General features: G+C 71.4%; 86 protein-coding genes, 1 tRNA gene and 2 pseudogenes. 55 read left to right on the forward strand and 34 right to left on the reverse strand.

The features are described 5' to 3' along the window. Nucleotides 1-7: 7 nt before the first annotated feature. The 4 genes from ACWGIF_RS11430 to ACWGIF_RS11445 all read right to left on the reverse strand — a co-directional run bounded on the left by ACWGIF_RS11430 (nt 8) and on the right by ACWGIF_RS11445 (nt 2,928). Nucleotides 8-80, reverse strand: a tRNA-His gene (locus ACWGIF_RS11430). Between the two features lie 96 nt (nt 81-176). After that, nucleotides 177-779, reverse strand: a complete 603-nt coding sequence (orn, locus tag ACWGIF_RS11435) for an oligoribonuclease (protein ID WP_453494549.1) — start codon at nt 777-779, stop codon at nt 177-179. A 132-nt stretch (nt 780-911) separates the two neighbouring features. After that, on the reverse strand, nt 912-2,084 hold the full coding sequence (locus tag ACWGIF_RS11440) for a helix-turn-helix domain-containing protein (protein WP_453494552.1): 1,173 nt from the start codon (nt 2,082-2,084) through the stop codon (nt 912-914). Nucleotides 2,085-2,460: 376 nt separating this feature from the next. Next, entirely contained in the window at nt 2,461-2,928 is a 468-nt protein-coding gene (locus tag ACWGIF_RS11445) for a hypothetical protein (protein ID WP_453494555.1), read from the reverse strand. A gap of 321 nt (nt 2,929-3,249) precedes the next feature. On the opposite strand from ACWGIF_RS11445, the gene ACWGIF_RS11450 reads away from it, so the two are divergent. Both ACWGIF_RS11450 and ACWGIF_RS11455 read left to right on the forward strand, forming a co-directional pair. Continuing rightward, nucleotides 3,250-3,783, forward strand: coding sequence for a universal stress protein (locus ACWGIF_RS11450; protein ID WP_453494558.1), 534 nt, complete (start codon nt 3,250-3,252; stop codon nt 3,781-3,783). A gap of 98 nt (nt 3,784-3,881) precedes the next feature. Continuing rightward, nucleotides 3,882-4,448, forward strand: coding sequence for an acetate uptake transporter (locus tag ACWGIF_RS11455; protein ID WP_453494561.1), 567 nt, complete (start codon nt 3,882-3,884; stop codon nt 4,446-4,448). 151 nt (nt 4,449-4,599) lie between these two features. On the opposite strand, the gene glmS is transcribed toward ACWGIF_RS11455, so the two are convergent. Together glmS and ACWGIF_RS11465 are read right to left on the reverse strand one after the other, a co-directional pair. Next, entirely contained in the window at nt 4,600-6,417 is a 1,818-nt protein-coding gene (glmS, locus tag ACWGIF_RS11460; RefSeq protein WP_453494564.1) for a glutamine--fructose-6-phosphate transaminase (isomerizing), read from the reverse strand. Nucleotides 6,418-6,482: 65 nt separating this feature from the next. Beyond that, nucleotides 6,483-6,758, reverse strand: a complete 276-nt coding sequence (locus ACWGIF_RS11465) for a hypothetical protein (protein ID WP_031150000.1) — start codon at nt 6,756-6,758, stop codon at nt 6,483-6,485. Nucleotides 6,759-6,931: 173 nt separating this feature from the next. On the opposite strand from ACWGIF_RS11465, the gene ACWGIF_RS11470 reads away from it, so the two are divergent. Continuing rightward, nucleotides 6,932-8,524 (forward strand): beta-N-acetylhexosaminidase, encoded by a 1,593-nt coding sequence (locus tag ACWGIF_RS11470; protein ID WP_453494567.1) that lies wholly within the window; start codon nt 6,932-6,934, stop codon nt 8,522-8,524. Nucleotides 8,525-8,546: 22 nt separating this feature from the next. Here ACWGIF_RS11470 and ACWGIF_RS11475 read toward each other — a convergent pair whose 3' ends face one another. From ACWGIF_RS11475 to ACWGIF_RS11525, 11 genes are all read right to left on the reverse strand, one after another. Next, nucleotides 8,547-9,095, reverse strand: coding sequence for a hypothetical protein (locus ACWGIF_RS11475; protein WP_453494570.1), 549 nt, complete (start codon nt 9,093-9,095; stop codon nt 8,547-8,549). 156 nt (nt 9,096-9,251) lie between these two features. Then, nucleotides 9,252-11,033: an IucA/IucC family protein gene (locus ACWGIF_RS11480; RefSeq protein ID WP_453494572.1), complete on the reverse strand. Its 1,782-nt coding sequence runs from the start codon at nt 11,031-11,033 to the stop codon at nt 9,252-9,254. Beyond that, entirely contained in the window at nt 11,030-11,623 is a 594-nt protein-coding gene (locus ACWGIF_RS11485; RefSeq protein ID WP_453494575.1) for a GNAT family N-acetyltransferase, read from the reverse strand. The genes ACWGIF_RS11480 and ACWGIF_RS11485 overlap by 4 nt, the downstream gene beginning before the upstream one ends. Then, the gene (locus tag ACWGIF_RS11490) at nt 11,620-12,912 is read right to left on the reverse strand and encodes a lysine N(6)-hydroxylase/L-ornithine N(5)-oxygenase family protein (RefSeq protein ID WP_453494578.1); all 1,293 of its coding nucleotides are present in this window, start codon (nt 12,910-12,912) and stop codon (nt 11,620-11,622) included. Before ACWGIF_RS11490 ends, ACWGIF_RS11485 begins: the two co-directional genes overlap by 4 nt. Continuing rightward, entirely contained in the window at nt 12,896-14,386 is a 1,491-nt protein-coding gene (locus ACWGIF_RS11495; RefSeq protein ID WP_453494581.1) for a pyridoxal phosphate-dependent decarboxylase family protein, read from the reverse strand. Before ACWGIF_RS11495 ends, ACWGIF_RS11490 begins: the two co-directional genes overlap by 17 nt. 141 nt (nt 14,387-14,527) lie before the next feature. Then, on the reverse strand, nt 14,528-15,457 hold the full coding sequence (locus tag ACWGIF_RS11500; RefSeq protein ID WP_453494583.1) for a siderophore-interacting protein: 930 nt from the start codon (nt 15,455-15,457) through the stop codon (nt 14,528-14,530). Between the two features lie 99 nt (nt 15,458-15,556). Next, nucleotides 15,557-16,594, reverse strand: coding sequence for an ABC transporter substrate-binding protein (locus ACWGIF_RS11505; protein WP_453494586.1), 1,038 nt, complete (start codon nt 16,592-16,594; stop codon nt 15,557-15,559). A 142-nt stretch (nt 16,595-16,736) separates the two neighbouring features. After that, nucleotides 16,737-17,897 (reverse strand): acyl-CoA dehydrogenase family protein, encoded by a 1,161-nt coding sequence (locus ACWGIF_RS11510; RefSeq protein ID WP_453494589.1) that lies wholly within the window; start codon nt 17,895-17,897, stop codon nt 16,737-16,739. A gap of 7 nt (nt 17,898-17,904) precedes the next feature. Then, on the reverse strand, nt 17,905-18,840 hold the full coding sequence (locus tag ACWGIF_RS11515; RefSeq protein WP_453494592.1) for a hydroxymethylglutaryl-CoA lyase: 936 nt from the start codon (nt 18,838-18,840) through the stop codon (nt 17,905-17,907). Continuing rightward, nucleotides 18,837-20,942 carry an acetyl-CoA carboxylase biotin carboxylase subunit gene (locus tag ACWGIF_RS11520; protein WP_453494595.1) on the reverse strand — a complete coding sequence of 702 codons (2,106 nt, stop codon included), beginning with the start codon at nt 20,940-20,942 and terminating at the stop codon, nt 18,837-18,839. The genes ACWGIF_RS11515 and ACWGIF_RS11520 overlap by 4 nt, the downstream gene beginning before the upstream one ends. 16 nt (nt 20,943-20,958) lie before the next feature. After that, nucleotides 20,959-22,575, reverse strand: coding sequence for a carboxyl transferase domain-containing protein (locus ACWGIF_RS11525; protein ID WP_453494598.1), 1,617 nt, complete (start codon nt 22,573-22,575; stop codon nt 20,959-20,961). Between the two features lie 112 nt (nt 22,576-22,687). Here ACWGIF_RS11525 and ACWGIF_RS11530 point away from each other — a divergent pair, with 112 nt between their 5' ends. Beyond that, nucleotides 22,688-23,266, forward strand: a complete 579-nt coding sequence (locus ACWGIF_RS11530; RefSeq protein ID WP_453494601.1) for an SACE_7040 family transcriptional regulator — start codon at nt 22,688-22,690, stop codon at nt 23,264-23,266. Between the two features lie 64 nt (nt 23,267-23,330). Then, nucleotides 23,331-24,149, forward strand: a complete 819-nt coding sequence (locus ACWGIF_RS11535; protein ID WP_453494604.1) for a phosphatase — start codon at nt 23,331-23,333, stop codon at nt 24,147-24,149. A gap of 182 nt (nt 24,150-24,331) precedes the next feature. On the opposite strand, the gene ACWGIF_RS11540 is transcribed toward ACWGIF_RS11535, so the two are convergent. Together ACWGIF_RS11540 and ACWGIF_RS11545 are read right to left on the reverse strand one after the other, a co-directional pair. Next, nucleotides 24,332-25,210 (reverse strand): acyl-CoA thioesterase, encoded by an 879-nt coding sequence (locus ACWGIF_RS11540; RefSeq protein WP_453494607.1) that lies wholly within the window; start codon nt 25,208-25,210, stop codon nt 24,332-24,334. Nucleotides 25,211-25,236: 26 nt separating this feature from the next. Next, nucleotides 25,237-26,394, reverse strand: a complete 1,158-nt coding sequence (locus tag ACWGIF_RS11545) for an acyl-CoA dehydrogenase family protein (protein ID WP_384223232.1) — start codon at nt 26,392-26,394, stop codon at nt 25,237-25,239. Between the two features lie 241 nt (nt 26,395-26,635). Here ACWGIF_RS11545 and ACWGIF_RS11550 point away from each other — a divergent pair, with 241 nt between their 5' ends. Further along, nucleotides 26,636-27,496, forward strand: coding sequence for a hypothetical protein (locus ACWGIF_RS11550; protein WP_453494611.1), 861 nt, complete (start codon nt 26,636-26,638; stop codon nt 27,494-27,496). 137 nt (nt 27,497-27,633) lie between these two features. On the opposite strand, the gene ACWGIF_RS11555 is transcribed toward ACWGIF_RS11550, so the two are convergent. After that, on the reverse strand, nt 27,634-29,358 hold the full coding sequence (locus tag ACWGIF_RS11555) for a PucR family transcriptional regulator (RefSeq protein WP_453494614.1): 1,725 nt from the start codon (nt 29,356-29,358) through the stop codon (nt 27,634-27,636). Between the two features lie 116 nt (nt 29,359-29,474). Here ACWGIF_RS11555 and speB point away from each other — a divergent pair, with 116 nt between their 5' ends. The 5 genes from speB to ACWGIF_RS11580 all read left to right on the forward strand — a co-directional run bounded on the left by speB (nt 29,475) and on the right by ACWGIF_RS11580 (nt 35,458). Further along, on the forward strand, nt 29,475-30,437 hold the full coding sequence (gene speB / locus ACWGIF_RS11560; RefSeq protein ID WP_453494617.1) for an agmatinase: 963 nt from the start codon (nt 29,475-29,477) through the stop codon (nt 30,435-30,437). Nucleotides 30,438-30,464: 27 nt separating this feature from the next. Beyond that, on the forward strand, nt 30,465-32,150 hold the full coding sequence (locus ACWGIF_RS11565; protein ID WP_453494620.1) for a thiamine pyrophosphate-binding protein: 1,686 nt from the start codon (nt 30,465-30,467) through the stop codon (nt 32,148-32,150). A gap of 125 nt (nt 32,151-32,275) precedes the next feature. Beyond that, complete coding sequence (locus tag ACWGIF_RS11570; RefSeq protein ID WP_453494623.1) at nt 32,276-32,650, forward strand: hypothetical protein; 375 nt, start codon at nt 32,276-32,278, stop codon at nt 32,648-32,650. Between the two features lie 5 nt (nt 32,651-32,655). Continuing rightward, the gene (locus tag ACWGIF_RS11575; RefSeq protein WP_453494626.1) at nt 32,656-34,806 is read left to right on the forward strand and encodes a hypothetical protein; all 2,151 of its coding nucleotides are present in this window, start codon (nt 32,656-32,658) and stop codon (nt 34,804-34,806) included. Next, nucleotides 34,787-35,458 (forward strand): hypothetical protein, encoded by a 672-nt coding sequence (locus ACWGIF_RS11580; RefSeq protein WP_453494629.1) that lies wholly within the window; start codon nt 34,787-34,789, stop codon nt 35,456-35,458. The genes ACWGIF_RS11575 and ACWGIF_RS11580 overlap by 20 nt, the downstream gene beginning before the upstream one ends. On the opposite strand, the gene ACWGIF_RS11585 is transcribed toward ACWGIF_RS11580, so the two are convergent. Further along, nucleotides 35,448-35,750, reverse strand: a complete 303-nt coding sequence (locus ACWGIF_RS11585) for an ATP-binding protein (protein ID WP_453494631.1) — start codon at nt 35,748-35,750, stop codon at nt 35,448-35,450. The two genes, ACWGIF_RS11580 and ACWGIF_RS11585, sit on opposite strands and share 11 nt — an antisense overlap. Here ACWGIF_RS11585 and ACWGIF_RS11590 point away from each other — a divergent pair. Together ACWGIF_RS11590 and ACWGIF_RS11595 are read left to right on the forward strand one after the other, a co-directional pair. Beyond that, nucleotides 35,743-36,312: pseudogene (locus ACWGIF_RS11590) on the forward strand (GntR family transcriptional regulator); the annotation flags it as partial. The gene ACWGIF_RS11585 and the pseudogene ACWGIF_RS11590 sit on opposite strands and share 8 nt — an antisense overlap. A 103-nt stretch (nt 36,313-36,415) precedes the next feature. Continuing rightward, entirely contained in the window at nt 36,416-40,243 is a 3,828-nt protein-coding gene (locus tag ACWGIF_RS11595; RefSeq protein ID WP_453494634.1) for an ABC transporter ATP-binding protein, read from the forward strand. A gap of 34 nt (nt 40,244-40,277) precedes the next feature. On the opposite strand, the gene ACWGIF_RS11600 is transcribed toward ACWGIF_RS11595, so the two are convergent. Beyond that, the gene (locus tag ACWGIF_RS11600; protein WP_453494637.1) at nt 40,278-40,892 is read right to left on the reverse strand and encodes an EF-hand domain-containing protein; all 615 of its coding nucleotides are present in this window, start codon (nt 40,890-40,892) and stop codon (nt 40,278-40,280) included. 180 nt (nt 40,893-41,072) lie between these two features. On the opposite strand from ACWGIF_RS11600, the gene ACWGIF_RS11605 reads away from it, so the two are divergent. From ACWGIF_RS11605 to ACWGIF_RS11615, 3 genes are all read left to right on the forward strand, one after another. Further along, the gene (locus ACWGIF_RS11605; RefSeq protein ID WP_453494640.1) at nt 41,073-41,471 is read left to right on the forward strand and encodes a hypothetical protein; all 399 of its coding nucleotides are present in this window, start codon (nt 41,073-41,075) and stop codon (nt 41,469-41,471) included. A gap of 84 nt (nt 41,472-41,555) precedes the next feature. After that, a complete protein-coding gene (locus tag ACWGIF_RS11610; RefSeq protein WP_453494643.1) occupies nt 41,556-42,989 on the forward strand; it encodes a S28 family serine protease in 1,434 nt (477 codons plus the stop codon). 148 nt (nt 42,990-43,137) lie between these two features. Continuing rightward, nucleotides 43,138-43,344: a hypothetical protein gene (locus tag ACWGIF_RS11615; protein WP_453494646.1), complete on the forward strand. Its 207-nt coding sequence runs from the start codon at nt 43,138-43,140 to the stop codon at nt 43,342-43,344. A 6-nt stretch (nt 43,345-43,350) separates the two neighbouring features. Here ACWGIF_RS11615 and ACWGIF_RS11620 read toward each other — a convergent pair whose 3' ends face one another. Continuing rightward, nucleotides 43,351-45,156 (reverse strand): glycoside hydrolase family 3 N-terminal domain-containing protein, encoded by a 1,806-nt coding sequence (locus ACWGIF_RS11620; protein WP_453494649.1) that lies wholly within the window; start codon nt 45,154-45,156, stop codon nt 43,351-43,353. A gap of 325 nt (nt 45,157-45,481) precedes the next feature. Then, nucleotides 45,482-46,381, reverse strand: a complete 900-nt coding sequence (locus tag ACWGIF_RS11625) for a LysR substrate-binding domain-containing protein (protein WP_453494652.1) — start codon at nt 46,379-46,381, stop codon at nt 45,482-45,484. 100 nt (nt 46,382-46,481) lie between these two features. On the opposite strand from ACWGIF_RS11625, the gene ACWGIF_RS11630 reads away from it, so the two are divergent. After that, entirely contained in the window at nt 46,482-47,438 is a 957-nt protein-coding gene (locus ACWGIF_RS11630; protein WP_453494655.1) for an EamA family transporter, read from the forward strand. Here ACWGIF_RS11630 and ACWGIF_RS11635 read toward each other — a convergent pair. Beyond that, nucleotides 47,344-47,856, reverse strand: a pseudogene (locus tag ACWGIF_RS11635) (GNAT family N-acetyltransferase); the annotation flags it as partial. The gene ACWGIF_RS11630 and the pseudogene ACWGIF_RS11635 sit on opposite strands and share 95 nt — an antisense overlap. Before the next feature lie 397 nt (nt 47,857-48,253). Between ACWGIF_RS11635 and recD2 the strand changes: the two are divergent. Both recD2 and ACWGIF_RS11645 read left to right on the forward strand, forming a co-directional pair. Beyond that, complete coding sequence (gene recD2 / locus ACWGIF_RS11640; protein WP_453494658.1) at nt 48,254-50,506, forward strand: SF1B family DNA helicase RecD2; 2,253 nt, start codon at nt 48,254-48,256, stop codon at nt 50,504-50,506. 182 nt (nt 50,507-50,688) lie between these two features. Next, nucleotides 50,689-51,978, forward strand: coding sequence for a citrate synthase (locus ACWGIF_RS11645; protein ID WP_453494661.1), 1,290 nt, complete (start codon nt 50,689-50,691; stop codon nt 51,976-51,978). A 386-nt stretch (nt 51,979-52,364) separates the two neighbouring features. Here ACWGIF_RS11645 and ACWGIF_RS11650 read toward each other — a convergent pair whose 3' ends face one another. From ACWGIF_RS11650 to ACWGIF_RS11670, 5 genes are all read right to left on the reverse strand, one after another. Then, the gene (locus ACWGIF_RS11650; protein ID WP_453494664.1) at nt 52,365-54,632 is read right to left on the reverse strand and encodes a heavy metal translocating P-type ATPase; all 2,268 of its coding nucleotides are present in this window, start codon (nt 54,630-54,632) and stop codon (nt 52,365-52,367) included. 148 nt (nt 54,633-54,780) lie between these two features. Continuing rightward, nucleotides 54,781-55,014, reverse strand: a complete 234-nt coding sequence (locus ACWGIF_RS11655; RefSeq protein WP_453494667.1) for a heavy-metal-associated domain-containing protein — start codon at nt 55,012-55,014, stop codon at nt 54,781-54,783. Nucleotides 55,015-55,212: 198 nt separating this feature from the next. Then, nucleotides 55,213-55,413, reverse strand: a complete 201-nt coding sequence (locus ACWGIF_RS11660; protein ID WP_030655426.1) for a helix-turn-helix transcriptional regulator — start codon at nt 55,411-55,413, stop codon at nt 55,213-55,215. A gap of 211 nt (nt 55,414-55,624) precedes the next feature. Then, nucleotides 55,625-56,638, reverse strand: coding sequence for a Gfo/Idh/MocA family protein (locus tag ACWGIF_RS11665; RefSeq protein WP_453494671.1), 1,014 nt, complete (start codon nt 56,636-56,638; stop codon nt 55,625-55,627). Between the two features lie 19 nt (nt 56,639-56,657). Then, the gene (locus ACWGIF_RS11670) at nt 56,658-57,572 is read right to left on the reverse strand and encodes a sugar phosphate isomerase/epimerase family protein (RefSeq protein ID WP_453494674.1); all 915 of its coding nucleotides are present in this window, start codon (nt 57,570-57,572) and stop codon (nt 56,658-56,660) included. A 26-nt stretch (nt 57,573-57,598) separates the two neighbouring features. On the opposite strand from ACWGIF_RS11670, the gene iolC reads away from it, so the two are divergent. From iolC to ACWGIF_RS11690, 4 genes are read left to right on the forward strand one after another with little or no spacing between them, the layout of a single operon-like run. Next, a complete protein-coding gene (gene iolC / locus ACWGIF_RS11675) occupies nt 57,599-58,579 on the forward strand; it encodes a 5-dehydro-2-deoxygluconokinase (RefSeq protein WP_453494676.1) in 981 nt (326 codons plus the stop codon). 7 nt (nt 58,580-58,586) lie between these two features. Then, entirely contained in the window at nt 58,587-59,516 is a 930-nt protein-coding gene (gene iolB, locus ACWGIF_RS11680) for a 5-deoxy-glucuronate isomerase (protein WP_453494768.1), read from the forward strand. After that, the gene (iolD, locus tag ACWGIF_RS11685) at nt 59,513-61,387 is read left to right on the forward strand and encodes a 3D-(3,5/4)-trihydroxycyclohexane-1,2-dione acylhydrolase (decyclizing) (protein ID WP_453494678.1); all 1,875 of its coding nucleotides are present in this window, start codon (nt 59,513-59,515) and stop codon (nt 61,385-61,387) included. Before iolB ends, iolD begins: the two co-directional genes overlap by 4 nt. A 13-nt stretch (nt 61,388-61,400) precedes the next feature. Next, the gene (locus ACWGIF_RS11690; protein ID WP_453494681.1) at nt 61,401-62,900 is read left to right on the forward strand and encodes a CoA-acylating methylmalonate-semialdehyde dehydrogenase; all 1,500 of its coding nucleotides are present in this window, start codon (nt 61,401-61,403) and stop codon (nt 62,898-62,900) included. Nucleotides 62,901-63,080: 180 nt separating this feature from the next. On the opposite strand, the gene ACWGIF_RS11695 is transcribed toward ACWGIF_RS11690, so the two are convergent. Then, entirely contained in the window at nt 63,081-64,130 is a 1,050-nt protein-coding gene (locus tag ACWGIF_RS11695; protein WP_453494684.1) for a WxL protein peptidoglycan domain-containing protein, read from the reverse strand. Nucleotides 64,131-64,793: 663 nt separating this feature from the next. Between ACWGIF_RS11695 and ffh the strand changes: the two genes are divergently transcribed. Next, a complete protein-coding gene (gene ffh, locus ACWGIF_RS11700; RefSeq protein WP_453494687.1) occupies nt 64,794-66,368 on the forward strand; it encodes a signal recognition particle protein in 1,575 nt (524 codons plus the stop codon). 234 nt (nt 66,369-66,602) lie between these two features. Next, nucleotides 66,603-68,447, forward strand: coding sequence for an ATP-dependent zinc metalloprotease FtsH (gene ftsH, locus ACWGIF_RS11705; RefSeq protein WP_453494771.1), 1,845 nt, complete (start codon nt 66,603-66,605; stop codon nt 68,445-68,447). Between the two features lie 10 nt (nt 68,448-68,457). On the opposite strand, the gene ACWGIF_RS11710 is transcribed toward ftsH, so the two are convergent. Continuing rightward, complete coding sequence (locus ACWGIF_RS11710) at nt 68,458-69,138, reverse strand: methyltransferase type 11 (protein ID WP_453494690.1); 681 nt, start codon at nt 69,136-69,138, stop codon at nt 68,458-68,460. Nucleotides 69,139-69,269: 131 nt separating this feature from the next. On the opposite strand from ACWGIF_RS11710, the gene proS reads away from it, so the two are divergent. The 18 genes from proS (at nt 69,270) to ACWGIF_RS11800 (ending at nt 83,865) form a co-directional block, all read left to right on the forward strand. After that, the gene (proS, locus tag ACWGIF_RS11715; protein WP_453494693.1) at nt 69,270-70,682 is read left to right on the forward strand and encodes a proline--tRNA ligase; all 1,413 of its coding nucleotides are present in this window, start codon (nt 69,270-69,272) and stop codon (nt 70,680-70,682) included. A 210-nt stretch (nt 70,683-70,892) separates the two neighbouring features. After that, the gene (locus ACWGIF_RS11720) at nt 70,893-71,489 is read left to right on the forward strand and encodes a hypothetical protein (RefSeq protein WP_453494696.1); all 597 of its coding nucleotides are present in this window, start codon (nt 70,893-70,895) and stop codon (nt 71,487-71,489) included. Between the two features lie 394 nt (nt 71,490-71,883). Further along, entirely contained in the window at nt 71,884-72,321 is a 438-nt protein-coding gene (gene rpsP, locus ACWGIF_RS11725; RefSeq protein WP_008737511.1) for a 30S ribosomal protein S16, read from the forward strand. Between the two features lie 2 nt (nt 72,322-72,323). After that, nucleotides 72,324-72,563, forward strand: coding sequence for an RNA-binding protein (locus ACWGIF_RS11730; protein WP_007266827.1), 240 nt, complete (start codon nt 72,324-72,326; stop codon nt 72,561-72,563). Nucleotides 72,564-72,730: 167 nt separating this feature from the next. Further along, nucleotides 72,731-73,291, forward strand: a complete 561-nt coding sequence (rimM, locus tag ACWGIF_RS11735) for a ribosome maturation factor RimM (RefSeq protein WP_453494699.1) — start codon at nt 72,731-72,733, stop codon at nt 73,289-73,291. Next, nucleotides 73,291-74,112: a tRNA (guanosine(37)-N1)-methyltransferase TrmD gene (gene trmD / locus ACWGIF_RS11740; protein WP_453494702.1), complete on the forward strand. Its 822-nt coding sequence runs from the start codon at nt 73,291-73,293 to the stop codon at nt 74,110-74,112. Before rimM ends, trmD begins: the two co-directional genes overlap by 1 nt. A 133-nt stretch (nt 74,113-74,245) precedes the next feature. Continuing rightward, entirely contained in the window at nt 74,246-74,596 is a 351-nt protein-coding gene (gene rplS / locus ACWGIF_RS11745) for a 50S ribosomal protein L19 (protein ID WP_030823745.1), read from the forward strand. Between the two features lie 44 nt (nt 74,597-74,640). Then, nucleotides 74,641-75,384, forward strand: a complete 744-nt coding sequence (lepB, locus tag ACWGIF_RS11750) for a signal peptidase I (protein ID WP_453494705.1) — start codon at nt 74,641-74,643, stop codon at nt 75,382-75,384. After that, nucleotides 75,377-76,228 carry a signal peptidase I gene (gene lepB, locus ACWGIF_RS11755; protein ID WP_453494708.1) on the forward strand — a complete coding sequence of 284 codons (852 nt, stop codon included), beginning with the start codon at nt 75,377-75,379 and terminating at the stop codon, nt 76,226-76,228. Before lepB (ACWGIF_RS11750) ends, lepB (ACWGIF_RS11755) begins: the two co-directional genes overlap by 8 nt. Before the next feature lie 103 nt (nt 76,229-76,331). Next, nucleotides 76,332-77,240: a signal peptidase I gene (lepB, locus tag ACWGIF_RS11760; RefSeq protein ID WP_453494711.1), complete on the forward strand. Its 909-nt coding sequence runs from the start codon at nt 76,332-76,334 to the stop codon at nt 77,238-77,240. 43 nt (nt 77,241-77,283) lie between these two features. Then, the gene (lepB, locus tag ACWGIF_RS11765; RefSeq protein WP_453494714.1) at nt 77,284-78,066 is read left to right on the forward strand and encodes a signal peptidase I; all 783 of its coding nucleotides are present in this window, start codon (nt 77,284-77,286) and stop codon (nt 78,064-78,066) included. Beyond that, nucleotides 78,056-78,559 (forward strand): NUDIX hydrolase, encoded by a 504-nt coding sequence (locus ACWGIF_RS11770; protein WP_453494717.1) that lies wholly within the window; start codon nt 78,056-78,058, stop codon nt 78,557-78,559. The genes lepB (ACWGIF_RS11765) and ACWGIF_RS11770 overlap by 11 nt, the downstream gene beginning before the upstream one ends. A gap of 55 nt (nt 78,560-78,614) precedes the next feature. Then, nucleotides 78,615-78,923 carry a DUF2469 domain-containing protein gene (locus ACWGIF_RS11775; RefSeq protein WP_005311352.1) on the forward strand — a complete coding sequence of 103 codons (309 nt, stop codon included), beginning with the start codon at nt 78,615-78,617 and terminating at the stop codon, nt 78,921-78,923. A 105-nt stretch (nt 78,924-79,028) separates the two neighbouring features. After that, the gene (locus ACWGIF_RS11780) at nt 79,029-79,406 is read left to right on the forward strand and encodes a YraN family protein (protein ID WP_453494720.1); all 378 of its coding nucleotides are present in this window, start codon (nt 79,029-79,031) and stop codon (nt 79,404-79,406) included. Further along, nucleotides 79,406-81,037: a YifB family Mg chelatase-like AAA ATPase gene (locus tag ACWGIF_RS11785; RefSeq protein WP_453494723.1), complete on the forward strand. Its 1,632-nt coding sequence runs from the start codon at nt 79,406-79,408 to the stop codon at nt 81,035-81,037. Before ACWGIF_RS11780 ends, ACWGIF_RS11785 begins: the two co-directional genes overlap by 1 nt. Next, nucleotides 81,034-82,179, forward strand: coding sequence for a DNA-processing protein DprA (dprA, locus tag ACWGIF_RS11790; protein WP_453494726.1), 1,146 nt, complete (start codon nt 81,034-81,036; stop codon nt 82,177-82,179). Before ACWGIF_RS11785 ends, dprA begins: the two co-directional genes overlap by 4 nt. Nucleotides 82,180-82,418: 239 nt before the next feature. Next, nucleotides 82,419-83,255: an RNA polymerase sigma factor WhiG gene (gene whiG, locus ACWGIF_RS11795; protein WP_453494729.1), complete on the forward strand. Its 837-nt coding sequence runs from the start codon at nt 82,419-82,421 to the stop codon at nt 83,253-83,255. 52 nt (nt 83,256-83,307) lie between these two features. Then, a complete protein-coding gene (locus tag ACWGIF_RS11800; RefSeq protein WP_453494774.1) occupies nt 83,308-83,865 on the forward strand; it encodes a TetR/AcrR family transcriptional regulator in 558 nt (185 codons plus the stop codon). Between the two features lie 91 nt (nt 83,866-83,956). On the opposite strand, the gene ACWGIF_RS11805 is transcribed toward ACWGIF_RS11800, so the two are convergent. Further along, nucleotides 83,957-84,439, reverse strand: a complete 483-nt coding sequence (locus ACWGIF_RS11805) for a M23 family metallopeptidase (RefSeq protein WP_453494732.1) — start codon at nt 84,437-84,439, stop codon at nt 83,957-83,959. Nucleotides 84,440-84,688: 249 nt separating this feature from the next. Between ACWGIF_RS11805 and rpsB the strand changes: the two genes are divergently transcribed. From rpsB to ACWGIF_RS11845, 8 genes are all read left to right on the forward strand, one after another. Continuing rightward, a complete protein-coding gene (gene rpsB / locus ACWGIF_RS11810) occupies nt 84,689-85,597 on the forward strand; it encodes a 30S ribosomal protein S2 (protein WP_453494735.1) in 909 nt (302 codons plus the stop codon). Nucleotides 85,598-85,732: 135 nt separating this feature from the next. Then, complete coding sequence (tsf, locus tag ACWGIF_RS11815) at nt 85,733-86,569, forward strand: translation elongation factor Ts (RefSeq protein WP_453494738.1); 837 nt, start codon at nt 85,733-85,735, stop codon at nt 86,567-86,569. Nucleotides 86,570-86,731: 162 nt separating this feature from the next. Beyond that, complete coding sequence (gene pyrH / locus ACWGIF_RS11820) at nt 86,732-87,511, forward strand: UMP kinase (RefSeq protein ID WP_453494741.1); 780 nt, start codon at nt 86,732-86,734, stop codon at nt 87,509-87,511. Nucleotides 87,512-87,595: 84 nt separating this feature from the next. Further along, nucleotides 87,596-88,153, forward strand: coding sequence for a ribosome recycling factor (gene frr / locus ACWGIF_RS11825; RefSeq protein WP_031144133.1), 558 nt, complete (start codon nt 87,596-87,598; stop codon nt 88,151-88,153). Further along, nucleotides 88,153-89,229: a phosphatidate cytidylyltransferase gene (locus tag ACWGIF_RS11830; RefSeq protein ID WP_453494744.1), complete on the forward strand. Its 1,077-nt coding sequence runs from the start codon at nt 88,153-88,155 to the stop codon at nt 89,227-89,229. The genes frr and ACWGIF_RS11830 overlap by 1 nt, the downstream gene beginning before the upstream one ends. A gap of 75 nt (nt 89,230-89,304) precedes the next feature. Next, the gene (gene rlmN, locus ACWGIF_RS11835; RefSeq protein WP_453494747.1) at nt 89,305-90,417 is read left to right on the forward strand and encodes a 23S rRNA (adenine(2503)-C(2))-methyltransferase RlmN; all 1,113 of its coding nucleotides are present in this window, start codon (nt 89,305-89,307) and stop codon (nt 90,415-90,417) included. A 253-nt stretch (nt 90,418-90,670) separates the two neighbouring features. Then, nucleotides 90,671-91,771, forward strand: a complete 1,101-nt coding sequence (locus tag ACWGIF_RS11840; protein WP_453494750.1) for a thiamine ABC transporter substrate-binding protein — start codon at nt 90,671-90,673, stop codon at nt 91,769-91,771. A 187-nt stretch (nt 91,772-91,958) separates the two neighbouring features. Further along, nucleotides 91,959-92,387 (forward strand): Rv3654c family TadE-like protein, encoded by a 429-nt coding sequence (locus tag ACWGIF_RS11845; RefSeq protein ID WP_453494753.1) that lies wholly within the window; start codon nt 91,959-91,961, stop codon nt 92,385-92,387. Nucleotides 92,388-92,407: 20 nt separating this feature from the next. On the opposite strand, the gene ACWGIF_RS11850 is transcribed toward ACWGIF_RS11845, so the two are convergent. Beyond that, nucleotides 92,408-94,879: a DEAD/DEAH box helicase gene (locus ACWGIF_RS11850; RefSeq protein ID WP_453494756.1), complete on the reverse strand. Its 2,472-nt coding sequence runs from the start codon at nt 94,877-94,879 to the stop codon at nt 92,408-92,410. Nucleotides 94,880-94,960: 81 nt separating this feature from the next. On the opposite strand from ACWGIF_RS11850, the gene bldG reads away from it, so the two are divergent. The 4 genes from bldG to ACWGIF_RS11870 all read left to right on the forward strand — a co-directional run bounded on the left by bldG (nt 94,961) and on the right by ACWGIF_RS11870 (nt 99,254). Beyond that, the gene (bldG, locus tag ACWGIF_RS11855) at nt 94,961-95,302 is read left to right on the forward strand and encodes an anti-sigma factor antagonist BldG (protein ID WP_008743037.1); all 342 of its coding nucleotides are present in this window, start codon (nt 94,961-94,963) and stop codon (nt 95,300-95,302) included. A 122-nt stretch (nt 95,303-95,424) separates the two neighbouring features. Then, nucleotides 95,425-95,865: an ATP-binding protein gene (locus ACWGIF_RS11860; protein WP_453494759.1), complete on the forward strand. Its 441-nt coding sequence runs from the start codon at nt 95,425-95,427 to the stop codon at nt 95,863-95,865. 257 nt (nt 95,866-96,122) lie between these two features. Continuing rightward, on the forward strand, nt 96,123-98,525 hold the full coding sequence (locus ACWGIF_RS11865; RefSeq protein ID WP_453494762.1) for a sodium-translocating pyrophosphatase: 2,403 nt from the start codon (nt 96,123-96,125) through the stop codon (nt 98,523-98,525). Between the two features lie 162 nt (nt 98,526-98,687). Beyond that, on the forward strand, nt 98,688-99,254 hold the full coding sequence (locus tag ACWGIF_RS11870) for a small secreted protein (RefSeq protein WP_453494765.1): 567 nt from the start codon (nt 98,688-98,690) through the stop codon (nt 99,252-99,254). The last annotated feature ends 161 nt before the right edge of the window (nt 99,255-99,415 follow it).

Raw genomic sequence — 99,415 nt, forward strand, 5'->3', positions numbered from 1 at the left:
CTCGCAGGGTGAGTGACGGGACTTGAACCCGCGGCCACCTGGACCACAACCAGGTGCTCTACCAACTGAGCTACACCCACCATGTCCGGTCGGAAAACCGACCGGCCGAAGAAAAGGGTACAGGGTCCGGGAGGGTGCTCGCTCCCCCCTTTCCCCGCGCCCCGCTCCGGGGCGCGCTAAGCGCGCGGCGCCGCGTGCTTGGCGGCGATGGTCCGGGCCGTGTCCGAGTCGGGCCCCGGCTGCGGAACGAAGACCGCCTCCCGGTAGTAGCGCAGCTCGGTGATGGAGTCCTTGATGTCAGCCAGCGCGCGGTGGTTGCCGTTCTTCGGCGGGCTGTTGAAGTACGCCCGCGGGTACCAGCGGCGCGCCAGCTCCTTGACCGAGGACACGTCCACGATCCGGTAGTGCAGGTAGCGCTCCAGCGCGGCCATGTCGCGCAGCAGGAAGCCGCGGTCGGTGCCGACCGAGTTCCCGCAGAGCGGCGCCTTGCCGGGTTCCTTCACGTGCTTCCGTACATACGCCAGGACCTGCGCCTCGGCATCCGCGAGGGTGGTCCCGCCGGCCAGCTCGTCGAGCAGTCCGGAGGCGGTGTGCATCTCGCGGACCACGTCGGGCATGGTCTCCAGGGCCGCGTCCGGCGGGCGGATCACGATGTCCACGCCTTCGCCGAGCACGTTGAGCTCCGAGTCGGTGACCAGTGCGGCCACCTCGATAAGTGCGTCGTCCGTCAACGAGAGCCCGGTCATCTCGCAGTCGATCCACACCATGCGATCGTTCATGTGTCCCACCTTATGCGGTCCGCCGCGGAGCGGAACGCATATGCGGAAGGTCCCCCATCGGCGGTGACCGATGGAGGACCTTCTCCCCCGGCTATGGCCGGGAGACGTCCCCAGCCGTACCCGTGGCGGGGGTTACGCGTGTTCCCGCAGGACCCGGCCCGGCGCGTACAGCTCCGTCACCGTCGGGCCCGCCGCGGCCAGGGCCGCCGCCGCCCGGTGGGGCTGCGGGGTGCGCTGGTGCGGAACCGGACCCCCGGAGATCTCGGCCACCTGCGCCACGTCGGCCTGCGGCCGGCGTGCCCGGTAGGCGGAGCGGTAGGCGGCCGGGGAGGACCCCAGCTGCCGCCGGAAGTGACCCCGCAGGGCGACCGGCGAGCGGAACCCGCAGCGTCCGGCGACCTCGTCGACCGAGTAGTCGGAGGTCTCCAGCAGCCGCTGTGCCTGGAGCACCCGCTGGGTGATCAGCCACTGGAGCGGCGCGCTGCCGGTGAGCGAGCGGAACCGCCGGTCGAAGGTGCGCCTGCTCATGTAGGCGCGGGCGGCGAGGGTCTCCACGTCGAACTGCTCGTGGAGGTGTTCCAGCGCCCAGGCGACGACCTCGGCCAGCGGGTCGGCGCCGATCTCCTCCGGCAGCGACCGGTCGAGATAGCGCTCCTGGCCGCCCGTGCGGCGCGGTGGCACGACGAGCCTGCGGGCCAGGGCCCCGGCCGCCTCGCTGCCGTGGTCCGTGCGCACGATGTGCAGGCACAGGTCGATTCCGGCCGCGGTGCCCGCGGACGTGAGCACGTCGCCGTCGTCGACGAACAGTTCCCGCGGGTCGACGTGGACGGACGGGTAACGCTTGGCCAGCGTCGGCGCGTACATCCAGTGCGTCGTCGCGGGCCGGCCGTCCAGCAGACCGGCGGCGGCGAGCACGAAGGCCCCCGTGCACAGTCCGACGATCCGGGCACCCTCCTCGTGCGCCAGACGCAGTGCGTCGAGCGCCTCCGGAGGCGGCGGTGAAGTGATGGAACGCCAGGCGGGAACGACGACCGTGCCTGCCCGGGCGATCGCCTCCAACCCGTATGGCGCGGTCAGTTCGAGTCCGCCGGTGGTCCTCAGCGGACCGTCCTCACCGGCGCACACGAGCAATCGGTAGCGTGGAACTCCCGCGTCCTGCCGGTCAATGCCGAACACGGAAAGTGGAATGGAACTCTCGAAGATCGGTCCGCCGCTGAAGAGCAGCACCGCGACGATCTCCCTGCGGCGACGCCCCGCGAGCTTCCGGCCGGCGTCTGCGACGACGGCGGTGGAATCCTGGCTCATGGCGCTAAGCCCCCCTTGGGTGTCGCGACTCCTTGGTCTGGTCGCACCTGCACGTTTCCCCTCGGCCTTGCACGTGGATCCCCCGCCGTAAATACATGATCGAATCTACTGCGTCCCGTGGTGTCGGCGTGACAAGTTCAGCACGCAGCGCTATGTCGACTTCTCAACTTGGCGAAAAGCATTCGATCAGGAAGCCTTCCACTCCGCTACCCGGGTGGGAAGCGATTCGCCCGGCCGTGGCCAGTACCCGTAGGGCCAGGACGCCCCCCGCGGTCTGTCGTCCCTGGTGGTAGGGGGGTTGGGGGGACATTCCGGCAAGCAGGCCACTCTGCCGGGAAGTTGGCTGAAAACATGCGTGTGTGGGTGTGCGAATGAGTCAGTCGTGCGGGGACGCGGGTCCGGAGCCGTGGCAGCCGCGGCGGTTCCCGGCCCCGCCGCGCGAGTGCCGGCCGCGGGGGGCGGACGGAAGCCGTTCTTCCGCCGGGACCCGGGCGGCGGCCCGCCCCGTCTTCTCCGCATGGCGCAGCAGGACCCGGCATGCGGCCGTGACGGCGAGCAGGCCGAGCGTCGCGGCGGCGGCCCCGCCGAAGGAGGTTCCGTAGACGACGAGGACCACGGGGACGAGCAGGCAGCTGAAGGCGGCCCAGCGCACGACGTCACCCGCGGGGTCGTCCTGATGGCGTCCGGCGGGGTGCACGGACGAGTGAACGGACAACTGGACATGTGCGGGGAGGGGTGCGTGAAGAGGTGAGCGGGCGGGCGCGTCGACGTGTGCCGGGTCGGCGTAGGGGCCGGACTGCGTCGGCTGAGCTGGCTGGACGGGGTGGACCGGATGACCGGGCACGGCGTGCTCCCTGCGGGCTCTTCCTGGACGGTCGGACGCATGTCCAACGGTGCACGGAGCGGCTCGGTCACTGCGCGCACGGGTGGCAACACCCCGTCCCGTCACTGGCTGTAGGGGACAGCGGCCATTGCCAAGGCGCGCCCTCTCCGGCATGCTCCCTGGGACGCTCTCCAAGGGCGGCAAGCCCTGTGCAGGACAGGAGTGTCGCCGTACCCTGGTGGGTATGGGCTTGGGAAGATGCTTCCCGGACAGAGCCCCGTCACACTGCGTTGCCGATTTCGCCCCTGTTGCTTCCTCCAAGGACCCTCCGCCGAGACACCCATGGCCGGTCACGAATCCTCCGAACCCGCGGACCGCAAGCGCAAACGCCTCGCCGATCCCGCCTCGGCCGCCGACCTGCGCGCGGTGGAACAGACGCGCCTCCCCTGCGATCCGGCCTTCCGGCACGGGGTCGTCGTGGGATTCGACGGATCCACGTCCAGTGAGCGCGCGCTCGCGTATGCGATCGGCATGGCCCGCCGGTCCGGATCCGGTCTGATCATCGTGCATGTCGCCAACCGGCTCCCCACCACCGTGTGGGCCGGCTGTGAGCCGCCCGTGTTCGTGGACGTGCCGGACCACCGCACCGAAGTTCTGGGGCTGGAACTGGCCTGCGCGGACTACTTGGCCGAAGTGCCGTGGATCCTGGTCGAACGCGGTGGTGACATCTGCCATGAGCTGGAGGAGGTCGGCCGGGAGTATTCGGCCGACGCCATCGTGGTCGGATCCACCCACGGGATCGTGGGCCGGATCTTCGGTTCGGTGGCCGGCCGGCTGGCCAAGCGCGCACAGCGACCGGTCGTTGTCATTCCGTGACCGCCTGTTAAGTCGATTGTGCGGTTGTGCCCCCGTGTAAAGGGTAGATAAATGCTGCTGGGACGCAGCAAACAACTGCAGATCGAAGGGAGCCCGCCGTGGACAATGGTGTCTCTGCGGGAAGCACGGCCTCGACTTCGACCCTGGGGAACATCGCCCTGGGTCTCACCCTTCTCGCATTCGGTATCGGCCACACCGGCGTCATCGACGGCGTGTCCGCTGCCCAGTCCGTGTCGCTCGCGATGTACGTCGGCGGCGCGGCCCTGTTCCTCCTCGGTCTCCTCGAGTACCGCGGCGGCAACGGGTTCAACGGCACCGCGTTCGCGGGCCTCGGCGTCTTCTGGTTCACGTGGGCCAAGGGCGCGGGGGGTTCGGTCTCCGACGAAGCCGCCGGAACGTTTCTTGTCCTGTTCGCGATGCTCGCGCTGACCCTCACGGTCGCCGCCGCCGGCGGTGTGTTCAGCCAGGGCGTCTACGCCCTGCTGACGCTGTCCCTCGTCCTGCTGGCCGTGGGCGCGTTCATGGACAGCGGCCTTCTCGCGAAGGCGGGCGGCTGGGCCGCCGCCGTCTCCGGGCTGTTGGCCTGGTACGGGGCCACCGCGGCCCTGGCGCACTGGCCCATGGCCTTCGGCAGGGCCAGGCGCGGCGCGGTCGCCGCGAGCTGAGCACCGGAGTACCAGCGCGCCGGAGCGCCGGCCGCGGGACACGGGGCACCAAGCGCCGAGGCATGACGGAAGAGGACACGGAGAACCCCCGGGCGCGCACCGCGCCCGGGGGTTCTCCGCCGTCCGTCGAGGATCCGAAGACGGCCGACGGCTACTCGACCGTGACCGACTTCGCCAGGTTGCGCGGCTTGTCGATGTCCCGGCCCATGGCCAGGGCCGTGTGGTACGCCAGCAGCTGGAGCGGGATGCCCATCAGGATCGGGTCCAGCTCGTCCTCGTTCTTCGGGACCACGATGGTGTGGTCCGCCTTCTCCTGCTCGCGGTGGGCGACCGCCAGGATCCGGCCGCTGCGTGCCTTGATCTCCTCCAGCGCCGCGCGGTTCTTCTCCAGCAGGTCGTCGTCCGGGACGATCGCGACCGTCGGCAGCGAGGGCTCGATAAGCGCCAGCGGACCGTGCTTGAGCTCGGAGGCGGGGTAGGCCTCGGCGTGGATGTAGGAGATCTCCTTCAGCTTGAGGGAGGCCTCCAGGGCCACCGGGTAGCCGCGCACCCGGCCGATGAACATCATCGACTTGGCCTCGGCGAACTCGGCCGCCAGCTTCTTGATGTCCTCTTCGCCGTCGAGGATCTCCTGGATCTGCGCGGGCAGCTTGCGCAGACCCTCGATGATCCGCTTGCCGTCGGTGACCGAGAGGTCCCGGATGCGGCCCAGGTGCACGGCCAGCAGGGCGAAGGCCACGACCGTGTTGGTGAAGCACTTCGTGGAGACGACGCAGACCTCGGGACCGGCGTGCACGTACACACCGCCGTCGGCCTCGCGCGCGATCGCGGAGCCGACCACGTTGACCACGCCGAGGACGCGGGCGCCCTTGCGCTTGAGCTCCTGCACGGCCGCGAGCACGTCGTAGGTCTCACCGGACTGGGAGACCGCGATGTAGAGGGTGTCGGGGTCCACGACCGGGTTGCGGTAGCGGAACTCGGAGGCCGGCTCGGCGTCCGCGGGGATCCGGGCCATGCCCTCGATGAGACCGGCGCCGATCAGGCCCGCGTGGTACGAGGTGCCGCAGCCCAGGATCTTGACCCGGCGGATACCGCGCGCCTCGCGCGGGTCCAGGTTCAGGCCGCCCAGGTGCACGGTGTTGAAGCGGTCGTCGATTCGGCCGCGCAGGACGCGGTCGACCGCGTCGGGCTGCTCGGAGATCTCCTTGTGCATGTAGGTGTCGTGACCGCCCATGTCGTACGAGGCGGCCTCCCACTCCACGGTCTCCGGGGTGGCGGTGGTCGTCGTGCCAGAGGTCGTGTAGGTGCGGAAGTCGTCGGCCTTGAGGGTGGCCATCTCGCCGTCGCCGAGGGTGACGACCTGGCGGGTGTGGGCGACCAGCGCGGCGACGTCCGAGGCGACGAACATCTCCTTCTCGCCGATGCCGAGCACCACGGGGGAGCCGTTGCGGGCGACGACGATGCGGTCGGCGAAGTCGGCGTGCATGACGGCGATGCCGTAGGTGCCGTCGATGACCTTGAGCGCCTCACGGACCTTCTCCTCCAGGGAGTCGGCCTGGGAGCGGGCGATCAGGTGGACGATGACCTCGGTGTCGGTCTCCGAGACGAACACCACACCGTCGGCCTCGAGCTTGGCGCGCAGCTCGGAGGCGTTGTCGACGATGCCGTTGTGGACGACGGCGACCTTGTTCTCCGGGTCCAGGTGCGGGTGGGAGTTGATGTCGCTCGGGGCGCCGTGCGTGGCCCAGCGGGTGTGGGCGATGCCGGTGGTGCCGGCGAAGCGCTTGGGGACGCGGGACTCGAGCTCGCGGACCCGGCCCTTGGCCTTGACGACCTTCAGGGCGGTGGCCTTCGGGGTGTTGACCACGATGCCCGCGGAGTCGTATCCGCGGTATTCCAGTCGCTGCAGGCCTTCCAGCAGCAGCGGTGCCACGTCACGCTTGCCGATGTAACCGACGATTCCGCACATACGGTGTTGCCCCTCCTGAAGTTCGGTTCCTGTACTCGCTCGCGGCCGCGGGTGCGGCGGCAGGCTCAGCCGTAGACGATGCGGCGCAGCTGCCGGAGCGACAGCTCCGGAGGCGCCACGGCGCGGTGCGGCAGCTCGGCCGCGATCCGCTCGAAGATGTCCGCGTTGACCGCTCCGCCGGACTGCAGTTCACGGTGGCGGCGGCGGACGAACTCCTCGGTCGTCTCGTCGAAGTAGGCGAGCACGTCGAGTACCACCCGGGCGGCCTCGCCGCGCTGCAGCGCGGTGCTGCGCACCAGGTGGTCGACGAGGTCGTCATGCGACGGGCGGCGATCGAGCACCCGTAGATACTCGCGGCTAACGGCGCCGAACGCAAAGATCCTGCCCGATTCCGGGCAGGATCCATCTGGCCTGGACCAGTTAGGGCGCTCCGTGTGATCTCCTTCGGATGATTTCCGCCCCTCCGGGATGCGCACTCGGGACGGGACGGCACGCTTGGCCTATACCTGTGCGCATGAGAGTCCTGCGACGCACGCTCGGCGCCCTCCTCGTCCTCGGCGCGGCCCCGGCCCTTCTCATCGCCTGCACCACCGCCCACGGAGACGATGCGAGGGCCGGCGACGATCCGCCCCCGGCCCTCGCCCCCTTCGAGCGGCTCCTGCCGGCGCCCGCCTTCGTGCGCGCCGCGGGGCCCGGGTACTCCTTCGGCCCGGACACCGTCGTCCGCACGGGTCCGGCGCCGCGCGAGGAGGTCCGCCGGGTGGGCGAGCTCCTTGCGGAGCAGCTGCGCGGCCCGAGCGGACTGCCGCTGCCGGTGGTCGCCGGGGCGCAGGGGGACGGGATCCGGCTCAGGATCGACGAGGAGGCCGACGGGGTCGGGGACGAGGGGTACCGGCTGGAATCCGGCCCCGGCGGGGTCACCCTCACCGCGCGGACGCCGGCCGGGCTGTTCCACGCGGGGCAGACGCTGCGCCAGCTGGTGCCCGCGACCGGCCCGGGGACGGTACCGGGCGGGAGGATCACCGACACGCCGCGCTTCGCGTACCGGGGGGCCATGGTCGACATCGCACGGCACTTCTTCACGGTGGAGCAGGTGAAGAGGTACGTGGACCAGCTCGCCCAGTACAAGGTCAACACGCTGCACCTGCACCTGACCGACGACCAGGGGTGGCGCCTTGCGATCGACTCCTGGCCGCGGCTGGCGCAGTACGGGGGCGGCAGCGAGGTCGGCGGCGGGCCCGGCGGCCACTGGACGAAGGACGACTACCGCGAGCTGGTGGCGTACGCCGGGGAGCGGTACGTGGACGTGGTCCCGGAGATCGACATGCCGGGCCACATGAACGCGGCGCTCGCCTCCTACGCCGAGCTGAACTGCGACGGCAAGGCCCCGCCCCGCTACACCGGGACCAAGGTGGGCTTCAGCTCGCTGTGCGTCGGCAAGGAGCGGACGTACGAGTTCATCGACGACGTGCTCGGCGAGCTGGCGGAGCTGACGCCGGGCCGCTACCTGCACATCGGAGGCGACGAGGCGCACGCGACGCCCGCGGCGGACTACGCGGCCTTCATGGACCGCGCGCAGGCGGTGGTGGGGCGCCGGGGCAAGACGGTGGTGGCCTGGCACCAGCTGGCGCAGGCGCGTCCGGCGCCGGGGGCGGTGCTCCAGTACTGGGGCCACGACAAGACCACGGCCGCAGACAAGGCAGCCGTGGCGGCGGCGGCGAAGGCGGGGCACCCGGTGATCCTGTCGCCGGCGGACCGGCTGTACCTGGACATGAAGTACGAGGCGGCGACCAAGCCGGGGCTGGCGTGGGCCGGGTACGTCCCGGTGCGGCGGGCGTACGCGTGGGACCCGGGCACCTACCTGGCCGGGGTTTCGGAATCAGCCGTCCTCGGCGTGGAGGCCCCGCTGTGGACGGAGAACGTCGCGACGCGGGCCGAGTGGGAGCTGATGGCGTTCCCGCGGGTCCTGGGCCTGGCGGAGCTGGGCTGGTCGCCGCCGTCCTCACTCGACTGGGCCTCGTACAGCCGTCGCCTGGCGGCCCAGGCTCCCCGATTGGAGGCGCAGGGCATCGGCTTCTTCCGGGCGCCGGAGGTTCCCTGGCAGTGAGGGGAGAACGGCGACGTGCCGCTCAGCGCCAGCAGCGGGTCGCGGCCCCGTCGGCTTGCGACCCGGCCTGGATCCGGAAGCCGGCGCCGGAGCCGAACTCCACGCCGGCGTCGTGCCCCTGGTCGTTCTCGACCTCCCGTGCGGTCACGAACCGGACGGTGAGCTCCTTCACCTGTCCGTCCTCGCCCCTCGTGAAACACGATCCCCACTCCTCCCCGAGGCCGGGTGGCCGGGGCACGAACCGCCAGCCATCGGCCTCCGCGGCCGTGCGGTAGTGGCCGAGCACCTCCGCGCGGGTTCCGGGATGTGCGTAGAGGCGCTCGGCGTAAAGCCACGCGTCACCGCTGTCGTCCGTGCACTCGGAGTAGGCCGCCTCGGCGTGCCGGGGGGTCGTCGCGCCGGGCGGAGGAGAGGCGAGCAGCGGGAGCGACTCCAGCTCCTTCAGCCGGGCTTCGGTCCCGTCGCAGGTGGTGAAGGGGGACAGCACCGAGCAGCCGGTCAGCCCTCCGGCGACGACCGCGGCCGAGAACAGCAGCGCGGCCACTCGGCCACGGCGGATACGGAACGGCACAAGGGCTCCCAGGTGCCGGCTGCTGCCGGCGGACGGGGGGACAACGCGACGGCGTGATCGCGAAGAGGGCCATGATGGCTTCGCGGTCACGCCGTCACGCTGCCGGGGCGGGGGCGGTGTCGAGGGACCGTATCGACACCACCCCCGCCTCGTGTGTCACCGCCGGGCGAAGGCCGCGACGGGGTTCTTGAGGGTGCCGATCAGCTGGAGCGCGGCGGACGGGTCGGCGAGGTCGACCATCTGCTTGTTGTTGCGCAGCTGGAGGCGGTTCAGGCAGGACAGCTGGAACTCCTCCGCGAAGAGGTCGTACCGCTCGAAGCGCTCCGCGAGCTGCGGCATCGACTCCTGGTACGCGTGGCCGCAGTCGGCGACCGCCTGCCAGAAGGTGTCCTCCTCGCAGATGCCCTCCGACGCCAGGATCGGGCCCAGGAAGCGGAAGAAGCAGTCGAACACGTCCGTGAAGACGGACAGCAGCTTCATGTCCTCGGGGATGTCCGCCCGGATCCGCTCGACCGCGGGCGGCAGGACCGCGTCCGGGTCCATGACCACGATCTCCTCGGCGATGTCCTTGAAGATCGCACGCTTCACGACGCCGCCCTCGATGACGAGGATCGTGTTCTCGCCGTGCGGCATGTACGCGAGGTCGTACTGGTAGAAGCAGTGCAGGAGCGGGACCAGGTAGGCCCGGAGGTAGTGGCGCAGCCACTGCGCAGGGGTCAGGCCCGACTCCGTGATCAGGGCGCCGACGAAGGACTTGCCCTCGGCGTCGACGTGCAGGAGCGAGGCCATCGTGGCGAGGCGCTCGTCGCCCTTGAGGGAGCCCACCGGGGACTCGCGCCACAGTGCGGCCAGCATCTTGCGGTAAGGCGAGTAGCGGTCGGTGGCGCGCTCGTACTGGCGGTGGTGGTAGCCGATCGCCGCGCGCTCGCGGATGATCGAGAAGTCCACCGACTGCAGGACGTCGTCGCCCTCGATCAGCTGGTGCAGCCAGTCGTTGATGGCCGGGGTGGCCTCCATGTAGGCCGCGGAGAGACCGCGCATGAAGCCCATGTTGAGGACCGAGATGGCCGTCTTGACGTAGTGCTTCTCCGGCGCGCTCCGGTTGAAGAACGTACGGATCGACTGCTGCGCGAGGTACGCGTCCGAGCCCTCGCCCAGCAGGACGAGGCGGCGGTTCGCGATCTCGGCCGCGAAGGTGACCGTGGTCTTGTTCCACCACTGCCACGGGTGGACCGGCAGCAGGTGGTAGTCCGCGAGGTCCAGGCCCAGCGCGGCCATCTGCGCCTCGAAGCCGGCGATCGTCTCCTCGCCGAGCTCGGCGCGGACGAAGGAGTCGTGGTCCAGGCCCGCGCCCGCCGTGAAGGTGGAGACGTCCTTGCGGGCGGCCACCCACACCAGGTGGACGGGGCTCGCCGTCTCCGGGGCGTACGAGAGGAACTCGTGCACGCCGAAGCCGAGGCGGCCGTTGTTCGCGACGAAGCAGGGATGGCCCTCGGTCATGCCCGTCTCGATGTCCTGGAAGGAGGACTTGGCGAGGACGTCGGCGGAGATCTGGGGCTTCGTGTACTTGTAGCCCGTGCCGGCCAGGGTGGAGGAGATCTCCTCCAGGTAGACCGGCAGGACCTCCGGGCTCAGGCCCAGGGTCTCGCGCAGCTCGATGTGGAAGTCGAGGGCGTCCAGGGCGAGTTCCTCGCCGCCCTGGTGACGGGTGATCGAGGCCTCGTCCACGGCCCAGTGGTCCAGGGCGTACAGGTCGGCCTTGAACCGGTACTCGACCGAGGAGTCGTCGCTCAGGACCGAGTAGAGGCCGGAGCCCAGCGGCTTCGGCGTCAGCAGGCGTTCGTGGGAGAACTCCGCGAGGGCCTTGCGGACCAGTGCGCGGTTCGCCCGGGCCCACAGCTCCGGGGAGAGGTGGGAGACGGCGTCGGCGAGGCTCATATCGAGGACTCCTTCGTGATGCCGGTGGCCGCCTCGAACTGGGCGCGGGTGCAGAAGCTGAGCAGGGCTTCCTTCTCCGGCTTCCGGATCGGGCGTTCGGGCACGAAGCCGACGGCCTCGTTTAGGGCGTGCACCGCCGTGTTGCCGACGTCCGGCTCCACCACGACGCGCTCGGTCGCCGGGTCGGCGAAGACGGCCGCCATGACGGTGGTGATGACTGCGCGGGTGAACCCGTGCAACGGCTGGTCGCTGGGCGCGACGAGGAAGTGCATGCCGACGTCGCCGGGCTGGGCGTCGTACAGGCCGACCAGTTCCAGCTCGCTCGGGTCGTACGTCTCCATCAGGAACGCCGGGCGGCCCTCGTGGAGGCCGATGAAGGCCTGGTGGTGCTCGTGGGCCGTGATCCTCATGTACTCGCGCTCGACGTCGGGCAGCGAGGCGTCCTGCATCATCCAGAACGATGCCTTGGGGTGGGTGACCCAGCCGTGCAGCAGCTCCGCGTCGGCGAAGGGGTCCAGGGGGCGGATGGCGAAGGTCCCGAGGGCCGCGTCGTTGCGGGCGTAGAGGATCTCGTCGGTGGTGGTGCTCATACGTGCGTGCCTTCCGGGGCTGCGAACTGCTGGAACGCGATGGACTTCTCGACCTTGTAGTACTCGCGGCCGAGCAGCTCACCCACGATGTACGCGTTGCGGTAGGCGGCCATGCCCAGGTCGGGCGAGGTGAGGGAGTGGTTGTGGGTCGTGCCGTTCTGCAGGTACACGCCGCGGCCCGTGGTGTCGATGCTGTAGTTGCGGGCGGCGTCGAGGCGGCCGTGCCCGTCGAAGTTCAGCCGGTCGCGCACGGGGGCGAGGAAGTCGGGGAAGCTGTACTTGTAGCCGGTGGCCAGGACCAGGCCCTCCGTGGTGAGGGAGAAGTCCCGCTCCTGCTCCTCCTGGCGCAGCCCCAGGGTGTAGGTGCCCGTGGTGGTGTCGTACGCCGAGCTGTTCAGCGAGGTGTTGGTCAGCAGGGTCGTCGGCACCGCGCCCGGCATGGTGATCTTCTTCTGGTAGAGCAGGTCGAAGATGGCGTTGATCAGCTCGCCGTCGATGCCCTTGAAGAGGTTCTTCTGCTGGGTCTCCAGCCGGTAGCGGGTCTCCTCGGGGAGGGCGTGGAAGTAGTCCACGTACTCGGGGGAGGTCATCTCCAGCGTGAGCTTGGTGTACTCCAGCGGGAAGAACCGCGGTGAGCGCGTCACCCAGTTGAGCTGGTAGCCGTACGTGTCGATCTCGGTGAGGAGGTCGTAGTAGATCTCGGCCGCGCTCTGGCCGGAGCCGACCAGGGTGATCGACTTCTTCTTCTGCAGCTCCGCCTTGTGTCGCATGTACGCGGAGTTGTGCAGGAAGTCGCCGCCGAGCCCGGCGCAGGCCTCCGGGACGAAGGGCGGGGTGCCCGTGCCCAGGACCAGGCGGCGGGCCAGGTGGGTCTCGCCCTTGTCGGTGCGGACCTCGTACAGCCCGGCCTGCTCGTCGTAGGTGACCTCGGTGACGGAGGTGGAGTACAGGACGTTGTCGAGCCGGTCGGCGGCCCAGCGGCAGTAGTCGTTGTACTCGGCCCGCAGCGGGTAGAAGTTCTCCCGGATGTAGAAGGAGTACAGCCGGTCCTTGTCCTTCAGGTAGTTCAGGAAGGAGAAGGGCGAGGTCGGGTCGGCGAGGGTGACCAGGTCCGACATGAACGGGGTCTGCAGGTGCGCGCCGTCCAGGAACATTCCCGCGTGCCACTCGAAGTGCGGCTTCGACTCGATGAAGAGGCCGTCGAGTTCGTCGATCGGGGCGGTCAGGCAGGCGAGTCCCAGGTTGAAGGGACCGAGGCCGATTCCGATGAAGTCACGAGGCGTGGGCAAGGGATTCTCCCAGGTACTGCTCGGCGTGGGACGCGAGGAGGTCGAGTACGGCCGCGATGTCGGCCGTGGTGGTCTGCGGGTTGAGGAGCGTGAACTTCAGGTACTGGTCCCCGTCCACCTTGGTGCCGGCGACGACGGCCTCGCCCGAGGCGAACAGGGCCTTGCGGGCGTGCAGGTTGGCCTCGTCGACCAGGTCCTTGCGGACCTCGCCCTCGGGGACGTAGCGGAAGACGAGGGTGGAGATCTGGGGCTTGACGACGACCTCGAAGCGCGGGTGGGCGTCGATGAGGTCCCAGCCGGCGGCGGCCAGGTCGATGACCTCGTCGAAGAGCGAGCCGACGCCGTCGGCGCCCATCACGCGCAGGGTCATCCAGAGCTTGAGCGCGTCGAACCGGCGCGTGGTCTGGATGGACTTGTCGACCTGGTTGGGGATGCGCTCCTCGGCCATGCGGCGAGGGTTGAGGTAGTCCGCGTGGTACGTGGCGTGCTTGAGGGTGTCGCGGTCGCGGACCAGCATCGCGCTGGAGCTGACCGGCTGGAAGAACGACTTGTGGTAGTCGACCGTGACCGAGTCGGCGTGCTCGATGCCGTCGAGGAGGTGCCGGCGGGTGGGGGAGACCAGCAGGCCGCAGCCGTAGGCGGCGTCCACGTGCATCCAGGCGGAGTGCTCGGAGGCGAGGCGGGCGATCTCGGGGAGCGGGTCGATGGACCCGAAGTCGGTGGTGCCGGCGGTGGCGACGACGGCCATCGGGAAGAGGCCCTCGGCGGCGCACTCCTCCAGCTCCAGGGCGAGCACCGAGGTGTCCATCCTGCGGTTGCGGTCGACCGGGACGGCGATGACGGCCTCGTAGCCGAGTCCGAGCATGGCGGCCGACTTCTTCACGCTGAAGTGGCTGGCCTCGGAGGTGAAGATGCGCAGCTTCGGCAGGAGTTCGGCCTTGGTGAGCTCGCGGCCCCCGGCCAGCTCCTTCTGCATGACGATGCGGCAGGCCTCGTCGCGGGCGAGGAGCAGCGCGTGGAAGTTGGACTGGCTGCCACCGGAGGTGAAGATGCCGTCCGCGCCGGGGCCGAGGCCGATGCGCTCGGCGGTCCAGTCGATGAGGCGGCGCTCGATGAGCGTGCCGCCGATGGACTGGTCCCACGTGTCGAGGGAGGAGTTGACGGCCGAGAGGACGGCCTCGCCCAGTACGGCGGGGATGACGACCGGGCAGTTGAGGTGCCCGAGGTAGCGCGGGTGGTGGAAGTAGACCGCGTCGCGCAGGTAGACGTCTTCCAGCTCGTCCAGGACGGAGGCCGCGTCTCCGAGCGGCTTGTCCAGGTCGATCCCGTTGATGACCGGGGCGAGTTCGTCGACGGATATACCGGTATGAGGCCGCTCCGTGGTCGCGAGTTTGGCGGCGACGCGTGCGACGCCCTCGGTGACGGAACGCCGGTAGAGGTCCGCGGTCGTCTCATTCAGCAGATGCGAGCGCATCAACTTTCCTCCGGGCAGGGGGGAGAGGGTGGGGTGTTCGAGGCTTAGGTTAGCCTAACCTAAGGATCAAGCCAAATGGAGATGGGCCCTGGCTGTAAACCAGGGCCCATCTCCAACGGCTGTGCGCAATACGGGAGTCGGCTACAGCTCGGACGCCGGGTCCTCGCTCGGCGCCTTGCCCGCGTACGCCTCCGCGAGCAGCTGCTCCTCGCTCGCCCCGAGCCGCCAGTAGCCGGTGAAGCGCACCGCGCGGCGGTCGACGGATCGTTCCTGCACGAAGTGGCGGCGCACCGCGCGGATGGTGCCCGCCTCGCCCGCCACCCAGGCGTACGGGGCTTCGGCGGCGCACGGTTCGGCGGCCCGCAGCACGCTCAGCACCTGCTCGGTCCGCTCCCGGCCGTGGCTCTCGCGCACGATCCAGGTGATGTCCGCGTCGGCGGGCGTCGTCAGGGCGAGCCGGTCGTCCTCGTGCGGGACTTCGAACCAGGCCTGGACCCGCGTCCCGGTGGGCAGCCGGTCCAGGATCGCGGCCGCGGCCGGCAGCGCGGTCTCGTCCGCGTACATCCAGATCGCGTCCGTGCCGGCCGGCGGCTGGAAGCGTACGGACTTGTTCTCCGCGACGGCGGGCCCGATCGCAAGGATCCGGCTGCCGGTGACCGCCCGCCCCGCCCAGCGGGAGGCCGGCCCTGTGACGTCACCCTCTGCCGCGGCGGGATCCCCGTGCAGCACGAAGTCGATGTCGACCTCGTCCACGCCCTCGTCCGTACGGCGCTGTTCGCGCACGGTGTAGGAGCGCATGACCGGCCGCTCCCCGTCCGGCATCCCGCGCCAGGCCGTGAACCAGGTGTCCTCGTCGGTGGACGGGAGCACCGTGTGCTCGTGGTCGCCCGTCGGCAGGAAGAGCGACAGGCTCTGGTCGAAGCCGCCCGAGCGGAAGTCCGCGAGGGACTCGCCGCCGAACGTGACCCGCAGGAACGAGTGGCCGAGGCGGCGCGTGCGCAGCACTTCGAGCGCGAAGAACCGGAAGTGGGCGACGGCCGGAGCGGCGTCGTCGGACGCGGTGGCGGTCATGCGGAAGAGTCCCCCTGGGAGTCGGTGCGGCCTGCCGGGCCCTGGGAACCGGCAGGCCTGTCCGGCGCCCAGGTCACCGGGCGCCGGGGCTGGACCGGGTCAGCTGACCTTCTTGGCGCTCTGGATGGACTTCGCGAGGTCCTCCAGGATCTGGGCGCACTTGGCGTACGAGAAGATCGGCTCGGTGACGCGCGGGGTGATCTGGCCGGCCTTGACGGCGGGCAGCTCGGCCCAGGTGGCCTTCGCCTTCAGCTCCTCCGGCTGCAGCGTGCCGGTGCGGTTGTCGAGCAGGACGACGTCGGCCTTGTACTTGCCGGCGTTCTCCCAGCTGAGGCTCTCGAAGAAGCCGCCCTCGTCCAGCTTCTCCGGGGTGACGAACTCGACGCCCAGCTGCTGGAAGTACTTCAGGTCGGCCGAGGTCGCCGGGGTGGAGACGTAGAACAGGTCGGCGGAGCCGGAGCCCACGAGCACCTTGACGCCCGGGTTGGCCTTGGTGGCCTCGCGCACCTTCGCGGCGGCGGCCTCGAAGCGGGCCTTGGCGTCGACGGTGGTCTTGGCGTTCATGTCGGCGCCCAGGGACTTGGCGAGCTCCGCGGTGCGCTCCAGCGCCTTGTCGAGGGTCACGTCGCCGCCCACCTTGACCGCGGCGGCCGGGGCCAGCTTCAGGATCTTGTCCTTGGAGGCCTCCGGCACGTACCAGTAGGTGCCGTCCCAGCTGTTGGTGACGAGCAGGTCGGGCTGGAGGGCCGCGTACTTCTCGACGTTGAACTCGTCGTAGACGTTGCCGATGATCTCGACCTTGGAGATGTCCATCGAGCCGGCCTGCACGTCGGGCTTGCCGTCGGCGGTCTTGGTCGGGCCGAACACGCCCTTGACCGGGATGCCGTAGTCGTACAGCGCGGCGGCGGTGCCGGTGAAGGCGACGATGTTCTTCGGCTTGGACGGGGTGCTGACGTCGTTGCCGAGGTCGTCCTTGAAGGTCCAGGGACCGGCGGCCGCGGCGCCGTTGTCCTTGCCGCCGTCACCCTTCGCCGGTTCGTTGCCGCCGCACGCGGCGAGCGCCGCGACGAGGCCGAGGGCGCCGCCCGCCGCGATGAATCCGCGACGGGTGAGGGAGGAGGTTCGGGACTTGGGCATGTCGATGTCCGTTTTCGTGCGTGCCGGGCGGCCACTGAGCCGTTCGTGGGGAAGGTTAGCCTAACCTTGGCCTGAAACGGTAAGGGGGCCCTAAGTTTTTTTAGGGCCCCTCTCGTCGCCCGCCTTCGGACGCGCCGTGCGACTAGGCGGAGAAGCCCAGTTCACGCGCGATGAGCATGCGCTGGACCTCGCTCGTGCCCTCGCCGATCTCCAGGATCTTGGAGTCCCGCCACATACGAGCCACCGGGTACTCGTTCATGAACCCGTAGCCGCCGTGGATCTGGGTCGCCTCGCGGGCGTTGTCGACGGCGACCGTCGAGGAGTACAGCTTGGCGATCGCCGCCTCCTTCTTGAAGGACTCCCCGCGCACCAGCCGGGAGGCCGCGTCGCGCCAGCCGATGCGGGCCATGTGGGCGCGCATCTCCATGTCGGCCAGCTTGAACTGGATGGCCTGGTTGTCGCCGATCGCCTTGCCGAAGGCGTGCCGCTCCCGGGCGTACTTCACCGACTCGTCCACACAGCCCTGCGCGAGACCGGTCGCGAGCGCGGAGATCGCGATCCGGCCCTCGTCGAGGATCCGCAGGAACTGGGCGTAGCCGCGGCCCTCCTGGCCCACCAGGTTGGCCAGGGGGACCCGGACGCCGTCGAAGGACAGCTCACGGGTGTCCGAGGCGTTCCAGCCCACCTTGGAGTAGGGCGCGGCCACCGTGAAGCCCGGGGTGCCCGACGGGACGATGATCGAGGAGATCTCCGGGCGGCCGTCCGCCTTGCGGCCCGTCACGGCGGTGACCGTGACCAGACCGGTGATGTCCGTACCGGAGTTGGTGATGAAGCACTTCGAGCCGTTGATGACCCACTCGTCGCCTTCGCGGACCGCCGTGGTGCGGGTGCCGCCGGCGTCCGAGCCGGCGCCCGGCTCGGTCAGGCCGAACGCGCCGAGGATCTCGCCGGAGCACATCTTCGGCAGCCACTGCTGCTTCTGCTCCTCGGAGCCGAAGAGGTAGAGGGGCATGGCGCCCAGGGAGACCCCGGCCTCCAGGGTGATGGCCACCGAGGAGTCGACGCGGGCCAGCTCCTCCAGGGCGATGCCGAGGGCGAGGTAGTCGCCGCCCATCCCGCCGTACTCCTCGGGGAAGGGCAGGCCGAACAGGCCCATGCGGCCCATCTCGGCGACGATCTCGTACGGGAACTCGTGCCGCTCGTACAGGTCGCCGATCTTCGGGGCGACGACGTCGTGCGCGAACGCCTCGACGGTACGGCGGAGTTCCTCGTGCTCAGGGGTGAGCCGGTGGTCGAGGGACATGGTGTGACTACTCCTTGTGGGAGAGGGCGCGGACGGTGCGGGAGGGGCTGGGTCGCCCCAGCTGTTCGGCCATCCACACGCTCGTGGCGGTGAGGGCGGCCAGATCGACCCCGGTCTCGATGCCGAGGCCGTCGAGCATCCACACCAGGTCCTCGGTCGCGAGGTTGCCGGTGGCGCTCTTCGCGTACGGGCATCCGCCGAGGCCGCCTGCGGAGGCGTCGACGGTGGTCACGCCGTGCCGGAGCGCGGCGAGGGTGTTGGACAGGGCCTGGCCGTAGGTGTCGTGGAAGTGCACGCCGATGCGGTCCGTCGCCACACCGGCCTCGTTCAGCGCGGCGAGCAGGGCCTGGACGTGGCCCGGGGTGGCGACGCCGATCGTGTCGCCGAGGCTCAGCTCGTCGCACCCCAGGTCGAGCAGGGACGTGGCGACCCGTACGACCTGGTCGACCGGGACGGCTCCCTCCCAGGGGTCGCCGAAGCACATCGACAGATAGCCGCGCACGTGCGCCTCTTCCCGCTTGGCGCGGGCCACGACGGGCTCGAACATGGCGAGGGACTCGGCGACCGTGCGGTTGAGATTGCGGGAGGCGAAGGTCTCGGTGGCCGAGCCGAAGACGGCGATCCGGGTGGCCCCGAGGGCGAGCGCACGGTCCAGACCGCGCTCGTTGGGGACGAGGACGGGCAGGGCGACCCCGCCGAGGTCCGCGAGCCGGGGGAAGAGCGCCTCGGCGTCGGCCAGCTGCGGAACCCACTTCGGGTGCACGAAGCTGGTGGCCTCGACGGTGGTGAGCCCGGCGCCGGCCAGGCGGTGGATGAACTCCGCCTTGACCTCGGTGGGGACGGTGCCCTGCTCGTTCTGCAGCCCGTCGCGGGCACCGACCTCGTGGATCCGGACCCGCGCCGGGAGGCCGGGGGCCGGGACGGTCATGGGCAGGCCGTTCATGCGCTCTCCTCGTCCGGGGTGACGACGGCCAGGACCTGGTCCATCGCGACCGTGGTGCCGGGGGTCACGTCGAGTTCGGTGACCGTGCCGGCGTGCGGGGCGGAGATGACGTGCTCCATCTTCATGGCCTCGACGACGAGCAGGCTCTGCCCGGCAGCCACGCTGTCGCCGACGGCCACCTTGACGACGGTGACGGTGCCGGGCATGGGGGCGGCGAGGGTGTCGGCGCCGGTCCTTCCACCGCCGCTGAGGTTCGCGGCGACAGGGTCGTACGCCTGTACGTGCCAGCTGTCCGCGTCGCGGCCGAGCCAAATCCCCTCCGGGGAGGTGGCGTGGCTGAAGGTGTGGGTGACGCCGTCCAGTTCGACCGTGACGTGGTCGGGGGTGCGGGCCACGATCCGGCCGCGGGCCGGTACGCCGGGGCTCTGCCCCGGACCCCGCGCCTCAAGCGCCGGCGAGGCTGGATCTGCCCCGGCCGAGTCGGAGAAGAGCAGCTCGGAATCCGCGCCCGAGTGGCGGGTGCGGACCTCTACGGGGTCCTGGCCCGGAAGGCGGAAGTGGTGGGCCGTCCAGGCGGGCGTGCCGCCCAGACGCCAGCCGTTGGCGGCGTCGAACGGGTCGACCCATCCGTCCGGCCTGGCCGCCACTCCCAGCCCCGCCGGCGTGTGAGGCGCGGGTCCGGGCAGAGCCCGGGCACCCTGCGCCAGCAGGGCCGCCGTCGCGTACACCTCGTCCGGGACGCCCTCCGGCAGGAGTTCGGCGAGGTCACGCTCCACCAGGCCCGTGTCCAGGTCGCCCGACACCACGTCCGGATGCGCGAGCAGTCGCCGCAGGAAGCCGGCGTTGGTCTGCACCCCCAGGATCACGGTGTCGGCCAGCGCCGCCCGCAGCATCCGCAGCGCCGCCGCCCGGTCCGGGCCGTGCACGATGACCTTGGACAGCATCGGGTCGTACGTCGAGCCCACCGGCACGCCCGCCGTCAGCCCGGAGTCCGTGCGGACGCCACCGCCCGAGGGCTCGGACAGGGCCAGGACGGTGCCGCCGGAGGGCAGGAAGCCCCGCGCCGGGTCCTCCGCGCAGACGCGGGCCTCGATCGCGTGCCCGGTCAGCGTCACCTCGGACTGGTCGAAACCCAGCGGTTCGCCGGCCGCCACCCGGAGCTGCAGCTCCACCAGGTCCAGGCCCGTGATCAGCTCCGTCACGGGGTGCTCGACCTGGAGGCGGGTGTTCATCTCCATGAAGTAGTAGGAGGAGGGGTCCACGCCCGGGACGATGAACTCCACCGTGCCCGCGCCGACGTACCCGCAGGAGCGGGCCGCGTCGACCGCCGCCGCGCCCATCGCCGCCCGCGTCTTGTCGTCGAGGAGGACCGACGGCGCCTCCTCGATCACCTTCTGGTGGCGACGCTGCAGCGAGCACTCGCGCTCGCCGAGGTGCACCACGTTCCCGTGGGCGTCCGCCAGCACCTGGATCTCGATGTGCCGCGGCCGGTCCACCCACCGCTCGACCAGCAGCGTGTCGTCGCCGAAGGACGAGCGCGCCTCACGGCGGGCCGCCGCGATCTCCTCGGCCAGCACCGCCTCGTCGCGCACCAGGCGCATGCCCTTGCCGCCGCCGCCCGCCGAGGGCTTCAGCAGGACCGGCATGCCGATCTCCGCCGCTGCGGCGACCAGTTCGGCGTCCGAGAGGCCGCTGCCCGAGGAGCCCGGCACGACGGGCACGCCCGCCGCCTTCACCGTCTCCTTCGCGCGGATCTTGTCGCCCATCAGGGAGATCGCGCTCGCCGGGGGCCCGATGAAGGCCAGACCGGCGTCCGCGCAGGCCTGGGCGAAGGCCGCGTTCTCGGCGAGGAAGCCGTAGCCGGGGTGGACGGCTTCGGCGCCGGTGCGCCGCGCGGCGTCGAGCAGGCGCTCCACCGACAGGTAGCTCTCGGCGGCCGCCGCCGGGCCGATCCGGACGGCCGTGTCGGCCTCCCGTACGTGGCGCGCGTCCGCGTCCGCGTCGCTGAAGACGGCCACGGAGCGGATGCCGAGCTGTCGCAGGGTGCGGATGACGCGGACCGCGATCTCGCCCCGGTTGGCGACCAGAACAGTGCTGAACATCGAAGAGGTCCTCACGTCACATACGGAAGATGCCGAAGCCCGAGTCGCCCAGGGGGGCGTTCGCGCACGCGGTCAGGGCCAGTCCCAGCACCTGCCGGGTTTCCATCGGGTCGATGACCCCGTCGTCCCACAGCCGCGCGGTGGCGTAGTAGGCGTTGCCCTGCTCCTCGTACTGCGCGCGGACCGGGTCCTTGAAGGCCTCCTCGTCCTCGGCCGGCCACTCCTGGCCCGCGCCCTCGATCTGGTCGCGCTTGACCGTGGCCAGGACGGACGCGGCCTGCTCGCCGCCCATCACGGAGATCTTGGCGTTGGGCCACATCCACAGGAACCGGGGCGAGTACGCGCGCCCGCACATCGAGTAGTTGCCCGCGCCGTACGAGCCGCCGACCACCACCGTCAGCTTCGGCACCCGGGCGCAGGCCACGGCTGTGACCATCTTCGCGCCGTGTTTGGCGATGCCGCCCGCCTCGTAGTCGCGGCCGACCATGAAGCCCGAGATGTTCTGGAGGAAGAGGAGCGGGATGCCGCGCTGGTCGCACAGCTCGATGAAGTGCGCGCCCTTCTGGGCGGATTCGGCGAACAGGATGCCGTTGTTGGCGATGATCCCGACCGGGTGTCCGTGGATCCGGGCGAAGCCGGTGACCAGCGTCTGGCCGAACTCGGACTTGAACTCCTGGAAGCGGGACCCGTCCACGATCCGCGCGATGATCTCGCGGGCGTCGTAGGGGGTGCGCGAGTCGACGGGGACCGCGCCGTACAGCCCGGACGGGTCCACCTTCGGCTCTTCCGGCGCCTCCACCGACCAGGGCAGAGCCCCGCGGTCCGGAAGGGTGGCCACGATGTTCCGTACGATCCGCAGCGCGTGCGCGTCGTCCTCCGCGAGGTGGTCGGTCACGCCGGAGACGCGGGAGTGGACCTCGCCGCCGCCGAGCTCCTCGGCCGTGACCACCTCGCCGGTGGCCGCCTTCACCAGCGGCGGGCCGCCGAGGAAGATCGTGCCCTGGTTGCGGACGATGACGGCCTCGTCGCTCATGGCCGGGACGTACGCCCCGCCCGCCGTGCAGGAGCCGAGGACGGCGGCGATCTGCGGGATGCCGGCGCCGGACATGCGCGCCTGGTTGTAGAAGATGCGGCCGAAGTGCTCCCGGTCGGGGAAGACCTCGTCCTGCATGGGGAGGAAGGCGCCGCCCGAATCGACCAGGTAGAGGCAGGGGAGACGGTTCTCCAAAGCCACCTCCTGGGCGCGGAGGTGCTTCTTGACGGTCATCGGGTAGTACGTGCCGCCCTTGACGGTGGCGTCGTTCGCGACGATGACGCATTCGCGGCCGCTGACCCGGCCGATGCCCGCGATGACCCCGGCCGCGGGGGCCGCGCCCCCGTACATGCCCTCGGCGGCCAGCGGGGCCAGCTCCAGGAAGGGGGATCCGGGGTCGAGGAGGGTGTCCACGCGGTCGCGCGGAAGGAGCTTCCCGCGGGCGGTGTGGCGGGCGCGGGCCTTCTCGCCGCCGCCGAGCCGGGCCGCGTCGAGCCGGGCCCGGAGGCCCTCGGTCAGCTCGCGGTGGGCGGCCTCGTTGGTCCGCCAGGCCTCGGACGCCGGGTCCGCGGCGCTCGTCAGCACTGGTGCCTGCTGCATCGGTCGAGCTCCCTTGCTCGTTCCACTTGCTCGGTGCACGCTGTTAATGAGCGTTAACGTGTGTGGGGCTTAGGTTAACGACCGCTAACGGCCCTGTCTAGAATGGTTTCCCATGAGCACCAGAGCGGCCGCCCCCACCCGTCGCGAGCAGATCCTCAGTGAGGCCGCTCGTCTCTTCGCCGCGCGCGGCTTCCACGGCGTCGGCGTCGACGAGATAGGGGCCGCCGTGGGCATCAGCGGCCCCGGCCTGTACCGGCACTTCGCGGGCAAGGACGCCATGCTGGCCGAACTGCTCGTGGGTATCAGTGAACGACTGCTGACCGGTGGCCGCCACCGGGTGGCGCAGGCGGCGGGCGACCCGGCCCGGGTCCTGTCCTCCCTCATCGACGGGCACATCGACTTCGCGCTCGACGACCGGGCGCTGATCACCCTGCACGACCGGGAGCTCGACCGGCTGCGTGATGCCGACCGCAAGCTCGTGCGGCAGCTGCAGCGCCAGTACGTGGAGCTGTGGGTGGAGGTCGTACGGGAGCTGCACCCGGAGGTGGTCGAGGCGGAGGTACGGGTCTCCGTGCACGCGGTCTTCGGCCTGCTGAACTCCACCCCGCACCTGGCGGCCCTCGGGCGCGAAGCGGTGGAGTCGCTGCTGAGGCGGCTCGCGCACGGGGCGTTCGGGGCGCTGTCGGCCTGACCCCGGGCGTCCGCTGATCGGAATGAACCCGCCGCCGGGGCCCCGGCGGCGGCAGAATGGCCGTATGCCGAAGCCGATAGAGACGCCCGACCAGTCCGTTGGAACGCCGAGCCGCGCAGAACTCATCGACCATCTGGTCCGCACGCGGATCGCGGGGCAGGTCGCCACTCCGCGCGAGAACAACCTCAGCCACTACCGCAAGCTCGCCAACGGCGACCGGCACTACTGGTTCGGCCTGGAGCTGGGGGAGCGCTGGACGGACGAGCAGGACGTGCTCGCGGTGATGGCGGAGCGGTGCGGGGTCGTGGACGACCCGGCCTTCCGGTTCGGCCAGGACACCATCGACCCGGAGCTGACCGTGGCCGGCCTGGACCGGCTCGCGGCGCGGCTGCACAAGGCGGCGCTGGACCGGCAGAGCGTGCTGTTCGCCACCGGGCACCCGGGCGGGCTGCTGGACGTCCACCGGGCGACGGCCGCGGCCCTGCGCGCGGCGGGCTGCGAGATCGTGGTGATCCCGGGCGGGCTGACCGCCGACGAGGGCTCGGTGTGGCAGTTCGCTGACGTCGCGGTGCTGGAGCGGGGCGCGACCCTGTGGCACACCCACTCACCGGAGCCGATGGCCGCGATCCTGGACGGCCTGATGGCCGAGAACCGCCCGCAGCCGGACCTGGTCGTCGCCGACCACGGCTGGGCGGGCTGCGCGGCGCAGCGCGGCCTGGACGCGGTGGGCTACGCCGACTGCAACGACCCGGCCCTCTTCCTCGCCGAGGCCGAGGGCACCCTCCAGGTGACGGTCCCCCTGGACGACCACGTCCGCGACCCGCGGTACTACGACCCGCTGGTGGCGTACTTGCTGGACGCGGCGGGCCTGCTGGGCGCGTAGGGCGGTGGGCAGCGAGAAGCCCCGGCCGGGATTCCCGGCCGGGGCTCCTTTGCGTCATCCCTCGGAAAGCGAGTGATGTCGACGGGCGCTGCCCGCTTCGTCAGTCCTGCGGCCCGGTGGAGAGCACGTGGCGAACGCCGTCCGGGTCCTGTCGCAGAGGTGGCCGGGGTCCGGCGGAGCCGTCAGGGGCGCGGGACGCGGACGACGCCCTCCTGGATGACCGTCACGGCCAGCTTGCCGTCCTGCGTCCAGATGCGGGCCTGGCCGAGGCCCCGGCCGGCGGCCGCCGAGGGCGACTCCTGGTCGTACAGCAGCCACTCGTCCGCGCGGAACGGCCGGTGGAACCACATGGCGTGGTCCAGCGAGGCGCCGACCACGTCGCCCACCGCCCAGCCTCCCCGCCCGTGCGCGAGCAGGACCGAGTCCAGCAGGGTCATGTCGGAGACGTAGGTGGCCAGGCAGGTGTGCAGCAGCGGATCGGCGCTGTCCAGCTTGCCGGCCGTACGGAACCACACCTGCGAGCGCGGCTCGACCGGTTCGCCGATGCTGCCCCAGGGCGGGGTCGTGGCGTACCGCAGGTCCACCGCCTCCCGGGTCTCGATCAGCCGCTCCACCGTGCCGGGGTCCCGGAAGATGTCCCGGTACGCGGGCAGCGACTCGGCCGCGGTCGGCAGGGTCTCCGGGTCGGGGGCCGACGGCATGGCGACCTGGTGGTCGAGGCCGTCCTCGTACACCTGGAACGACGCGGAGAGGTGGAAGATCGGCTGCCCGTGCTGGACGGCGACGACCCGGCGCGTGGTGAAGGAGCGCCCGTCGCGGATCCGGTCCACCGAGTACACGATGGGCGCGCCGGTGTCCCCGGTGCGCAGGAAGTACGAGTGCAGCGAGTGCGCGGTGCGGTCCGCGGGGACGGTCCGCCCGGCCGCGACGAGGGCCTGGGCCGCGACCTGGCCGCCGAAGACACGCGGTACCAGCGAAGGCCGGCTGGTACCGCGGAAGATGTTCTCCTCGATCTGCTCGAGGTCGAGCAGATCGAGGAGAGTGGTCAGTGCCTCGTTCATGGGGGAAGGGTAGGTGCCCGAATTCCCTACAGGCCCATGGACTTCGCGATGATGGACTTCATGACCTCGCTGGTGCCGCCGTAGATGCGGTTCACGCGGTTGTCGGCGTACAGACGGGCGATCGGGTACTCGTTCATGTAGCCGTAGCCGCCGTGCAGCTGGAGGCACTTGTCGATGACGCGGTGCGCGACCTCGGTGCAGAAGAGCTTCGCGGAGGCGGCCTCGGCGGCGGTGAGCTCACCGGCGTCCAGGGCCTCCAGGGCGCGGTCGGCGACGGCCTCGGCGGCGTCCACCTCGGCCTGGCAGGCGGCCAGTTCGAACTTGGTGTTCTGGAAGTGCGCGACCGGCTTGCCGAAGACGGTGCGCTCCGTCACGTACTGCTGGGCGAACCGGATGGCGGCCTTGGCCTGCGCGTACGCGCCGAAGGCGATGCCCCAGCGCTCGGAGGGCAGGTTGGCGCCGAGGTAGTAGAAGCCCTTGTTCTCCTCGCCGAGCAGGTCCTCGACCGGCACCTTCACGTCGACGAACGCCAGCTCGGCGGTGTCGGAGGTGCGCAGGCCGAGCTTGTCCAGCTTGCGGCCGATGGAGTAGCCCTCGGACTTGGTGTCCACGGCGAACAGGGAGATGCCGAAGCGGCGGTCCTCCGCGCTCGGGGCGGAGGTGCGGGCGCAGACGATCACGCGGTCGGCGTGCACGCCACCCGTGATGAAGGTCTTGGCGCCGTTGAGGACGTAGTGGGTGCCGTCCTCGGAGAGCTTGGCGGTGGTCTTCATGCCCGCGACGTCGGAGCCGGTGCCCGGCTCGGTCATCGCCAGGGCCCACATCTCCTCACCGGAGACGAACTTGGGGAGGTAACGCTTCTTCTGCTCGTCGTCGGCGAGCATCTTGATGTAGGGGAGGGCGAGCAGCACGTGCACGCCGGAGCCGCCGAAGTTCACGCCCGCGCGGGAGGTCTCTTCGTAGAGGACGGCCTCGAACTTGTGGGTGTCCAGGCCGGCGCCGCCGAACTCCTCGGGGACGTTGATCCCGAAGACGCCGAGCTCGCCGAGCTTGTAGTAGAAGTCGCGCGGCGCCTGGCCGGCCTGGAACCACTCGTCGTAGACGGGGACGACCTCGGCCTCGATGAAGGCGCGGATGGTCTCGCGGAACGCCTCGTGGTCCTCGTTGAACACCGTACGGCGCACGGCCGGCTCCCTTCGTCGCGGCGGTCCGCCGCCCTGATCTAAGCGCTTGCTCAGATTAAGTTACCGACGGGTTGCCCCGCCTGTCCAGACTCGGTCGTACACGCGTGCGTCACACCGCCGCCGAGGGGGCGGCTGGCCGGATACCCCCTTCTGCCGCCCGGGCCGTGTGGGTTGACTCGACTGGCCGGTCTCACCCGGCTCTTCTCCCGGCGCTTTTCTCCCGATAGGACAGGAATCCCACATGCTCAGGAGGCTGTTCAGCCTTGCCGTGGCGACGGCGGTGGCCCTTGCGATCGGCGCGGGCACGGTCCACGCCGAGGCGCAGGAGTCCCCGCAGGCGAAGCGGGTCCACAACGCGATGCAGATCGTCTTCAGCGCCTCCACCCCGGACAGCTTCTGCACCATCGGGGCCGTCGGCGGCGACGCCTACGGGCGGAAGATCGCCATCTCGGCCGGGCACTGCATCTCGGCCCCCGACCACGCCGACCGCGAGATCCGCGAGGACGTCATCCCCGTCTTCCACCGGCAGGACATCGGTTTCGGGCCGATCGGACACGTCCGGTACTTCAAGGACCCCGAGGGGTCAATGACGGGCCACCTCAGCAAGGACTACATGGTCATCGAGCTGGTCGCGGGCGTCACGCCGTCCTCGCAGGGACCGCACCTGAAGCAGACCGGGGTGCTGGAAGTGCCCGGCGGGACGCCCAGCCCCCACGCCCTCAGCCCCGCGCCGGACCGGGAGCGGCTGCTCGGCGCGGCCTGGTTCCACAACAACGAGCTGGTCGTGTCCGGCCAGCTGGGTGTCTGGTACGGCCGGATCACCAACAACGACCGGGGTGTCTACCAGGCGCACCCCCAGCACAAGGCCGGCGACTCCGGTGGGCCCGCCATCTGGCACGTGCCGGGGACGGCGTACCCCTCCGAGGCCAACGGGTTCACCGCCGAGGGGCCCTGGGCGGGCATCACCAAGGGGATGATCATCTCGTATCCCTGGTACGTGTACACCAGCTCTGCCAACATCGTGGCCGACCTGCGGGCCCGCGACGCCGCCGACCCCGCCGACGTCTTCGGCGCCGGCTTCCAGGTGACCGCCAACCCGTGACGCGGCGGGTGGACCGTGATGCGGCGCGCGGGCCGTGAACCGGGCGGGCCGTGAGACTGCGGGCGGAGCCGTGAGACCGCGGGCGGAGCCGTGAGACCGCGGGACGGCATGATCCGAACGGCACGCCCGCCCGCGCCCTACCGCTCCTCGGCTCCCGGAAGCCGGCGCAGGGCGAACCACAGCTCCATCCGGGTGTCCGGGTCGTCCAGGTCACGCCCGAGCAAGGCCGCCGTCCGGGCGATGCGCTGACGGACGGTGTTGCGGTGCACGGCCAGGGCGGCGGCCGTGCGGTCCCAGCTGCCGTGGTGGGCGAGCCACGCCCGCAGCGTCTCCCGGTGGGCCGCCCCCAGCGGCGCCAGCAGCGCCTCGGCGTGGGCGAGGGCCTCAGCCGGGTCGAGGAGGGAGTCGAGGCCGCCGCCGGTGTGGCGCACCAGCGGGATGCGGGCGGCCTCGGCGCGGTCCAGGGCGCGCTGCGCCTGGGCGGCGGCCGTCTCCAGCCCGCCCGGCGCGGCCGGCGCGCTCACCCCGAGGGTCCAGCCGGGCTGCGGGGCGGGCTCCCGGTCCGTGAGCAGGCGTACGCCGTCCCCGCGCGCGTCCAGCAGTACGGTGCCCAGCGCGGCCGCCAAGGCCTGCGGCTCACCGGAACCGCGGGCGCGGACGACGTGCCAGGGGCCGGGCGCGAGGGCGTCGGCCGGGTTCTTGTCCAGCAGCAGCCGGGTGAGGGCGGCCGCCTCCGTCCCGGCCGGGCGGCTCGCCGTGAGCAGGGTCAGCAGCACGGCGGCGACGGAGGCGATGGTGTGGTCGCCCGGGGCCCGGGACACGGTGGCGAGGGCCAGCACCCGGCCGCCGCCCACGGCGTAGGCGGCCAGGTGCGTCCCGGCCAGGGTGTCGGTCGCGGTCGTCGCGGAGCCGGGGGCCACCCGCTGCGCGAGCGCGACGAGGGCGGTACGGACCTCCGGCCCGGCCTCGGCCCCGGCGGCGGCGGCCCACGCCGGGCGGAATCCGCCACCGGCCGACGTGCCGGCACCCGTGCCCGCGCCTGTGGCTCGGCCCGCGCCTGCGGCTCGGCCCTCGCCCGTGCCCGCGCCCGTGCCCGTGCCCTCGCCCGTGCCCGCGCCCGCGCCCGTGCCCGTGCCCGCGCCCGTGCCCGTGCCCGTGCCCGCGCCCGCGCCCGGGCCTGTGGCCGTGCCTGTGCCCGCGCCCGTGCCCGGGCGCGGGGCTGTGCCCGCGCCGGTGCCCGTGCCCCCGCCCGTGCTCGCGCCTGCGCCTGCGGCCGTGCTTGCCCCCGTCCTCGCATCCGGTGCCAGCAGACCCGCCCAGCCGCCCAGGGCCGCCGCGAGGCGCGACAGCACCGCGGGGACCGGGTCGGGGCGGGCGGCCGCGGCCGCGAGGGACTGCTGGGTCTCGGTCACCCGGCGCAGCTCGCGGGTACGGGCCTGCGCCATCAGCCGCCAGACGGCCCGGCCCACGGCTGTGAACGGCGTCGCAGGCGGCACCTCGACCAGCGGCAGCCCGTGGCGGGTGCAGGCGTCGATCAGGGCCTGCGGCACGCTCGCGTGCACCGGGGTGACCCCGAAGCCGACGGCGGCGGCTCCGGCCCGGACGAGCCGCTCGACGTACAGTCCGGCATCCGTCACGCCGTCCGGGGGCCAGCCGCCCGGGGCTGTCTCCGCCCCGGCGAGGCCCACCCCCGCCGTGAGCAGCAGCTCCCCGCCCAGCAGGTACGGGGAGGGATCCGCCATCTCCGAGGCGTGCACCCCGTGCACCTCGGCCTCGGCGGGCCCGGCCAGGCGGCGCAGACCCAGCTCGCCGTCGGCGAGCAGGCGGCCGAGGGCGACAGGCGGGGTGGGCGGGGCCTCCATGGATACTCCGTACACATCGGGGAGACGTAGTGGATGAAACGTACACTTCGCGCCCCACGGGTGGCGGCTTACGCTCGAAGGACCGCACTTGTAGGACCTTCAGAAGGGCACCCCCCATGAGCATGCAGCCGCGCGGACCCGTCGACTCCTCCCGCATTCCGCGCTACGCGGGCCCGGCGACCTTCGCCCGGCTGCCCCGCCTCGACGAGGTCGGCTCCGCCGACGTCGCCGTGGTCGGCGTGCCCTTCGACTCCGGCGTCTCCTACCGCCCGGGCGCCCGCTTCGGCGGCAACGCGATCCGTGAGGCCTCGCGCCTCCTGCGCCCCTACAACCCGGCGCAGGACGCCTCCCCCTTCGCCCTCGCGCAGGTCGCCGACGCCGGCGACATCGCCGTGAACCCCTTCAACATCAACGAGGCCGTCGAGACGGTCGAGGCCGCCGCCGACGAGCTGCTCGGCGCGGGCTCCCGCCTGATGACCCTGGGCGGCGACCACACGATCGCCCTCCCGCTGCTGCGCTCCGTCGCCAAGAAGCACGGCCCCGTCGCGCTGCTGCACTTCGACGCGCACCTGGACACCTGGGACACCTACTTCGGCGCCGAGTACACGCACGGCACGCCCTTCCGCCGCGCGGTGGAGGAGGGCATCCTCGACACCGAGGCGCTGTCGCACGTCGGCACCCGCGGCCCGCTGTACGGCAAGCAGGACCTGGACGACGACGCCAAGATGGGCTTCGGCATCGTCACCTCGGCGGACGTCTACCGGCGAGGCGCCGACGAGGTCGCCGACCAGCTGCGCCAGCGCATCGGCGACCGCCCGCTCTACATCTCGATCGACATCGACGTGCTGGACCCGGCGCACGCGCCCGGCACCGGCACCCCCGAGGCGGGCGGCATGACCTCCCGCGAGCTCCTGGAGATCATCCGCGGGCTGTCCTCCTGCAACCTGGTTTCCGCCGACGTGGTCGAGGTGGCCCCGGCGTACGATCACGCGGAGATCACCTCGGTCGCCGCCTCGCACACCGCGTACGAGCTGACCACGATCATGAGCCGACAGATCGCTGCGGCGAAGGCGAAGTAAGAAGTGACGAAGGGCGAGTAAGCGCACGTGACGCACGACCACGACCTGGTACTCCGTCCCACCGAGGCCCAGACGGCCGCCGCCCTGGCCGCGCCGCCGGGGCGCACGGGCGGGGACCTGGTCGTGGAGACGCTGCGCTCGCTGGGCGCCACCACCGTCTTCGGGCTGCCGGGGCAGCACGCCCTCGGCCTCTTCGACGCGGTGGGGCGCTCCGACCTGCGGCTGATCACCCTGCGCGTGGAGAACAACGCCGGCTTCGCGGCGGACGCGTACGGCCGCGTCACAGGTGAGGCGGCGCCGCTCCTGCTGTCCACCGGCCCCGGCGCCCTGACGGCCCTGCCGGCCCTCGCGGAGGCGGCGGCGGCCTCCGCCCCGGTCCTCGCCCTCTCCTCCCAGGTCCCCGTCGCGGGCCTGGGCGGCGGCCGGCGCGGCCACCTGCACGAGCTGCGCGACCAGTCCGCGTCCTTCCGGGACGTGGTCAAGTCGGTCCACACGGCCCGTACCGCCTCCCAGATCCCGTCGGTGATCGCCGAGGCCTGGGAGTCGGCGCTGACGGCCCCGCACGGCCCGGTCTGGGTCGAGATCCCCGAGGACGTCCTACGGTCGGAGACGATCCTTCCGCAGGTCACGGGCATGGACGCGACTCCGCACGACCTGGCCCCGCGCCCCGAGCTGACGGCGGTGGCGGCCCACTGGCTCACCCACGCCGCCCGCCCGGTGATCATCGCGGGCGGCGGAGTCGTCCGCTCGGACGCGGCCGGCAAGCTCAAGCAGCTCGCGGAGCGCCTGAACGCCCCAGTGGTCACCACCTTCGGCGGCAAGGGCGCCTTCCCGTGGACCCACCCGCTCTCCCTCCAGTCCTGGCTCGAGGACCGCCACATGACGGACTTCCTGGAGGACGCGGACGTCCTGCTGGTCGTCGGCTCGGGCCTCGGGGAGCTGTCCTCGAACTACCACACCTTTTTCCCGGCCGGCCGGATCGTCCAGATCGAGGCGGACCTCGGCAAGCTGGAGTCCAACCACCCGGCGCTGGGCATCCACGCGGACGCCCGCCTCGCCCTCCAGGCCCTGCTGGAGACGGTGTCCGAGCGCGAGGACCCGTCCGCCCCGGAGCGCGTGCGCAGGGTGCTCGCGGACATCGCCGCCCGCCTCCAGGCCCAGGACCTGGCTCTTGAGCAGGACCTTCTCGCCTCGGTCCGCAAGGCGCTGCCGCCGCGCTCCCCGTCCTTCTGGGACATGACGATCCTGTCCTACTGGGCCTGGTCCGCCTTCGACCCGAAGCACCCCAACACCATGCACTCGGCCCAGGGCGCGGGCGGCCTCGGCTACGCCTTCCCGGCGGCCCTCGGCGCGGCCGTCGCGGAACCGGACACCCCGGTGCTCGCGGTCTCCGGCGACGGCGGCGCGATGTACTCGATCGCGGAGCTGGCCACGGCCCGCCAGCACGACCTCGACGTCACCTGGCTGATCGTGGACGACGGCGGCTACGGCATCCTGCGCGAGTACATGACCGACGCCTTCGAGGGCCGCACCACGGGCACGGAACTCACCCGCCCCGACTTCGCCGCCCTGGCGGAAGCCTTCGGCGTCCCGGCGACCACGACCACCCCGGAATCTCTGACGGCCGACCTCAAGAAGGCCTTGGCCACCCCGGGCCCCTCGGTGGTCGTCCTCCCCGCCCGGCTCCGGATGTTCGCCCCGACGCACGTGTAGCGGACGCCCACGGCCTCGCTAGGGTGCTGTGATCAGGTCCGGGTGGCGTCCGAGGGGGAGAAGTGTCGTTCGAGCAAGAGTGGGCCGGGCACAAACATGCCGCGGCCGGGGCCTCGTCGCCGCAGATGCGACTGAATCAGGTACCCGCCGATCAGGGTGGTTCCACGACGCCGGGTTGGCCGGGGGTTCTGGCAACGGCCCCTCCCGAGAAGAAGAAGGCGGCCAACACCATCGAGAACGTCCTGCAGCCAGGCACGACGAAGGCCGCGGACGCGGCCGACGAACCGACGAAGAACGCCGTCAAGGCCTTCAACGGCTGGGAGACGGCAACGGGCCTGACCAAGGCCCACACGCACTGGGACGACCAGGTGAGGCGCCTGATGGCGCGGCTGGCCTCGGAGAAGACGAACCTGCGTGGGGCGTCGAACCTGCTCTCCGGAACCGATCAGCTGACGGGGCAGAGCTTCGCGCCCCTGCAGTCCAGGGTCGAGGGAGTCTAGGGATCATGCCGACCTATCACGAGATCATGAATACGGACCTCTCCGCGCTCACCACGGCCGCCGAGGGATGGAAATCCATGGCGACGCAGTTCAAGTCGCTCGAGGACGTGTACGAGAAGGAAGTCCAGAGCGTTTCCGTCGGCGACCTCTGGCTGGGCAGCAGTTCACAGGCGGCGAGCGTCAACTCCGGCATCACCCGCAAGGAGTTCGACGCGGCCCAGACGGAGGCGCTGGCCATGGAGTCGCTGCTCCGTGACGCCTTCGCCCGGTTCACGGAGCTGAAGGGCCGGGTTACCTCCGCCGTCGCGGACGCCGTCAAGGCCGGTATGAAGGTCTCGGACGCCGGCATAGCGAGCTACGACTTCAGCAAGGCCGACCCTGCCTCCGTGAACGCCATCCGCCACGATCCCGACCTCCCGGAGATCGAGCGGTCCTGGACGAGCCGGATCGCGGACACGGTCAAGGCCGTCACGGAATTCGACGCGGACGTCAAAACGGCCCTGCTGAACGCCTCGGGGGCGGACGGCACCTCGATGTTCGGCTTCAACTCCAAGCCCGTCAACGACGTCGAGGCCGTGGAGGCGCTCGCGCTCAGCTCCAAGATCCGTTCAGGCGACGCCTCGCCGGAGGAGCTGAAGCACTACAACGACCTCCTCAAGCAGAACTCCGGGGACAAGCACTTCAGCGAGGCGTACCTGCACGCGCTGGGCCCCAAGGAGACCCTGCTGCTGGCGGACCAGATGAACCTGGCGTCCAACGACCGCGGTGTGTCGGCGGGGGACAAGAAGCTCTACGAGTCGATCGGCTCCGGCCTCGCGGGGACGATCGCCTCGGGCACCAAGGACCCGGAGAGCTACGCCTACAAGCCCTTCGTCTCCGGCCTCAAGGAGCTGGGCGACGACAACCTCGCCAAGGGCGCGCGGCCGATGCACGGGTACACGGCCCTCGTGACCCTCATGGAGAACGGCGACGGCTACGGCAAGCAGTTCCTCAACGACATCGGCAACGGCATCATCGAGACCGAGAAGTCGAAGCCGTACGTCTTCAACCACGCCTTCGACGCGGCCCGCCCCAACCTGGTCCCCGACCCGCTGGACAGCCTCCTCGGCATCATGGCCAAGGACCCCGCCTCGGCCGAGTTCTTCCTCGACCCCGCCGCGCCCGGCAACAAGAACGACCACCTGGACTACATGCTCACCGACCGAGAGTGGCCGAAGGAGTGGCTCTCGGGCGGCGTCGGCAACATGGACCTCGTCAACCCGAACAAGGCGGAAGGCCTCGGCGCGGCCATCCAGGCGGCGGCCACGGGCCACGTGGACGGCGAGAAGCTGGGCGCACCCGGCCCCCACACCGAGGGCCAGGCCCGGGTCATGCACCACGCGATCCGTTTCCTTGACGACGAGATGGGCGGCGACGAGTTCCCGAAGGACCTGGAGAACATCCGCCAGCCGATGGCGAAGGCGCTGGTCGACTACGTGGAGGACACCCACGAGATCCTCGGCGGCAAGAACTCCGACCTGGGCTACGTCGATGGCAAGGACTCCATCCACGGGTCGGGCGACGAGGCCAAGATCGCGGTCGGGCAGGGCAGCCTGATCCGCGTGATGCGCGGAATCGCGGACGACGGCCCGGCCTACGCGCTGATGGTCGAGGCGGAGCGGGCGTACGCGGCGGAGCAGCTCGCGACCGCCGCCGAGTTCAAAGCCGACTCCCCGCACGCGGTCAGTGCTGACTGGGACAACACCGCGCACGACATCGGGGTGGCAGCCGGCGCCCTCAACGGCATCGGTGCCGACGTCTACAAGGACAAGGAAGACGACCAGGTCAAGTGGGCGGAGGGCACCGCTGAATACTCGGCTGCCGCCGGAAACGCGCTCATCGGCGAGATCCCGGTCGTGGGCACGCTAGGCGGCTCGATCATCGACGTGGCCAAGTACGACTGGGTCGAGGGAGTCAAGGACGCGGCCGAGGAACAGAGTAAGAAGGAGTCCAGTACCAATTACGCGGCTGGTGTGCAGGGAACCAACGAGCTGTTCGAAGCATGGAGAGAGCAGCGGCAGATCGATGGTGACCCGGCGGCCGTACATGCCCAGAACGAAGCGATCAACTCCTACTCGACCGGACGGGAGGCCGCCCGTGCGCACCTTCGGCCCTGACGTGCTCAAAGCTCTCGTACGGTCGGCGACCGCGTTCGTCTGTGTGCTGACACTGGCATCGTGCACTTCGGGCGGCTCTGAGGCTGAGGCCGCGAACCCGTGCGGGATCAGTCCGTCGTCGGAGGAGGCGGCGCTTGTGCGCGAGCTCCTCGGCACGGAGGACGTCACGACGAAGTCGTATGGCACCACGAGTCGGTTGGTGGACAAGTTCGAGCGTGCGTTGCCGGTGATCCGGCCGGAGAAGCACATGTTCTATACGAACGCGTGCGGGTACAGCATGAAGGACGAGCATGGTGACGCCCGTGTGACCTTCGTGCCCGGGTGGTTTCTTCGGGCCCATGAAGCGCCTTCTTTCCCCGGCGATGCGTCCTACTCGTTGAACGGTGCGCGCGGCGTAACGAGCGGCACCCGCTCGACGCTGCTCGTCCAGTGCGACATGCCTGGGGAACTCAAGGCGCAGTCGCAGGAAGTGTGGCTCACGGCGGACATCAGGTTCGCCTTCAGCCCGTCCCGGCCGGCTGCGGATCCGGCGGTCCAAGGTCGGCGCATGACCTTCACCTACCTCATGGCCCGCCGCGTCGCCGACGCCCTCGGCTGCGAGAACAAGCCGCTGGCGAAGCCCCCCGTGGTGAAGTCGCTGCCTAGCCCCTGACCTCGGCCCAGAGGGCCTTGCCGATGCCGTGCCGGCGGGGGCAGCAGCCCCACCGCTCGGCCAGGGCCGCCACGATCGCGAGGCCCCGGCCCCGCTCGTCCCACTCCGCCACGACCTGTGGCGTGAGCTTGACGGCGGGGCCGGCGTCGGCGACCTCCACCCGCAGCACGCCCTCGTACCGCGCGAGCCGGACCCCGATGTCCCGCCCTTGCGGTGCGCGCGCGTGCCGCACGGCGTTGGTGACCAGCTCGGAGAGCAGCAGCTCGGCCGTCGCGGCAGGGCCCGCCCGCAAGGGCGCGGGGGTCTTCGTACGCGAATTGCGGGTCGGTATCCGGCGGCGCGGGATCCAGAGGCTGTCCGTCGAGGTCTGGGGCAGCGGTGGGTCCATCTGGGGCGCGGACGGGAAAGGGCACGACCCGGAGGTCGAGCTCCTCGGCGTCGCGGAGGAGGTCGCACCCGGCCCCGTCTCCGCGCTGCTCGGGCTGGCGGCAGACGCGCCCGCCTGCGTGCGCCGCCGGAGGTTCCTGCTCGACGGGAAGCCCGTCATGGTGGCCACCTCCTACCTCGACGCCGCGCTCGTGGCGGGGACGCCCATCGCGGAGCCCGACAGCGGCCCCGGTGGGATCTATGCCCGGCTCGCCGAGCTGGGCGTCGGCCCCGTCCGGTTCCGGGAAGAGGTCCGCTCGCGGATGCCGGGCGCCGACGAGACCGCACGGCTCGGGCTGGCCGCCGGGACGCCTGTCGTGCTGGTCGTCCGTACCGCCTTCGCCGCCGAAGACAAGGTGGTCGAGGTCAACGAGATGGTGCTCGACGCCTCCGCCTACGTCCTGGAGTACTCGTTCGACGCCTCCTAGTGGCGGAGCCCCGCGTAAAGCCGTTCGATTGTTGCGGCGGGATGAAATCCGCCGGTCGGAGCGTTGGGGCTTCGGCAGGACAGGACGAACGGGGAGGCCTGACGTGGCGGCGGCGCAGAAAGCGGCTGGGGAGAAACAGGGCTGGGGCAGGCGGCTGGCCGGCTACACATGGCGGTACCGGCTCAATGTGCTGCTCGCGCTCGGGTCCTCACTGGCCGGCATGGCCGTCATGGCGTTCGTGCCGCTGGTCACCAAGGTGATCATCGACGACGTCATCGGGGACCAGAGCAAGCCCATGGGAGTCTGGGCCGGACTGCTCATAGCCGCCGCCCTGGCCGTGTACGTGCTGACCTACATACGCCGGTACTACGGCGGGCGGCTCGCCCTCGACGTGCAGCACGACCTGCGCACCGACATGTTCGACGCCATCGCCCGCCTGGACGGCCGGCGGCAGGACGAGCTGAACACCGGGCAGGTCGTCGGCCGCGGCACCAGCGACCTCCAGCTGATCCAGGGCCTGCTCTTCATGCTGCCTATGACGATCGGCAACTTCCTCCTCTTCGGGATCTCCCTCGGGGTCATGCTGTGGCTCTCGCCGCTGCTGACCCTCGTCGCCCTGCTGATGGCCCCCGCCCTCTGGTTCATCGCCAAGCGCAGCCGCAAGAAGCTCTTCCCCGCCACCTGGTGGGCCCAGAGCCAGGCCGCCGCCGTCGCGACCGTCGTCGACGGGGCCGTGACCGGCGTCCGCGTCGTCAAGGGCTTCGGCCAGGAGGAGCAGGAGACGGGCAAGCTGCGCGCCGCCGGCCGCAGGCTGTTCGCCGGGCGGATGCGGACCATCCGGCTCAACTCCCGCTACACCCCCGCCCTGCAGGCCGTGCCCGCGCTCGCGCAGGTCGCCATGCTGGCCCTCGGCGGCTGGATGGCCACCGAGGGGCAGGTCACCCTCGGCACCTTCGTGGCCTTCTCCACCTACCTCGCCCAGCTCGTCGGACCCGTCCGCATGCTCGCCATGGTCCTCACCGTCGGGCAGCAGGCCCGCGCAGGCGCGGAGCGGGTGTTCGAGCTCATCGACACCGAGCCCGTGATCGAGGAGGGAACGCACGACCTCTCCGAGGACGCGCCCGCCACCATCGACTTCGAGGACGTCCGCTTCGGTTACGACCCCGAGCGGCCCGTCCTCGACGGGTTCTCACTCTCCGTGCCGGAGGGGCAGACCGTCGCCGTCGTCGGGGCCTCGGGAAGCGGGAAGTCCACCGTCGCGCTCCTGCTGCCGCGGTTCTACGACGCCGACGGCGGCACGGTCCGCGTCGGCGGCCACGACGTCCGCGAGCTGACGTACGCGTCCCTGCGCGGCGCGATCGGGCTCGTCCCCGAGGATTCCTTCCTCTTCTCCGACACCATCCGCGCCAACATCGCCTACGGGCATCCCGGCGCCACCGACGAGCAGATCGAGGCCGCCGCCCGCGCCGCCCAGGCCGACGGGTTCGTCCGGGCCCTGCCCGACGGGTACGACACCAAGGTCGGCGAGCAGGGACTGACCCTCTCCGGCGGCCAGCGCCAGCGCATCGCCCTCGCCCGGGCCGTCCTCACCGACCCGCGGCTGCTGCTCCTCGACGACGCCACCTCCGCCGTGGACGCGCGGGTCGAGCACGAGATCCACGAAGCCCTGCGCGCCGTCATGGCCGGCCGCACCACCCTCCTGATCGCCCACCGCCGCTCCACGCTCGCGCTGGCCGACCGGATCGCCGTACTCGACCGCGGGCGGCTCGCCGACCTCGGGACGCACGAGGAGCTGCAGAGCCGGTCGGCGCTCTACCGCAGGCTGCTGACCGACCCCGACGCGCTCGGCGCGGGCTCACCGCGGACACCGGACGCTCCCGTGATGGCCGAGTTCGAGCGCGAGCTCGACCGTGACCTGGAACGGGACATCGAGCTCGAAGCCGAGATCGACTCCGAGCCCGTCAACGCCAAGCGCAGGGTCGCCGGCGGGGTCACCCCCGAGCTCTGGCGGCGCGAGGAGGAGTCCACCGGTGCGGGCGGAACGCCCGGAGCGGGGCCTTCCGCGGCCGGTGCGGTCGCCGGGGCGCCCGCCACCCCCGAACTGCTCGCGCAGGTGGCCGCGCTGCCGCCCGCCGAGGACCGGCCCGACGTGGACGAGACGCGGGCCGCCGCCGCCGAGGAGAGCTACGGCCTGCGCCGCCTGCTCCGTGGCTTCTGGGCGCCGCTCGCCCTCAGCCTCGGCCTCGTCGCCGTCGACGCGGGCGCCGGACTGCTGCTGCCGATCATGATCCGCAACGGCATCGACGAGGGGGTGGAGCAGGCCGTGCTGGGCGCCGTCTGGCTGGCCGCCGGACTCGCCCTCGCCGTCGTCGTCGCACAGTGGGCCGCGCAGGTCGCCGAGACCCGGATGACGGGCCGTACCGGCGAGCGCGTGCTGTACGCCCTGCGCGTCAAGATCTTCGCCCAGCTCCAGCGCCTCGGACTCGACTTCTACGAGCGCGAGCTGACCGGCAAGATCATGACCCGGATGACCACCGACGTGGACTCGCTGAGCTCGTTCCTCCAGACCGGGCTCGTCACCGCCGTCGTCTCCATCTTCACCTTCTTCGGCATCCTGGCCGCCCTGCTCGTCCTCGACGTGGAACTCGCGCTGATCGTCTTCGCGACCCTCCCCGTTCTGGTCGTCGGCACGATCGTCTTCCGGCGCAGGTCCGTCGCCGCGTACGAGCTCGCCCGCGACCGGGTCAGCCTGGTCAACGCCGACCTCCAAGAGTCCGTCTCGGGCCTGCGCATCGTCCAGGCGTTCCGCCGCGAGGGCTCGGGCGCCGTGCGCTTCGCCGAGCGCAGCGACTCGTACCGCGAGGCCCGGGTCCGCGGTCAGTGGCTGATATCCGTCTACTTCCCGTTCGTGCAGCTGCTGTCCTCGGGCGCCGCGGCCGCCGTGCTGATCGTCGGCGCGGGCCGGGTCGAGGCCGGGACGCTCACCACCGGCGCGCTGGTCGCCTACCTGCTCTACATCGACCTGTTCTTCGCCCCCGTCCAGCAGCTCTCCCAGGTCTTCGACGGCTACCAGCAGGCCACCGTCTCCCTCGGCCGCATCCAGGGGCTGCTGCGCGAGCCCACCACCACCCCGCGGCCGGAGCACCCGCGCGAACTTCCGTCGCTGCGTGGGGAGATCGCCTTCGAGAACGTCCACTTCCGCTACGGAACCGCCGAGGAGCGGGGCGAGAAGGGCGAGGCGCTGGCCGGCATCAGCCTGTGCATACCCGCCGGGCAGACCGTGGCCTTCGTCGGTGAGACCGGAGCCGGAAAGTCGACGCTGGTCAAGATGGTGGCCCGGTTCTACGACCCGACCTCCGGCCGGATCACCGCCGACGGCGTGGACCTGAGGGAGCTCGACCTGACGGCGTACCGCCACCGCCTGGGCGTCGTGCCCCAGGAGTCGTACCTCTTCCCGGGGACCGTCCGTGACGCCATCGCCTACGGGCGGCCCGAGGCGAGCGATGCCGAGGTGGAGGCCGCCGCCCGCGCGGTCGGCGCCCACGACATGATCGCCACCCTCGACGGCGGCTACCTGCACACCGTCGCTGAGCGCGGCCGCAACCTCTCCGCCGGTCAGCGCCAGCTGATCGCGCTGGCCCGCGCCGAACTCGTCGACCCGGACGTGCTGCTGCTCGACGAGGCCACCGCCGCCCTCGACCTGGCCACCGAGGCCCAGGTCAACCGGGCGACGGACCGGCTCGCGGGCAAGCGCACCACCCTGGTGGTGGCGCACCGGCTGACCACGGCCGCGCGCGCCGACCGGGTCGTGGTCATGGATCGCGGCCGGGTCGTGGAGGACGGCACCCACGCCGAACTCCTGGCGCACGGCGGCCGGTACGCCGAGCTGTGGCGCACCTTCGCCGGAGAGGACGAGCGCGCCGCGGCGTAGGGCGACGCCGCGGCGCAGGGCGTGGACCGGGCGGTCAGAGCTCGCCGAAGAGCAGGTTGCCCGGGGCGTCCTCGTCGGTGCCCGTGTAGTACTCGCGGATGGCGCCGAGGAGTTCGTCCACGGTCAGGGTGCCGTCCCCGTCCTTGTCGATCCTCGCGAACAGCGCCTCGGCGTCGGCGGGCTTCAGCTCCGGGTTGAAGGCCTCCTGGGCCCTGTGGAACTCCTCGGGGCTGATGCGCTCGTCGCCGTCGGTGTCGACGACCGTGAGGATCGCCTTCACCATGGGCCGGAACGAGCGGTCGTACGCGGGCCCGCCCTGCGCGTACAGCCGCGTCATGCCCACCTTGTACTCCTCGGGCGTGACCTTGCCGTCCCGGTCCAGGTCCAGCTCGGTGAACAGGTCCTGCCAGAAGTCGGCCAGACCGCTCATCACCAGGTCCGCCTTGGGCGAGGTGGCCGGCTCCGCGAGGGCGGACAGCAGCCGGGAGCCGAGCGCGATGATGTCGCTCGCGTCGATCACCCCGCTCCCGTCGGCGTCCAGGTGCGTGAAGGCGCGCTCCAGCTTGCGGTCGAGCAGGTCGTTCGTCATGGCGGTGCCTTTCACGGCTACGGCGGGCAGGTGTGCGGTCAGGGTGCAGGGTGCGGTCACCTAGCGTAATCATCCGTGCGAGGGTCAACTCCCCTTCTCGCCCCGGGAAGTGGGGGATGCACTCGTACGAGGGATGGGCGGCCCGGCCGCTGCGGGTCCTTGCCCGCCGCAACCTTCCGGGAGGTTTGGGCGTCGTACGTGCGTGCGCGTTGTACGTACGACCGATCGGGGGACAGGGTGTTGCAGAGGAGGAGGAGCCGCGGCCGCCGGGCCGCGGCCCTGGGGGTCTTCACGGCGGCGCTGTGGCTCAGCGTCGGGGGTCTGTTCTCGGCGCCGCCGGCCCAGGCCGCGGCCGGGGGCTGCGGGGGCCGGCTGGCGAGGACGGTGGAGTTCGAGACGGGCGAGGTGCGCGTCTACAAGAGCCGCACCCGCGCCTGTGCGGTGACCGTGGCCCGAGTGCCCGGTGAGCGGCGGCAGATGGCCGTGAGCATCCAGGCCCGCGGCGGGGCCCCGGTGCGCGATGCCGGGCAATTCACCCGGTACGCGGGGCCCGTCACCGTCGGTGCGATCAGCCGCTGCGTGTACGTCAAGGGGGACGTGGGGGCCGGATCGGCCGATTCCGGCTGGATCCTGTGCTGAGGGACCGGCCCAACTAGGTCTGGTCAGCGGCGTGTTGCCCCGGCTAGGTTCACGGCGACCGAAGTGAACTCAAGGGGAGGGTGAATGCGCAAGACGCTCGGATGGCTGCTGTCGCTCGTGGTGCTCATCGGCACCATGGGCGCGGCCGGCTCCACGGCGCAAGCGGCCACAGCCGCGGAGCCGGCGGCCGCCACGGACATCAAGGACCAGATCCTCGGCATTCCCGGGATGAGCCTGATCGAGGAGAAGCCGTACCCCGGCTACCGCTTCTTCGTATTGAACTACGAGCAGCCGGTGGACCACCGGCAGCCGTGGAAGGGCACCTTCAAGCAGCGCCTGACCCTGCTGCACAAGGACGTTTCTCGGCCGTCGGTGTTCTTCACCTCCGGCTACAACGTCAACACCAGCCCCCGCCGCAGCGAGCCGACGACCATCATCGACGGCAACCAGGTGTCCATGGAGTATCGGTTCTTCACGCCCTCCCGGCCCGACCCGGCCGACTGGGCCCACCTGGACATCTGGCAGGCCGCCAGCGACCAGCACCGCATCTTCACCGCCCTGAAGAAGATCTACAAGAAGAACTGGCTGGCCACGGGCGGCAGCAAGGGCGGCATGACGGCGACGTACTACGAGCGCTTCTACCCGCGCGACATGGACGGCGTCGTCGCGTACGTCGCGCCCAACGACGTCGTCGACAAGGAGGACTCGGCCTACGACCGGTTCTTCGCCAAGGTCGGCACCAAGGAGTGCCGCGACAAGCTGAACGCGGTGCAGCGCGAGGCGCTCGTGCGCCGCGAGCCGCTGGAGGCCAAGTACGCGGCCGCCGCGGCCGAGAACGGCTGGACCTTCACCACGGTCGGCAATCTCGACAAGGCCTACGAGGCGGTCGTGCTCGACTACGTGTGGGCCTTCTGGCAGTACAGCCTGCTCGCCGACTGCGCCTCGATCCCGACGGCGGCCACCGCCACCGACCAGGAGATATGGGACACGATCGACGCGATCTCCGGCTTCTCGGCCTACGCCGACCAGGGTCTGCAGACGTACACGCCCTACTACTACCAGGCGGGTACGCAGCTCGGCTCCCCGGACATCAAGCAGCCGCACCTGGGCAACCTGAGCCGCTACGGCTACCAGCCGCCGCGCAACTTCGTGCCCCGTGACATCCCCATGACCTTCCAGCCGGGGGCCATGGCGGACGTGGACCGGTGGGTGCGCGACAACGCCCACCAGATGCTGTTCGTGTACGGGCAGAACGACCCGTGGGGTGCTGAACCGTTCCGCCTCGGGTACGGGGTGCGCGACAGCTACGTGATGACCGCGCCGGGCGCCAACCACGGGGCGAACGTCGCCAAGCTCCTGGACGGCGAGAAGTCCCTCGCCACCGCGAAGATCCTGCAGTGGGCCGGGGTGGCCCCGGCCGCCGCGGCGGCCGACGCGGGACGGGCGGCGCCGCTGGCGGCGCCGGACGCGCAGCTCGACCGGCACGAGCCGGAGCGCGAGCCGCAGCTGCGGCCGTAGCCGGCAACCGGCAGCCGGCCCGGGGCGTGTCCGCACACCGTGCGGACACGCCCTCAGCCATGTCCCGAGCCGCAGAGCAGGCCGGATCCCGCCCCTGCGCGCCGCACCCCCGATTACGATCCACAAGATCACGAAATGGGGGACGCACATGAGGATCGCTTGGCTCGCCTGGCTGGCACGGCACTTCGGCGAGTACGGATACGGGGATGGTCCGCTGAAGGGGGCGGTCGGGACGGTCGCGGTACTGCTGACGGCCGCTCTGGTCGGGTACACCCTGCGCCGCTCCCGCCCGGCGGCGGTGGCGGCGGCGGGCGCGGTCGTCGTCGCAGGCGTCGTGTGGCAGGTCACCCACTGACCCGCCCTAGGTCAGCCCGTGGCCCAGCGGGTAGCGGCCCGGGACCGGGACGGGAAGGCGGCCGGCGGGCCGCAGCGCCCCGGTGAGCACCCGGGCCGCCGCCCGCATCTCGACATCCGTCCAGGAGTACGTCGCCAGCTCCGCCGCGCAGGCCGGCAGCCGGGCCGGGTCGTACGGGTTGCGGACCGCCAGCACGATCACCGGGACGCCGGTCGCGATCAGGTCCGCCACCAGCGTGCGCTGCGGGCTCTCCCCCTCCGGGACGTTGTACGTGCACACCAGCACCGCCGCGTGACCGGCCGCGGCGGCCACGGCACGGGCGGGCGGGACCGCGGTGGCCCGGCAGCCGAGGGCGGTGAGCTCCCGGGCCAGTACGGCCGTAGGGGGTCCCGTGGTACCCGTGGGGGAGACCGGGTCCGTCCCGGTGACCAGCAGCCGTGGCCCGGCCGTCGCATCGATCGGCACCAGCCCGCGGGGATCGGCCAGCAGCGTCGTCGTGGCGGCCGCGATCGCGTCGGCGGCGTCGAGGTGCTCCCGGATGCCGACGGTGGCGTCCACCTGCGCGCCCGTGGCGGAACCCTCGGCGGACAGGCCCCGCCGGGCCTTCAGCTCCAGGATCCGCAGCACCGACTCCTCGACGCGGGCCTCCGTCAACTCGCCCGCCTCGACGGCCGCCAGCACGCTGCGATGCGCGAGTCCCAGGTCCGGGGGGTTCAGCAGCTGGTCGCAGCCCGCCAGGAGGGCCAGTACGGGGACCCGGTCGTCCCCGTACTTCTGGCGGACTCCGGCCATGTCCAGGGCGTCGGTGACCACCACCCCCCGGAAGCCCAGGCGTTCGCGCAGGAGGCCGGTGACGATCGGCCGGGAGAGGGTCGCCGGGTCCCCCGAGGGATCGAGGGCGGGGAAAACGATGTGCGCCGTCATGACGGCGTCCACGCCCGCCTCCACCGCGGCCCGGAACGGCGGCTCGTCCAGCTCCTCCCACGCGGCGCGGGTGTGCCGCATCACCGGGAGGCCGACATGGCTGTCGGTCTCGGTGTCCCCGTGGCCCGGGAAGTGCTTGGCGGTGGCGGCCACCCCGGCGCCCTGGTAGCCGCGGACCTGCGCGGCGACCAGGGCCGCCACGGCCTGCGGGTCCGCGCCGAAGGACCGTACGCCGATGACGGGATTGGCCGGGTTGACGTTGACGTCGGCCACCGGCGCGTAGTCCTGCCGGATGCCCATGGCGGCCAGTTCGGCGCCCGCGATGCGGGCGGCCCGCCGGGCCGCGGCCGTGGAACCGGCCGCGCCGAGCGCCATCGCCCCCGGGAGCAGGGTCGCGGGCCGGCCGATCCGGGCGACGGCGCCGTGCTCCTGATCGGTGGAGAGCAGCAGCGGGATCCGGGCGCCGGTGGTGAGGGCGGCCTGCTGGAGGCCGGCCGAGAGGGCTGCGATCTGGTGCGGGGTACGGGTGTTGTGGGCCCAGGCGAAGTAGACGATCCCGCCGAGGTGGTAGCGGGAGACCAGCTCGGCGGCGGTGCGCACCCCGAACAGCTCCTGGTTCTTCTCGGCGTCCACCGGGTCGGGGTCGGTCGCCGAATGCCCGTACGCCCGCGAGACGAAGAGCTGCCCGACCTTCTCGGCGAGGCTCATCCGGTCCACGAGGCGGAGCAGCCGCGCCCGGTCGGGACGGCGGCCCCAATCTTCGCCGGTGGGCCGCGCGTCGTCGGGGGCGGGGTCGTCGCCCCCCGCGGCGGAAGCGGCCCCCGCGGCCGTGGCGGCGGCCAGGGCGGCCGCGGCGAGCAGGGTACGGCGGGAGGCGTGGTTCGGCACGCGCCGGACCCTACCGGTTGCCCTCCGGGCGGGTCGGCTGTGTCGGGGTGTGTTGGCCAAGTACCCCCGTTTCGCGCCCGGGGTGGGTCGGGTCGGTTTCGGCGGGCCGGGCGGGCGCCGGGGCGTCTCCTCGGGCACCGAACGTGGCGGGGGGTCGGAGAGCTGGGCGGTAGTGCGTTCGGCGCCCTGCGGGGATCGCCCCGGCACCCTCCCGTCCCCGTCGGAACGGGCTGCAGGGGTCACCGGGGCGGTAGTGCGTTCGGCGCCCTGCGGGGATCGCCCCGGCACCCTCCCGTCCCCGTCGGAACGGGCGGTAGCGGGTGTCCTACCCGGCCGCCCAGTGCTCCTGCAGGGTTCGTACGGCCTCGGTGATCGCGGGGCGGCGGGCCGCGCCTGTGCGCCACAGGGCGTACAGCCGGCGTACCGGGCCCGGCTCCAGCGGTACGGCGACCGCCCCCGCGGGCAGCGCGCCGGTGCCCAGGCGGGGGACGACGGCCACCCCGAGTCCGGCCGCGACCAGGGCGACGATGGTGTGGTTCTCCTCCGCGACGTGTGCGATGTCGGGCTCGCAACCGGCGGTGCGCAGGGTCCGTACGAGCCAGTCGTGGCAGACGCGGCCGGGCGGCTGGCAGACCCAGCGCTCGCCGCCGAGATCGCTGCGGTGGACGACCCGCCGCCCGGTGAAGGGGTGACCGGCCGGCACCACCAGATCGCAGAGGTCGTCCCCGATCACCGCCTGCTCGATCCCCTCGGGCGCGGGCAGCGGGGCGATGTCCCAGTCGTGGGCCACCGCCAGATCGGTGACGCCGCGGGCCACCAGGTCCACGGACAGGTGGGGGTCCACCTCCGTGAGGCGGACGTCCAGCGACGGATGCCGGCGAGCCAGGTCGGCCAGCACCCCCGGCAGCAGCCCGCGCGCCGCCGAGGCGAACGCGGCCACCGTCAGCAGCCCGCTCGGCTGCCCGCGCCGCTCCTCCAGGGTGGTCTCCGCGCGCTCCACGATCGCCAGCAACTCCTGCGCCGTAGCGGCCAGGTGCCGGGCCTCCTCGGTGAGCGCGACCCCGCGTCCACGGCGCTCCAGCAGGGTGGTGCGGGTCTCCCGCTCCAGCTTGGAGATCTGCTGCGAGACCGCGGAGGGGGTGTAGCCGAGGGCGGCCGCCGCGCCCGCGACCGAGCCGTGGACGGAAACGGCGTGCAGGGCGCGCAGCCGGGAGAGATCGAGCATGCCTCCATCGTGGCACCGCACGTATTCGTAAGCAACGCTTCATTCAGCCCGGAAGCGATCCGTGCTGGTGCTACAGGGTCCGGGAGTCGATGCTCGGATCATGCGTCCCCTCCACACCGCACTCGCCGTGCTCGTCGCCGCCGTCTGGGGCTTCAACTTCGTGGTCATCGAGATCGGACTCGACCACTTCCCGCCGCTGCTCCTGTCCGCCCTGCGCTTCCTCGTCGCCGCCCTGCCCGCCGTGTTCTTCGTCGGGCCGCCCAAGGTCGCCTGGAAGTGGATCCTCGGGGTCGGCGTGGCCCTCGGCATCGCCAAGTTCGGGCTGCTCTTCACCGGGATGGACGCCGGGATGCCCGCCGGGCTGTCCTCCCTCGTCCTGCAGGTCCAGGCCGTCTTCACCGCCGTCTTCGCCGCGGTCGTCCTGCGCGAGCGGCCGGGCCGGGTGCGCGTCCTCGGCATGGGAGTGGCCCTGGCCGGGATCACGGTCGCGGCCGTGGACGGGGGAACCTCCGGGCCGCTGCTCGGCTTCACCCTGGTCGTGGCGGCCGCCGCCTGCTGGGGCGTCTCCAACGTCCTGACCCGCAAGGCCTCCCCGCCCGACGCTCTGAACTTCATGGTCTGGGTGTGCACGGTCCCGGTGCTGCCGCTGTTCGCGCTCTCGCTGCTGCTGGAGGGCCCCGAGCGGGACCTCGCCGCGCTGGGGGCCCTGGACTGGTCCGGTGCGGCCGTCATCGGCTACGTGGCGTGGATCTCGACCGTGTTCGGCTTCGGGGCCTGGGGGTACCTGCTGCGCCGCTACCCGGCCTCCTCGGTGGCGCCGTTCTCGCTGCTGGTCCCGGTCTTCGGGATGTCATCCGCGGCTCTGGTCCTGGGGGAGTCCGTCTCCGGGCTGCGCTGGCTGGCGGCCGCCCTCCTCGTCGGCGGCGTCGCGCTGACCTCGACGGCGCCCTCGCGGCCCGCGCTCAGCCCGGCCGGCCCTCCTGGAGCGGAAGGCGCCAGTCCTGCCCCGTCAGGCTCACTCCGTACGAGCGGTGCGGGCGCTGCGCGATCAGGGTGAACCCGGCCCGCTCGTAGAGCTTGCGGGCGTCGGTCAGCACGTCGTTGGTCCACAGCACCAGCTCGCGGTAGCCGACCGAGCGGGCGAAGGCCACGACCGTGCCGACCAGCAGGGCGCCGACACCGCGCCCGCGCCCCTCGGGGTCGACCAGGAGCAGGCGCAGCCGGGCGGTGCCGGGGGCGCCGTCCTCCCGTACGCACATCACCGAGCCGACCGGGCGGCCGTCCAGTTCCGCGATCCACACCCGTTCCAGGTAGGGGTCGTGGTCCTGGGCGAAGTCCGCGACGATCCGGGCGACCAGGCCCTCGAAGTCGCTGTTCCAGCCGTACTCGGCGGCGTACAGCGCGCCGTGGCGCTGCACGATCCATCCCAGGTCCCCCGGCTCCGGGTCCCGCAGCCGCACGCTCTCAGCCATGGGCCAACTCTATGGCCGAGAGCCGCCGAACGGGCTACTCCGTCCTCCACACGGCGTTGGCCATGGGCTTGCCCATGTCGGCCGGCGCCCCCTGCCGTCATTTCGCCGCCGGGCATGCCACGAGGCTTCGCTCGTGCCCGGAACGCCAGATCTGTGCTGATTCACCGACACCTTCCGTAGGCGTTGGGTAACGGAAAGGCAAAGCTGTGGATCCGCGTGCAACCCTCTGGGGCAATCGCGGGTCGTATGGTGCGTCGGCACTTCCGGGGAGGGATCTGGGGGGATCGGGAAGTCCGACACGGGAGGGGTAACCGTGAGGGGGTCCGGCCGCGAGGCGGGACCCCCTTTGCGTCGTCCACAGGCCTGACGCACTGTCGGCGCCGCCCGGTAGCTTCGGGTCATGGCAACGGACGTGGCACGGGCGGTGCAACTGGCGGTGGTCGAGGGCGTGCTCGAACGCATCACCTACGCCAATGAGGAGAGCGGGTACACGGTCGCCCGCGTCGACACCGGCCGCGGCGGCGGTGACCTGCTCACCGTGGTCGGCTCGCTGCTGGGCGCGCAGCCGGGCGAATCGCTGCGGCTGGAGGGCCGCTGGGGCTCCCACCCGCAGTACGGCAAGCAGTTCACCGTGGAGAACTACCGGACCGTGCTCCCGGCGACCATCCAGGGCATCCGCCGCTACCTCGGCTCCGGCCTGATCAAGGGCATCGGGCCGAGGATCGCCGAGCGGATCGTCGACCACTTCGGCACCGACACCCTCGACGTCATCGAGGGGGAGCCGAAGCGGCTCATCGAGGTGCCCGGGCTCGGCCCGAAGCGGACGAAGCTGATCGGCGCCGCCTGGGAGGAGCAGAAGGCCATCAAGGAGGTCATGGTCTTCCTTCAGGGTGTGGGCGTCTCCACCTCCATCGCGGTGCGCATCTACAAGAAGTACGCCGACGCCTCCATCTCCGTGGTCAAGAACCAGCCCTACCGGCTCGCCGCCGACGTGTGGGGCATCGGCTTCCTCACCGCCGACCGCATCGCCCAGGCCGTCGGCATCCCGCACGACAGCCCCGAGCGGGTCAAGGCCGGCCTGCAGTACGCCCTGTCCCAGTCCACCGACCAGGGCCACTGCTTCCTGCCCGAGGAGAAGCTCATCGCCGACGGGGTCAAGCTGCTCCAGGTGGACACCGGGCTGGTGATCGAGTGCCTGGCCGAGCTCGCCGCCGACCCCGAAGGGGTCGTCCGGGAATCCGTGCCGGATCCGCAGGGCGGGCCGGACCCGCTGACCGCCGTGTACCTGGTGCCGTTCCACCGGGCCGAGCTGTCGCTGGTGGGGCAGGTGCGCCGGCTCCTGCACGCGGAGGACGACCGGATGCCGGGCTTCCAGGACGTGGACTGGGACCGGGCCCTGGGTTGGCTCGCCGGGCGGACGGGGGCCACGCTCGCCCCCGAGCAGCGGGACGCGGTCAAGCTGGCGCTGACCCGCCGGGTCGCCGTCCTCACGGGCGGTCCGGGCTGCGGCAAGTCCTTCACCGTGCGGTCGATCGTCGAGCTGGCCCGGGCCAAGAAGGCCAAGGTGGTGCTGGCCGCGCCCACCGGCCGGGCGGCGAAGCGGCTGTCCGAGCTCACCGGGGCCGAGGCCTCCACGGTGCACCGGCTCCTGGAACTCAAACCGGGCGGGGACGCGGCGTACGACCGGGAGCGGCCGCTGGACGCCGACCTGGTCGTGGTCGACGAGGCCTCGATGCTGGACCTGCTGCTGGCCAACAAGCTGGTCAAGGCCGTGGCGCCCGGAGCGCACCTGCTGCTCGTCGGCGACGTGGACCAGCTGCCCTCGGTGGGCGCCGGGGAGGTGCTGCGGGACCTGCTGGCCGAGGGCGGCCCGGTGCCCGCGGTCCGCCTCACCCGGATCTTCCGGCAGGCCCAGCAGTCCGGCGTGGTCACCAACGCCCACCGGATCAACACCGGCCTGCCGCCGATCACGGACGGTCTGCCCGACTTCTTCCTCTTCCCCGAGGAGGACACCGAGGCGGCCGGGGTGCTGGCCGTGGACGTGGCGGCCCGGAGGATCCCGGCCAGATTCGGGCTCGACCCGCGGCGGGACGTCCAGGTCCTCGCCCCGATGCACCGCGGTCTGGCCGGCGCGGGGAATCTCAACGGGCTGCTCCAGCAGGCCATGACGCCGGCCCGGCCGGACCTGCCGGAGAAGCGGTTCGGCGGCCGGGTCTTCCGGGTGGGCGACAAGGTGACCCAGATCCGAAACAACTACGACAAGGGGGCGAACGGTGTCTTCAACGGCACCGTCGGCGTCGTCACCGGCCTGGACCTGGACGAACAGCGCCTGACGGTGCGCACGGAGGAGGACGAGGAGATCGGCTACGAGTTCGCGGAGCTCGACGAGCTGGCCCACGCGTACGCCGTCACCATTCACCGTTCGCAGGGGAGTGAATATCCGGCGGTGGTGATCCCGGTCACCACCGGAGCTTGGATGATGCTCCAGCGCAACTTGCTCTACACGGCGGTGACCCGGGCGAAGAAACTGGTCGTCCTCGTCGGGTCCCGCAAGGCCCTCGGTCAGGCGGTGCGTACCGTTTCCGCAGGCAGAAGGTACACGGCGGTCGCCGCGCGGCTGTCCGGCCGGATACCGGTGGGAAACATCACCTAGATGATCGATCATTTGGGGTTACGGCAACGGGCGCGGAGGGGCAGGATGAACAGGTTGACGGCACTCAGTGCCGTCAAGAGCGCCAAAGGCCGACCCCGAGTGCACTCTCCTGCGCCAAATGGGGGAAGGTAGAGGCAGTCAGGGCACCTCGAAGAAGAGGCACTACGTCGGTGAGGGATGACGTGAGCGACAACTCTGTAGTACTCCGGTACGCGGACGGTGAATACACCTACCCGGTGGTCGAGAGCACCGTCGGTGACCAGGGCTTCGACATCTCGAAGCTGCGGGCCCAGACCGGGCTCGTCACCTTGGACAGTGGCTACGGCAACACCGCCGCCTACAAGTCCGCGATTACCTACCTCGACGGTGAGCAGGGCATCCTGCGCTACCGCGGCTACCCGATCGAGCAGCTGGCCGAGCGCTCGACCTTCATCGAGGTCGCGTACCTGCTGATCAACGGCGAGCTGCCGACCGTCGACCAGCTCGCGTCGTTCCGCAACGACATCACCCAGCACACGCTGCTGCACGAGGACGTGAAGCGCTTCTACGACGGCTTCCCGCGTGACGCGCACCCGATGGCGATGCTGTCCTCCGTGGTCAGCGCGCTGTCGACGTTCTACCAGGACAGCCACAACCCGTTCGACGAGACGCAGCGCAACCTCTCGACGATCCGGCTGCTGGCCAAGCTCCCGACGATCGCGGCCTACGCGTACAAGAAGTCGGTCGGCCACCCGGTGGTCTACCCGCGCAACGACCTCGGCTACGTCGAGAACTTCCTGCGCATGACCTTCTCCGTGCCCGCCCAGGAGTACGACCTGGACCCGGTCGTGGTCTCGGCGCTCGACAAGCTGCTGATCCTGCACGCGGACCACGAGCAGAACTGCTCCACCTCCACCGTGCGTCTGGTCGGCTCCTCGCAGGCGAACATGTTCGCCTCGATCTCCGCCGGCATCTCGGCCCTGTGGGGTCCGCTGCACGGTGGCGCCAACCAGTCGGTTCTGGAGATGCTGGAAGGCATCAAGAACGACGGCGGCGACGTCGACGCCTTCATCCGCAAGGTGAAGAACAAGGAAGACGGCGTCCGCCTCATGGGCTTCGGGCACCGCGTCTACAAGAGCTTCGACCCCCGGGCGAAGATCATCAAGGCGGCGGCCCACGACGTCCTCTCGGCGCTCGGCAAGAGCGACGAGCTGCTGGACATCGCCCTCAAGCTGGAAGAGCACGCGCTGGCCGACGAGTACTTCGTCGAGCGCAACCTCTACCCGAACGTGGACTTCTACACCGGTCTGATCTACCGGGCCATGGGCTTCCCGACCGAGATGTTCACCGTGCTCTTCGCGCTCGGCCGGCTTCCCGGCTGGATCGCCCAGTGGCACGAGATGATCAAGGAGCCGGGATCCCGCATCGGCCGTCCGCGCCAGATCTACACCGGCGAGGTCCTGCGCGACTTCGTTCCGGTCGAGGCCCGCTGACCCGAGGCTCTCAACCGCGCGGCGTGCGGCCGCGTGGAGCGGTATCACCCCAGGCATGCGAGAAGCGCCCCGCCGTCGATCCCCCCACGGGTCGACGGTCGGGGCGCTTCCCTTTTCCCCGAAACGGATTCCCCCCACGGGACCCGAGTCGAGGCGTCGGTGTGCCGGGACCCGTTCAGCTCGGGAGTGCCGCTCAAAGCCTCCCGCGGGCACGCGTCCCGGCCTTCGGACACCACGGAAATCCCCCAGGGTTTCCGTGGAACGTCCCCCAAGACGTTCCTGGCATCGCCCCATTAGACCCATGACGACCCCGGATGGTTACGTTGTGGTCACTGTGATCTGCGTCTCCCGTGAAGGAAGTGTGGGCACGATGCGAAGGCGATCCCCTAGCGGAAGGAGCGCAACCGCAGGCTGTTGGTCACCACGAAGACCGAGGAGAAGGCCATCGCCGCCCCCGCGATCATCGGATTGAGCAGGCCGGCGGCCGCCAGGGGCAGGGCCGCCACGTTGTAGCCGAAGGCCCAGAACAGGTTGCCCTTGATGGTGGCCAGGGTCCGGCGGGAGAGGCGGATCGCGTCCGCCGCCACCCGCAGGTCACCCCGTACGAGGGTCAGGTCACCCGCCTCGATGGCCGCGTCGGTACCGGTGCCCATGGCCAGACCGAGGTCCGCCTGGGCCAGCGCGGCCGCGTCGTTGACCCCGTCGCCGACCATGGCGACCGTACGGCCCTGAGCCTGCAGGCGGCGTACGACGTCCACCTTCTCCTGCGGGAGCACCTCGGCGATCACCTCGTCGATGCCCACCTCGCGGGCGACCGTCTCGGCGACGGCCCGGTTGTCGCCGGTCAGCAGGACCGGGGTGAGGCCGAGCGCCCGCAGCCGGGCCACCGCCTCGGCGCTGGTCTCCTTGACCGCGTCGGCCACGGTCAGCACGCCGCGCGCCGCGCCGTCCCAGGCCACCAGGACGGCGGTGCCGCCCGCGCCCTCGGCGGCCTTCTTGGCCTCGGCGAGCCCGGCCGGCAGGGTGATGGACCAGTCCGCCAGCAGCTGTTCGCGGCCGACCAGCACGGCGTGTCCGTCGACCACGCCCTGGACACCGAGCCCGGCGACGTTCTCGAAGCCCTCCGGGACCGGCAGGGCGCCGGCCCGTTCGGCCGCCGCGGTGGCGACGGCCCGGGCGATCGGGTGCTCCGAGGCATGCTCCAGGGAGCCGGCCAGGCGCAGCAGTTCGCGCTCCTCGACGCCCTCGGCGGTGACCACGCCGGCGAGCGTCATCCGGCCGGTGGTGACCGTGCCGGTCTTGTCCAGGACGACGGTGTCCACGCGGCGGGTGGACTCCAGTACCTCGGGGCCCTTGATCAGGATGCCGAGCTGCGCGCCCCGCCCGGTGCCGACCATCAGTGCGGTCGGCGTGGCCAGACCCAGGGCGCACGGGCAGGCGATGATCAGGACGGCCACGGCGGCGGTGAAGGCGGCGGTGGCGTCGTCGGTGATCAGCAGCCAGCTGATCCAGGTCCCGAGTGCCAGCACCAGCACCACGGGCACGAAGATCCCCGAGATCCGGTCGGCGAGGCGCTGCACCTCTGCCTTTCCGTTCTGGGCGTCCTCCACCAACCGGGCCATCCGGGCGAGCTGGGTGTCGGCGCCGATCCGGGTGGCCTCGACGACCAGGCGTCCGGACGCGTTGACGGTGGCGCCGGTGACGGAGTCGCCGACGGACACCTCGACCGGGACGGACTCGCCGGTCAGCATGGAGGCGTCCACGGCGGAGCTGCCCTCGACGACCGTGCCGTCGGTGGCGATCTTCTCACCGGGGCGGACGACGAACCGGTCGCCGACCGCGAGCGCGCTCACCGGGATTCGGGCCTCCCGGCCCGCGCGCAGCACGACCACGTCCCGCGCGCCCAGTTCCATCAGGGCCCTGAGGGCCGCGCCCGCCTTCCGCTTGGAGCGGGCCTCCAGGTAGCGGCCGAGCAGGATGAACGAGACGACGCCCGCCGCGACCTCCAGGTAGAGGGCGGAGGAGCCGTCCGTGCGCGAGACGGCGCCCCCCTGAACGGTGAAGAGGTCGAAGCCGTGCCGCATGCCGGGCATGCCCGCGTGGCCGAAGAACAGGGCCCACAGCGACCAGGTGAAGGCGGCCAGCGTGCCGACCGAGACGAGGGTGTCCATGGTGGCGGCGCCGTGCCGGGCGTTGGTCCAGGCGGCCTTGTGGAAGGGGAGGCCGCCCCAGACGACGACGGGGGCGGCGAGGGTCAGCGAGAGCCACTGCCAGTTGTCGAACTGCAGGGCGGGGACCATCGAGAGCAGGACGACGGGCAGGGCGAGCGCCACGGAGACCAGCAGCCGCTGCCGCAGTGCGGCCGGCACCGGGTCGGGGGCCTCGGTCCGGGTCTCCTCGACGGGCTCCGGGGCGGGCGGCGGGGGCTCCTCGGCGGTGTAGCCGGTCTTGACGACGGTCGCGATCAGGTCCGCGACCCGGACGTCACCGGTGTAGGAGACGTGGGCCTTCTCGGTGGCGTAGTTCACCGTGGCCTCGACGCCGTCCATCCGGTTGAGCTTCTTCTCGATGCGGGCCGCGCAGGAGGCGCAGGTCATCCCGCCGATCGAGAGTTCGACCGCCGTTATCGGTCCGTCGTGCACTGTGCTGGTCATGTTCCGGCTCCAGGGGGAGGGCCGGGCCGTACGGAACCAGTATGAGCTGGCCGGTACGGCCCGGCGGGATACCGCGGGGTGCCGCGGGGTGCTGCCGAAGGAGAGAGGTGGCGAAGGAGGTGCCGAAGGAGGGGGCGGCTAGGGCCGCTCAGACCTGTCCGGCGAACTCGTAGCCGGCCTCGTCCACGGCGGCGCGGACGTCCTCGTCGGCGAGCGGGGTGGCGGAGACCACGGTGACCTCGCCGGTGGCGGCGACGGCCTTGACCGAGGCGACGCCCGGCAGGGCGGAGATCTCGTTGGTCACCGCGCCCTCGCAGTGCCCGCAGGTCATGCCGGTCACCCGGTAGACGGTGGTGGTCTGGGTGTCCGTCTCGGCGGTCATGTCGTTCTCCTCTTCAGGGGTGTGTCCGGTCGCCGGGAGGCGGCCGATGGCTCCACCGTCCTCCCGACACTTCGAGACTATACCCCTGGGGGGTATAAATGCGAGTACCGCCTCCCACTCTTTCGCCGTGAAGGGGGCCGGGGGACCCCGCTCCTCCCGGACTCCTTCGCTCGGCCGGTCGGTCGGCCGGTCGGTGGGTCAGTCCTCGCGGCGGCCCCGATTGCCGGGCCGGCGGGCCACCCAGGCCCGCACGGTTTCGGCGTACCAGTAGGGCTTGCCGCCCTCCACGTGGTCGGGAGGGGGGAGGAGCCCGTGCTTGCGGTACGAGCGCACGGTGTCCGGCTGGACCCGGATGTGGGCAGCGATCTCCTTGTACGACCACAGCTGTCGGTCGCTCATGCGGGACACCTCCTGGTCCACGCCGCGGGGCCGGCCGGGAGGCCGTCGGGGGATCCGGCGCGTGGACACGACGATCACTCGGGTTGTGCCGGGGGAACGACGCCGGGTGAGCGCACGTGAGGGGCTGTCGACCGGCTGTGACGGAAAACCCGCGTCATGCGGATATGTGTGACACAAGGGGGACCCCTGTGACAGATGCGGCACAGAGGCGTCAGCGGTACAAGTCCGGCCGTTCCGTCAGCTCCACCATCGTCCGTACGCCGCTGCGCGCGGCCGCGAGGCCCGCCTCGGAGACGGCTGCCGCCGCGTAGCCGTCCCACGCGTCGGGCCCGGCCACCCGGCCGCGCACGGCCGCGGCCACCCAGCGGCGCAGCTGGCGGTCGTAGGCGTCGGCGAAGCGCACCGTGAAGTCCTGCGCGATCTCACCGCCCCACCGGCCCGCCGACTGCACCACCATCGCGTGGCCGTCGCCGATACGGGCACTGCCCGACTCGCCGACCGCCTCGCACTGCACCTGGTAGCCGAAACCGCAGTTGACGAAGATCTCCACATCGACGACGGCTCCGCCGGAGGTCTCCAGCAGCACCAGCCGGGGATCGCTCAGCCCCTCCGGAGCGGCCGCCGTGGGCCGGGGGGAGAGCACACTGACGGCCGTGATCTCCTGCCCCAGCAGCCAGCGGGCCGCGTCCACCTCGTGCACCACGGAGTCGCTGATCAGCATGTCGCTGGTGAAGAAGGACGGCGAGGCGGCGTTGCGGTGCCGGCAGTGCAGGAAGAGCGGCCGCCCGATCCCGCCCGCGTCCAGCAGCTCCTTCAGCCGCTCGTACTCGGCGTCGTACCGCCGCATGAAGCCCACCTGCACCAGGCGCCGCCCCAGCCGCAGTTCGGCCTCCATGACGCGCAGGGCCCCCGCCGCGTCCGGCGTCAGCGGCTTCTCGCACAGCACCGGCAGCTCCCGCTCCAGGGCGTGCAGGATCGCCTCCTCGTGCGCGGGCCCGGGGGAGGCGATCAGTACGGCCTGAACGCCGGGCGCGGCTATCGCCGCCGCCGGGTCGGTGTACGCGGCCGCGCCGTCCAGGGCGCCCGCGACCTCCTTGACCCGGTCCCCGTCCGGATCCGCCACGGCCACCACCCGGGCGCCGCCGACGGTCCGCCCGATCCGGCGCACGTGGTCCGAACCCATCTTCCCGGTGCCGATGACGGCGATGCCGAGCGTGCTGGTCATGTCGTGTTCCTCCGGAGAGTCAGCGTGCGCCGCAGGAGCGCAGGTAGGCGCGGGTACGCCGGGCGATCGGCAGCGGCCGGTCGGGCGGACAGGGATACATGTCCTGCTCCACGATGGCGAACAGGTCCACGCCCAGACGCTGGGCCGCCGCCAGTACGGGTTCCAGCGCGGGCACCCCCGACGGCGGTTCGCACATCACCCCGCGGCCCACGGCCGGCCCGAAGGGCAGCCCCTCCGCGACGACTTCGGCCAGGATCCGCGGGTCCACCTGCTTGAGGTGGAGATAGCCGATCCGCTCGGCGAAGGTCTCGACGGCCTGGACGCTGTCACCGCCGCAGTACGCGTAGTGGCCGGTGTCCAGACACAGGGAGACGAGGCCGGGGTCGGTGGCGTCCAGGAAGCGCGCCACGTTCGAAGGGGTGTCGATGTGGGTGTCGGCATGCGGGTGGACGACGATCCGCAGCCCGTACCGGTCCTGGACCTCGCGGCCCAGGCGCTCGGTCTGTGAGGTCAGTTGACGCCATTGGGCGGCGGTGAGGGCGCGGTCCTCCAGCACCGCGCCCGTCTTGTCGTCCCGCCAGAAGGAGGGGATGACGACGAGATGGGCCGCACCCATGGCCTGCGTGAGCGCGGCGATCCGCGACACGTGCTCCCAGGTGTCCTCCCACACGGCGGGCCCGTGATGGAGTCCGGTGAACACGGTTCCCGCCGAGACCCGCAGTCCGCGCTTGGCCGTCTCCTCGGCGAGCCGGGCGGGATCGGTGGGCAGGTAGCCGTAGGGGCCGAGTTCGATCCACTCGTACCCGGCGTCGGCCACCTCGTCGAGGAAGCGCTCCCAGGGGGTCTGGCCGGGATCGTCGGGAAACCAGACACCCCAGGAGTCCGGAGCCGAACCGATGCGGATACGGGTCAACGCGGGCGGGGAGGACGTCATAGCGGCCACCTTAGGGTGGGAGACGAGTGGGAGGACTGACTGTGACCGGCACCGGCGATCCGTTCGCGTTCGACCTGATCACGATGGGCCGGATCGGGGTGGATCTCTACCCGCTGACGACCGGCGTACCACTGGCCGAGGTCGAGACCTTCGGCAAGTTCCTGGGCGGCTCCCCGGCGAACGTGGCCGTCGCCGCGGCCCGGCTGGGGCGCCGGGTGGCGCTGATCACCCGTACCGGCGCGGACCCCTTCGGCGCGTATCTCCGCTCCGAGCTGCGGGGGTTCGGCGTGGACGACCGGTGGGCGACCGAGGTCGCCGGCCTCCCCACGCCCGTCACCTTCTGCGAGATCTTTCCGCCGGACCGGTTCCCGCTGTACTTCTACCGGCTGCCGAAAGCACCGGACCTGGAGATCGCGCCGGACGAAGTGGACCTGGAGGCGGTACGGGCGGCCCGCGTGTTCTGGATGACGGGGACGGGCCTGAGCGAGGAGCCCTCACGGGCGGCGACGCTGGCGGCGCTGGAGGCGCGAGGACGGTCGGGGACGACGGTGTTCGACCTGGACTGGCGGCCGATGCTGTGGCGGGAGAAACCCGGGCCGTACTACGCACGGGCTCTGGAATGGGCCACGGTGGCAGTCGGGAACACGGAGGAGTGCGAGATCGCGACGGGCGAATCGGAGCCGTATGCGGCGGCGCGGGCGCTGCTCGCCGCGGGAGTGGAACTGGCGGTGGTCAAACGGGGGCCGGAGGGCGTGCTGGCGGTCCACCGTGACGGGACGGTGGCGGAGGTCCCGCCGGTTCCCGTCCGGGTGGTGAACGGGCTCGGGGCGGGGGACGCGTTCGGGGGTGCGCTGTGCCACGGGCTGTTGGCGGGGTGGCCGCCGGACCGGGTGATGCGGTTCGCGAACGCGGCCGGGGCCATCGTCGCTTCGCGGCTGGCGTGTTCGAGTGCGATGCCGTTCTCTCACGAGGTGGAGGAGGTGGTCGGGCGTGCCGGTGGTGTCTGAGTGGGGGATGTCGTGGACGAGGCTGGTGGTCCTCGACCTCGGGCCGGGGGAGGTGTACGCGCACGAGTGCGGGGAGTCGGAGTGGATCGTGCTCCCGTTGTCGGGCGGGTGCGAGGTCCGCTGCCGGGGCGCCGCCCCGGGCCCCGCGCCTCAAACGCCGGCGGGGCTGAAAGAAGGGGGCGCCGCCCCGGGCCCCGCGCCTCAAACGCCGGCGGGGCTGAAGGAAGGGGGCGCCGCCCCCAGCAGCGGACCGCACGTGTTTGAACTGCGGGGGCGTCGGGGGGTGTTCGACGGGCCCAGTGACTTCGCGTACCTGCCCCGGGACGGGCACGCGGAGGTCCGCTCGGCCCGCGGCGGGCGGTTCGCCCTCGTCGGGGCGCGGTGCGAGCGGCGGCTGCCCGCGCGGTACGGGCCGGCAGTGGACGTGGCCGTCGAGCTGCGGGGCGCGGGCCAGTGCTCGCGGCAGGTCAACAACTTCGCGGCCGCCGGCCCGGACGGCTTCGACTGCGACCGGCTGATCGCCGTCGAGGTGCTCACCCCCGGCGGCAACTGGTCCTCGTACCCGCCCCACAAGCACGACGAGCACCACCCCGGCGAGGAGTCCCGCCTGGAGGAGATCTACTACTTCGAGATCGCCCCGCACGGGGACACCCCGGGGCTCGGATACCAGCGCGTCACGCCCTCCCCCGCCGGGAAGACCGACATCCTCGCCGAGGTGCGCACCGGCGACGCCGTGCTGATCCCCGACGGCTGGCATGGGCCGTCCATCGCCGCCCCCGGGCACGACATGTACTACCTGAACGTGATGGCCGGTCCGGGGGAGACCCGGGAGTGGCTCATCCGGGACCACCCCGACCACGGCTGGATCCGCGGCAGCTGGGACGGGCAGGACATCGACCCGCGGCTGCCCTTCCCCCGAGCGGAGGACCACCGGTGAGGCTCACCGTCGCGCAGGCGCTCGTACGCTTCCTCGCCCGCCAGTACACCGAGCGCGACGGGCGGCGCCACCGGCTGATCGCCGCGACCTGGGGGATCTTCGGGCACGGCAACGTGGCCGGCATCGGCCAGGCCCTGCTGGAGACCGGGCCGCAGGACATGCCCTTCCTCCAGGGCCGTAACGAGCAGGCCATGGTGCACGCCGCCGTCGGCTACGCCCGCCAGCGCGGCCGGCTCTCCGCGCACGCCGTCACCACCTCCATCGGGCCCGGCGCCACCAACCTCGTCACCGGCGCCGCCCTCGCCACGATCAACCACCTCCCGGTGCTCCTGCTCCCCGGGGACACCTTCGCCACCCGGCCCGCAGACCCGGTGCTGCAACAGCTGGAGGTTCCGTACGCCGGCGACGTCTCGGTCAACGACACCCTGCGGCCCGTATCCCGTCACTTCGACCGGATCACCCGCCCCGAGGCCCTGATCCCGGCCGCCCTCCAGGCCGTGCGGGTGCTCACCGACCCCGCGCAGACCGGCGCCGTCACCCTCGCGCTGCCACAGGACGTGCAGGTGGAGGCGTACGACTGGCCGGAGGAGTTCTTCGCCGACCGGACCTGGCACATCAGTGCCCCCCAGCCGGACCCGGACGAATGGAGCGCCGCCTGCGCAGCGGTCCGCGCCGCCCGGCGCCCGCTGATCGTCGCCGGCGGCGGGGTGCACCACAGCGCCGGCCACCACGCCCTGGGCACACTCGCCGAGGCGACGGGCATCCCGGTCGCCTCCACCCAGTCCGGCAAGGGTTCGCTGCCCTTCGACCATCCCGCCGACGTGGGCGGTGTCGGGCACACGGGCACGGCCACCGCCAACGACCTCGCACGGACCGCCGACCTGGTCCTGGGCGTCGGCACCCGGTACACCGACTTCACGACGGCCTCGGCCACCCTGTTCCAGAATCCCGGTGTCCGCTTCGTGAATCTGAACATCGCGGGCTTCGACGCGCACAAGCTGGCGGCCCTGCCGCTCCTCGCCGATGCCCGGGCCGGCCTGCGCTCGCTCGTGGCGGGCCTCCAGGGCCACCGGGTGGACCCCGCCTACGAGCAGGAGTACACGGGGGCCAAGGCCCGCTGGGAGGCACGCGTCGACCGGGCCTACGCCGTGTCCGCGGCCGACGAGACGCTTCCGCCCACCCAGGCCCAGGTGCTCGGGCTGCTCGACGCGCTGGTCGACGGCACCGACATCCTGATCAACGCGGCCGGATCCCTCCCCGGCGACCTCCACAAGCTGTGGCGGGCCCGTTCGGCCGACCAGTACCACGTCGAGTACGGATACTCCTGCATGGGCTACGAGATCCCCGCTGCGATCGGGGTGGCCCTGGCCGCTCCCGGCCGCCCGGTGTGGGCGCTGGTCGGCGACGGGACATACTTGATGAATCCGACCGAGATGGTCACGGCCGTCCAGGAGGGCGTCCCGATCAAGGTGGTGGTCCTCGACAACCACGGGTACGCGTCGATCGGGTGCCTGTCCGGGGCGGTGGGCGGCGAGGGCTTCGCCACCGGATACCGCTTCCGGGCGCCGGACGGTTCGTACACCGGTGACCCCCTTCCGGTGGACCTCGCGGCCAACGCGGCCTCTCTCGGGATGGCCGTGATCCGCGCCCGCACCACACATGACCTGCGGGAAGCTCTTGCCGAAGCCCGCTCGGCGACTCGTCCCACATGTGTCTACGTACAGACCCGAACGCCCGACACTGTGTCGGGCCCACCCCCGGCACAGGCGTGGTGGGATGTTCCTGTGGCCGAGACCGCGACCCGCAAGGCCGCGGCCCGGGCCCGTGAAGAGTACGACCGGCAAGCCGCGCAGCGACGTCGCCATCTGTGAAGGAGCAAGGCACATGAAGACCGTCAACCACTGGATCGGTGGCAAGACCGTCGAGGGCGCGTCGGGCAACTACGGCCCGGTCACCGACCCGGCCACCGGCGAGGTCACCACGCAGGTCGCGCTCGCCTCGGCCGAAGAGGTCGACGCGGCGGTACAGGTCGCCCGGGAGGCCTTCCAGACCTGGGGCCGGTCCTCGCTGGCCGCCCGCACCAAGGTGCTGTTCGCCTACCGCGCCCTGCTGGACGCCAACCGTGACGCCATCGCCGAGCTGATCACCGCCGAGCACGGCAAGGTCCACTCGGACGCGCTGGGCGAGGTCGCCCGCGGCTTGGAGATCGTCGAGCTGGCCTGCGGGATCACCACGCACCTCAAGGGCGAGCTGTCGACGTCCGTGTCGAACCGCGTGGACGTCTCCTCCATCCGCCAGCCGCTGGGCGTCGTCGCGGGCATCACCCCCTTCAACTTCCCGGCGATGGTGCCGATGTGGATGTTCCCGCTGGCCGTGGCCTGCGGAAACACCTTCATCCTCAAGCCGAGCGAGAAGGATCCGTCGGCCGCCAACAAGCTGGCCGAGCTGATGACCGAAGCCGGTCTGCCCGCCGGCGTGCTGAACGTGGTGCACGGCGACAAGGTGGCCGTCGACGCGCTGCTGGCCCACCCGGGCATCGCGGCCGTCTCCTTCGTCGGCTCGACCCCGATCGCCCGCCACATCCACACCACCGCCTCGGCCAACGGCAAGCGCGTGCAGGCCCTGGGCGGCGCCAAGAACCACATGCTGGTGCTGCCCGACGCCGACCTGGACGCGGCCGCCGACGCGGCGGTCTCCGCGGCCTACGGCTCGGCCGGCGAGCGCTGCATGGCGATCTCCGCCGTCGTGGCCGTCGGCTCCATCGCCGACACGCTGGTCGACAAGATCCGCGAGCGTGCCGAGAAGATCAAGATCGGCCCCGGCAACGACCCGACCTCCGAGATGGGCCCGCTGATCACGGCCGCCCACCGCGACAAGGTCGCCTCGTACGTGAAGGGCGCCGCCGCCCAGGGCGCCGACGTGGTCCTGGACGGCACCGGGTACACGGTCGAGGGCAACGAGAACGGCCACTGGATCGGCCTGTCCCTGCTCGACCACGTGCGGACCGACTCCGACGCCTACCGCGACGAGATCTTCGGCCCGGTGCTCTGCGTCCTGCGCACGGAGACCTACGAGGAGGGCGTGGCCCTCATCAACGCCTCGCCGTTCGGCAACGGCACCGCGATCTTCACCCGCGACGGCGGCGCGGCCCGCCGCTTCCAGTTGGAGATCGAGGCGGGCATGGTCGGCGTCAACGTCCCGATCCCGGTGCCGGTCGGCTACCACTCGTTCGGTGGCTGGAAGGACTCGCTCTTCGGCGATCACCATATCTACGGCAACGACGGCATCCACTTCTACACCCGCGGCAAGGTCGTCACGACCCGCTGGCCGGACCCCGCGGACGCCCCGGACGGTGTGGACCTGGGCTTCCCCCGCAATCACTGATCCCTGATCCTCGGTCCCCGATCAGGACTGCACGGGCCGCCTGCACGCCCCGTAGGACCGACTCGCCCCCCGCAACCGTCACTCGGGGGGCGAGTTCCGTTCATGCGGTCATGCGGTCATGCGGTGATCCGGTCATGCGGTGATCCGGTCGTCCGGTCGTCCGGTCGTCCGGTCGTCCGGTCAGAAGGCCCGGGCCAGGTCCGGGGCGGGTTCCGTCTCGTCGCCGGCCGTGCGGCGACGGCGGCGCAGCACCCACCAGGTGACGCCCGCGCCGGCCAGTACCAGGAACAGGCCCACCGCGGGCCAGGGCACCGCGATGAAGTCCGTCTCGGACTGCGCGACCAGATGGGGGTGGGCGGCGGCTCCCGCGGTGACCTTGACGCTCACCCAGTCCGACTGGGGGGCGTCCGGCCACGGTTCGGTCAGCTCGACGCGCTGACCCGGCAGCAGGGTCAGCCTCAGATCGCGGGCCGGGCGGTTCAGCACCTCGCGCCCGAACAGCCCCTCGGCGGAGACCGTCACCCGGGGCTCCACGACCACGTTGCCCCGGTTGACCAGTGCGTACGAGACCGTGGCGCGGGCGTCCTCGATCCAGGGCAGCAGCGGCGCCGACCGGCTGACCCGCACCTCCTCCACGCTCAGCCCCGCCGTGACGGGCCCCGGAACGCGGAAGTACAGCCGGGCGCCCACCGAGCGCTTCACGCCGACCTGGACCCTGCCCTCCTGCTGCACGCCCTCCACGGCGGTGCCCAGGGCGACGATCCCGCCGACGTGGTCGCCGGGCGTCGCGTCCGCCGGGACCCGCACGGTGAACGGGATGTCCTTGCGGCCCTTGGGCGGCACGGTGACGGTGCGCGAGCTCTCCGGCGCCAGCGCGATCCACGCGCCGACGTCCTTCGGCTTCGTCTCCACCGGCAGCAGCGCGAAGGCGCCGCCCGACGGGGTGTTCACGGCGTCGGTGGCGAAGACCTGGAACGTCAGCTCCCGGTCGGAGGAGTTCAGGATCGTCACGCTGTCGCTGAGGCTGGTCCCGGCCGCGCCCTGGTGGAAGAAGTACGCGCGGTCGGTCATCGTGGCCCCGCCCGTCGGCGTCGGGAACACCCCCCACGTGCCGTTGTCCGCGGCCGTCGCCCCGCCGGCCGGCAGCAGGCCCGCGCCCAGCAGCAGGCCGAGGAACAGACCGTACAGAGAGGTGCGGGTGCGGCTACGCGTTCTGCTGCGGGTGCGCATGGGCGGTCTCCAGTCGGCGCGGAACGGGGAAGGGGTGGTGGGGGGGCCGGGCGCCCCCCCCCCCCCTGCCCGCCCGGGGGGGGGGGGGGGGCCCCCCCCCCCCGCCGCGTCGCCCACGGGGCCCGACTCCGGGACCCGTGCCCAGGGGCGCGCTGCTGGTGCGGAGGCCGGCCCCCGCACCCCCGCGCCTCAAACGCAGGCGGGGCCGGACTTGCGCCTCCGCGACGCCCCGCGCTCAGCTGCTCAAGGACCGGTGCTTGCCGCGTCTGCGGCGCGCATCCGGCCCCGCCGCAGCCGCGGCGGGGCCGGACTGGGGCCGCGTGGCTCCTATGCCCGGGTCCGTGCCCCCCACGCTGGGGGCGAGGTCGGGATGCGCCACGCTTACGCCCCGGACTTCGCTGCTCAAGGGTCGGCGGGATGCACTTTGCCGCGGTGCGGCGCGCGCCCACGTCGCGCACCCGCTCCGGACGCCGTGGGGCGAGGGTTTGCCGGTCCTGCGGCTGTACGGGTACCCAGTCCTCCTGCGTGTCCGTGCGGGCTGCGCTCGGCCGAATCCACGGGTCCGGGCGAAGTCCAGGACGGCCCGCCGGGTCCACCACGCGGCAAGGGCCGATACCCTGGGGGACGACCACACCGCCCCCGACCCGAGGAATCGCGACCACCGTGTTCGATACGCTCTCCGACCGCTTGGCGAATACCTTCAAGGGCCTGCGCGGCAAAGGCCGGCTGTCCGAGGCTGACATCGACGCAGCGGCCCGGGAAATCCGTATCGCCCTCCTCGAGGCCGACGTCGCCCTCCCGGTCGTCCGCTCCTTCATCGCGAACGTCAAGGAACGCGCGCGCGGCGAAGAGGTCAGCAAGGCCCTGAACCCGGGCCAGCAGGTCCTGAAGATCGTCAACGACGAGCTCGTCACCATCCTCGGCGGCGAGACCCGGCGGCTGCGCTTCGCCAAGACCGCGCCCACCGTGATCATGCTGGCCGGTCTCCAGGGTGCCGGTAAGACCACTCTCGCCGGCAAGCTCGGCCTCTGGCTGAAGGGGCAGGGTCACGCCCCGCTGCTCGTCGCCTGCGACCTCCAGCGCCCCAACGCCGTCAACCAGCTGAGCGTCGTCGCCGAGCGCGCAGGGGTGGCCGTCTACGCGCCTCAGCCCGGCAACGGCGTCGGCGACCCGGTCCAGGTCGCGAAGGACTCCGTCGAGTACGCGCGGACCAAGCAGTACGACATCGTCATCGTCGACACCGCCGGCCGCCTCGGCATCGACACCGAGCTGATGCAGCAGGCCGCGGACATCCGCGACGCCGTCAGCCCCGACGAGATCCTCTTCGTCGTCGACGCCATGATCGGCCAGGACGCGGTCAACACCGCCGAGGCCTTCCAGGACGGCGTCGGCTTCGACGGCGTCGTGCTCTCCAAGCTCGACGGCGACGCCCGTGGCGGTGCCGCGCTCTCCATCGCGCACGTCACCGGCAAGCAGATCATGTTCGCCTCGAACGGCGAGAAGCTCGACGAGTTCGACGCGTTCCACCCCGACCGCATGGCGGGCCGGATCCTCGACATGGGTGACATGCTCACCCTCATCGAGCAGGCCGAGAAGACCTTCTCGCAGGCCGAGGCCGAGAAGATGGCGGCCAAGCTCGCCAAGGGTCCCAAGGAGTTCACGCTCGACGACTTCCTGGCCCAGATGGAGCAGGTCCGCAAGATGGGCTCCATCTCCAAGCTGCTCGGCATGCTGCCCGGCATGGGTCAGATCAAGGACCAGATCAACAACATCGACGAGCGCGACGTCGACCGCACCGCCGCGATCATCAAGTCGATGACCCCGGCCGAGCGCCAGGACCCGACGATCATCAACGGCTCGCGCCGTGCCCGTATCGCCAAGGGTTCCGGCACCGAGGTCAGCGCCGTCAAGGCGCTCGTGGAGCGGTTCTTCGACGCCCGCAAGATGATGTCCCGCATGGCCCAGGGCGGCGGGATGCCCGGGATGCCGGGCATCCCCGGGATGGGCGGCGGCCCCGGCCGGCAGAAGAAGCAGGTCAAGCAGGCCAAGGGCAAGCGCAAGAGCGGCAACCCGATGAAGCGCAGGGAAGAGGAGGCCGCAGCCGCGGCCCGCAGGGAGCAGGGTCCGCAGGCGGTCGAGCCCGCGGCCGCCGGCAACCCCTTCGGCCTTCCGGCGGGCGGCGGCCAGCCCGGTCAGGACTTCGACCTTCCGGACGAGTTCAAGAAGTTCATGAAGTAGTCCGTACGCAGGCGCGCGAGGAGGGCCCCGGCCGGGGTGCGACCCACAGGGTCACACGGTCGGGGCCCTCCTTTTCTGCTGGGGCGACGGCCTGATTTATCCCTTATGGTCGGCCGGGAGGATGGCAGAAGGAGGCGCCCCGTGCCCAGCCCCACCCCCGTACCTCCCCGCGACCGGGCCGATACGCCGTGGCGCTCGGAGGGCGCGCCGCCCAGCCCCCCGCCGAAGAAGAGGATGCCGGGCGGGTGGCGGGGGCTGATCCTCGCCGCTCTGATCGTTTACCTGATCGCCAACCTGGTGCTGTCCTTCTTCAACGACGGTGACGAGCCGACGATCTCGTACACCGAGTTCAGCAAGCAGGTCGCCGCCGGAAACGTCTCGAAGATCTACTCCAAGGGCGACGCGATCCAGGGCGAGCTGAAGGCCGGGCAGCCGCTGCCCGACGGCGACAAGGGGGACTACACCAAATTCGTCACCCAGCGCCCGGCCTTCGCCGACGACGCCCTGTGGGCCAACCTCACCAAGCAGAACGTGAACGTGACGGCCTCCCCGGTCGTCGTGCAGCGCAGCTTCCTCGCCAACCTGGTCATCGCCCTCGCCCCGATGCTGCTGCTGGTCCTGCTGTGGGTGGTCGTCGCCCGCCGGATGGGCGGCAGGATGGGCGGCATGGGAGGGCTGGGCCGCAAGGCACCGCCCAAGCCGGTGGAACTGGAGGAGGGCTCCAAGCGCACCACCTTCCAGGACGTGGCCGGCATCGACGAGGTCGCGGGAGAGCTCAACGACGTCGTCGACTTCCTGAAGAACCCGCAGGAGTACCGGAAGATGGGCGCCCGGATGCCCGGCGGGGTCCTGCTGTCCGGCCCGCCCGGCACCGGGAAGACCCTGCTCGCGCGGGCGGTCGCGGGCGAGGCCGGTGTTCCGTTCTTCTCCGCCTCCGCCTCCGAGTTCATCGAGATGATCGTCGGCGTCGGCGCATCCCGGGTACGGGAACTGTTCACCGAGGCGAGGAAGGTGGCCCCCGCGATCATCTTCATCGACGAGATCGACACCATCGGGCGGGTACGGGGCGGCGGCGCGGCCATGGGCGGTCACGACGAACGCGAACAGACCCTGAACCAGATCCTCACCGAGATGGACGGCTTCTCGGGCTCGGAGGGTGTGGTCGTCCTGGCCGCCACCAACCGGGCGGACGTGCTGGACCCGGCGCTCACCCGCCCCGGCCGTTTCGACCGCACGGTGGTCGTCGCCCCACCCGACCGCGGAGGCCGCGAGGCCATCCTGCGCATCCACACCCGGGACATCCCGCTCGCCGAGGACGTCGATCTGGCGCAGGTGGCCCGCACCACCCCCGGCATGACGGGAGCGGAGCTCGCCAATCTGGCCAACGAGGCCGCGCTGCTGGCCGTCAAGCGTCAGCAGACGCAGGTCACCCAGTCCGACCTGTCCGACGCCCTGGAGAAGGTCCAGCTCGGCGCCGAACGGGCCCTGGTCATGCCGTTGGAGGAACGCCGCCGCACGGCCTACCACGAGAGCGGCCACGCCCTCCTGGGCATGCTCCAGCCGGGTGCCGACCCGGTCCGCAAGATCACGATCGTCCCCCGCGGCCGCGCGCTCGGCGTCACCCTCTCGACCCCGGACGCGGACCGCTACGCGTACACCGAGGAGTACCTCCGGGGCCGCATCATCGGCGCGCTGGGCGGCATGGCGGCCGAGCACATCGTCTACGACGTCATCACCACGGGCGCCGAGAACGACCTCGAACAGGTCACCAACATCGTCCGCGGCATGGTCGGCCGCTGGGGCATGAGCGAACGCGTCGGCAAGCTCACCGCCATCCCGTCCGACCCGCAGAGCCCCTACGGACTGTCCGCGGCACCCGCCACCCTCGACGCGGTGGATCACGAGATGCGGCGGATCGTGGACGAGTGCTACGTGGAGGCCTGCCGCCTGCTGCGCGAGCACCGCCCGCAGCTGGACGCGCTGGCGCTGGCCCTGCTCGCCAACGAGACCCTGGACGAGCCGGCCGCCTACGCCGCCGCGGGCATCCCCCGGCTGACGAAGGCGCACGGCACCGACTGACGAGCGGCCGTTAGGCCACTCGGGCGATCACGTACCGGAAGATGTTCGGCAGCCACACGGCGCCGTCGGACCGCTCGAACGGGTGAAGCGCCTCGGCGAGCTCCTTCTCCGCCAGGGCGGGATCGCCCGCGGCGTCGTAGAGCCCGGTCGACAGCAGTCCGCGCACCGCGCTGTCCACATCCGCGTACCCGAACGGGCAGAACACCCGCCCCGACCCGTCCGGTCTGAGTCCGGCCCGTTCCACGAGCGCGTCCAAGTCCCGGGGCGCGGGCCCGCCGCCCAGGACCGAGGGCGCCGTGCAGCGCTCCGCGGGACCCCAGTCGGCCAGCACCACGGCCCCGCCGCGCCGGACCGCCGGCAGGGCCGAGGCCAGGGCCGCCGGGTCCGGGGAGAAGGCCAGCAGGGCGTCGTACGGGCGGGGCGGCGAGCACGGCGGAGCCGCCAGTACCTCCAGCAGCCGCTCACGGGCCAGCGCCCGCCGGGCCGGATCCGCCTCCACGCCCGTGGCCACGGCTCCCCGCCCGGCCGCCAGCAGCAGAGCCAGGCCGGCCCCGCAGTCGAGGCCGAGCAGCCGGTCACCCGGCCCGACCTCCAGCCGGTCGTAGACCGCTTCGTACAGCGGTACCAGCATCCGTTCCTGGATCTCCGCCCAGTCCCGGGCGACGAGCGTCGCCGTCGGCGTAGGTGTCATCGAAAGAGCGCTCCTGATTCCGTGTCGCCCCCTTGCCCCCGTTGCCAGAGAACTCCCCATTCGCTCCCGCGTCCAGAGGAGCGCGGCACCCGATTCACGTATCGCGTGCGCGGCGCCGTACGATTCGCGGCATGGCAAAGGCACCCGTTCTCACCCCGCAGGCGGAGGATTTCCCCCGCTGGTACCAGGATCTGATCAACAAGGCCGAGCTGGCCGACAACGGTCCGGTCCGCGGCACCATGGTCATCCGACCGTACGGCTACGGCCTGTGGGAGCGGATGCAGCAGGAGATGGACGCGCGCATCAAGGACGCGGGCGCCCAGAACGCGTACTTCCCGCTGTTCATTCCGCAGTCGTACCTGACGAGGGAAGCCGAGCATGTCGAGGGCTTCGCCCCCGAGCTCGCGGTCGTCACGCACGGCGGCGGCAAGGAGCTGGAAGAGCCGGTCGTCGTCCGGCCCACCTCCGAGACGATCATCAATGACTACTTCTCCAAGTGGGTCCAGAGCTACCGCGACCTGCCCCTGCTGATCAACCAGTGGGCCAACGTGGTCCGCTGGGAGATGCGCCCGCGTGTGTTCCTCCGTACGAGCGAGTTCCTCTGGCAGGAGGGCCACACCGCCCACGCCACCTACGAGGACGCCCGCGACTACGCCGCCCGCATTCACACGGACGTGTACGGCGACTTCATGACGAACGTGCTCGGCATCGACGTCGTGCTCGGCCGCAAGACCGCCAAGGAACGCTTCGCCGGCGCCATCAACACCCTCACCCTCGAGGGCATGATGGGTGACGGCAAGGCGCTGCAGCTGGGCACGAGCCACGAGCTCGGCACCAACTTCGCCAAGGCCTTCAACACGCAGTACCTGTCGAAGGAGGGCAAGCAGGAACTCGTCTGGCAGACCTCGTGGGGCGTCTCGACCCGCATGGTCGGCGGCCTGATCATGTCTCACGGCGACGACAACGGCCTGCGCGTCCCGCCGCGCCTGGCGCACGTCCAGGTCGTCGTCATGGCGATCAAGGGCGACGAGGCCGTGGCAAAGGTCCGCGAGCTGGGCGCCCAGCTGAAGGCCGCCGGCATCCGCGTGCACGTCGACGACCGCGTCGACACCCCCTTCGGCCGCCGCGCGGTGGACTGGGAGCTCAAGGGCGTACCGGTCCGCATCGAGATCGGCCCCCGCGACCTGGAGGCCGGCACCGCGATGCTGGCCCGCCGGATCCCGGGCGGGAAGACCCCGGTCCAGATCGACGCGCTCGCCGACCTGCTGCCCAAGGTGCTGGACGAGGACCAGGCGCAGCTGCTGCGCGAGTCCCGTGAGCGCCGCGAGTCCCGTACGTCCGACGTCGCGACCATCGAGGAGGCCGCCGAGGCCGCCATCGCCGGCGGCTGGGCCCGGATCCCGTGGGCGGACCTCGGTCCGGAGGGCGAGGCGAAGCTGGCCGAGCAGGCCGTCTCCGTGCGCTGCCTGATCGCCGCGGACGGGTCGGTCCCGGAGGCGGACGACGCCCCCGGTACCCTCGCGATCGTCGCGCGCTCGTACTGATCGGGCCGACCAGGCTCCTGCGCCCCGGCGTGCGGCTCGTGCCGCGCGCCGGGGCGGCTTCGTCGATAGTCCTCGTTACGTACCGACTCCTCCTGAGATCTGCGCACCCGTCCTCGTCGGGACGCATGAGACTGAACTGACTGGTACGTGCAAAAAATTTGGAATGGCCCGGAATCGGAACACCCGGGCACCTCGGCTCGTTGTCACGACGTGAGCACGACACCACCTGTTCTCGCCGCAGAGCTGGCGCAGGCGTGGGCCGATATTCAGCGGCACCACCCCGAGCTGCCTGACCTTGCCGCGCCCGAGTCCCTGATCGGAGAGTCCTCGTCCGCCTGCGGCGCCGAGCTCTCCTTCGAGCGACTGCTGCACGAGGCAGTCCACGGCATCGCCGCCGCACGCGGAGTGCGAGACACCTCGCGCGCCGGCCGCTACCACAACCGCAGATTCCTTGCCATCGCCGAGGAGATGGGGCTGGACCACTCCGAAGAGCCGCACGCGAGCAGCGGCTTCTCGCTGGTCACGCTCAATCCCGAGGCGAAGCGGCGCTACCGCCCCACCATCGAGCGCCTGCAGCGCGCGCTGAAGGCGCACACGGCCGCCACCGCGGCCGACACCAAGCGCAGCTTCCGGGGACCGGCCGCCCGGCACGGCTCCTCCGGCGGCGGCGTCCGCGTCAAGGCGGTCTGCGACTGCGGACGCAACGTGCGGGTGGTCCCCTCCGTACTGGCGCAGGCGCCGATCGTGTGCGGCGGCTGCATGAAGCCGTTCCGCATTCCCGAGGTGGCCATCGCGGCGGCTTCCTGACCGCCCGCCGCCCGGTCCGCCGCCGGACCGCACCGACATCGGGCACCGACATCGCGCCCCACCCCCACGGCGTACGGTGCCGGGTCGCGCCGCCACCCCACGGCGTCCGGACGCGGGCCGCGCCGCCGTACCCGTGGCCCGGTCGGCCGTGCCGCGGGGCCGCGGGCCCGCGGCCTTCCGCCCGCATGCAGGCGCGTGCGGCGGCGGTGCGACGGAGGTCCCTCCCGCGCGGCTGAGCGCGCCGCAGGCGTATGGCACAATGGCTAGCTGTACTCGACAGTCGCATAGGACCCCTCTCTCCTCCGGCTGACGCGTCCATCGGGCACCCGAGTACCGCAACCCCACGTGGCATCTCATGTGCCCAACCACGTCAAGTTCAGGAGACACCACTCCAGTGGCAGTCAAGATCAAGCTCAAGCGCCTCGGCAAGATTCGCCAGCCGCACTACCGCATCGTCGTCGCCGACGCCCGCACCCGCCGGGATGGTCGCGCGATCGAGGAGATCGGTATCTACCACCCGACCTACAACCCGTCGCGCATCGAGGTCAACGCCGAGCGTGCGCAGTACTGGCTGTCCGTCGGCGCTCAGCCCACCGAGGCTGTGCTCGCCATCCTGAAGCTGACCGGTGACTGGCAGGCCCACAAGGGTCTCCCCGCCCCCGCGCCGCTGCTCCAGCCGGAGACGAAGGAGAGCAAGCGTCGCTCCTTCGACGAGTTCGCCAAGGCCCTCGAGGGCATCGGCGAGGGCAAGGGCGAGGCCATCACGCAGAAGAAGAAGGCCGACAAGAAGGCGGACGAGGCTGAGGCCACCGCCGAGTCGACCGAGGCCTGAGCATGCTCGAGGAGGCTCTTGAGCACCTCGTGAAGGGCATTGTGGACAACCCCGACGATGTGCAGGTCGCCTCGCGCAACCTGCGCCGCGGGCAGGTGCTCGAGGTCCGGGTCCACCCCGACGACCTCGGCAAGGTGATCGGCCGCAACGGCCGCACCGCACGTGCTCTGCGTACCGTCGTGGGCGCCATCGGCGGCCGGGGGATCCGCGTCGACCTCGTCGACGTGGACCAGGTCCGCTGAGAAGTTGAAGCACCGGCACGGGCCGGGGAGGGCGTTGGTCGCCCACCCCGGCCCGAGTCGTTTCTGCCCGCGGGCAGAGCCACCATGGACCCGAGAGAACACGACGGAGAGGTACCACCTCCGCGAGAGCGGTGGCGGTTCGGCCGCAAGAAGGGCAGAGACACACAGTGCAGCTGGTAGTCGCGCGGATCGGCCGCGCCCACGGCATCAAGGGTGAGGTCACCGTGGAGGTGCGCACGGACGAGCCGGAACTGCGGCTCAGCCCCGGCGCCGTGCTCCAGACCGAGCCCGCGTCGGCGGGACCGCTGACCATCGAGACGGGCCGGGTCCACAGCGGGAGGCTCCTGCTCCGTTTCGCCGGCGTCAAGGACCGCACCGGCGCCGAGGCGCTGCGCAACATCCTGCTGATCGCGGAAGTGGACCCGGCGGAGCTGCCCGAAGAGCCCGACGAGTACTACGACCACCAGCTGATGGACCTGGACGTCGTCCTCGCCGACGGCACCGAGATCGGCCGGATCACCGAGATCTCCCACCTGCCCTCGCAGGACCTCTTCATCGTCGAGCGGCCCGACGGCTCCGAGGTAATGATCCCCTTCGTCGAGGAGATCGTCGCCGAGATCGACCTCGAGGAGCAGCGCTGCGTCATCACCCCGCCGCCGGGGCTGATCGACGAGCGTGAGGCGATCATCGACTCGACCCGTGACGAGGACGCCGGGGACAAGGCCTGATGCGTCTCGACGTCGTCACGATCTTCCCCGAGTACCTGGAGCCGCTGAACGTCTCGCTCGTCGGCAAGGCCCGCGCCCGCGGGCAGCTCGACGTACACGTCCATGACCTGCGGGACTGGACGTACGACCGGCACAACACGGTCGACGACACCCCGTACGGCGGCGGTCCCGGCATGGTCATGAAGACCGAGCCGTGGGGCGAGGCCCTGGACGCGGCGCTGGCCGACGGCTACGAGGCGGGCGCGCACGGACCCGTCATGGTCGTCCCCACGCCCAGCGGCCGGCCCTTCACGCAGGAACTGGCCGTCGAACTCTCCGAGCGGCCGTGGCTCATCTTCACGCCGGCCCGGTACGAGGGCATCGACCGCCGGGTGATGGACGAGTACGCCACGCGCATGCCGGTGTACGAGGTCTCCATCGGCGACTACGTCCTGGCGGGCGGCGAGGCCGCCGTTCTGGTGGTCACGGAGGCCGTGGCCCGGCTGCTGCCCGGCGTGCTCGGCAACGCCGAATCGCACCGCGACGACTCCTTCGCGCCCGGCGAGATGGCGAACCTGCTGGAGGGGCCGGTCTACACCAAGCCCCCGCTGTGGCGCGGCCGCGACATCCCCGACGTGCTGCTCAGCGGCCACCACGGAAAGATCGCCCGCTGGCGCCGGGACGAGGCCTTCCGCCGGACCGCGCAGAACCGCCCCGACCTGATCGAGCGCTGCGAGGCCTCCGCCTTCGACAAGAAGGACCGGGAGATCCTCTCCATCCTGGGCTGGAAGCCGTCCGCGGACGGCCGATTTTGGTGCAGGCCGCAAGCCGTGGAAGAATAGGCGGCTGCTGTGTGCTCGCGGGCGCCCCTGCCACAGGGGGACCGTCGTCCGCCGGGACCCACGGCTCCCGAATTCTCTACGGAAACCCGCACTGGCGACCTGTGGCGTCATGCGAAGAAAGCAGACGAAGAACATGTCTCACCTGCTCGATGGCGTCAACGCCGCCGCGCTCCGCTCGGACGTCCCGGCCTTCCGCCCGGGTGACACGATCAACGTGCACGTCCGCGTGATCGAGGGCAACCGCTCCCGTATCCAGCAGTTCAAGGGCGTCGTCATCCGTCGCCAGGGCGCCGGCGTCTCCGAGACCTTCACGGTCCGCAAGGTCTCCTTCAGCGTCGGTGTGGAGCGTACCTTCCCGGTCCACTCCCCGATCTTCGAGAAGATCGAGCTCGTCACCCGTGGTGACGTGCGCCGCGCCAAGCTGTACTACCTCCGTGAGCTCCGCGGCAAGGCCGCGAAGATCAAGGAGAAGCGCGACAAGTAAGGTCCCCTCCGGGTTCAGGGGGCGGCCGGATAGGCTCGCCCCCGATGGACACCGAAGCACCTCACACGCAGCGCGGCCACTCCTCCCCCGTCGAGGGGGAGGGGCGGCCGCGTTTTGCGTTCTCCCGGGCCGGGCGGACCGCGACCCGGCGGCCTCACCGGCTGACCTGGCGCCGGGCCGGAGCGCTCGGCGTGATCTGCACCGTCTTCCTGCTGCTGTTCGGCAACTTCGTGATCCAGCCCTTCCTGATCCCGAGCCGCTCCATGGAGCCGACGCTGCAGGTCGGGGACCGGGTGCTGGTCAACAAGCTGGCGTACCGTTTCGGCGACCAGCCGCGCCGGGGGGACCTGGTGGTCTTCGACGGCACGGGGTCCTTCGTACGGGAACGCCCCGACGGCCATCCGGTCGGCGCGCTGCTGCACGGCGCGGCCTCGGCGCTCGGGCTCGCGGAGCCGTCCGACACCGACTTCGTGAAGCGGGTCGTGGGCGTGGGCGGTGACGATGTGGTGTGCTGCGACGCGGGCGGGCGGGTCAAGGTCAACGGCGTGCCGCTGGACGAGCCGTACCTGTATCCCGGCGACGCGCCCTCGAAGGTGCCCTTCCGGATCGTCGTCCCGCTGGGAACCCTGTGGGTGATGGGTGATCATCGGTCGCAGTCCCGGGACTCGCGGGACCACCTCGGGGAACCGGGCGGGGGGATGGTGCCGGTGGAGATGGTGATCGGGCGGGCCGACTGGATCGGCTGGCCGGTGTCTCGCTGGGGTGCCGTCGGCGGCCGTCATGGGTAGCCGGGGACGGCCCCGGGGCGGACGGGAGCGGGAGCCCGAGCCGGAGCCCGAACCGGAGCCGGTGGTGGAGGGCGGCCGGGCCGAACGGCGCCGGCTGGCCCGAAGGGTGCGGCGGCGCCGCCGCACCCGCAGGGCGGGCGAGCTGCCGCTGCTCGTGGTGGTGGCGCTGTGCATCGCCCTGCTCCTCAAGACCTTCCTGGTGCAGGCCTTCTTCATCCCGTCGGGCTCCATGGAGCAGACCATCCGGATCGGCGACCGGGTCCTCGTGGACAAGCTGACCCCGTGGTTCGGCTCCAAGGTCGAGCGCGGCGACGTCGTCGTGTTCAAGGACCCCGGCGGCTGGCTCAAGGGCGAGGTGGCCCGACCGGCCCCGGACCCGGTCGTGATCAAGCAGATCAAGCAGACCCTGACCTTCATCGGCCTGCTGCCCTCGGCCGACGAGCAGGACCTGATCAAGCGGGTCATCGGCGTCGGCGGGGACACGGTCAAGTGCTGCGACAGCAGGGGCCGGGTCACCGTCAACGGCTCGCCGCTCGATGAGCCGTACGTGAACCCGGGCAACAACCCGTCGGACATCCCCTTCGAGGTGGAGGTCCCGGCGGGCCGGCTCTTCGTGATGGGCGATCACCGGGCGAATTCCGCCGATTCCCGTTTCCACCTCGACGAGGCCTTCCAGGGGACCATCGACGAGAACGGGGTCGTGGGGGAGGCCGTGGTGATCGCCTGGCCCTTCGGGAACTGGGACCGGCTGGAACAGCCCGAGACCTTCCGCATGGTCCCCGATCAGGCACGGCGTCAGGGACGCGGCCGCCAACGGCGCCGTCGGGGCGCTCCGTTCGCATAGTGTGTCCTCGGTCTCCCGAGCCTTAGGGAACTCCCGCTCGTTAAGGGAGGGGAGGGCCCGTGTCCGATTCGACGCGGGCGGCGAACGCGAGTGAGGAGTGGATGTGGGGGATGTGGCGGTAGGCGCACGATCCGGGCCCGACGACGGCGGGGAGTGGCCGGACGATGCCGTCGACGGCGCGGACAGCGCGGACGACGGTGACGAGGTCCGCACGCACCGCTCGTTCTGGGTGGAGCTCCCGCTCCTCATCGGCATCGCCCTGCTGCTGGCCCTGCTGATCAAGACCTTCCTGGTCCAGGCGTTCTCGATTCCGTCCGACTCGATGCAAGACACCCTGCAGCGCGGCGACCGGGTGCTCGTGGACAAGCTCACCCCGTGGTTCGGATCCGAGCCGGAGCGCGGTGAGGTCGTGGTCTTCCACGACCCGGCGAACTGGCTCTCGGGGGAGCCCACCCCGGACCCGAACTTCGCGCAGAAGGTCCTCAGCTGGATCGGCCTGATGCCGTCCGCCGAGGAGAAGGACCTGATCAAGCGGACCATCGCCATCGGCGGGGACACGGTCGAGTGCAAGAAGGGCGGACCGGTCGTCGTCAACGGCAAGGTGCTCGACGAGCCGTACATCTACCCGGGCAACAGCGCGTGCGACGACGCCCCCTTCGGCCCGATCACCGTGCCCAAGGGCAAGATCTGGGTGATGGGCGACCACCGTCAGAACTCCCAGGACTCCCGCTGGCACATGCAGGACTCCACGCAGGGCTTCGTGCCGGTCGACAAGGTCGTCGGGCGGGCCGTGGTGGTCGCGTGGCCGATCAGCCGCTGGTCCACGCTGCCGATCCCGGAGACCTTCGACCAGCCGGGCATCGGCGACCAGGCCGCGGCGACCGCGCTGGGCCTGGGGGCCTCCGGACTGGCGCCGGTCGGGCTGGGTCCTGCCGCGCTGGGCTTCGCGGGCGCGGTTCCGATCGTGATGTGGCGCCGGCGGAAGCTGACCACCGGTCGTACCGCCCGGTAGGGTGCCGCCCAGGTAGACGATCCCGAAGTGTGGGGGCGCTGGAATGGGCGGAACACAAGCGATACGCAGGGGCAAGGGTGGCCACGGCGGTCTCGGCAATGTGCTGTCGGGACTCGCCGTGGCCATCGGTTTTGCGCTCTTCCTCGGCGGCTTCGTGTGGGGGGCGGTCGTCTACCAGCCCTACACGGTGCCGACCGACTCGATGATGCCGACCGTGCGGCCCGGCGACCGCGTGCTGGCGCAGCGCATCGACGGCGGTGAGGTGCGCCGCGGGGACGTGGTCATCTTTACTGATTCCATGTGGAGCGATTCGCCCATGGTCAAGCGGGTCGTCGGCATCGGCGGCGACACGGTGAAGTGCTGCGGCGCGGGCGGCGAGCTGACGGTGAACGGCACGCCGCTGGACGAGCCGTACGCCGACACCACCAGGCCGGACACGGGCCTGGCCATGCCGCCCGGACAGGCCCCGGCCCCCGGCACCCCCTTCGAGGTGACGGTCCCCGAGGGGAAGCTCTTCCTGCTGGGCGACCGGCGGGCCGCCTCGCTGGACTCGCGGGCCCACCTGCAGGAGGCCGGGCAGGGAACCGTGCCGCGGTCGGCCGTCAGCGCCCGCGTCGACGCCCTGGCCTGGCCCTCCATGACGATGCTGGAGCGGCCGGCGACGTACGCCGGCCTGCCCGGCGGCACCTCCCGGTCCGGGCCGCTGCGGCTCCAGCTGGCGGCGGTGGTGGCCGGGGCCGCCCTGGTGGTCCTGGGGGCCGCGTACGGGCCGTTCGTACGGGTCGTGGGGCGCGGGCGGCGGCAGGAGCGGGCCGGTGCCCGCTGACCCGGCCGGGGCCGGCCACCGGAAGGTGTCGCGGGTGATCCTGCTGGACCCCGCGGACCGGATCCTTCTGCTGCACGGCTTCGAGCCGGCGGACCCCTCGGACGACTGGTGGTTCACCCCGGGCGGCGGGCTGGAGGGGACGGAGACCCGGGAGGAGGCGGCTCTGCGCGAGGTGGCGGAGGAGACGGGGATCACCGACGTGGAGCTGGGGCCGGTGCTGTGGCACCGCTACTGCTCCTTCCCGTTCGACGGGCGTCGCTGGGAACAGGACGAATGGTATTTCCTGGCCCGGACCACCCAGACCATGACCGAGTTGGGCGGGCTCACCGAGCTGGAGCGGCGCAGCGTCTCGGGAGCGAGGTGGTGGACCTCCGAGGAACTTCTCGCAGCCCGTGAGACGGTGTACCCGACCAGACTCGCCGAGCTGCTCCGTACGCTGCTCGACGACGGTCCTCCGGGTGCGCCGGTGGTCCTGGCCCCGGAAATCGTTTAGGGGCGCAGAGGCCTGGCGCACAATAGGGGGACGCACGGCTGAAGGGGAACATGCCATGAGCGCCGAGGACCTCGAGAAGTACGAGACCGAGATGGAGCTGAAGCTCTATCGGGAGTACCGCGACGTCGTCGGGCTGTTCAAGTACGTGATCGAGACCGAACGCCGTTTCTACCTCACCAACGACTACGAGATGCAGGTGCACTCGGTCCAGGGGGAGGTGTTCTTCGAGGTCTCGATGGCCGACGCCTGGGTCTGGGACATGTACCGGCCGGCCCGCTTCGTGAAGCAGGTACGGGTGCTGACCTTCAAGGACGTGAACATCGAGGAGCTCAACAAGAGCGACCTCGAACTGCCCGGGAGCTGACCTCACCCGGGAGGGTGACGGGGTTGTCCACAACGGCCCGGTCATCCACCAAGATCCACAAGGTGCGCGGGGGCGCGGGATCGTCGGTGCCGGAGGTGGTGCCGGATGAACGCGAAGGGCGTGGCACAGCAGGCATTGGCATTGGGGCGGTACGGCGAGGAACTCGCGGCGCGGCGGCTGACCGAGGCCGGGATGACCGTGATCGCGCGGAACTGGCGGTGCCGTGGCGGGGAGATCGACATCGTCGCGCGGGACGGGGACGCCCTCGTCGTGTGCGAGGTCAAGACGCGCCGGGCGGGTGCGTTCGAGCACCCGATGGCCGCCGTGCGGCCCGCCAAGGCCGAGCGCTTACGCGGGCTCGCCGGACGCTGGCTCGCCGACCACGGCGGGCCGCCCCCCGGCGGGGTGCGCATCGACCTCGTCGGAGTCCTGCTGCCGCGGCGCGGCGCGCCCCTGGTGGAACACGTCAGGGGGGTGACCTGATGGGGTTCGCGCGAGCCTGCTCGGTGGCCCTGGTCGGTGTCGACGGCGTGGTGGTCGAGGTGCAGGCCGACCTGGAGCCCGGCGTCGCGGCCTTCACCCTGGTGGGACTGCCGGACAAAACCCTCGTCGAGAGCCGGGACCGGGTCCGTGCCGCCGTCGTCAACTCGGGGGCGGCCTGGCCGCAGAAGAAGCTCACGGTCGGGCTGAGCCCCGCCTCCGTACCGAAGTCCGGCGCCGGATTCGATCTGGCCGTCGCAGCAGCGGTGCTCGGGGCCGCGGAGGTGGTCGACCCGGGAGCGATCGCCGATCTCGTGCTCATCGGGGAGCTGGGGCTGGACGGCCGGGTGCGTCCGGTCCGGGGGATCCTGCCGGCCGTCCTCGCCGCGGCGGAGGCGGGATACCGGCAGGTGGTGGTGCCGCAGCAGTGCGCCGCCGAGGCCGCGCTCGTGCCGGACGTCTCGGTGCTCGGGGTGCGCAGCCTGCGTCAGCTCATCGCGGTCCTCACCGGCGAGGCGGTGCCGCAGGAGGCCCCCGACCCGCCGGGCCGCCCGGACCCGATACTGGCCGGACTGCTCGTCCCGGGCGCGGGACTGGGCACCGGCCTCGCCCCCGGCCGACCGGGGCGGGGGGAGTGCGCGGACTTCCCCGACCTCGCCGACGTGGCCGGGCAGCACACGGCGCGCCGCGCGCTGGAGGTGGCGGCCGCCGGAGGGCACCACCTCTTCCTCAGCGGGCCGCCCGGAGCCGGCAAGACGATGCTGGCCGAGCGGCTGCCCTGGATCCTGCCGCCTCTCACCCGCCAGGACTCGGTGGAGGTCACGGCCGTCCACTCGGTCGCGGGAATCCTTCCGCCCGGCGAACCGCTGGTCTCCAGGCCGCCCTACTGCGCACCGCACCACTCGGCGACCATGCAGTCCCTGGTGGGCGGCGGGACCGGGATCCCCCGGCCGGGAGCGGTCTCCCTGGCGCACCGGGGCGTGCTCTTCCTGGACGAGGCCGCGGAGTTCCACAGCCGGGCACTGGACGCGCTGCGGCAGCCCCTCGAATCGGGACACGTGGTCATCGCCCGCGCCGCCGGAGTGGTAAGGCTGCCCGCCCGGTTCCTGATGGTGCTCGCCGCGAACCCGTGCCCGTGCGGGAGACACACCCTGCACGGAGCCGGGTGCGAATGCCCGCCCTCGGTGATCCGGCGCTATCAGGCGCGGCTGTCCGGGCCGCTGCTCGACCGGGTGGACCTGAGGGTGGAGGTCGAGGCCGTGACCCGGTCCGATCTGCTGGGGCAGGGCGGCCGGGGGGAACCCACCGCGGTCGTCGCCGACCGGGTGCGGGAGGCCCGGGAGCGCGCCGCGGTCCGGCTCGCCGACACGCCGTGGCGGCTCAACTCCGAAGTGCCCGGGCAGGAATTGCGGACCCGGTGGCAGGCGGGTCCGGGAGCACTGGCGCAGGCCGAGCGCGATCTCGAACGGGGACTGCTCACCGCGCGCGGGCTGGACCGGGTCCTGCGCGTCGCCTGGACCGTGGCCGACCTGCGCGGCCGGGACTGGCCCGAGGCGCTGGACGTGGCCGTGGCGCTGGAGCTGCGGACCGGGATCGCCCGCGGGGCGATGCCGCTGACGGGGGCCGGGACATGACCGGGGTAGGGGAGGGGGAGCTGCTGGCACGGGCCGCGCTGACCCGGGTGCTGGAGCCCGGGGACGCGCACGGCGGGCGGTGGCTGCGGGAGTACGGGGCCGCGGGGCTGATACGGCTGCTGACCGCCCACGAGTCGGAGCCCCACGCTCCGGGCGGGGTGGGGCCGGAGCGGCTCGCGGGGTACCGCAGACGGGCGGCCCTGGCCGACCCCCGGCGGGACCTCGAACTGGCCGCCGAGTCGGGATGCCGGTTCGTATGTCCGGGATCGGCGGAGTGGCCGAGCCAGCTCGACGACCTCGGCGACGAACGTCCCGTCGGGCTGTGGCTGCGGGGCAGCCCCAACCTGCGGACCTGGGCGCTGCGTTCGGTCGCCGTCGTGGGGGCCCGGGCCTGCACCCCGTACGGCGCGCACATGGCCCAGGTCCTGGCCGCCGGACTCGCCGAGCGGGGCTGGGTCGTGGTCTCCGGCGCCGCGTTCGGAATCGACGGCGCCGCCCACCGCGGGGCCCTCGCCTCCGGGGGCGCCACGGCGGCGGTGCTGGCCTGCGGGGTGGACGTCGCCTACCCGCGGGGGCATGCCGGGCTGCTCGGCCGGATCGCCGGCCAGGGGCTGATCCTCGGGGAGCTGCCACCCGGCAGTCATCCGACGCCCAGCCGGTTCGTCCTGCGCAACCGGGTCATCGCCGCCCTCACGCGGGGCACCGTCGTCGTGGAGGCCGCCCACCGCAGTGGATCCCTGGTCACTGCCCGCCGGGCCCAGCGGCTCGGGCGGTTCACGATGGGCGTCCCGGGCCCCGCCACCAGCGGGCTCTCGGGCGGGGTGCACGAACTGCTGCGGGGCGAGGCCGTGCTCGTCACCGACGCGGCGGAGGTGGCGGAACTGGTCGGCTCCATCGGCGAGCTGGCTCCCGAGCGGCGCGGGCCGGTGCTGGCCCGGGACCTGCTCGACCCCGACACCGTCCGCGTGCTCGAAGCACTCCCGGCCGGCCGCCCGGTGAGCGCGGCTGAGTTGGCACGTGCCTCCGGCACCGGCGCCGATGAAGTCATCGGCAGACTGTACGAACTTCACTCTCTGGGGTTCGTCGAACGGCAGGGCGACGGCTGGCAGTTGAGCCGACAAACGGCTGGGGGAGGCACATAAACCGAAGCCCCCCGGCGAGGCGGTCGTTGACCTGGGGTGTTCCGGTGAAAGAGTGAAACCGATGAGAGACGCGGTCTTCCCGGTGGCAGTCGTCGGGACCGTGCGCCATGCGCCGGTCCCGGGTCGGGCACGCGAGTCGGGGCGCCTCTGCGACCCCGCGCCATCCCGTACTCTTCGCGCACCGCGACACTTCCGTCACGCTACGCTCCCAAGGAATCCGGCTCCGGCAAAGGCGAAGCATGCCCCAGCACACCTCAGGGTCTGACCGCGCTGCGGTGCCCCCCGCTGCCCGCGGCGGCGTGCGGTCCACCGCGCCCTCGTCCCTGGAGGTGCTGTGGCGCTCGTACAAGGACTCCGGTGACGAACGGCTGCGGGAGCAGCTGATCCTGCACTACTCGCCCCTGGTGAAGTACGTCGCCGGCCGCGTCAGCGTGGGCCTGCCGCCCAACGTGGAGCAGGCCGACTTCGTCTCCTCCGGGGTCTTCGGGCTGATCGACGCCATCGAGAAGTTCGACATCGACCGGTCGATCAAGTTCGAGACGTACGCGATCACGCGGATCCGCGGCGCCATGATCGACGAGCTGCGGGCGCTGGACTGGATCCCCCGCTCGGTCCGGCAGAAGGCCCGGGCCGTGGAGCGGGCCTACGCCACGCTGGAGGCGCAGCTGCGGCGCACCCCCACGGAGAGCGAGGTCGCCCGGGAGATGGGGATCGGGGTGGAGGATCTGCACACCGTCTTCAGCCAGTTGTCCCTGGCGAACGTGGTCGCCCTGGAAGAGCTGCTGCACGCCGGCGGGGAGGGCGGTGACCGCCTCTCGCTGATGGACACGCTGGAGGACACCGCCGCCGACGATCCGGTGGAGGTGGCGGAGGACCGCGAACTGCGGCGTCTGCTGGCGCGGGCCATCAACACACTGCCCGAGCGGGAGAAGACCGTGGTGACCCTCTACTACTACGAGGGCCTCACGCTGGCGGAGATCGGCAACGTACTGGGCGTCACCGAGAGCCGGGTCAGTCAGATCCACACCAAGTCCGTGCTGCAACTGCGCGCGAAGTTGGCGGATGTGGGACGGTGAGGTTGCGGTACCTCCGTACAGTGGATGCGTGCCCAGGATTCGAGCGGCCTCCGTGGCCGAGCACCGGTCGATGCAGCGCGGCGCCCTCTTGGACGCTGCGCGTTCCCTGCTGTCCGAAGGCGGGACGGAGGCGCTGACCTTCCCCGCCCTCGCGGAGCGGACCGGCCTCGCCCGGTCCTCCGTGTACGAGTACTTCCGCTCCCGCGCGGCCGTGGTCGAAGAGCTGTGCGCCGTGGACTTCCCCGTGTGGGCCGCCGAGATCGAGGCGGCCATGGAGCAGGCGCAGTCGCCGGAGGCGAAGATCGAGGCCTACGTGCGCAGCCAGTTGGGGCTGGTGGGCGACCGGCGGCACCGGGCCGTGGTGGCGATCTCGGCCAGCGAGCTGGACGCCGGGGCGCGCGAGAAGATCCGTGCGGCCCACGGCGGGCTGGTGGCGATGATCGTCGAGGCGCTGAGTTCTCTGGGGCAGGCGGAGCCGAGGCTGGCCGCGATGCTGTTGCAGGGGGTCGTGGACGCAGCCGTCCGGCGGATCGAGCTCGGGGCCGCGGAGGATCCCGCCGTCGTGACGGAGGCCGCCGTGGCTATGGCTCTGAGGGGAGTGCGGGGCTGAAGTCCCCGGGCTACGCCCAGACGATTGCGCGCCTGGAGCGCCGGCGGGGCTGAACGAGCGCCTCAGGCGCCGGCGGGGCTGAACGAGCGCCTCAGGCGCCGGCGGGGCCGAAGGGGTCGATGCCGGGGTGGGGCAGGAGGCGAGCTGTGGGTCGGGGGAGGAGGGTGAGCGGGTTCAGGTAGACCTCGCCGGCCAGGAGGCCCCAGTGAAGACAAGGTGCCGGGCAGTGTGAGCCGCCCGTCAGGACCGCCACCACCTGGCCCGCCGTGACCTGCTCGCCCTCCGCGACCAGCGGCCGGACCGGCTCGTAGGTCGTGCGCAGCCCGTTCGGCAGGGAGAGGGAGAGGACCCCGCGGCCCGCGACCTGTCCTGCGTAGTGGACCCGGCCGGACGCGACCGCCCGGAGCTCCGCGCCCACCGGGGCGGAGAGGTCCACACCGCGGTGGCCGGCCGCATACGGGGTCGGGGGCGGATCCCACCAGCGCGCCACCGACAGCGGTGCGGGCAGCGGGCGGATCCCGGGAACGGCCGCCTGGGCCAGGACCAGGAGCAGGCTGAGCAGCAAGGTCGTCATGGCCCACAGCGTCCCGCGCACGCGCCGGGCCGCGAGCCGGCCTGTGGACGGCCCCGGCATTGTGGACAACGGCGTCACCCGGCATGCCGCCGGGTCCCGTACACTTCTTGTGGCGATCCGGGTCACCGGGTCGACTTCGCACGCCCCGCCACCAGCCCGAAACGGCCAGGTGGCAGCGTCTCTCGGTCCCTCTTGGGGCAGGGCGCGGTGGGGCGTCAGGAACCAAACCGAGAAACCAAGGAGATGGCCATGGCCGTCGTCACGATGCGGGAGCTGCTGGAAAGCGGCGTCCACTTCGGTCACCAGACCCGCCGTTGGAACCCGAAGATGAAGCGCTTCATCTTCACGGAGCGCAACGGCATCTACATCATCGACCTGCTGCAGTCGCTGTCGTACATCGACCGCGCCTACGAGTTCGTGAAGGAGACCGTCGCGCACGGTGGCTCCATCATGTTCGTCGGTACCAAGAAGCAGGCCCAGGAGGCCATCGCCGAGCAGGCGACGCGCGTTGGTATGCCGTACGTCAACCAGCGCTGGCTGGGTGGCATGCTCACCAACTTCTCCACCGTCTACAAGCGCCTTCAGCGTCTGAAGGAGCTTGAGGCGATCGACTTCGAGGACGTCGCCGCCTCGGGTCTCACCAAGAAGGAGCTCCTGGTCCTCTCCCGCGAGAAGATCAAGCTGGAGAAGACCCTCGGTGGTATCCGCGAGATGTCGAAGGTCCCCAGCGCCGTCTGGATCGTCGACACCAAGAAGGAGCACATCGCCGTCGGTGAGGCGCGCAAGCTCCACATCCCGGTCGTCGCGATCCTCGACACCAACTGCGACCCCGACGAGGTCGACTACAAGATCCCGGGTAACGACGACGCGATCCGTTCCGTCACCCTGCTCACCCGCGTGATCGCCGACGCCGTCGCCGAGGGCCTCATCGCCCGCTCCGGCGCTGCGACCGGCGACTCGAAGCCGGGCGAGAAGGCCGCCGCCGAGCCGCTCGCCGAGTGGGAGCGCGACCTGCTCGAGGGTGACAAGAAGGCCGACGACGCCGAGGCCGCTCCGGTCGCCGCCGCCGCCGAGACCGAGGCTGCTCCGGCCGCCGAGGCCCCCGCGGACGAGGCCCCCGCCGCCGAGGCGCCGGCCGCCGACGCCGAGCAGGCCTGACCCACTGAGAGCGCCCGGCGTTCACGCGCCGGGCACTCACAGCACGGACGATGACGGCGGGGGAGCCGCGCCACAAGCGCGGCGCCTCCGCCGTTCACCCGTAGATCTACGACTTCGAGAGAGAATCACAGACTCATGGCGAACTACACCGCCGCTGACGTCAAGAAGCTCCGCGAGCTCACCGGCGCCGGCATGCTGGACTGCAAGAACGCGCTCGTGGACGCCGACGGTGACGTCGACAAGGCCATGGAAGCGCTCCGCATCAAGGGTCAGAAGGGCGTCGCCAAGCGCGAAGGCCGTTCTGCCGAGAACGGTGCGGTCGTCTCCCTCATCTCCGACGACAACACCTCCGGTGTCATCGTCGAGCTGAAGTGCGAGACCGACTTCGTCGCCAAGGGCGAGAAGTTCCTGGCCGTCGCCAACCAGCTGGCCGCCCACGTGGCCGCCACCTCCCCGGCCGACATCGAGGCGCTGCTCGCGTCCGAGATCGAGCCCGGCAAGACCGTCACCGCTTTCGTCGACGAGGCCAACGCCAACCTCGGCGAGAAGATCGTCCTGGACCGCTTCGCGCAGTTCACCGGCGGTTACGTGACCTCGTACATGCACCGTACGATGCCCGACCTGCCGTTCCAGATCGGTGTCCTGGTCGAGCTCGACAAGGAGAACGCCGACGTGGCCCGCGGTGTCGCGCAGCACATCGCCGCGTTCGCCCCGCAGTGGCTGTCCGCCGAGGACGTCCCGGCCGAGAAGGTCGAGTCCGAGCGCCGCATCGCCGAAGAGGTCACCCGCGCGGAGGGCAAGCCCGAGGCCGCCATCGCGAAGATCGTCGAGGGTCGCGTCAACGGCTTCTTCAAGGAGGCCACCCTCCTCGGCCAGCCGTACGCGCTGGACAACAAGAAGTCCGTCCAGAAGGTTCTGGACGAGGCCGGTGTCACCCTGAAGCGCTTCGCGCGCATCAAGGTCGGCATCTGAGTCCGTCCGTACGCGACGGACACCGGACCCCGGTAGGGTCTGAGGCAGTCGTCCGCGTTCGCGCAGGACGACCGCAGATCTGACGAGGAGGCCATTGCCGCAGAGGGAACCGCAAGGACCCACCGGCAATGGCCTTCTTCGTATGTGCACGAGGAGATCTCCATGAATCAGGGCGTGGACCCCCACACCGCATCCGACGACAAGAGCGACCAGAACCAGAAGGGCCGCCGCTTCATGCTGAAGCTGTCGGGCGAGGCCTTCTCCGGTGGCGGAGGACTCGGCGTCGACCCCGACGTCGTCCACGCCATCGCGCGTGAGATCGCCGCGGTCGTCCGCGACGGCGCGGAGATCGCCATCGTGATCGGCGGCGGCAACTTCTTCCGCGGCGCCGAACTCCAGCAGCGCGGCATGGACCGGGCCCGGTCCGACTACATGGGCATGCTCGGCACGGTCATGAACTGCCTCGCCCTCCAGGACTTCCTGGAGAAGGAGGGCATCGACTCCCGCGTGCAGACCGCCATCACCATGGGCCAGGTCGCCGAGCCGTACATCCCGCTGCGTGCCGTGCGGCACCTGGAGAAGGGCCGCGTCGTCATCTTCGGCGCCGGTATGGGCATGCCCTACTTCTCCACCGACACCACGGCCGCCCAGCGTGCCCTCGAGATCGACGCCGAGGCCCTGCTCATGGGCAAGAACGGGGTCGACGGGGTCTACGACTCCGACCCGAAGAAGAACCCGGACGCGGTGAAGTTCGACGCGCTGGAGTACAGCGAGGTCCTCTCCCGCGACCTCAAGGTCGCCGACGCCACCGCGATCACGCTCTGCCGTGACAACAAGCTGCCGATCCTCGTGTTCGAGCTGCTGGCCGAGGGCAATATCGCCCGCGCCGTCAAGGGTGAGAAGATCGGCACGCTCGTCAGCGACCAGGAAACCCGGGCCTGAGCAGTCCGCTGCCGGACCGAGCCCGGAACGGCCCGCCCGGCCCGCCCGCCTGAACCATCCATTCAAGACATGCAGGAGCACGTGGTGACCGAAGAGATCCTCCTCGAGGCCGAGGAGAAGATGGAAAAGGCCGTCGTCGTCGCCAAGGAAGACTTCGCCGCGATTCGCACCGGCCGTGCGCACCCGGCGATGTTCAACAAGATCGTGGCGGACTACTACGGCGCCATCACGCCCATCAACCAGCTCGCCTCCTTCTCGGTGCCCGAGCCGCGCATGGCGATCGTGACCCCGTTCGACAAGAGCGCCCTGCGCAACATCGAGCAGGCCATCCGCGACTCCGACCTCGGTGTCAACCCGAGCAACGACGGCAGCATCATCCGGGTGACCTTCCCCGAGCTGACGCAGGACCGCCGCAAGGAGTACATCAAGGTCGCGCGCACCAAGGCCGAGGACTCCAAGGTCTCCATCCGCGCCGTCCGCCGCAAGGCCAAGGACGCCCTTGACAAGCTCGTCAAGGACAAGGAGGCCGGCGAGGACGAGGTGCGCCGCGCCGAGAAGGAGCTCGACGACACCACCGCGAAGTACGTCGCGCAGGTGGACGAGCTCCTGAAGCACAAGGAAGCCGAGCTCCTCGAAGTCTGATGAACGACTCTTCCTGGCAGCCGGAGCCGGTTCCGGCGGGTCCCGCATACGATGCGCAGGTGGGCCCGCACACTCGGCCCATGCCCATCGTGCCCGATGCCGCCGGCCGTGACTTCGACGACCGGGAAGCACGCGATCGGGGGGCCGCATCGGACGGCGGCCCCCTCTTCCGCGCCGATACGCCGTCGCAGGAGCCCATGCCCAGCCCCCCGCCTCCGCATGCCCAGCAGCCGCAGGACGACTCTCCTCCGCCGCCGAAGAAGCGCGCGGGGCGGGACCTGCGCGCCGCCATAGGGGTGGGCGTCGGTCTCGGCGCGGTGATCTTCGCCTCGCTGCTGATCGTCAAGGCCGTCTTCGTCGGCGTCATCGTCGTGGCGGTCGTCGTCGGTCTGTGGGAGCTCACCTCCCGGCTCCAGGAGAAGAAGGGCATCAAGGCCCCTCTGGTCCCGCTCGCGGTCGGTGGCGCGGCCATGGTCATCGCCGGGTACGTCCGGGGGGCCGAGGGCGCTTGGGTCGCCATGGCCCTGACCGTGCTGGCGGTCCTGGTGTGGCGGATGACCGAACCGCCCGAGGACTACCTCAAGGACGTGACGGCGGGCGCCTTCGCGGCGTTCTACGTGCCCTTCCTGGCCACGTTCGTCGCGATGCTGCTCACCGCCGACGACGGCCCCCAGCGCGTGATCACCTTCCTGCTCCTCACGGTGGTCAGCGACACCGGGGCCTACGCGGTCGGCTGGCGCTTCGGGAAGAACAAGCTCGCGCCGCGCATCAGCCCCGGCAAGACCCGTGAGGGGCTGTTCGGCGCGGTGGCCTTCGCGATGGCGGCCGGCGCCCTCTGCATGGAGTTCCTGATCGACGGCGGCTCCTGGTGGCAGGGCCTGGTGCTCGGCCTCGCGGTCGCGGTCAGCGCCACCCTGGGCGACCTGGGCGAGTCGATGATCAAGCGGGACCTGGGCATCAAGGACATGGGCACGCTCCTGCCGGGCCACGGCGGCATCATGGACCGGCTCGACTCCCTGCTGCCGACCGCACCGGTGGTGTGGCTGCTGCTGGCGGCCTTCGTCGGCACCGGCTGACGGAGCCCGGGCGGTTACTCTTGAAAGGCGTGCTGCTTCTGCGGCGCGCCTTTCGTCTTACGAGGAGTACCTGCCATGGCCCGCCCTGTTCCGGGAGAGCTCACCTTCGTCGCCCCCCGCGGAGCCAAGAAGCCGCCCCGGCACCTCGCCGACCTCACGCCGGAGGAGCGCCGCGAGGCGGTCGCCGCGATCGGTGAGAAGCCCTTCCGGGCCAAGCAGCTCTCCCAGCACTACTTCGCCCGCTACGCGCACGACCCGGCCCAGTGGACGGACATCCCGGCGGGCTCCCGCGAGAAGCTCCAGCAGGAGCTCTTCCCGGACCTGATGAACGTCATCCGGCACATCAGCTGCGACGGCGACACCACCCGCAAGACCCTGTGGAAGCTGCACGACGGCACGCTCGTCGAGTCCGTTCTGATGCGCTACCCCGACCGCGTCACCATGTGCATCTCCTCGCAGGCCGGCTGCGGCATGAACTGCCCGTTCTGCGCCACCGGCCAGGCCGGCCTGGACCGCAACCTCTCCACCGCCGAGATCGTGCACCAGATCGTCGACGGCATGCGCGCGCTGCGCGACGGCGAGGTCCCCGGCGGCCCCGCGCGCCTGTCGAACATCGTCTTCATGGGCATGGGCGAGCCGCTGGCCAACTACAACCGCGTCGTCGGCGCCATCCGCCGGCTCACCGACCCGGAGCCCGACGGCCTGGGTCTGTCGCAGCGCGGCATCACCGTCTCCACCGTCGGTCTGGTCCCGGCCATGCTGCGCTTCGCCGACGAGGGCTTCAAGTGCCGCCTCGCCGTCTCGCTGCACGCCCCCGACGACGAGCTGCGCGACACGCTGGTCCCCGTGAACACCCGCTGGAACGTCCGCGAGGTGCTCGGCGCGGCCTGGGAGTACGCCGAGAAGTCCGGCCGCCGGATCTCGATCGAGTACGCCCTGATCCGCGACATCAACGATCAGGCCTGGCGCGGTGACCTGCTCGGCAAGCTGCTCAAGGGCAAGCGTGTGCACGTCAACCTGATCCCGCTGAACCCGACGCCCGGCTCGAAGTGGACCGCCTCGCGGCCCGAGGACGAGAAGGCCTTCGTGGAGGCCATCGCCCGGCACGGCGTGCCCGTGACCGTACGGGACACCCGCGGCCAGGAGATCGACGGCGCGTGCGGCCAGCTCGCCGCCTCGGAGCGCTAGATTCCGGTCAGTGACGTTCACATTCGGCCACGGGGTACCCTGTGGCCGAACCAATTTCATATTCCGACAGGGGAGCGCCACAGCGCTGAGAGTGCGGTATCCGTCATCCGCAGACCCTCTGAACCTCGCCCCGGTCATTCGGGGTAGGAAGTTCGGTCACCACTCATGCTGTTGCGCCCTGCCCGGCGTCCGCTCCCACTGAGCGCCGGGCAGGGCCGCGTCTTCTCCTGGTCATCCCAGGAGGAATTCACCAGTGAGCACCACCAAGAAGATCGCGGGCGCCGCGCTCGCGGCGGCGCTGGGCGTCACCACGCTCAGCGCCTGCGGCGGCGGCGACGCCGAGGACAAGACCGGGGGCGCGAGCGGGGCCCCGAAGTCCAAGACCGTCACGCTCGTCTCCCACGACTCCTTCAACGTGACCGACACGGTCCTCAAGGAGTTCGAGCAGCAGAGCGGCTACACCGTCAAGGTGCTGAAGTCCGGGGACGCGGGCGCGGCGCTGAACCAGGAGATCCTCACCAAGGGATCCCCGCGCGGCGACGTCTTCTTCGGTGTGGACAACACGCTCCTCTCGCGCGCTCTCGACAACGGCATCTTCACGCCGTACGAGGCCAAGGGCCTGGACGGGGTGAAGCCCGAGTACGTGCTCGACAAGGAGCACCGGGTCACCCCGATCGACTCCGGTGACATCTGCGTCAACTACGACAAGGCCTACTTCGCCGACAAGAAGATCGCCCCGCCGCAGACGCTGGACGACCTGACCAAGCCGGAGTACAAGAACCTGCTCGTCGTGGAGAACGCCGCGACCTCCTCGCCCGGCCTCGGCTTCATGCTCGCCTCCGTCGGCACGTACGGCGAGGAGGGCTGGAAGGACTACTGGAGCAAGCTGAAGGCCAACGGCGTCGAGGTCGTCGACGGCTGGGAGCAGGCCTACAACGAGCGCTTCTCCGGTTCCGCGGGCGGCAAGAAGGCCAAGGGCGACCGCCCGCTGGTCGTCTCCTACGCCTCCAGCCCGCCGGTCGAGGTGCTGTACGGCGAGCCGCAGCCGACCGAGGCCCCGACGGGCGTCGCCACCGGCACCTGCTTCCGCCAGATCGAGTTCGCGGGTCTGCTGAAGGGCGCGAAGAACGAGGAGGGCGGCAAGGCGCTTGTGGACTTCCTGGTCAGCAAGAAGTTCCAGGAGGACATGCCGCTCCAGATGTTCGTGAACCCCGTGATCAAGGACGCCGCGCTGCCGGAGCTGTTCACCAAGCACGGTGTGGTGGTCGAGAAGCCCGTGAGCGTGGCTCCGGAGACCATCGCCGAGAACCGTGAGCAGTGGGTCAAGGCATGGACCGCGCTCGTCGTGAAGTAAGCGGTACGAAGGAGCGGGGCGGGGGGGCCGGGGGGGCCGCGCCGACGGGGGCGCGGGTGGAGCTCGAGCGGGTGGGCGACCTCTGGCGGGTCCGGGTGTCGGCGCCGGCGCCGGGGCCGCGTGGGCTGCCGGTACGGCTCGGGGCGCAGGCGGTGGCGCTGGCGGAGGACAGCGTGGGGCCGCCGCCGTGAGCCGGGACCGGGGTTCGGCCACGGTCTGGGCGGCGCTGGTGGCGATGGTCCTGGGTGTGGTCTTCGGCGGTGTGCTGGTGCTCGGCCAGGCCGTCGTGGCCCGCCACAGGGCGGCGGCCGCCGCCGACCTGGCGGCGCTCGCGGCGGCGGCCACGTGGGCCCACGGACCGCAGACCGCGTGCGCCACGGCCCTGCGGGTGGCCCGGGCGCAGGGCGCGGCACTGGCCCATTGCCACGTCGGGGGCGAGGTCGCCGAGGTGACGGCCCGGGTCACGGCGGGCCCCTTCACCCCCGCGATCCGGGCCCGCGCGGGCCCGCCCCGGCCGCCGCCGGAGGGCCCGAGCCGAGCCCCTGGCACGGTCCGGGGGCCCGGCCGGGGATCGAGCGGGGGCGCAGACCGCCCCCAGGAGGTCCGGGCCGGGTGAGAGCCCGGCCAAGGCCTGCGTCAGGGGGCACCGGGGGGGACGGGTGGGGATTGCGCGAGGAGGCGGGTGAGGAGGCGGAGGGCGCCGCGCTTGTGGAGGGGGTCGTTGCCGTTGCCGCATTTGGGGGACTGGATGCAGGAAGGGCACCCGGCGTCGCACTCGCAGGCGGCGATCGCGTCGCGGGTCGCCGTCAGCCAGGCGCGGGCCGTGTGGAAGGCGCGCTCCGCGAAGCCGGCGCCGCCGGGGTGGCCGTCGTAGACGAAGACCGTGGGGAGGAGGGTGTCGGGATGCAGCGGCACGGAGACGCCGCCGATGTCCCAGCGGTCGCAGGTGGCGAACAGCGGCAGCATGCCGATGGAGGCGTGCTCGGCGGCGTGCAGGGCGCCTCCGAGGATCTCCGGGCCGATCCGGGCCTCGTCGAGCTGGTCGTCGGTCACCGTCCACCACACGGCCCGGGTGCGCAGGGTGCGGGGCGGCAGGTCCAGCTTGGCCTCGCCCAGGACCTCGCCGGTGATCAGCTTGCGGCGCAGATAGGAGACGACCTGGTTGGTGACCTCGACGGAACCGAAGCAGAGCCGGGCCGAGCCCCACGGGATCTCGGTCTCGGTCTCCAGGACGGAGATGGAGGTGGTGTCGCGGGCCGTGGTGGAGAAGGGCGGGTTCGCCTCCTCCACGAGGGCGGCGGAATCCTCCAGGTCCAGCTGCTTCACGAGATACGTGCGGCCCTGGTGCAGGTGGACCGCCCCCTCGTGGACGGCGGTGTGGGCCGCCGACTCGTCGACCGTGCCCAGCAGCCGGCCGGTGGCGGCCTCGACGATCTGCACCGGGCGGCCGCCGCCGCCCCGGATGTCGGTCAGGTCCGAGGCCCGTTCCCGGCGGGTCCAGTGCCAGGCGGTCGCCCGGCGGCGCAGCAGCTTCGCCGCTTCGAGCTGGGGCAGGAGGTCCTTGGTCGCCGGCCCGAAGAGCTCCAGGTCCGCCTCCGTCAGCGGCAGCTCCGACGCCGCCGCGCACAGGTGGGGGGCCAGGACGTACGGGTTGTCCGGGTCCAGGACGGTGGCCTCCACCGGCTGCTGGAACAGAGCCTCGGGGTGGTGGACGAGGTAGGTGTCCAGCGGGTCGTCCCGGGCGATCAGCACGGCCAGGGCGCCCTGGCCCGAGCGCCCCGCCCGGCCGGCCTGCTGCCACAGGGAGGCCCGGGTGCCCGGGTAGCCGGTGATCAGGACGGCGTCCAGCCCGGAGACGTCCACGCCGAGCTCCAGGGCGGTCGTGGCGGCCAGTCCCAGGAGCTCGCCGGAGTGCAGGGCCCGCTCCAGGGCGCGGCGCTCCTCGGGCAGGTAGCCGCCCCGATAGGCCGCCACCCGCCGGACCAGGGAGCGGTCCACCCCGGCGAGCCGCTCCTGTGCGATCACGGAGATCAGCTCCGCGCCGCGCCGGGAGCGCACGAAGGCGACCGTGCGGACGCCCTGGACGACCAGGTCGGTCAGCAGGTCGGCGGTCTCCGCGGTGGCCGTACGGCGTACGGGCGCGCCCTTCTCGCCCCGCAGCTCGGTGAGCAGCGGCGGCTCCCACAGGGCGAAGACCATCTCGCCGCGCGGCGAGGCGTCGTCGGTGATCTCGATCACCCGGACGCCGGTCAGCCGGGAGGCGGCGACTGCCGGATCGCTGGAGGTGGCGGAGGCCAGCAGGAAGACCGGCTGGGAGCCGTATCGGGCGCACAGCCGGCGCAGTCGGCGCAGCACCTGGGCCACGTGGGAGCCGAATACGCCGCGGTAGGTGTGGCACTCGTCGATCACGACGTAGCGCAGGGCCCGCAGGAAGGAGGACCAGCGCGGGTGGGCCGGGAGGATCCCGCGGTGCAGCATGTCGGGGTTGGTCAGGACGTAGTTCGCGTACTGGCGCACCCATTCGCGTTCCTCGACGGGCGTGTCCCCGTCGTAGACCGCGGGGCGGACGGCGTTGCCCAGCGGGGCGGCCAGGTCCCGTACGGCGCGCCGCTGGTCGGCCGCCAGGGCCTTCGTGGGAGCCAGGTAGAGGGCGGTCGCACCCCGGCCGTTCGCGGCCTCGGCGCCGTCGGCCAGGGCCGAGAGGACGGGCGCCAGGTAGGCCAGGGACTTACCCGAGGCGGTGCCGGTGGCGACGACGACGGACACGCCGTCCAGGGCGTGCTCGGCGGCCGCGGCCTGATGTTCCCACGGATGGCCGATCCCGGCGGACTGGATGGCGGCCACGACATCCGTTCGGATGCGGTCGGGCCAGACTGCATGACGGCCCTCCCGAGGGGGCAAGTGCTCCGTATGGGTGATGCGCGAAGCACGCGAAGGCCCCCGTGACAGGCGGTCCAGGACCGTTCCGGGGGTGGGTCGAGGGTCCGCAGGTGGCGTGGGCCGACTGGGACCGTGAGTATTGGCCATTGGAACCGAGTGTGTCACCGGCGTGCGGGACAATGGTCCGAAGGCGTCGTGCGCGCCTGCCGGTAAGTGATTGAATGCCATCGCGGCAGCCAATCCCTCGCCCGCCTTCGGGTGGGGAGGCCCCTGGGGGGCGCCGCTCGATAGCAAGGTGCTGGAGGATCCGTGGACCTGTCCCTGTCGACTCGCACTGTCGGCGACCGTACGGTCGTGGAGGTCGGTGGCGAGATTGATGTGTATACCGCGCCCAAGCTGCGCGAGCAGTTGGTCGAGTTGGTGAACGACGGCAGCTACCACCTGGTTGTCGACATGGAGCGAGTGGACTTCCTCGACTCCACCGGACTTGGTGTGCTCGTGGGAGGCCTCAAGCGCGTCCGCGCGCACGAGGGTTCGCTGCGCCTGGTGTGTAACCAGGAGCGCATCCTGAAGATCTTCCGCATCACCGGTCTGACCAAGGTGTTCCCGATCCACACGACTGTGGAAGACGCCGTCAACGCCACCGACTGACGGATCCGGTCGGCCCCCGGCAGCCTCCGGGCGGCCGGGAGCCGACAAGGAGAGCGGGGGTGCCGGGCCGAGGATGGCCCGGGCCCCTGTCAAGGCACGCCCGTAGTCCGAGGGGGATGCGCATGGCCACCGTTGAACTGCGCTTCAGCGCCCAGCCCGAACACGTCCGGACGGCCCGCCTGGTTGCGGCCGCCGTGGCGCGCCGGGCCGGTGTCGAGGAAGCCGTCCTCGACGAGGTCCGCCTCGCCGTGGGCGAGGCCTGCTCGCGCGCTGTTGGACTACACCGCAGCAACGGGCTGACCGCACCCGTCCGGGTGGTGCTGACCGAGGAGGACAAGGTGTTCTCCATCGAGGTCGGCGACGAGGTTCCCGGACCGGGCGGCGGCTCGGCCGACGCCGTGTCCGGCCTGGACGCCGTCCTGGACGCCGACGTCGAGGCCGAGGACGAGATGGGTCTCGCCGTGATCAGCGGGCTCGTCGACGACGTCGAGGTGAGCAGTGGGGAATCGGGCGGGACCATCCGGATGAGCTGGCCCGTGTCGGGTTCCTCCGACCTTCCGTAAGATCCACCGCGCGCCTATCCCGTCGTATCTTCCGATCTTTATCAAGGCCCTGCTGAGCAGGGCCTTTTTCATTTCTCTAGATCATTGATCAGGCGTCAATGCCTTTGCCCCATTACCACTTTCGAGGGTAATGGAGTGACGCGATCTATTGCTGAGGAGCGAGAGCACGCCAATTGCGTTTCCTGCGCACTGTTTTGATCGGGTCGCGCTCCCTACAATCCGTCCACATCTTGAGCTCATCACGTCAAGGAGGACGAATGACGGGGCTCTTCACCCCTATCGCGCCCGATCACACCGCTGATCTGGCATCCGCAGTACTCACCGATGACAATCGGCTCATCGTGATCGTCATTGCGGCCGTGGCACTCGCCGCACTCGTCGTCGCGCAGATCCTGGTCCGCCAGGTCCTCGCCGCCGACGAGGGAACCGACAGCATGAAGAAGATCGCCGCAGCCGTCCAGGAAGGCGCCAACGCCTACCTCGGCCGGCAGCTGCGCACCCTCGGCGTCTTCGCCGTCGTGGTCTTCTTCCTGCTCTTCCTGCTCCCCGCCGACGACTGGTCCCAGCGGGCGGGACGTTCCGCCTTCTTCCTCGTGGGCGCCCTCTTCTCGGCGGCCACCGGCTACATCGGCATGCGCCTCGCGGTCCGCGCCAACGTGCGCGTCGCCGCCGCCGCACGCGAGGCCACTCCGGCCGAGGGGGAGCCCGCCAGGGACCTGACCGAGGTCTCCCACAAGGCGATGAAGATCGCCTTCCGCACGGGCGGCGTGGTCGGCATGTTCACCGTCGGTCTCGGCCTCTTCGGCGCCTCCTGCGTCGTCCTGGTCTACGCCGCCGACGCCCCCAAGGTCCTGGAGGGCTTCGGGCTCGGCGCCGCCCTGATCGCGATGTTCATGCGCGTGGGCGGCGGGATCTTCACCAAGGCCGCCGACGTCGGCGCCGACCTGGTCGGCAAGGTCGAGCAGGGCATTCCGGAGGACGACCCGCGCAATGCCGCGACCATCGCCGACAACGTGGGCGACAACGTCGGAGACTGCGCCGGAATGGCGGCCGACCTCTTCGAGTCCTACGCCGTCACCCTGGTGGCCGCACTCATCCTCGGCAAGGCCGCCTTCGGCGACCTGGGCCTCGCCTTCCCGCTGATCGTGCCCGCGATCGGCGTCGTCACCGCGATGATCGGCATCTTCGCGGTCTCCCCGCGCCGGTCGGACCGCAGCGGCATGACCGCCATCAACCGCGGCTTCTTCATCTCCGCCGTGATCTCCCTGGTGCTGGTCGCGATCGCCGTCTACGCCTACCTGCCGGCCACCTACAAGGAGCTCGTCGGCGTCGAGAACGCCGCGATCACCAACCACTCCGGTGACCCGCGCATCCTGGCCGTCGTCGCCGTCGCCATCGGCATCGTGCTCGCGGCCCTGATCCAGCAGCTGACCGGGTACTTCACCGAGACCAACCGCCGTCCCGTCCGGGACATCGGCAAGTCCTCCCTGACCGGCGCGGCCACCGTCGTCCTCGCCGGCATCTCCGTCGGCCTGGAGTCCGCCGTCTACACGGCCCTCCTCATCGGCCTCGGCGTCTACGGGGCGTTCCTGCTCGGCGGCACGTCGATCCTGCTCGCGCTCTTCGCGGTGGCCCTGGCCGGCACCGGACTGCTCACCACCGTCGGCGTCATCGTCGCCATGGACACCTTCGGGCCCGTCTCCGACAACGCCCAGGGCATCGCCGAGATGTCCGGCGACGTCGAGGGCGCCGGTGCGCAGGTCCTGACCGACCTGGACGCCGTCGGCAACACCACCAAGGCCATCACCAAGGGCATCGCGATCGCCACGGCCGTGCTCGCCGCGGCCGCGCTCTTCGGCTCGTACAACGACGCGATCGCCACCGCGGTCAAGGAAGTCGGTGCCAAGGCCGGGGAGATGAACCTCAGCCTGGACATCGCACAGCCCAACAACCTCGTCGGGCTGATCCTGGGCGCGGCCGTCGTGTTCCTGTTCTCCGGCCTCGCCATCAACGCCGTCTCCCGCTCCGCGGGGGCCGTCGTCTACGAGGTGCGCCGCCAGTTCCGCGAGCACCCCGGGATCATGGACTACACCGAGAAGCCCGAGTACGGGCGCGTCGTCGACATCTGCACCAAGGACGCGCTGCGCGAGCTCGCCACGCCCGGCCTGCTCGCCGTCCTCACCCCGATCGCCGTGGGCTTCTCCCTCGGCGTGGGCGCGCTCGGCTCCTTCCTCGCCGGCGCCATCGGCACGGGCACGCTGATGGCGGTCTTCCTCGCCAATTCCGGCGGCGCGTGGGACAACGCGAAGAAGCTCGTCGAGGACGGCCACCACGGCGGCAAGGGCAGTGAGGCCCACGCCGCGGTCGTCATCGGGGACACGGTCGGCGACCCGTTCAAGGACACGGCCGGTCCCGCGATCAACCCGCTGCTCAAGGTCATGAACCTGGTGGCGCTGCTGATCGCGCCGGCCGTCGTGCAGTTCAGCTACGGCGCGGACGCCAACCCGACCGTACGGGCCGTCGTCGCGGTCCTCGCGATCGGCGTCATCGTCGGGGCGGTCTACGTCTCCAAGCGCCGCGGCATCGCCGTCGGCGACGAGGACGAGGGTGAAGCCGCCGAGCGGGTGGCCCAGTCGGCCGATCCCGCGACGGTTTCCTGACCCGAGGTACGGCAGAAGGACGGGTGGAGCCGGGCAGGGCCGGCCGTACGCCCGAACGGCGGACAGGCGGCGCGGACTGACGCGCCGTCTGTCCGCCTTTGTGCATCCCGGGAGGGCAGGCGTGTATCTTCCGGGCCGAGAGCCTTCGAAGGGACCAATCCGGTGAACAAGAAGTTTGCGGCCGCGTTGTCGGGCGGTGCGGTGCTGACGCTCGTCCTGTCCGGCTGCGGCGGGGACGACGGGGCCGAGAAGGCCAACGCCTGGGCCAAGAAGGTCTGCGACCAGTGGCAGCCCGAACTCAAGAAGATCGAGGCCGCCAACGCCGAGATCAAGCGCGTGGCTTCCGAGAGCAGCAAGTCCGACGAGGTCCAGAAGACCGACTCGGCGGCGTTCGCGACCATGACCGAGTCGTACAAGGCGATGGGAGTCGCCCTCCAGTCGGCGGGCGTTCCTCCGGTCAAGAACGGCACGGCGACCCAGCAGGCGGCGGCCAAGGGCTTCGAGGCGACCTCCAAGGGCTACGCCGACCTGAAGGCGAAGATGGACGCCCTCGACCCCCAGGACAAGGCCAAGTTCGCCGACGGCCTCAAGGAGGTCGCGGGCGGCCTCAAGGAGGCGACGAAGGGCGGCCAGGAAGCGCTCCAGCAGCTCAACACGGGCGGCCTGGACAAGGCGATCAACAGCCAGAAGGGCTGCCAGGTCGCGACGATGTCGGCCTCGCCCAAGTAGCGCGGTCCGCCGCCTTCGACGGCGGCGCTTGATGCGGTACGCCGATCAGGGCGGGGGGGGGGCCCGGCGCGCCCCGGGCGCCCCCGGGCCCCCCCGGGGCCGCGCCCGGCGGAATTAAAAAAAAAAAACAGGCCCGCGAAGAAATATTTTTAATATAAGGT

The sequence above is a fragment of the Streptomyces sp. NPDC054849 genome (genome assembly GCF_053610945.1).

Bases quoted from the DNA above. Each gene is read 5' to 3' on its own strand.
- orn (WP_453494549.1), bottom strand. From the start codon at position 779: ATGAACGATCGCATGGTGTGGATCGACTGCGAGATGACCGGGCTCTCG.
- ACWGIF_RS11440 (WP_453494552.1), bottom strand. From the start codon at position 2,084: ATGAGCCAGGATTCCACCGCCGTCGTCGCAGACGCCGGCCGGAAGCTC.
- ACWGIF_RS11450 (WP_453494558.1), top strand. From the start codon at position 3,250: ATGGCCGGTCACGAATCCTCCGAACCCGCGGACCGCAAGCGCAAACGC.
- glmS (WP_453494564.1), bottom strand. From the start codon at position 6,417: ATGTGCGGAATCGTCGGTTACATCGGCAAGCGTGACGTGGCACCGCTG.
- ACWGIF_RS11470 (WP_453494567.1), top strand. From the start codon at position 6,932: ATGAGAGTCCTGCGACGCACGCTCGGCGCCCTCCTCGTCCTCGGCGCG.
- ACWGIF_RS11480 (WP_453494572.1), bottom strand. From the start codon at position 11,033: ATGAGCCTCGCCGACGCCGTCTCCCACCTCTCCCCGGAGCTGTGGGCC.
- ACWGIF_RS11485 (WP_453494575.1), bottom strand. From the start codon at position 11,623: ATGAGCACCACCACCGACGAGATCCTCTACGCCCGCAACGACGCGGCC.
- ACWGIF_RS11495 (WP_453494581.1), bottom strand. From the start codon at position 14,386: ATGCGCTCGCATCTGCTGAATGAGACGACCGCGGACCTCTACCGGCGT.
- ACWGIF_RS11500 (WP_453494583.1), bottom strand. From the start codon at position 15,457: ATGACCGCCACCGCGTCCGACGACGCCGCTCCGGCCGTCGCCCACTTC.
- ACWGIF_RS11505 (WP_453494586.1), bottom strand. From the start codon at position 16,594: ATGCCCAAGTCCCGAACCTCCTCCCTCACCCGTCGCGGATTCATCGCG.
- ACWGIF_RS11510 (WP_453494589.1), bottom strand. From the start codon at position 17,897: ATGTCCCTCGACCACCGGCTCACCCCTGAGCACGAGGAACTCCGCCGT.
- ACWGIF_RS11515 (WP_453494592.1), bottom strand. From the start codon at position 18,840: ATGAACGGCCTGCCCATGACCGTCCCGGCCCCCGGCCTCCCGGCGCGG.
- ACWGIF_RS11520 (WP_453494595.1), bottom strand. From the start codon at position 20,942: ATGTTCAGCACTGTTCTGGTCGCCAACCGGGGCGAGATCGCGGTCCGC.
- ACWGIF_RS11525 (WP_453494598.1), bottom strand. From the start codon at position 22,575: ATGCAGCAGGCACCAGTGCTGACGAGCGCCGCGGACCCGGCGTCCGAG.
- ACWGIF_RS11530 (WP_453494601.1), top strand. From the start codon at position 22,688: ATGAGCACCAGAGCGGCCGCCCCCACCCGTCGCGAGCAGATCCTCAGT.
- ACWGIF_RS11535 (WP_453494604.1), top strand. From the start codon at position 23,331: ATGCCGAAGCCGATAGAGACGCCCGACCAGTCCGTTGGAACGCCGAGC.
- ACWGIF_RS11540 (WP_453494607.1), bottom strand. From the start codon at position 25,210: ATGAACGAGGCACTGACCACTCTCCTCGATCTGCTCGACCTCGAGCAG.
- ACWGIF_RS11550 (WP_453494611.1), top strand. From the start codon at position 26,636: ATGCTCAGGAGGCTGTTCAGCCTTGCCGTGGCGACGGCGGTGGCCCTT.
- ACWGIF_RS11555 (WP_453494614.1), bottom strand. From the start codon at position 29,358: ATGGAGGCCCCGCCCACCCCGCCTGTCGCCCTCGGCCGCCTGCTCGCC.
- speB (WP_453494617.1), top strand. From the start codon at position 29,475: ATGAGCATGCAGCCGCGCGGACCCGTCGACTCCTCCCGCATTCCGCGC.
- ACWGIF_RS11570 (WP_453494623.1), top strand. From the start codon at position 32,276: ATGCGACTGAATCAGGTACCCGCCGATCAGGGTGGTTCCACGACGCCG.
- ACWGIF_RS11575 (WP_453494626.1), top strand. From the start codon at position 32,656: ATGCCGACCTATCACGAGATCATGAATACGGACCTCTCCGCGCTCACC.
- ACWGIF_RS11610 (WP_453494643.1), top strand. From the start codon at position 41,556: ATGCGCAAGACGCTCGGATGGCTGCTGTCGCTCGTGGTGCTCATCGGC.
- ACWGIF_RS11615 (WP_453494646.1), top strand. From the start codon at position 43,138: ATGAGGATCGCTTGGCTCGCCTGGCTGGCACGGCACTTCGGCGAGTAC.
- ACWGIF_RS11625 (WP_453494652.1), bottom strand. From the start codon at position 46,381: ATGCTCGATCTCTCCCGGCTGCGCGCCCTGCACGCCGTTTCCGTCCAC.
- ACWGIF_RS11630 (WP_453494655.1), top strand. From the start codon at position 46,482: ATGCGTCCCCTCCACACCGCACTCGCCGTGCTCGTCGCCGCCGTCTGG.
- recD2 (WP_453494658.1), top strand. From the start codon at position 48,254: ATGGCAACGGACGTGGCACGGGCGGTGCAACTGGCGGTGGTCGAGGGC.
- ACWGIF_RS11650 (WP_453494664.1), bottom strand. From the start codon at position 54,632: ATGACCAGCACAGTGCACGACGGACCGATAACGGCGGTCGAACTCTCG.
- ACWGIF_RS11655 (WP_453494667.1), bottom strand. From the start codon at position 55,014: ATGACCGCCGAGACGGACACCCAGACCACCACCGTCTACCGGGTGACC.
- ACWGIF_RS11660 (WP_030655426.1), bottom strand. From the start codon at position 55,413: ATGAGCGACCGACAGCTGTGGTCGTACAAGGAGATCGCTGCCCACATC.
- ACWGIF_RS11665 (WP_453494671.1), bottom strand. From the start codon at position 56,638: ATGACCAGCACGCTCGGCATCGCCGTCATCGGCACCGGGAAGATGGGT.
- ACWGIF_RS11670 (WP_453494674.1), bottom strand. From the start codon at position 57,572: ATGACGTCCTCCCCGCCCGCGTTGACCCGTATCCGCATCGGTTCGGCT.
- iolB (WP_453494768.1), top strand. From the start codon at position 58,587: ATGTCGTGGACGAGGCTGGTGGTCCTCGACCTCGGGCCGGGGGAGGTG.
- ACWGIF_RS11690 (WP_453494681.1), top strand. From the start codon at position 61,401: ATGAAGACCGTCAACCACTGGATCGGTGGCAAGACCGTCGAGGGCGCG.
- ACWGIF_RS11695 (WP_453494684.1), bottom strand. From the start codon at position 64,130: ATGCGCACCCGCAGCAGAACGCGTAGCCGCACCCGCACCTCTCTGTAC.
- ftsH (WP_453494771.1), top strand. From the start codon at position 66,603: ATGCCGGGCGGGTGGCGGGGGCTGATCCTCGCCGCTCTGATCGTTTAC.
- ACWGIF_RS11710 (WP_453494690.1), bottom strand. From the start codon at position 69,138: ATGACACCTACGCCGACGGCGACGCTCGTCGCCCGGGACTGGGCGGAG.
- proS (WP_453494693.1), top strand. From the start codon at position 69,270: ATGGCAAAGGCACCCGTTCTCACCCCGCAGGCGGAGGATTTCCCCCGC.
- ACWGIF_RS11730 (WP_007266827.1), top strand. From the start codon at position 72,324: ATGCTCGAGGAGGCTCTTGAGCACCTCGTGAAGGGCATTGTGGACAAC.
- trmD (WP_453494702.1), top strand. From the start codon at position 73,291: ATGCGTCTCGACGTCGTCACGATCTTCCCCGAGTACCTGGAGCCGCTG.
- rplS (WP_030823745.1), top strand. From the start codon at position 74,246: ATGTCTCACCTGCTCGATGGCGTCAACGCCGCCGCGCTCCGCTCGGAC.
- lepB (WP_453494705.1), top strand. From the start codon at position 74,641: ATGGACACCGAAGCACCTCACACGCAGCGCGGCCACTCCTCCCCCGTC.
- lepB (WP_453494708.1), top strand. From the start codon at position 75,377: ATGGGTAGCCGGGGACGGCCCCGGGGCGGACGGGAGCGGGAGCCCGAG.
- lepB (WP_453494714.1), top strand. From the start codon at position 77,284: ATGGGCGGAACACAAGCGATACGCAGGGGCAAGGGTGGCCACGGCGGT.
- ACWGIF_RS11775 (WP_005311352.1), top strand. From the start codon at position 78,615: ATGAGCGCCGAGGACCTCGAGAAGTACGAGACCGAGATGGAGCTGAAG.
- ACWGIF_RS11780 (WP_453494720.1), top strand. From the start codon at position 79,029: ATGAACGCGAAGGGCGTGGCACAGCAGGCATTGGCATTGGGGCGGTAC.
- ACWGIF_RS11785 (WP_453494723.1), top strand. From the start codon at position 79,406: ATGGGGTTCGCGCGAGCCTGCTCGGTGGCCCTGGTCGGTGTCGACGGC.
- dprA (WP_453494726.1), top strand. From the start codon at position 81,034: ATGACCGGGGTAGGGGAGGGGGAGCTGCTGGCACGGGCCGCGCTGACC.
- whiG (WP_453494729.1), top strand. From the start codon at position 82,419: ATGCCCCAGCACACCTCAGGGTCTGACCGCGCTGCGGTGCCCCCCGCT.
- ACWGIF_RS11805 (WP_453494732.1), bottom strand. From the start codon at position 84,439: ATGACGACCTTGCTGCTCAGCCTGCTCCTGGTCCTGGCCCAGGCGGCC.
- rpsB (WP_453494735.1), top strand. From the start codon at position 84,689: ATGGCCGTCGTCACGATGCGGGAGCTGCTGGAAAGCGGCGTCCACTTC.
- tsf (WP_453494738.1), top strand. From the start codon at position 85,733: ATGGCGAACTACACCGCCGCTGACGTCAAGAAGCTCCGCGAGCTCACC.
- pyrH (WP_453494741.1), top strand. From the start codon at position 86,732: ATGAATCAGGGCGTGGACCCCCACACCGCATCCGACGACAAGAGCGAC.
- ACWGIF_RS11830 (WP_453494744.1), top strand. From the start codon at position 88,153: ATGAACGACTCTTCCTGGCAGCCGGAGCCGGTTCCGGCGGGTCCCGCA.
- rlmN (WP_453494747.1), top strand. From the start codon at position 89,305: ATGGCCCGCCCTGTTCCGGGAGAGCTCACCTTCGTCGCCCCCCGCGGA.
- ACWGIF_RS11850 (WP_453494756.1), bottom strand. From the start codon at position 94,879: ATGGCATTCAATCACTTACCGGCAGGCGCGCACGACGCCTTCGGACCA.
- ACWGIF_RS11860 (WP_453494759.1), top strand. From the start codon at position 95,425: ATGGCCACCGTTGAACTGCGCTTCAGCGCCCAGCCCGAACACGTCCGG.
- ACWGIF_RS11865 (WP_453494762.1), top strand. From the start codon at position 96,123: ATGACGGGGCTCTTCACCCCTATCGCGCCCGATCACACCGCTGATCTG.